Origin of the sequence: Flavobacterium sp. NPDC079362 (assembly GCF_050267765.1) — a bacterium.
Classification (GTDB): Bacteria; Bacteroidota; Bacteroidia; order Flavobacteriales; family Flavobacteriaceae; genus Flavobacterium; species Flavobacterium azizsancarii.
Map to the genome: position 1 here is coordinate 1 of NZ_JBNNFM010000002.1, position 115,343 is coordinate 115,343.

Genomic DNA, 115,343 nt, shown 5'->3' on the forward strand with positions numbered 1-115,343 from the left:
TAACCGCAAAGTGCGCAAGGAAAGTTTGTAATTGTTAAGTTCGCAAAGCTGGATCCGATGATATTTTGTGACCAAATGCAATTGTGGAAAGTTGTTTTGTTTTAGATTTTTTCTGGAAATCAAGTGTGGTTTAACCGCAAAGTGCGCAAAGTAGTTTTAAATTCTTTGTAAATACAAAGTTCGCGAAGCTGGATGGGTAATGTTTTGGATTTTTCTGAAAATCAAGTTTGGTTTAACCGCAAAGCGCGCAAAGTAGTTTTAAATTCTTTGTAAATACAAAGTTCGCAAAGATGCATGGGTAATGTTTTGGATTTTTTCTGAAAATCAGGTATGGTTTAACCGCAAAGGACGCAAAGTAGTTTAAATTCTTTGTGAATGCAAAGCTCGCAAAGGCTAAACGTAAAAAAACTTTGAAATTTGGATTTTTAAAATTTGGAATTTCTTTTAAAAATAAATTTTGTAGTTAACCATAGATCGCGTTAGGGATGGCAGCGGTATCCTTTTGCGAAAAACCATACTTCTAAAAAAACAAAATATCTTAGGCAAAAGATTTAGCGAACAGCCCGACCCGGAGGGAAACGCCATAAAGATAATTATTACTTCAATAATTTATATCATTAAATATTATCCAACAGACTAAAAAACTAGGTTTAAATTACTTCTGTCAAATAGTAATGACATACATCTGTAAGCAAACATTCTTCGCATTTTGGTTTTGGTCGGCAAGTCTCTCTTCCTAAGAATGAAATTGCCATTCCAATCTCTGACCAAATTGATTTTGGCAATACCTGCATTAGATCTTTTTCGACCTTATTTCCGTCTTTGCTTTCTTTTATTATTCCAATTCGGGGAGCTACGCGAATTACGTGCAAATCTGCTATAATACCTTCGGCAGGTTTGTGAGTTTCTCTTAAGATAACATTTGCAGATTTTCGACCAATACCCTTTAACGCAGTCAATCCTTGCATTGTCAAGGGAATATCCTGATCATTTTTTATAGTTTTGGCAATTTCGAGAAGCCATTGTGCTTTTGTCGGATAATTTCGAATCTTGCTTATATATGGAATAAAAGTTTCTGAATCAGCTTCAGATAAACTTTTTAGTGTTGGAAATTTAGCAAATAAATCAGGCGCAATAGTATTAATATTTGCGTCAGAATCCTGAGCAGATAAAACTACCATAACTAATAGCTGGTAAGTATTTTTATATTCTAAGGGATGTTTTTTTCCTTTATATTTTTTTAAAATAGGTTTTAACTTAGTTTCCCAATCTGATGTTTCTCCAAATAAATTCATCGTAATGCAGTTTTTAGATTAAACAATAAAAGTATAACTATCACAAAATTAGGTACTTTTGATGAAATCAAGAATTTTTTTTATAACATTTTGATTGCCAAGGATTTTTCTGTGTCCTAAACCTTCAGTTAAGAATAAACTTCCATTTTTCAGATGTTTGTGAATGTGAATTCCTGCTTCTACAGGAACTTCCGGATCATCTTTATCGTGAATTACCAGAACAGGAATCTGAATTTTTTGTCCCGCCCGATAAGCTGAAAAATCATCCATTTTTACTTGGTATTTATCTTCAAAGAGAAAACGAAGACGCTCGCTAAATTTTTGTTTTAATCCAAGCTTCAAAATAAATTCATCTAAAATATCCTGCACAATATCTCCGCTTCCAATAACGATAGCTTTTTTTACTTTTAAACCATCTTTAATTGCGTTTAGAACAGACATTCCGCCAAGTGAATGCCCAATTGCAATTTCAAAGGGACCATATTGCTTTTCTATTTCCAGAATAGAATCAATAAATTCAGACATTATTGTTGTTGTTCCCTCAGATTTTCCATGAGCGGGCGCATCAAAACTTATAGTGGAGTAACCTTTTTGAACAAGTTCATCGGCTATTTTGAATAACTGTGTACCGCGACCGGACCAACCGTGAACTAACAAAATTTTCTGGTCACTTTTTCCATACTTATATGTAACGATACTTTTGTTAATTGCCGGAACGAAAATTCTATTCTTGATACTTTTGTCATCCATCTCAAACTCTCGTTTGGGAGTTTTATGTTTTATGGGAGTTGTAAAAAGCTTTGCCGCAAATTTTGTAGCCAGCTTTGGTGAGATAAAAGCGAGTAATTTACCGGAAAGTATAATAACCTGTGGAATTTTTAAGGATTGAGTAGGATTAGTAACCTTTTTTGCCATATTAATAATTTTTGTCTGAAGCCTTAATTATGCTTATTTTTTCCTAAATTTAGGAAACATAAAAGTAAGATATAAATGAATGCTTACTAAAAAAAATAATTTAGAAATTAGTTTTATTAATACGATTATAAATTCTACATGGAAATATTTCATATTAGCGCCGAGTGCTATCCTATGGCAAAAGTAGGTGGTTTGGCGGATGTTGTTGGGGCATTACCAAAATATCAAAAGAATGCAGGTCATCAGGTTCGGGTTGTTGTTCCGTGTTATAACACAAAGTTCAAAAATGAAAATGATTTTGATTGTGTTCATCAGGGAAGCATATCTCTGGGAGATTTTGATTTTCCGTTTAGAGTATTAAAGGAGACAACGGATAAGTTAGGTTATGAATTGTATCTGATAGAAATTAGTGAATTGTTTAATCGTGATAATATTTACGGCTATGACGACGATATAGAACGATTTTTATCATTTCAAATAGCTGCTTTAGATTGGATTTTGACGAGAAATACGGTACCTAATATTATTAATTGTCATGACCATCATACAGGATTAATTCCATTCCTGGTTAAATATGGTTATAAATATGAAAGTTTAAGGACTGTGAGAACAGTAATTACGATTCATAATGCTTTATACCAAGGTTGGTTCGGTTTTGATAAATTACGTTATTTACCAGAATTTGATTTAACTCATGTTGGATTCTTAGAGTGGAACAATTCCATTAACTCATTGGCAGTCGGAATTAAATGCGCACATGCTGTTACCACTGTTTCTCCCAGCTATCTGAATGAAATAAATATTTCTGCAAATGGATTAGAAACATTGTTTAGGTCGGTTAGGGAAAAATCAAAAGGAATTTTAAACGGAATCGATTTTGAAGTATGGAATCCGTCTAAAGATCAAATGATTGCTGAAAACTATGCGATTGAAACTTCTGAAACAGGAAAACAAAAAAACAAGGAAAAACTATGCGAGCAATTTGAATTAGATGCAACAAAACCACTGTTTAGTTTTATTGGCCGTTTATTTGAAGAAAAGGGAGGCGATTTATTGCCTCAGGCATCAGCATTGGCCTTATCTGAAAATTTCGAAAATATTAATATTCTGATTTTAGGATCGGGAAATTCAGCAATAGAAGAACAATTACTGCAGTTGCGAAATGATTATAATGGCAATTATAATGTTTTTATAGGTTATAATGAAGAATTAGCGCATTTGATTTATGCAGGTTCAGATTATATTTTAATGCCTTCAAGAGTAGAACCTTGTGGTTTAAACCAAATGTATGCTTTGCGTTATGGAACGATTCCAATTGTGAGAAGAACAGGAGGTTTGCGAGATACAGTAATTGATTTTGGCGATAACGGAAACGGAATATGTCATGATCAGGCTTCGGTTGGAGATATTTGTTATTCGGTCAATCGTGCTGTGAAATTATACAATGATAAAATAAGTTTTTATAAAATAAGAAAAATGGGAATGGAAATTGACCATTCCTGGGAGCGAGTTTGCCAAGAATATATCGAGATATACACCTTAATAATTGAGAAAAATGAAGTTTAAAAAGAAAAATGTAGTTGCCATTATTTTAGGAGGAGGACAAGGATCACGTTTGTATCCATTAACAGAAACCAGATCAAAACCGGCAGTTCCAATTGGAGGGAAATACCGATTGGTCGATATTCCTATTTCAAATTGTATCAATTCTGATATTTTCAAAATATTTGTTTTGACACAATTTAACTCGGCATCTTTAAATGCACATATTAAAAACACATTCAATTTTAGTATTTTCAGTCAGTCATTTGTTGACATTTTAGCAGCAGAACAAACCCCGGATAATCCAACGTGGTTTCAAGGAACTGCAGATGCTGTTCGACAATGTATGTCACATTTTTTAAAACACGATTTCGATCACGCTTTGATTCTTTCAGGTGACCAATTATATCAAATGGATTTTAACGAAATGCTGGAAGCGCATATTGCGGCAAATGCAGAAATTTCTATTGCAACTTTACCGGTAAATGCTAAAGACGCTCCGGAGTTTGGAATTCTAAAAACAAATCATGAGAATTGTGTCGAAGCTTTTATCGAAAAACCAGATGCGTCATTATTACCGCAATGGGAATCTGAGGTAAGCGAGCATATGGAAGAAAAAGGCAAAAAATACCTGGCTTCGATGGGAATCTATATTTTTAACAAGCCATTGCTTGAAGAATTAATGGCGAATCCGGATACAAAAGATTTTGGTAAGGAAATCATTCCGCAAGCTGTAGGTAAACATAAAATTTTGAGCTATCAATATGAAGGATATTGGACAGATATTGGGAATATTGAATCATTTTTTGAGGCTAATATTGGTTTAACTGCGGATATTCCTGAATTTAATTTGTTTGACAACGAGAATAAGATTTTTACCAGACCAAGATTATTACCTCCATCTAAATTTAGAAATTCTATCATAAATCAGTCATTAATCTCTGAAGGCTGTATAATTAACGCTAAGGAGATAAAAAGTTCTGTGATTGGTATTCGATCCAGAATTGGGGTAGGTACTGTATTGGAAAATTGTTACGTAATGGGGAACGATTTTTATCAGGACCTAGATGAGATGAATAATGAAAGTACTATTAATAAGATTCATGTAGGTATAGGTGAAAATTGTTTTATAAAGAACGCCCTGATCGACAAAAATGTGCGAATAGGAAACAATGTTCATATTAACGGCGGAAAACATTTAGACAATTTTACTAATGAATTGTACAGTATAAAAGATGGTATCGTAGTAATTAAAAAAGGGGTTGTACTCTCGGATAATTTTAGAATCGAATAAAACTATTAAAATTAATTATTGCCATAAAAACCAAATATGAGTAAAGTTGTCACGCATTCTTTGTTTACTGATTTTGATATTGATTTATTCAAAGCGGGAAAACACTTCAAATTATACGAAAAATTAGGAGCGCATTTAGTTGAAGTTAACGGAATAAAAGGCGTTTATTTTGCGGTTTGGGCTCCAACAGCTCAATCTGTTTCTGTTGTGGGGGATTTTAATTATTGGACCCAAGGCGAGCATTTGCTGCAGGTACGTTGGGATTCTTCCGGAATTTGGGAAGGTTTTATTCCTGATGTTGTAAAAGGTGCGGTGTATAAGTATAAAATTGAATCTAGCATTAATCGAATTGTCACTGAGAAAGCTGATCCTTTTTCTTTGTATTGTGAAAAACCACCTCATACGGCTTCTGTTGTATGGGATCTGGATTATAAATGGAAAGATGAAAAATGGATGCAATCGCGTCCGGAAATAAATGGTTTAGATAAACCTTATTCTGTTTATGAAGTACATTTGGGATCGTGGAAACGTGGTGACAATAACCGTTTTTTGACTTATCTTGAACTTGCTGATGATTTGGTAAACTACGTAAAAGAAACAGGTTTTACACACGTCGAATTTATGCCAATAATGGAGTATCCTTATGATCCGTCGTGGGGATATCAATTGACTGGATATTTTGCCCCCACGTCTCGTTTTGGGAAGCCACAGGATTTTATGGTTCTGGTTGATAAACTGCATCAGGCAGGAATTGGAGTGATTTTAGACTGGGTTCCGTCACATTTTCCAGATGACGCACACGGCTTAGGGTTCTTTGACGGATCGCATCTATACGAACATCCTGATCGCAAAAAAGGATATCATCCTGATTGGAAAAGTTTGGTTTTTAATTATGGACGTAATGAAGTTCGCGCATTTTTAATAAGTAATGCTGTTTTCTGGCTCCAACATTATCATGTTGATGGTTTACGCGTCGATGCCGTAGCTTCGATGTTATATCTTGATTATTCAAGAAATGAAGGAGAATGGGAACCCAATATTTACGGTGGTAGAGAAAATCTGGATACCATTAGTTTTCTTAAAGAATTTAATGAAGTTATCTACGCTAACTTCTATGGAGTTCAAACTATTGCTGAAGAAAGCACTTCGTTTCCTATGGTTTCAAGACCAACTTTTACAGGTGGTTTGGGCTTTGGAATGAAATGGATGATGGGATGGATGCACGATACATTAAAGTATTTTCAGAAAGAAACTGTTTATAGAAAATACCATCAGAATGATTTGACATTTTCGATGACGTACGCCTTTACTGAAAATTTTATGCTTCCGTTTTCTCATGACGAAGTTGTTTATGGAAAAAAATCACTAGCGAATAAAATGCCCGGCGACGAATGGCAAAAATTTGCTAATTTGAGATTATTATACGGTTATATGTTTACTCATCCAGGAACTAAATTATTATTTATGGGTTCTGAATTTGGGCAAAGCGATGAATGGAACTTTGAAAAAAGTTTAGACTGGCATTTACTGCAATACGATTACCATTCCGGAATAAAAAAGCTGATTACAGATCTCAATCAATTGTATAAATCTCGTCCTGCGCTGTATGAAAAACAATTTTCGGGAGAAGGTTTTGAATGGATTAATTATTCGGATCATCAAAATGCTGTTTTGTCTTATATCCGAAAAGGAAATAATCCGGAAGAAAACATAATTGTGGTTTGCAATTTTACCCAGGTAATTAGGGAAAATTACAGAATAGGAATACCTAAAAAAGGCAAGTTAAAAGAGATTTTTAACAGTGATGCTGTCATTTACGGCGGCAGCGGTGTTGGAAATGCCAAAACCTTAAAAACTGAAGCTATAGCTTATGATGGCAGGGATTATTCTGTCGAATTAATTTTACCTCCATTAAGTGTTACCGTTTATTCTTATTCGTAAAAAGATAAGGAGTTTTTTTACAGTACCAATTTGTTAGTTTTACGATTTAAAATTATCGAATTGTTTATTTTTTAAGTAATAATTAGAGACTCATTCAGAAAAAACGTTTTCGTGAATAAACCTTTTATTGATAGCCGTTTAAGAGGTTTTTTTGTATGTTTGAAAGAGAGACAGAGTCAGAATAATTAATTCATTTAGCGATATGATTACAAATACATCATTAGAATATAAAGGCGATTTATATCCCTCAAAAATTGTTTCGTTTGAACATGAAGGAGATTCTATATTTTTTAATACAGACAATAAAGTAATATTAAAAGTTACAATTCTAAGGGACAGTTTGATCCGTTTTCGTTTTACTACAAAAGGCTATTTCAGTAACGATTTTTCATATGCAATTGATAAATCGCAGTTACATGGTTATAATTTTTTAGAACTTACAGAAGAAGAAACTTATTTCCAGATCAGAACAAGTAAAGTAAAATGTAAAATTCAGAAAATCGATCTTCGTTTGTCTATTTATGATTTAAATGATCTTTTAATCCTGGAGGACGAACTTGGCTTTCATTGGGAAGAGAGCTATGAATACGGTGGAAATATCGTAAAAATGAGTAAATCTTCTAAAGACGGAGAATGTTTTTACGGATTAGGAGATAAAGCCACGCAAATGAATTTAAAAGGCAAAAGACTTGAAAATTTTGCCACAGATCAATATGCTTATCAAAAAGAACAAGATCCTTTATATAAAGTAGTTCCTTTTTATATAGGACTGCAAAACAAACAATCTTACGGTATTTTCTTCGACAATACCTTTAGAACTTTTTTTGATTTTTGTCAGGAAAGAAGAAATGTTACCAGCTTTTGGGCAGAAGGTGGCGAAATGAATTATTATTTTGTTTACGGTCCTCAAATGCAAGATGTTGTTACGACATACACAGACTTAACGGGTAAGCCTGAATTACCGCCACTTTGGGTTTTGGGATATCATCAATGCAAATGGAGTTATTATCCTGAAAGTAAAGTAAAAGAAATTACGTCAAAATTTAGAGAATTAAAAATTCCTTGCGATGCCATTTATCTGGATATTGATTATATGGAAGGGTTTCGATGTTTTACATGGAATAAAGATTATTTTCCTGATCCAAAACGAATGGTGGCTGAATTAGCGGAAGATGGTTTTAAAACTGTCGTAATTATCGATCCGGGAATCAAAATAGATAAGGATTACTGGGTTTATCAGGAAGCTTTAGAAAAAGATTATTTCTGTAAAAGAGCCGATGGACCTTATATGAAAGGAAAAGTATGGCCGGGAGAATGTAATTTTCCAGATTATACAAATCCCGTAGTTAGAGAATGGTGGGCGGGATTATTTAAAGAATTAATTTCAGATATTGGTGTAAAAGGAGTTTGGAACGATATGAATGAGCCTGCAGTTATGGAGGTGCCAAATAAAACATTTCCAATGGATGTTCGCCACGATTACGACGGAAATCCTTGTAGCCATAGAAAAGCACATAATATTTATGGTACACAAATGGCAAGAGCGACCTATCATGGCGTGAAGCGCTTTGCATATCCTAAACGTCCTTTTGTAATAACGAGATCTGCATATTCAGGAGCACAACGTTATACTTCGTCGTGGACAGGAGATAATGTCGCAACCTGGGAACATTTGTGGCTTGCTAATATTCAGGTACAAAGAATGTGTATTTCCGGAATGGGATTTACAGGTTCAGATATTGGAGGTTTTGCTGAGCAGCCAACCGGAGAATTATACGCACGATGGATTCAGTTAGGAGTATTTCATCCTTTTTGCAGAACACATTCATCCGGGGACCATGGCAATCAGGAACCTTGGGCTTTTGATGAAGAAGTGATTAATATTACCAGAAAGTTCGTTAGTCTTCGCTATCAATTATTGCCTTATTTGTATACCATGTTCTGGCAATATATTGAAGAAGGAATTCCAATGTTGAAACCATTGGTATATTATGATCAGGACGATACGCAAACGCATTATCGTAACGATGAATTCATTTTTGGAAATCAAATATTAGTATGCCCAATTCTTGAACCTAATGCTGTAGGTAGACGTATGTATATCCCAAGAGGTGAATGGTATAACTATTGGACAAATGAGTTTTCTACAGGAGGAAGAGAAGTATGGGTAGATACAAAATTTGACGAAATTCCACTATTTGTAAAAGCAGGTGCAATAATACCAAAATATCCTGTTCAGCAATATGTTGGCGAATTTGAATTTGATGAATTAACACTTGATTTATACTTTAAAAACGGTAAAGAAAAATCAGTAGTTTATGAAGATGCCCAAGATGGTTACGACTATAAAAAAGGTAGATACAGCTTCTTGTCTTTTCGAACTATTGGTAAAGAAAAAGAACTTATAATTCAACTTCATAAAGAAGGAAAATACGATACACCTTACTCAAAATATAAAATCAATTTAATTGGATTGCCATTTAAAGTAACAGAAATTGAAATCGACAATGAAAAGGTTGCATTTGACGCCATCGCTTTTGAAGAGAATCATTTCTTACTGGTTGATAAAGAGTTCAATGAACTTCATATTATTGGAGAGTAAGTAAATTTTGGTATTTTCCTGATTAATTATGTAAATCATAAAGTAATAATAATTGTATTTTTGTGTGTTTTAAAAATATATCGATCATGAAAAAACAATTAATATTGGGGATTTTTACAGCTGTTTTGATAGTTGGTTGCGCTACAAATCCTGTTACAGGAAAGAAAAACCTAAATTTCGTTTCAAACAGTGAATTGTTTCCGTCCTCTTTTCAACAGTATAATACTTTTATAACAGAAAATAAAGTTATAACAGGTACTGCAGATGCAAAAAGAGTAGAAGCAGTTGGAATGAGAATTAAAGCTGCTGCAGAAAAATACCTGACATTTTTAGGACAGTCGCAATACTTAAAAGATTATCGATGGGAGTATAAATTAGTTGACAGTAAAGAAGTGAATGCCTGGTGTATGCCTGGTGGAAAAATTGTTGTGTATTCAGGAATTTTACCTATTACTCAAAATGATGCAGGTTTAGCCACAGTTATGGGTCACGAAGTTTCGCACGCATTAGCCAACCACGGAGCACAAAGAATGAGTGCCGCACAATTGCAACAAATTGGCAGCGCCGCATTAGATGCTGCAACAAGCACAAAATCTGAGGTAACCAGACAAATATTTGCTCAAGCTTACGGTGTTGGTTCTGAAGTAGGAGTGATGCTTCCGTTTAGCAGAAGTAATGAAACTGAAGCTGATAAAATAGGATTAACCTTAATGGCAATTGCAGGATATAATCCGGATGATGCAATTGCATTCTGGACTAGAATGTCTGCTAAATCTGGGGCTGGAGGTACACCTGAATTCATGAGTACACACCCCTCTGACGCAACAAGAATTGCAAATATAAGATCGCTAATTCCGGAAGCAAAAGCAACAGCACTAAAAGTAGGAGTTATAAAATAAAAAATATTACATTATTCAATACAAGTTATTAAAGCTATTCTTTTAAGAGTAGCTTTTTTTTTGTAAAAATTGTTTATAATTTATTAATGTACGATTTATCAAAATTCTACCTGATTATAATAAAAATTGGATAAATTCGTAGCCTGTTAACAAAACCATGTCTATGAAAAACTTACAAAAAGGAGATAAAAAACTGCTAAACGCCTGGGCCTTTTATGATTGGGCAAATTCAGTTTATACCCTTACAATTGCATCTGCAGTATTTCCTATTTTTTACGAAGCCTTATTTGCGAAGCGCGATCATTATATTGATGTTTTTGGCATGCATTTGAAAAACTCGGCTTTGATCAGTTTTATTACAGCGATGGCATTTTTGTTTGTTTCTTTTATGTCCCCATTATTATCAGGAGTTGCTGATTATGTAGGAAATAAAAAATCTTTCATGAAGTTTTTCTGCTATCTGGGAGCTACATCTTGTATCGGATTATATTGGTTTGACCTTGATAATATTTATATCGGATTGGCTTTTTATTTTTTAGGATTAATTGGTTTTTGGGGAAGTTTGGTTTTTTACAATTCTTACTTACCGGACATCGCTTTTGAAGAGCAACAAGATAGTATTAGCGCTAAAGGATATTCGTTAGGATATATTGGAAGTGTAATTTTATTGATCATCAACCTGGCAATGATTATGAAACCAAAGCTTTTTGGAATTACGGGATCAGACGGGGAAGCAGCAATGAAAGCAATGCGTTATTCGTTTGTAATGGTTGGTGTCTGGTGGATCGTATTCAGTCAGTATACTTATTATTACTTGCCGAATGGAAGAAAAAATAATAATGAAAAATTAACAAGATCAACTATCTTTAATGGCTTTAATGAATTAAAGAAGGTTTGGGCATTATTAAAACAAAACATTCCGCTAAAACGTTATTTGGGAGGTTTTTTTGTTTCAAGTATGGCAGTACAGACTGTATTATTGGTAGCCACCTATTTTGGAGCCCAGGAAATTCAATGGGAGTCTAAAGAAGAATCTACAATTGGTTTGATTGTTAGTATTTTACTGATACAAATAATAGCTGTTGCCGGAGCAATATTAACCTCAAAAGGCTCGGCTAAATTTGGAAATATTCCAACCCTGATCGTGATTAACGCTATTTGGGTAGTATTTTGTGTGATTGTTTATTTTATTTATTTGCCAATCCACTTTTATATTGCCGCAACTATTGCAGGATTTGTAATGGGGGGAATTCAGGCACTGTCGCGTTCTACATATTCAAAGTTATTACCTGAAACAGAAGATACAGCTTCCTTTTTTAGTTTTTATGATGTTGCTGAAAAAATAGGAATCGTAATAGGAATGTGTGTTTACGGAATTATAGATCAAATTACAGGAAGTTCCCGTTCTGCGATTGTTATTTTGGGAATATTCTTTGTCACAGCCATTTTTCTATTGAGAAGAATACCAAAAAAGGCACTTTAAATTAATTAAAGTGCCTTTCGGGGATTTAAGTTGTCATGAAACACGACAAAGCTGTATAGTTTGATTGATGATGTTTTTTTTTAGATAATTATACTTTTGAGATATTTCCTGAGCCCGAAACTTTTACATCACGTTTTTCAGGATTCCCTGTGTATTTAATATTTCCTGAACCAGAAACTCGTGCAGTTAAACTTTCCTTGCAGTTAATTTTGCTGTTTCCAGACCCTGAAACGTTTACATCAACAATTTTTGATTGCAAATCGGTAGTGTCAATATCGCCAGATCCTGAAAGTTTTGTAGTAAAACTGTCTGCATTTCCTTTTAATTGTACATTTCCTGAACCGCTTAGATTTAATTCTAAAGTATTGGAATCAACAGCAAGATAAAAATTTCCTGAACCGGATAATTTAGCAAGAAGCTTATCATTTTTAATAACATCTTTTGACTGAACGTTTCCTGAACCAGATAAAGTCACTTCAGATATTTTTTCAAATGGTATAGTTACCTGGATCTTTTTACCCATGCTAGGCCTGATATTTATGCCTTTTTCGGTGTAAATTTTCAATACATCTCCTTCAACTTCAACTTTTATGGCTGATATTAAGTTCTCTTCCCCTTTAATGATGATCTTTCCTTCTTTTCCTGCTACTAGATCTACATCAAAAGAGCCCGATATTTTTATAGCATCATAATCAGCTGTTGTTCTTGTCTCAGTAACGATGTTACCATTTCCTTTCTTTTTATCGTTAGATAACCATTGTGCATTTGCAATAAAAGTTATTAAAAACGCTCCACACACTAATAATTGAATTGATTTTTTCATTTTTTTGATTTTTATTTTTTGACTGATTTTCGAAACTATTGCCTTTTGGTTAATATTACATTACCATAATTAGAATTTACAATGACTTTATTTTGCCCTTTTTTCTTATTGTACCCACTTAATCTTTTTGCATTATTTTTAATTTCACTAACGAAAACTTCTAAAGAACTATCACTTTTTATGCTGCCGTACTTTGTATTTATATCAAAATCAAAAGCAAAGTTTGCATTGTATCCCAGCGATACGTTTGTATATCCTGTATTGATATTTACATTTTTTGATTTCTCATTAAGCGATTCTACATTTATCTTAGAATAAGTTGCATCGATATTCAGGTTGCTCGAAATCTCTGCAATAGATATTGTTACATAATTACTGCTGCCAACGAGTGAATTTATTTTTTGAAATTTAAAACTGCCGTAATTCCCTTTGAATTTAATGTTTTGCCCCTCCATTATTGAGACGTCAGTATAATTTGCATCGACATTTAAATTTCCGGATTCATTTATTTTTATTCCTGAATAACGTGCTTCAATGTTTCCGTTTTTAATGTAATCAATACTCGAGTTTTGGCTGTATCCAATTTCGATTCTATTGCTGTCGCCATTAAGTTTGCCAAGTATGATCTTACCATATTTACAAGAAATATCCGCAGTAGATTCTAAATTGAGAGTTGTAATGTTCCCGTATTTATTATTAAGTTTTACAGTTCCGTTTTTAGGAATTTTAATTACATAATTAATTTCAAAACTGTTGCTGCTTCCTCGGCTTTTTAAGGAGGAATTACCAAGATTTGTTACCGCAGAAACTAAATGTTTAAGAGCAGTAATATCAACATCAATACTATTTAACCGTTCATTGACCCAATTTTCATTTCCTCCCGAAACTTTTATTGTAATGTCAACATCGATTTTGTCTTCATCCCATGTACTTACTGTGATGTTCCCATATTTATTATCGATGTCTATTCCTGCATTGGAATTGACGATATAGGTTTTTTTGATGTTTTTTTGTTTAGAAATAAAGCTGTCATCATTTGAAAATCCTAATAAAGGAATCAAAAGAAATAAGATTAGTATGCTATAATGTTTTTTCATGTGTTGTAGTATTTTTAAATTTTTCATTTTCTTCAATTCTCTGTAATACCGTTTGTAAAAAAGATATTCGGGTTTGAAGGTTGCTAATCATAGCGTAAATAATCTGTTTGTTTTCGCCATTTTTCTGAACTTCTTTTATAATTTTTGTATAATCAGCATCAAAAACTTTCATTTGCTTTAACGCGTCATTTATAATTTGTTCATTTTCCGGCGAACTTTTTTCTTTTAATTTAACCAACTCATTATCAATTAAAATACTGAAGATCGAATCTGTTCTTTGCGTTTCTTTCGATGCGAATTTAAATTCCTTTGGTTTTTCATTATTGTTATAGAACAAAGAGATCCCAAGCAATACTACAATCGACGCAGCTATTGCCCAAACGGCATTATTTTTTTTCTTAGGTTGTTTCTTTTTGTTTAATTTGTGTAAGAAATCAACCTGATGGTCAGCATTCATTCTTTTAACATCCCATTGATTCTCGAATTTTTCAAATAATTGATCTAAATCGTCATTTTCCTTTTTCATATATCTAAAATTTATTTTTTAATGGTGAATCTGCTATCGCTTTTTTAATCATTTGTGCGCACAAACTTTTTGTTTTCAGCAATCTCATATCTCCTCTAATTTTTTTCGCAAACTTTCTTTCGCCCTGCTCAATGTAGTCCGGCAATTGGCATAGGAAATATTTAAAATTTCGCAAATCTCCTCCTGATCATAACCTTCAATGTAAAAGAGCGTTAACACCATCCTGTAATTGTCTTTTAAACTTAAAATTGAATCCAAGACCTGTTTCACTTTAAGTGAATTCAAATCTATATTTTCAGAAAAGAAGCTGTCGTTTTCTTCTATTTTATATAATGTTTTACTTAGGTCTTCGACCTGAAACGCATTATTTTTTTTATAAAAGTCAATACTATAATTGACAATTATTTTTTTTAACCATGCTCCAAAAGCTACTTCTTGTCTGTAATCATTAATTTTTGTAAAAGCCTTAAGAAAACCTTCTTGCATGACGTCTTGTGCAAAATGTTCATCTTTTACAATACGGTAGGCCACATTATACATGGCTTTACTGTAACGATTGTAAACTTCGAATTGTGCCTTTTGATTGTTTTCTTTACAAAGCGCGATTAATTCTTCGATATTTTGGTTAGTTATATTCAAGTAATGATTGCTAGTTTTTAATAATGACTTTGCTTTTTTTGATTTGTTACACTTTGGATAAAAATAAATGTATTTTTTTTGATAATAGCTTTAATAATTTAGATATGATAAAATTTACAGTTGCAAATCATACTTATTGTAAGATTTTTTACTTAGTTTTGAGCGGTATAATATTTTAACCTTACAATAAATTATTTATGAAAAAAAAATAAATTTTATTCCTTTTACTTTTTGTTTTAGGAATCTCTTTTAATTCTTGTACCAAAGACTTTGAGGATGGGTTAAATTATAATAACGGGAACGGAAATGGTAACGGAAACCCTTCAATTAATACAGGAATCTTTACTGCAACAGTGGGAGGACATGCTTTTGTGGGAGATCAGGTACAAGCTATTGTAACTGATGATTATGTGGCAATTGAGGGTATTAGATCTTCTAAAGGCGATTTAATTCAAATAATTCTGCCAAGTAATAAAGTAGGAACATATACATGGAAAAACAGTAACGAAGATGCTGAAAATTTTATATTGGCTTATGCTTTAGAAATTGGAGGAGATGCATTTGCAAGTATATCAGAGGAGGACGCGGCACTTTTTGAAATTCAGGGATATACAGATACAGCAATAGTTAAAATTACAGATGTAGACAAAGACAAAAAAACTATTTCAGGCACCTTTCAGTTTACAGGATTTAGAGAGTTGAGCAATAAATAGGGCAGAAACAAAAGTAATTACTAATGGTTCATTTACGAATATATTTTACACACAAATTTACCAATTGAAGAACCTGATCATTTTCTTACCGCAAAAATAGACGGAGTTGAGTTTATTGAAGACAAAATTGATGTGGCCAGCATAAGTTCCCTGGGAGCTTATCCTTATTACAGTATTGTAGGGAAAAAGAAAGGCGACAATGCAGACAGTATAGGTGTTAGTATAGATCAATCATACTCAGTTGGAACTTATCCAGCTTCTAGTGTTTTACTAAATGGCGGAGAGAATACTGTACATGTTGCGAGTGCTTATTGCAGGATAAACGGTACTCTGTATAATTTAGAATCAGGTTCGGTTACTATTACTTCGAAATCTGCAACACGCATGAAAGGCAGTTATAGTTTTGTTGTTAGTGATTTTGATAAAATTAATAAAAAGTCAATCACAGGATCCTTTGACATTAGTCTAGTAGACCTGAATTAGTAACTATGCAAAAAAGAATCCACCTTTGGGTGGATTTTTTTTTGGTAAAACAATTTGATTTTACTAGATTGGCTCGCTAAATAGATAATATATTGTCCATTTTGGCACAGTGATTGTCTCTTTTAAAGATCTATCTTGTAAATGAGACGCTTAGTATGTTTTTATTACATATTAATGAATCTAAGACTACATTTGAAGTTAGGATTAAAAATTTAATGACAAAACGACTTATATACTATTATGTCAGACCATAAAATACTTACTATTGACAATCTGTCACTTCAGGAATTTGATTCAGAAGCAGAATTGATTCCATTATTAACTCCAGAAGACGAAGAGGAAATGAACAATGAAGAGCTTCCGCTTTCGTTACCTATTTTACCATTACGTAATACTGTTTTATTTCCGGGAGTTGTAATTCCAATTTCTGCGGGAAGAGATAAATCGATTAAATTAATAAACGATGCAAACGCAGGCGGTAAAATAATTGGAGTTGTTTCTCAAATTAATGAAGAAGATGAAGATCCGTCAAAAGATGATATTCATAAAATAGGTACTGTAGCAAGAATTCTGCGTGTTTTAAAAATGCCTGACGGAAATGTTACCGTTATTCTACAAGGAAAAAAACGTTTTGAAATAGATGAGATCGTTTCAGAGGATCCTTATATTACTGCAACTATCAAAGAAGTTTCAGAAGAACGTCCGGAAGAGAATGATACTGAATTTACAGCTATTTTAGATTCAGTAAAAGAATTGGCGATTCAAATTATAAAAGAAAGCCCAAACATTCCATCAGAAGCAACTTTTGCTATTAAAAACATTGAAAGCCAATCGTTTTTGATCAATTTTGTTTCTTCAAACATGAATTTATCCGTAAAAGAGAAGCAAGGTTTGTTATCGATAAACGGATTAAAAGAAAGGGCGCTTGAGACTTTACGTTATATGAACGTGGAGTTGCAAAAATTAGAATTGAAAAATGACATCCAGTCAAAAGTTCGTTTTGATTTAGATCAGCAGCAACGTGAATATTTCCTTCATCAGCAAATGAAAACCATTCAGGAAGAATTGGGAGGCGTTTCGCAAGAGGAAGAAATGGACGAAATGGGTCTGAAGGCAAAAACTAAAAAATGGGATGAAAAAACGCAAAAGCATTTCGAAAAAGAATTGTCTAAAATGCGTAGAATGAATCCGCAATCGCCTGATTTCGGAATTCAGCGTAATTATTTAGAATTGTTTTTAGAGTTGCCATGGGGCGAATATTCTAAAGATAAATTCGATTTAAAATACGCTCAGAAAATATTAGATAAAGATCATTTTGGACTTGAAGAAGTTAAGAAAAGAATGATCGAACATTTGGCCGTATTGAAACTTCGTAACGATATGAAATCGCCAATTATATGTTTGACAGGACCTCCGGGAGTTGGTAAAACTTCGATTGGCCGTTCAGTGGCCGAAGCTTTAGGTCGTGAATATGTGCGTATTTCGTTGGGTGGTTTACGTGACGAAGCTGAAATTCGCGGACACAGAAAGACTTATATTGGTGCAATGCCGGGTAGAATTATCCAGAGTTTGAAAAAAGCGGGAACATCAAATCCTGTATTTATTTTAGATGAAATAGATAAACTTTCCAGCGGTAATAGCGGAGATCCTTCTTCTGCTTTGTTAGAAGTGTTGGATCCGGAACAAAACAATGCTTTCTATGATAATTTCCTTGAAATGGGATACGACTTGTCTAAAGTTATGTTTATCGCTACCTCAAATAATATGAGCTCAATTCAGCCCGCTTTGCGTGACAGAATGGAAGTGATTAAAATGTCAGGTTATACAATTGAAGAAAAAGTAGAAATTGCTAAAAGGCATCTCTTTCCGAAACAATTAGAAGCTCACGGATTAACAACTAAGGAGTTGACAATTGGTAAAAAACAATTAGAGAAAATCGTAGAAGGATATACACGTGAATCTGGTGTACGTAACCTGGAAACTAAAATTGCTCAGGTTATTCGTAATGCAGCAAAATCAGTTGCAATGGACGAGGAGTACAATAAAAAAGTGACTGACGAAGATATTCTTAAGGTTTTAGGCGTGCCAAGATTAGAACGTGATAAATACGAAAACAATGATGTTGCCGGAGTTGTTACAGGTTTGGCCTGGACAAGTGTTGGTGGTGATATTTTGTTTATTGAATCATTGATCTCTGAAGGAAAAGGTTCTTTGACGATTACCGGAAATCTGGGTAATGTAATGAAAGAATCTGCCACGATTGCTTTAGAATACATTAAAGCCAATGCTAAAAAATTAGGATTAAGTGTAGAGCTGTTCCAAAAATATAATATCCATTTACACGTTCCGGAAGGTGCAACACCAAAAGACGGACCAAGCGCGGGTATTGCCATGCTGACTTCTTTGGTTTCGTTGCTAACACAAAAGAAAGTAAAGAAAAGCTTAGCTATGACCGGCGAAATAACTCTTCGAGGAAAAGTTTTACCAGTAGGAGGGATCAAAGAAAAAATCTTAGCAGCAAAAAGAGCTAATATTAAAGAGATCATTTTATGTCACGAGAACAAAAGCGACATCGATGAAATTAAAGCAGAATATTTAGAAGGCTTAACTTTTCATTATGTAAAAGAAATGAGTGAAGTTTTAGCTTTAGCAATAACAGATCAGAATGTTAAAAACGCGAAGCAGTTAAAATAGTTTCAGTTAAAATCATAAACTTAAAAATCCAAATTCCAGGACTAATTGTTCAATGGGATTTGGATTTTTTTTTTTATTATTTTCTGAAGTTATATAATTTTATATTTATAATTGCGTTATTTCCATATGTAAAACATCCTAAAAAACGATTTGTTACGTTAAACTAGCGGTGTATAAGAGGGGAAATACAATAAATTATGATAAAGATTTCAATTAATTGCTATTTAAACATAGAATCTAAATTCTGAGGTGGTATTATAGAATAATTGCTTGTGTAACGGTTTCTCACGCTTGCAAGTCGCCTTATAAAGAGTGAGATTAGAGGTAGTGTATTCAGCATTAGAAAGTTATAATTGTATTGGCAAAGTAATTGATTTGTGGTTTTTATATAAAATTAAAAAAAAATTATGTAAATTTGGCGCTGGTAATTCCTGATCCTCAGGAGTTTCATCAGTTTTGGTTTAAAAGTGAAAAAGTTAAAGTTTAATTATTCGTATTCAAGATATATATTGGCAACTAACACAAGTCTTTTTAGTCTAATCTTAAATTTTCAATAGTTATATGAAAATAATCAGTTTGTTTTTATTTGTGACTGTAGGGTTTTTTACGGCCTCAAAACATTACTTTAAAGAAGATGATGTGATGACTACTGTGGAAGTAGAAAGAATGAATACCAGAGTGAGCGAAATACGAAACATGATTAGTATTGATCCTAAGTACAATACTAAGATTGCTTTTTTTGTTGACATGAGAATACCATCAGGCAAAAATCGCTTTTTTGTTTATGACCTTGTAAACAATAAGATAATAGATCAAGGCCTTGTTGCTCACGGTTCCGGATCTGAAACGGGAGTAAAAGGAAGTCTGAGATTTAGTAATACACCCAATTCAAATTGCACAGCATTAGGTAGATATGCTATAGGAAAATGTTATAAGGGAGGATTTGGCAAAGCTTATAAATTAAGCGGTTTGGATCAAACTAATGACAATGCTTTGTCGAGAGCTATTGTTTTGCATTATTATTCAGCAGTTCCATATGAGGAGCAGGATTATTATATCAGTAATAGCCATGGGTGCCCAATGGTTAACGAGCAATTCTTTAAGAGAATCGAAAAAATAATAGATACTTCTAAGTCAAATATCGTTTTGGATATTTACTATTAAATACTTCACACAACTTATATTCTTGTGCTTGGTTTGCTATTGAGATAGTTCTCAATAGTGAGTGCTTATTTCTGGCAATTGGTCTTTTTAAAATCTTTAATAAATTAACTGTAAGCATAATATGAAGAAGATTTTTTTTGTTTTTCTTTTAATGTTATCGCTTTTTATTGGATATGTAATTATTTTTAAAAAGAAAGATTTCTCTTTGCTTAATACGAAAAGTATTGACATAGCTCAGATCGATGCTGTTAAAAAGATCGTAAACAGTAGCGCAAAGTATAATAAAAATTTTGTTTTTTTTATTGATATGAAAGTGCACTCAGGTAAGTTTCGTTTTTTTGTTTATGATTTAAAAAATAATAAAATAATCGACAGAGGAATCGTTGCGCATGGTTCCGGTTCTGAAACGGGAATCAAAGGAAAGCTTAAATTTAGTAATATCCCAAATTCACTAAGTACTTCATTAGGCACATATTCTATAGGAAATCGGTATTACGGGAAGTTTGGGAAATCTTACAGACTACACGGATTAGACGCGACAAATAGTAATGCATTTAGTCGTGATATTGTATTTCATTATTATTTTGATGTTCCATATAAAGAACAGGATAACTATATTTGCAACAGTTACGGTTGTCCTATGGTAAATAAAAAATATTTTGACCGAATCGCTCAAATAATCGATAACTCAAAATCACATATTGTTATGAGTATTTATTATTAAGAGCCATAACTATTTAAACTTTAAAAAATAAAACATTGAAAAAAATTACGGTTGCTATTGATGGATTTTCATCAACAGGAAAAAGCACTTTAGCAAAACAATTAGCAAAAGAGTTGGAGTATGTTTATGTCGATACCGGAGCAATGTATCGCGCCGTTGCTTACTTTGCAATGCAAAATCACTTTATAGGTACTGACTCTTTTGACAAAAAAGCCCTGGTTGATGCTTTGCCAAAAATTCAATTAGAGTTTAAATTCAATGCTGATTTAGGGTTTGGCGAAATGTACCTGAATGGCGAAAACGTTGAAAAGCAAATTAGAACTATAGAGGTTTCCAGTTTTGTCAGTAAAGTAGCAGAAGTTTCTGAAGTGCGTTCTAAATTGGTAGAACAACAAAAAGAAATGGGGAAAAACAAAGGAATAGTTATGGATGGCAGGGATATAGGAACGGTTGTTTTTCCGAATGCCGAACTTAAAATTTTCATGACTGCAAGTGCTGAAACCCGTGCACAAAGACGTTTTGATGAGTTACAGGAAAAAGGAGATGATGTATCTTATGAGGATGTTTTAAAAAATGTAGTCGAGAGAGATTATATAGATACACACCGTGAAGATTCGCCTTTAATAATTGCTGATGATGCAATAGAAATAGATAATTCCTACTTAAATAGAGAAGAGCAATTTTCAGCTGTTTTAGAATTGATAAATGATGTTGTTAAAACGAATTAAATTTTTGTAGATATTTATTTTAATGGTAGTTTTACCGCTTCATTTATTAAAAAAGACAATTTCATCATATGGGAATTAAAAACAGGTTGATTATAATGAGCTTTCTTCAATTTTTTGTTTGGGGAGCCTGGCTTATAACAATTGGAAATTATTGGTTTGGAACTAAAAATTGGGAAGGAACCCAATTTGGTCTTGTTTTTGGAACCATGGGAATCGCTTCCTTATTTATGCCCACTCTTACCGGAATTATTGCAGATAGATGGATAAACGCAGAAAAGTTATATGGTTTTTTACATATAATCTATGCATTGGTTTTATTTGGCATTGCTCAAGTTACTACACCGGATAATTTTATATACGTAATGTTTGCTGCAATGTGCTGTTATATGCCAACAATTGCTTTGAGTAATTCAATTTCGTATACTTCACTAAAATTAAATAATAAAAACATAGTAAAAGATTTTCCGCCTATTCGTGTTTGGGGAACTATTGGTTTTATTGCTGCAATGTGGATTACTAATTTAAGTGGAAGTAAAGCAACTGAATATCAGTTTTATATTGCCGGAGTTGGTGCGTTAATTCTTGGTGTTTATGCTTTTACATTGCCAAAATGTGCACCACAGCGATTGACTAAAGAAGATGCTACGTTAGTAGAAACTTTAGGTCTGGAAGCTTTTAAGCTATTTGGAAATTATAAAATGGCTTTATTTTTTGTGTTTTCTATGTTTTTGGGAGGCGCATTACAATTGACAAATGCTTATGGAGATGTATTTCTGGATGAATTCAAACATTTTCCTAAATATGCAGATTCTTTTGTAATTCAATATTCGACTATTATTATGTCGATCTCTCAGGTTTCTGAAACTTTGTTTATTTTGGCAATTCCGTTTTTCTTAAGACGTTTTGGTATCAAACAAGTAATGCTAATTAGTATGCTGGCGTGGGTCTTGCGTTTCGGATTATTCGCTTTTGGAGATCCTGTAGGTGGTTTGTGGATGATTATTATGTCTTGTATTGTCTACGGTATGGCATTTGATTTCTTTAATATCTCCGGTTCATTATTCGTAGAAAGTAATACCGATTCTAAAATACGTTCATCAGCACAAGGGTTATTTATGATGATGACCAATGGAGTAGGAGCGGTTTTAGGAAGTTTAACTTCAGGTTGGGCTATTGATCGTTTCTTTACAAAATCATTTACTAATACAACTGAATTAGCAGGTTTTTTACAAACAGACAGCACGAATTCTAAAATGCTGGAATTTGTAAAAGGACAAGGAAACTCAATTTCGACAGACGGAATTTTCACAAATCCAATCTTAATGAAAGACTGGCATACAATCTGGTTGTCGTTTGCGGCTTATGCTTTGGTGATCGCAATTGCTTTTGCTGTTTTATTCAAGCATAAACATGACCCAAAGGAAATAGAAAATTTAAGTCATTAATGACTTTATAATATATAAAAATCCCGTTTTCGATTTATTGAAAACGGGATTTTTGTTTTTTGGAAATTTTACTTAGTGAAATCATTTAAAATAACGCTGACTTTTTCGACAATAGTACTGGCGTCTTTAATGTTTTTTGATTCTTGCTCTTTTGCCCAATTGCGTTGGACTTCTTTATAACGAGTCATGTCTTGCCATTCTTTAACTTCTTTAGATTTTAAAATTCGGATATTTACACCATCATTTTTCATGCTTTTTATCATAGCAGTAAAGATTTTATCCATTACAGCACCTAAAGTTTTATATGCACTTTCAGCAGCGCGTTGAATGGCTTGTTGGTCTTCTTTTGCAAGACTGTTCCATGTATCTTTATTCATGACCAGAAGATAAACGTGTCCTAGCCATAATTCTTTTGAAGCGACAACATTAGGAGCGACTTCATGAGCATTTATATCATGTCCGCTATCAATGTTTACCATAAGCCCGTCTAAAGTGCCTTCTTTCAAAGCACCATAAACTCCTTTGCCCATGGCATCGTAACAGGAATAGCTCCTGCATTTTGTAGAAAATCTTTGTGCCAAAAACTGGCAGATCGCCACTTTTCGCCCTTAATGTCCTGGAGATTATTTAATGGTTTTGTACTTAAGAAAGCTACTGGAAATCCAGTTGCAAAAAATACGTTGACTACGTTTTGTTTTTCTAATTCTTCCGGAAAAGCTGGAATTTTCTCATATACTTGACGAAAGAATTTTACTTGATTATCTCCGGTTGGACCTTTTGGAAAACTTTTAAAGATTTGATGTAAGGGCAGATTATTTGCTACATATTCAGGAACGACAATAGACATGTCTGTAGTATTATCTTTCCCCGTTGCTTGTAAAGCATCGTAGCCAGTTGCAATTTCGCTTCCCCAATGATCATCTATTTTTAAGCGTCCTTTTGATTCTTTTTCAATTGCAGGAAAGAAAACTTCTTTTATGAATCGGGTTCGCATTCCGCCGAGTGGTTCATGATCCGAATATTTTAGGATTTTCACTGTTGATTTTTGTGCATTAACTGATAAGATAATCATTGTGAATAGAGTGGAGAAAAATGTTTTTTTTCATTGTTTTTGCTTTTATATTTAAATAGGAGGCAAAATATAATTTTATTTATCACGCATTTGTCCCGAAACGGTTTAAATAATCTCAAAACTATCAAAATAAGACATAAAATTCTTATGTAATTAACTCTATTTGGTTTTAAACTTATTTATTAACAGATCTTTACATATAGTGAGTTCTATTGATTTTTAAAACCTGTTGAAGTTTGGCGTCTAAAAAAATTATGGCAATGACTCAATCAAATCTTCGACTTGTTTTTTCTGTATGGCGTATTTTTTTTGTAGTTCAGAACCTTCGCCCATTCGGTTGTAATATTCTAAGCCTTTTTGAGCGAAGAATTTCTTATGAAAGTTAGATATTTGAGGAACTTGCGGAAATAAATTGCGAAAGTTCATTTCATAATACGCTTGCCACTCCCGCTCGTTTTTATCCAATACGTATGGTTTTGCTGTTTTTTGATTGACATGAACCATTTCATGCACAATAAGAATCAGCATTAGTTCTAGTGGAAACTCAAAAGTGTTTTCTGGGATTCTGATAATTTGTGGTTCGCCAAATTCACCTTCAGTTGTCATTAGGATAAAGTCAGGTTTTGCTTTTTCTCTAAACTCAAATCTTTTTAAATTCTTGTTTTTGAGGTTGTACTTTTTTAAAAGCCAATAAACGGCGTTGATGACTTGTCCGTTTTGATGGAAAGTTTCAATTTTTAGTTTTATTTGGTCGAGTGTCATGGTCATAAAGTAAAAGTAAGTAATTAAAACTTATTGCATAAATTAGCCTACTTACTTTGATGAATAAAGAATTGTAAAAAATAAAAATATTTATGAGAAATTTAAAAGTGTTTTTTTTGATTTTTTCATTGTTGGCTTTTGCTTCTATATATGCTCATAAGGATAGAGGAGAGTATCCAAAAAGCGTTAAATTTATTTTTGATGACAAAGAGCCTTTAGTCTTGAATTACGATGATTCGAGATTAGGAAATATTTGTGATGAAATAATTTCCGGAAAAAGGAAATTAACTGAAGTGTATGTAACTTATAAAACAGGAGAAGTAGTAAATGTTAAATTTGATGGGGAAAATTGCACTTCAATTGATATAATGTGCAAAAATAAAAGAGTGTTTGTAGAAAAAAATATTTTGAAAAAAATTAAAGGAATTCATTTTTCAACACTCACTTTATCTTGGTCATCAGATTACGATAAAGCTTTTTCATCATCTTATTTTACAATAAGTTTTGATATGGGGACTGAGCGTTTTTATGATGAGTTTCCTAATGTACAATTGTTTTTTAAGAAGCAAGTATTTTCAAACGCAGAAGTTTGGAAGCAAATTAGTAAGAATGGGAGACAAGGGAGTAAATTATAATATTTTTATTTTTGCGTTATTAAATAGTTTAAATTCCTAATAATTTATAGTTTCTTAAAACCACAAAACCTCTAATCTAGCCCCGATAGAGCGGGTATCCTTTTTCTGGCTTCTTTAGACAGAAAAAGATAGGAGCGAGAGCGGGACTTCAGGCCTTGAAAACCCTTAAATTTGCTGCTCCTGAACAATAGAGTGATAATCATTTAGAATTGTTTTGCTATTACAGAAAAATGTATTAATTTTGCAAACCTTTTGGCAGAGAAGAGTTTCCATTAGGTATCAACTATTTATGTAAAACAACTTCTGTTTTTTCTATCGCTTTATGAAACTCAAGAAAAGCAGAATACAAATTTTTTATCAGCATGTCTGAACAATTAAAATCACAAGAAGAGTTTTTAGCAAATTTTAACTGGCATAACTTCGAAGAAGGTATCGATGCAGTAGATGAGAAAAACTTACAAGAATTCGAAGACTTAGTATCAAAAACTTTCATCGCTACAGATCAAGAAGAAGTAGTAGAAGGTGTAGTTGTTAGAATTACAGATAGAGACGTTATCGTTGATATCAATGCAAAATCGGAAGGTGTTATTTCTTTAAACGAATTCCGTTACAACCCAAACCTAAAAGTAGGTGACAAAGTAGAAGTATTAATCGACATCCGTGAGGATAAAACTGGTCAATTAGTATTATCTCACAGAAAAGCACGTACTATCAAATCTTGGGATAGAGTTATTTCTGCAAACGAAACAGGAGAAATCGTTAATGGTTTTGTAAAATGCAGAACTAAAGGTGGTATGATCGTTGACGTTTTTGGAATTGAAGCTTTCTTACCTGGTTCTCAAATTGACGTTAAGCCAATTAGAGACTACGATGTATACGTAAACAAAATGATGGAATTCAAAGTGGTAAAAATTAACCACGAATTCAAAAACGTTGTTGTATCTCATAAAGCGCTTATCGAAGCTGATATCGAAGTACAGAAAAAAGAAATCATCGGTCAATTACAAAAAGGACAAGTATTAGAAGGTGTTGTTAAAAACATTACTTCTTATGGTGTGTTTATTGACTTAGGTGGTGTTGATGGATTAATTCACATTACTGACCTTTCTTGGAGTAGAATCAACCACCCAAGTGAAGTTCTTGAATTAGACCAAAAATTAAACGTTGTAATCCTTGATTTCGATGATGAGAAAACAAGAATTCAATTAGGATTGAAACAATTAAACGCTCACCCATGGGACGCTTTAGATGCTAACTTAAACATTGGTGATAAAGTAAAAGGTAAAGTAGTTGTAATCGCTGATTACGGTGCATTTATCGAAGTTGCTGAAGGTGTTGAAGGTTTAATCCACGTTTCTGAAATGTCATGGTCAACTCATTTACGTTCTGCTCAGGATTTCGTAAAAGTTGGAGATGTTGTTGAAGCTGTTATCTTAACATTAGATAGAGATGACCGTAAAATGTCATTAGGTATCAAACAATTGACTCAGGATCCATGGACTGACATTACTTCTAAATACCCAGTAGGTTCTAAACATACAGGTATCGTTAGAAACTTTACAAACTTTGGTATTTTCGTAGAATTAGAAGAAGGAATTGATGGATTAATTTACATCTCTGACTTATCTTGGACTAAGAAAATCAAACACCCATCTGAATTTGTAAATGTTGGTGAGAAACTTGATGTAGTAGTATTAGAATTAGATGTTGAAGGACGTAAATTATCTTTAGGTCACAAACAAACTACTGCTAATCCTTGGGATCAATACGAAGATTCTTTCGCTGTAGGAACTATCCACAATGGTGAAATTTCTGAAATCGTTGACAAAGGAGCTACTGTAGAATTCGGAGATGATATCGTTGCTTTCATTCCTACTCGTCACCTTGAAAAAGAAGACGGAAAGAAATTGAAAAAAGGTGATACTGCTGATTTCAAAGTAATCGAATTTAACAAAGAATTCAAAAGAGTAGTTGCATCTCACACTGCTATCTTCCGTGAAGAAGAAGAGAAAAATGTAAAAACTCAAACTGAAAATACTTCATCTAACTCATCTACAAATGCACCAGCTGCAACTTTAGGAGATAACAATGATGTATTAGCTGCATTGAAAGCTAAAATGGAAAAAACTGAGAAAAAATAATTCTTAGTTTCCTCTAAATAGAAAGTCCCACAGCAATGTGGGACTTTTTTTATGTTATTTTGTTTCAGGTTTTGTTTGTTTTAAGTTTCAAGTTGTCACGCTCAGTGTCCCGAGGCTTCGGGAGAAGTGCATTTCTATTAGAAAGCAATATTTAAGCATTGAGATTAGAAATTTAGGAATTAATTTTTGTTTAATCAGGAGCTGTTTCCTGCTTTGCGCTTCAATCTTTTTATTTTTTAAAGGAAAAAATAAAAAGGATTTCCACTTCAATCAGGGCTAGGGCATTTGTTTTCAAAAGATATTTATTTTGAAGCCAATAATTTTGATTCTTCAGGAGTGTAATCATTTACAATCGCATAAGTTTCAATTTTAGCAATCGCCATTTCGTCAAGAATATCAACTAAATTTTTAAAGTTTGATTTTTTGCTTGGTTTTATAATTACAATCGGACCGTTTCTTGGTTTTCCAAGTGCTGCCGAATATTCATGAATAGTTTTACTTCTGCTAAAAAGTTCTTTACGGATTCCATTCTTTCCATAACTTAATTCTTTTGGACCTGTTATTGGAGTAAATAAAAGTCCGGAATAACTAATTACTTTATCATTATCATCTAGTAAAACTGTTATAATGCGGCTTGCATCTCCACCACAACTAATTACACGACTCCATTCTTCATCCAAATCTTTTGGAGGCAAACTTAAATCAGCGGTTTTAGGTTTCCTTAATTCAGTTGCAACCATAAAAAATATAATCAACAAAAAAGAAACGCTGACCATTGCGGTTAAATCAACCCTTGTACTTAACTTTTTACTTCTAACTTTATTTGGTATCATAATAAATCAAATTTTAAATAAATTAAGAACAGAACTGTTTTTACTAAAAATGTTAAATAAATATAATAATTTTAATATAGAAATGACATTTAATTTCAAATTGTTTTCCATTCCTGAAAATCAGGTTCAATATAGAGCCATTTTACATCAGGTCGTTTTGTTCGTAACTTTTCTTCGAAATCATTAATTAGTAAGCTAATACTTTGAGTATTGAGATCCGGAACAATTTTTATTTTAATGCATACCAAAACTTCTCCCGGGCCTTGCTGAACCGTTCTGCAATTTAATACTTCGGTGATATTATTTTCTGCCTTGGCTATTTCATGTATCATTTCTAAGATTTCAGGATCAGCACTTTCTCCAATCAATAATGACTTTACTTCACTTGCGAGAAAGATTGCAACGGCAATCAATACAAGGCCAATACAAAGAGAGCCAATAGCATCATAGCGGCTGTCACCTGTATAATGTGATACCAAAAGTGCAATTAAAGCGAGGAATAATCCTAAAACAGCTGCCGCATTTTCTCCAAATATAATAATCAAATCGCTGTCTTTTGTAACATGGAGATAACGAAAAAATGAAATTGCTTTTTTGCGTTTTTGGATTTCTTTAATGTTAGAAATTAAAGCATAACCTTCCATTAAAATTGAAAAAATAATAATTCCAATCGCCCAGCCAATATTGTGTACCGGTTCGGGATTGTTGTATTTATGCACACCTTCATAGACAGAAAACATTCCACCAATAGAAAATAACAGCATGGCTACCATAAAAGACCAAAAATAAACTGATTTTCCATATCCGAACGGATGTTCAGAGTCGGCATCTTTTTTAGCTTGTTTTACCCCAAGCAATAGTAAAAGCTGATTAGCACAATCTGCGGTAGAGTGAATAGTTTCAGCAAGCATTGCACCGGATCCGGTCATAAATGCAGCAAATCCTTTTGATACTGCAATGGCAACATTTACGAGTAAACTTTGTATAATATGTTTAGTTCCGTGATCGGATTGGTTTTGATTTTCCATTAAAATTAAATTTTATACTTAAAATTAGTAATAATAAAAAGACGAAAGCCCTTCTGAATTTAAAAATAATCAAAAATAATTTTAGGGATTAAAGGCTTGTTTTACAGCCTTCTTTGTGAATTTTTCAACTTTTTTTAATCTTTTTTAGATATTTAATAAAACCAAAACAATTATTACCCCGTAAATGAGCTTATAACTTAAAATATTTAATCATGAAAACTAGAAAATTTTTAGCCGTAGCAATTTTAGCATTAGGATTTGGATTTACTTCATTTGCACAGAAAACTGTAATGGTTGGCGGAGCTGCAATGTACCCAAACAAAAATATTATTGAAAATGCCGTAAACTCAAAAGACCACACGACATTAGTAGCTGCTGTAAAAGCTGCCGGATTAGTTGAAACACTAGAAGGCAAAGGACCATTCACCGTTTTTGCCCCAACAAATGCAGCGTTTGATAAATTACCAAAAGGTACTGTTGAAACATTATTGAAACCTGAAAACAAAAAAATGTTGCAAACAATCCTGACCTATCATGTTGTTGCAGGAAAAATGAATGCTTCTGATATTGCAAAAGCAATTAAAGCAGGAAAAGGAAAAGCTACTTTCAAAACTGTTAGCGGTGGAACTCTTACTGCCTGGATGAAAGGAAAAGATTTATACATCACTGACGAAAGCGGAAATAATGCTAAAGTTACGATTGCAGATGTAAATCAGTCTAACGGTGTAATTCATGTAGTTGATACTGTATTATTGCCAAAAAAATAATAGCTGTATTAATAAAAATTGCAATAATTAAAAATTCCAAATCCCAACTTTTAAATTGGAATTTGGAATTTTTGATTTTTAATCTTTTTAAGTTTTATCTTTTAGCTGTCAATGTTGATCCGGCAGAAGCTACAACCACACAAAACACAGCCAGAACTTCATAAAGGTCCAGTTTTTCCTGTAGAAATAAAAAGGCACAAATAGAAGCCGCTGCAGGCTCTAAGCTCATTAAAATACTAAAAGTTCGTGGAGGAAGTTGACCCAGGGCTTTCATTTCAAGCGTAAACGGAATAGCGCTTGACAGCAATGCCAATGCAACGCCCATACCAAAAAGTTTTGGAGTAAGATTGACCAATCCGTTTTCATAAAAACCAACAGGAAGAATTAAAATAGCAGCAAACAACATTCCGGTTGATACTGCTTGTCCTCCATTCATAATCTGAGAAACTTTACCTCCTAAAATAATATATGCTGCCCAAAAAGCACCGGCTAAGAGTGCAAAAGCAACCCCTAATATATCGACCCGATCATTTGACCAGGGGGCTATTAAGACAATTCCAGTTGCTGCAAGCAAAACCCAACAATAATCTATTAAACGCCTTGATCCAATAATGGCTACTAACAAAGGACCTATAAATTCTAATGTAACGGCTAAACCAATTGGAATTCTTTCTATTGCGAGATAAAAGATCAAATTCATGGCGCCTAAAGACAAACCGTACGGAACTACAATTTTCCATTGTTTTGGCGTAATGGCTTTTAGGTTTGGTCTATAGGCTATTAATAAAATTATTGCCGAAACCCCAATTCGAATTGATGCTGTTCCCGCAGCACCAATTGCAGGAAAAAGGCTTTTAGCAATTGCGGCTCCACATTGCACACTGACAATAGCTAAAAGTACGGCGTAAATAGGAGGGATATTGAATTCTTTATTTTTCATGAGAAAGATGTAATGAAATAAGAAATGTATTTAGAGTAAGCTATTTCTTATTTCTTAAAAAAGTGTTTTTTGAGCTTAAAATCAACTGTTTACCTATAAGGTTTGTATTATTCTAAAGCACGTTTTGTAACATAAGCACGATAACCAATAATAGCCATTTGCCATTTTTTGGCTTTAGAGATGTCCAGACCTTGTTTGGTAAAACTGGGCAGAAGGATTTTATTTATTTTGGCTAAAATTTTATACATGGAAGGTTAATTTTCCTCAAAGATATAAAAAAAGACTTTGCGGTTGGGCAAAGTCTTTCTTGGAGTTTTTCCTAGTATGTTACGCAGGAATTTATTCTGTTTTTTGAGTATTTAATTAAGATTTATGAGGGTTTAAAATTAAAATCTATTATTTTGTCTTTCTATTTTCTGAAGTTCCCTTTCATAAAGCAGGACATCTTTCTCGTGTTGTCTTTTGTTTATCTCCAGTCTCCTCATTTCCAGGTTCCGTTGTTTCATGCTGGTTTCGTATATTTTAGAATCCTTTCCATATTTTTGTTCCATCTCAATATTGAGCTTGTCCATATCACTACTAAACTTGTCCATGGCAAGATTGTATTTTGCCATTTCTTTTTCGTACGCAGCTTCTCTTTGCGACATGATTTCTTCTACTTGTTTTTCGTAAGCTGACATATCAGGCTGAAAAGTTTCCATCTTTTTCTCAAACTCAGCCATTTCTATTTCAAATTTAGCCATTGCTACTTTATCTTTACGATCTGCAGGCGCTATTGGGGGATTTGGCATTTTAGATATATCAGCATTTGGAGCTTGAGGTATTGGTTCGGTAGGGAAAGCAGGAAGAGCTGGAGGAGTTGGGGACACAGGAGAAGCTGGAAGAAGATTAGAACCATTCGTCTGGCTTATTTCTGCAATACGTTTTCTAATAGTCGCTGGTTCATCAATTAAACCATCAGTAAGCAAATTAATATTTTTTAAACCATCTTTAGTTGTAACTATAATTCCACAATTTTTAATCGCTTCATCTCCTTCTACCTCAATGCTCTGAGCATTTTCTGTCTCTTTATTGATATCAACTTTAATAGCTGTTAGCTCATTTTGAGTGTTTCGTTTTACATTTGATACCACCATATCAATATTATGATCTTTCTTTAATTTTTCGGCCATCTCCTTTAGTTCTTGATCGGTCGTGTTTTTTCGAATTTTTAAAACATAAACCGGAGTCTCATTTTGAGTATTCTCTTTAAGATCTTTTCTCTCTTTTTCTTGTGCTATTGTCCTGATTTGAAATAAAAGCACAAAAGCTATAAGTACTGGAATAATAGTATAGTATTTCCAGCAATTTCGTTTTTTTGATTGATTTTTGTTTAACATGACGATTCGTTTTTTGATTAATGATTGATAAAAATGATTGGTGATTGCAACACAACTTTCATGTGTTGTTATTTTTAAAAGCGTGTATTGGTACGCTTTTTTGTCTGATATTTTCTTCGCAGCTTCATTATCTGCAATGAACTCAAGATTTTGTAAAATCGCTTTTTTGTACATCCAAATTATCGGGTTGAACCAAAATAGTATACAGAATATTCTTGAAACTAAAACATCTACAGTATGATTTTGATCGCTATGTACTTTTTCGTGTTCGATAATATTTTCTAATTCTGAGGCCGTAAACATTGATGAGTTGTACACGATATAATCAAAATAAGAAAATGGAGCGATATTTTCTTTAATATCTACGAATTTAAAATCTGCCTGTTGTTGTACTTTTTTATCTTTTAAAACAGAATTTAAACTATAGAAATCAATAGCAAATTTTACTAATAAGGTTAAAAATCCTATGCTGTAAATGGCTAGTAAAATGTAACTCCAATTAATATCGAAAGATTCTATTTGGGCACTGCGATAGAAAGAAATCTGAGATTTGTTTAGAACTGAAATTGCATTTGTATTTAAAATCGAAACAGGCGCCGGATCGATCCAGACTATTTTAGTGAAAACTACAAAAGGTAAAATCAATGATGTGAATAAGCCGGCTAATAAAAACCACCTGTTGCTATTGAAGAAGGTTTCTTTGTCTAATAAAAAATAGTAAGCACAATAAAACAACACTAATAGCGCGCTCGATTTTATGATAAAAATAAAAAGTGCTTCCATAAAAATTGGATTATTTCTTCTTCTATAATTGGTTATTTACCGTGTGATCCGGATTTTTTTAAACTGAAACTATTTTCTGGTTTCAATTATAATAACGCCATTTTTTCCTTGTTCGCCATACTTTACAATTGCGTCAATTCCTTTATAAATTTCCATGCTTTTTATATTTAGCTCCTGAAGATCGTCAGTTGTTACTTTTTCATTAATAACGACACCATCTACAATTACTAATTGATCTAAATTTTTCTGAGACCCTGATTTTTTAGAAGATATCTTAACTGTAGTTCCTGATTTAGCATCATCATTCACATTTACAGTGACTGAACTATCGACATTTGTACTTGCATCAGTATTTACATTAGTTGTACTAGTGTTTGCACTAACATTTTTATTAGTATTAGAATTAGCTTTAACATTGTTATCAGAATTAGAATTGGTTTTTGTAGTGGTTGAATTAGTGTTATCGCTTGTGTTTACAACATTTTTCAGGTTTTTGCGAGCAACAATTTTTTGATCTTTATCTGTTTCATCAGCCGTACGAATACCTACTTTTTTGCTGCCATCGTTGTCTGTTGTAACAATTATTCCAAAATCCTGGATCGTTTTATTTCCTCCAGTCTGAATAGATTGTGTTTGCTGATTTCCGTTTTTGATATCAATTTTAAGTGATGTTAAATCGCTTAAAGAATTTCTCTTAATTTCAGAAGCTTCAAAGTCAACATTATGAATTGTTTTTAATTTCTCTTTGATTTCTTTTAATTCAGCATCGGTAGAATTCTTTTTGATTTTATAAACGTCCACAGATTTAATTTTTCCAGAAAGCTCTTTTATAATTTGCTGTCTCTCTTTTGCAATAACTTCAATTTGAAATAAAAGTACAAAAGCTGCAAGTGCTGGAATTACAACACAAAATTTCCATGAATTTCTCTTTTTTGATTGATTTTTGTTTAACATAATGATTCGTTTTTTGATTAATGATTGATAAAAATGATTGGTAATGGCAACACAGTTTTCATGTGTTGTTATTTTTAAAAGCGTGTATTGATATGCTTTTTTATCGGATATTTTTTGTGCAGCTTCATTATCTGCAATGAATTCAAGATTTTGCAGGATCGCTTTTTTGTAAAGCCAAACTATAGGATTAAACCAGAATAAGACACAAAAGATTCTTGATATTAACACGTCGATAGTATGATTTTGCTCACTATGCACTTTTTCATGTTCAATAATACTTTCTAATTCTATTGCAGTATACAGTGATGAGTTGTACACGATATAGTCGAAATAAGAAAAAGGCGCAATATTTTGATTTGTATCAATGAATTTAAAATCAGCTTGTTGTTTTACTTTTTTACCTTTTAAAACAGTATTTAAACTATAGAAATCGATAGCGAATTTTATTAATAACGCGAGGAATCCAATACTGTAAAGGGAAAGCAAAACTACATTGAGATTAATTTGCAAAACACTATTTTCAATATTTTGCACTTCATTAATTTCAGAAAAGTTTATATTGGAAATTGGAGCAGGAGCAACCCAGACAATTTTAGTATAAACTATGAATGGTAAGATTATCGAAGTAAATAAACCGGACAATAAAAACCATCTGTTATTATTGAAAAAAGTCTCTTTGCGCAATAAAAAATAATAAGCGCAATAAAACAAAGCCAGTAATGCACTTGATTTTCCGATAAATATGAAAAGTGTTTCCATAAGGGATTATTTTTCTTCGTTAGGATTTTCAATCATGGCCAGGATTTCACGTAATTCGGCTGCTGAAATTTTTTCTTCTTTAGCAAAAAATGAAACCATGTTTTTATATGAGCTATTAAAATAGTTATCAATGGCAGTATTCATATATTTTTTGCTGTAAGCCTCCAATGTTATTACAGGATAATACTGGTGCGTGTTTCCAAAAGCGTTATGAGCAACAAAACCTTTTTCTTCAAGATTACGCACAATAGTCGAAAGTGTATTATAATGTGGCTGGTCTTCAGTGATTTCTGCCTGAATTTCTTTTACGAATGCTTTTTTGAGCTTCCATAAAATCTGCATGATTTCCTCTTCTTTGTTTGTTAACTTTTGCATGTTTTCTAATTTTAATTCAAACGTACAACTATATTTATAGTTACGCAACTATAAATATAGTTATTTAACTAAAAAAGACGTTTGGTCTGATTTTAAAGTATAGAAAATAGTGCTTTAGCCTTGTAAATCCGGAGGTTGAAATAGGAGTGAAAAAAATAACCGCAAAACGCGCGAAGATTTTAAAATTAAGTAGTTTTATAAAAACGCAAAGTTCGCAAAGCTACATTTGATAAAAGCTTTGCAAACTTTGAGCTGTCAAGATTATTCCGGATAAAATCTTATAGACCTGTGTGGTAAAATTTAGTTTTAAGAGATTTTTTCTCTGAGCAATTCTTTTTTGATCCAAAAGCAACACAGCGTTGCAATAACTCCAATGCAGGCCATAAAAAGCCAATTGATTTGGTAACCTAATCGAGAGATAATCTCGAAACCAACTTTAGAACTAATAATATGTGCTAAACTAAAACTCATTGTATAAAGCGCCATATAACGTCCTTCCTGTCCACGTGGCGCACGGCTTAATGCAAAAGCATTAGAAAACGGAAAAGTCAGGATCTCTCCAATCGAGATACAAATCATACTAATAACAAGAATTCCGGCCCAAACATTTATTAATAATAAAAAGAAGCTCGAAGCCATAACAAAAGACCCCAGAATAATTATTCTTATTTTAGGAAAACCTTTTCTCTCCATATAACCAACTGTTGGCATTTCGAGAGCAAATATTAAAAGTCCGTTTAAAGTCATCAATAAACCCGTTTGAAATTCGGTTAAGCCAAATTTTTCATTGTGATATAAAGGTAACGTAGTAAAAAGCTGAAAGAAAATCATAGCCGTCACAAAACTCACGAATAAGAAAACCCAAAAGATTTTATCATGAAAAACTGATTTTATATCTGCTGCACTTTCCGCTTTATCTTCATGCACCGTTTTTTTCTTCTCCTTAACTAATAAGGCAAAAATCGAAATCGAAACAATACACGATGCACCATCAATCCAGAACAATCCTGAATATCCAATTCCCATAATAATTAAACCTCCTAAAGCAGGTCCTGCAGCAAAACCCAGATTTACCGCTAAACGTACCAAAGTCAAAGCACGGGTTCTGTTTTCGGGTTTTGCATACGCACCCAAAGAAACAAACATCGCCGGCCTGAACATATCTGCAATAGTCATTAAACAAAACATTGCGAAACATAAAGTCCAAAAAGTAGTGATATATTGAATAAAGAAAAGTGAAACTCCGCTCGTAAACAAACTAAAAATCATGATTTTATAAAAACCAATTTTATCAGATAATTTTCCACCCAGCCACGAACCTAACATTGACCCAAGACCAAACGCAACCATAATCCAACCAACTTGATTATAAGTAAAATGAAGGTCTTCTTTTAAATATTTTGACAGAAAAGGAAGTACCATCGTTCCGGCACGATTTATAAATGTAACAATTGCGAGTATCCAAATTTCTCTTGAAAATCCTTTAAAATTATTGATATAGTGACTAAAAGCGGTTTTGAGCATTACAAATATGTTATTTGCAACAAAGTTAAGAAACTTTGTAGAGATCATCCGTTGCTGCTTTGTTACTTTTAAACTATTTTTGCTCAAAATTTCGAAGATGAAAAATGTTATTGCTTTTCTTGTATTGTTACTTGTAAATTTCTGTTTTGGCCAGAATAAATTTGATCAGAAAGAAATTGAAAAATTTCAAAAGAAGATAAACTCAGAATATGCTGATCCTAAAGAAAGTCCGTTAATGGAAGAAGATTTAAAAACTTTTAAATCGCTGGATTTTTTTCCTGTAAATTCCAACTACTTCGTGAATGCAAAATTTGAAAAGGCAAAGGACGAAAAGGTTTTTGAAATGAAAACTACAGGAACGAGAACACCAAAATATATAAAATACGGAACTTTGTATTTTACGATAGATGGTGTTGCTCTTAAACTGAATGTCTATAGAAATATTGAGCTTTCGAAAAAGAAAGAATATAAAGATCATTTGTTCCTTCCTTTCTCAGATTTAACCAGTGGTAAGGAAAGTTATATTGGAGGAAGATATATCGATTTGAAAATACCGAAAGGGAATACGATCGCAGTCGATTTTAATCAGGCGTACAATCCGTATTGTGCTTATAATCATAAATATTCATGTCCTTTAGTTCCTTTAGAAAATGATTTGAGTGTAGCAATTAATGCAGGTGTAAAAACATTTCACTAATGGAATTTTTTAATTGTCATACACATCAATTCACGAATGAAGCTCATATTTTGGAATTAGTAAATCAATATCCAAATGAGTTTGATGTTTCGATTCCTTTTTATTCCATAGGAATTCATCCGTGGTATATTAAAGATGAGAGAATTGATGAGGATTTGAGAATTATAGAAGAAAAATTACAAACTGAAAATTGTCTGGCAATTGGTGAATGTGGTTTAGACAAACGAATTGAAATTCCGTTAGAGAAACAAATTATAGTTTTCGAAAAGCAATTAGCTTTGGCTGAAAAATATAGTAAACCTGTAGTAATACATTGTGTCGCTGCCTTTCAGGAAGTAATTGCGATTAAAAAGAAGCTGAATATCTCTGTTCCGATGATTATTCATGGTTTTTCTAAAAATAGTCAAATTGCGAATCAACTCATTAAAGATGGCTTTTATATTTCGTTTGGGAAATATTTACTTAAAAAACCAGATTTAAAAACTGTTTTTCAGGATATTCCAAACGATCGGTTTTTTCTTGAAACGGATACGATCGAAGAAGGAATTAGCGAAGTTTATAATGTAGCATCAGAATATAAAAATATAACAATTAATGAATTACAAGAGATTATCTCAAGTAATTATAGAAAAGTGTTTGAGAAGGAGAATATAGAGAAAAGATAATAAAGAATAGAAGAAAGAAGCAAGATTAGCTATTGGGTTTGTTGAAAGTTGGCGAATCTAAATATAGAAAAGTGTTTGAGAAGGAGAATATAGAGAAAAGAGAATAGATAATAGAGAATAGAAGAAAGAAGCAAGATTAGCTGTTGGGTTTGTTGAAAGCTGGCGAGTCTAAATATAGAAAAGTGTTTGACAAGGAGAATATAGAGAATAGAGAATAGAATATAAAGAAAAGAGAATAGAGAATAGAAGAAAGAAGCAAGATTAGCTGTTGGGTTTGTTGAAAGCTGGCGAATCTTAACTTGAAGCAAAATTTTAAAACAAGTAAAAAATAACAAAATAACATATGGCAGAGTGGACAGAAAGAGCCGAGCTTTTATTTACAAAAGAGGGATTACATAACTTGCAAAACTCGAATGTTTTGGTAGTCGGATTAGGAGGAGTTGGATCATTTGCTGCTGAATTTTTGGCAAGAGCAGGAGTAGGGAGCATGACTATTGTAGATGGAGATGTAGTGGATATCACGAATATTAACCGACAATTACCGGCACTAAATTCTACAGTTGGGCAACCTAAAATAACCATTGTTGGAGACCGTTTGATGGATATTAATCCTGAATTGAAACTAACACGCGTGCAGGAATTTTTATCTCCGGAAAGAGCTTTTGAAATCATTTCACCTGATTTTGATTATGTACTGGATTGTATTGACAGTGTAACTCCAAAATTGAATTTAATCATTGGAGCAAAACGTAAAAGGGTTAAAATCATTAGCAGTATGGGCGCTGGTGGAAAAATGTTAGCGTCTAAAGTAAAAGTGAGTGATATTTCTAAAACTATGAATTGCTTTCTTTCTAAAGCCATTAGAAAACGATTAAAAGGAGAAAATATTAATAAATTGAAAGTGGTTTTCTCTTCTGAAATCCAAGACGAAAAAAGCCTAAAACTGACTGACGGGAAAAACTTTAAAAAATCGTTTTATGGAACCAACAGTTATATGCCAGGATTATTTGGCCTGTATGCTGCCGAAACTGTGATCAGATATTTGTTGAAGAAAGAATAGATTTATTTTAGGTTTCAGGTTTTATTTGTTTCAAGTTCTGAACACGGCAATTTTTGTCAAAGTTTTAAACTTTAACAAGGATATCACAAGGGAGAAACCTGAAACAAAAAAACTTAGAGCCTTCGCAACTCAGAACCTTAGTAACTTAAAAAAAATGATAAAAACAGTAATTTTTGATATGGATGGTGTAATTGTTGACACTGAGCCTGTTCACCGTTATGCCTATTACAAACAATTTTCTGAATTAGAAATAGAAGTAACCGAAGAAATGTATACTTCGTTTACCGGATTTTCGACTCGTAATACGTTTCAGACCCTAAAAGGATTTTTTCCAACGATACAGCACGAGGTAGAAGATCTGATACAAAGAAAGAGAAGCATATTTAATGATGCTTTTGATACTAAAGAAGATTTGTATTTATTAGAAGGTGTCGAAAATCTTATTAAAGATTTATATGCGAGCGGAATACAATTGATTTTAGCTTCATCAGCTTCAAAAGTAACCATTGAACGTGTTTTTACGAGATTCAATTTACATCAGTATTTTACGGATATTGTGAGTGGGGAAGATTTTCCGCAGTCAAAACCAAATCCGGCCATTTTTTTGCACGCCGCTTCATTATCAATAGCTCCAAAAGAAGAGTGTATCATCATTGAGGACAGTACAAATGGGGTAAAAGCGGCAAAAGCGGCAGGTATCTTTTGTGTTGGTTATAACAGCCATCATTCTAAATTGCAGGATCTATCTGAGGCAGATATAATTATAAATAATTTTAACGAGTTAAATGCTCAAAAAATATCACAGTTACAGGGCTGAATTATAGAAAATTTAACATTTGTTCAGTATTTGAAGTTGTAAATTTGAACAAACAAAATATACTCAAACATGAAAAAACTACTTATTGCATTGGCCATTGTTTTGGCTCCATTTGCTACAGAAGCACAAATAAAAACACCACAAGCGAGTCCGAAAGGTTATATTAAGCAAACTGTAGGATTAACTGATGTCGAAGTTACATATTCCAGACCAGGCGCCAGAGGTAGAGCGGTATTTGGAAATTTAGTTCCGTTTGGTAAATTATGGAGAACCGGAGCTAACGAAAACACAATCATTAATTTTAGTGATGATGTTGTGATCGATGGCAAAACATTGAAGAAAGGAAAATATGCAATTTATACAATTCCGAAAATAGAAAGCTGGGAAGTGATTTTTTACCTTTCTACTGACAACTGGGGATTGCCTGAAAATTGGAGCGATTCGTATGTAGCTTTGAGAACTACGGTAAAAGAAGATGCTTTATCAACACCTCTTGAGACTTTTACGATTGGAATTAATGGTTTAGATCCAAACTTTGGATATCTGGACATGGCTTGGGAAAACTCTCATGTAGCCTTAAAATTTGAAGTTCCTACTGCAAAAATTGCAACGGCAAGTATCGAAAAAACATTAGCAGGACCAACATCTAACGACTATTTTGCTGCAGCGACATATTTGTTTCAATCTAATGGAAACATCGAAACAGCCAGAACTTACGTAGATAAATCATTAGATATGAGTACTGAGAAACCATACTTTATACTAAGATTAAAAGCACAGATCCAGGCAAAACAAGGTGATAAAAAAGGAGCTGTTGAAACTGCAAAAGCTTCTCTTGCTGCTGCTGAAGCTGCTAATAATCAGGATTACGTAAAATTGAATAAAGACAGTATTGCTGAATGGAGCAGATAATAATTCTTTGAATTATTAAAATCTAAATATTAAAAATCCAAATTCTAAACTTGTTGAAGTTTGGAATTTGGATTTTTTTTTGGTGATTTTCCAGTATAAACGATCTTGTAATTAAGGGAGAAGATACAAAACCGAAAAAAGTGAATTAGTTCATACTTGGCGGCTCCGGAATTTTGATACTTCTCTTAATTTTTTTTACGATTAACAGATAAAAAGTGATTCCGCCCAAAATTATAAGCAACGCAATTTGCAATTGACCCAGACTGTTATTTTTACTATACATAGCATTAGCGCTTGCCAATTTTGCCTTTCCTTCCTGGATCTGGATTTGCGATAAAGATTCTAAAGTCGTTAAAGCATAATGACTTAGGTTGGCAATCTTGCTCCAGTCTTTGTTAACCACTTGTTTGTCAATTTCTTTACACGTACTTAAGAGAATATCGAAATATTGTTTTTCTTTATTGGTCAGTACAGTCTTTGCGTATAAATCATCAATATTATGAATAATACTCAAAGTATGAATGATCTCGTCCTTTTTGATATTATCGCTTAAATCGAGTTTTTCCGCTTCGGCTTTTATGAAATGAAGCTCTTTTGAATATTGAAAAATATAGTGCGCTACAACCAATCGGTCGTTATAAATTTCATTAATATTTTTGTTTACGTTTTTTGAATTTTGCAGTGTATTAAAATTCCCCAGCAAAATGATCAGCATCACAATAAGTAAAATAAAAGCGGCCTTAGTTTTATTGCTATATCTCTTCAGGTCCTTCATAGTGATGTGTTTTTGCTAATTTGTAAATACTTAGTTTCTCAAAGATATAATTTTTGGGGTAGAATCAAAATGTTTTAGCTTTTACAATCTTTGGTAAAGTTTTAAAGTTTAGCGAAGATATGTTGAACGTCAATAAACAGAGTATGGTATTTTAGGATTATAATTTTCGGGAGCAATTTCCAGCTATTCACTTGTATCTTTTCCTTGCTAAAGGAGCAAGAAAAAGGATACCGCTTCTATCTGGGCTAGGGAATCTCTTTTTAAAAGAAAATTTATCTAAGAGAGTTTTTATTAATCAATTGCATTGTCTGCTTGTTTACAATGTCAGCACCTTCTCTTAAAAACGCCGGATTTGTACATTCTCCGTAACTGATGTAAACAATATTGTTATCGTCCTCCAGATTTTTATTTCTCTCCTTAGCAGTTCTGGAACTATCCAAACCCATAATCAATATAGCGGGAGTATTTTCATTATAAAGTTGTGTTGCAATTCCTATTAGTCTATTTTCAGCTGCAAATTGTATATCTTTCTCAGGATATGCTAAAAGATGCATGCAATACAAAAGAGAACAAAGTTTTGCATCTTTAAGAGCAGGATACTTCTCTAAAATCTCAGAACCCTGATTCAAATTATCAAAACATTTTGTAAAAAGTTGATATGAGATCGAATTGTCTTCAATTTCGCGACTCTGAGCAGTAGCATTTTGACTTTTTACCTGAGAGCATAAAATTAGTAATAGTAGGGAAAGAAATTTTTCGATCATAATTCAATAAAAAATTTCTTATTCCAAAACCACTTCCTCATTATCGGGTTCTTTTCTGAAAAACAGAAACTGAAGCACAAGAGATAATATTATCGTCAACATTGCTCCAATAAAATTCAGCCATAAATAGCCTAACTTTTCCTGACCACTTGGGTAAATTGCGATCATAAAATAGTAAATGATGAATATAGTAATTTGACTGATAATAGCACTAATAAACATTGCTTTTGCTTTTACTCTGTTTAAATAAAATCCAACTAAAAAGATTCCTAAAACAGTTCCGTAGAAAATAGAACCAATGATATTTACCAATTGAATTAAATTCTCAAACAAAGTACCAACGCAGGCAAAAAGTATCGCTACAATTCCCCAGAATAAAGTGAAGAACTTTGTTGCATATAAATAATGCTTATCCGATTTTTCGGTTTTCAGATTACGTTTATAAATATCAATTGCCGTTGTAGATGCCAAAGCATTTAATCCTGAGGCCGTTGACGACATTGCTGCTGAAAGAATTACAGCTAGTAATAAACCGATAAGACCTTTAGGTAAATAATGCAGGATAAAGTGAAAAAACACATAGTCTTTATCATTGGTTTCACTATTTGGGTCTGCTCTCAAGATGATTTCTTTGGCACGATCCCTGAGGTCTTTTTCTTTATTGGATATAGTCACTAATTCCTTTCGCAAAATTGGATTGTCAAAATCCTGATTCAACTGATCGATGTACAATAAATTAATTACTTTTTTATCTTCAGAAAGTGTGCTTAATTTTTTCTCTAAACCATGATATTCCTCTTTATATGCTGATTTTTCGATTACAATTTTATTATTCGGATTAAAATTTAAAGGAACGGGATTGAATTGAAAAAACACAAAAACCATAACTCCTGTCAGCAGAATAAAAAATTGCATTGGTACTTTTAAAAGACCATTCATAATCAATCCCATTTGACTTTCGCGAACCGATTTTCCAGACAAGTAACGTCCTACCTGTGACTGATCAGTTCCAAAATAGGCAAGAGCCAGAAAAAAACCACCTGTTATTCCGCTCCAGAAAGTATATTTTTCCTCAGGATTAAACGAGAAATCTACGATATTCATTTTATCATTTGCACCTGCAATATGCAATGCACTTGTAAAAGTCATGTCGTTTGGCAAATAATGCAAAATCAGGAAAAACGTAATAAACATCCCGGACATAATCACGAACATTTGTTGTTTCTGTGTTACGTTTACCGCTTTTGTCCCTCCTGAAAAAGTATAAATAATTACGAGAACACCAATCATGATGTTCATCAATGTTAAATTCCACCCCAAAAGAGCTGACAAAATAATGGCTGGTGCATAAATGGTAAGACCTGTTCCTAAACCTCTTTGAACTAAAAACAGAATAGCAGCAAGTGAACGGGTTTTTAAATCGAATCGTTTCTCTAAAAACTCATAAGCGGTAAATACTTTGTTCTTATGATATAACGGAATAAAGGTTACACAAATAACAATCATAGCAATTGGCAACCCAAAATAGAATTGTATAAAACCCATTCCGTCATGATACGCTTGTCCCGGAGTAGATAAAAACGTAATAGCGCTGGCTTGCGTCGCCATTACAGAAAGTCCTACTGTATACCAGGGTGTTTCGTTATTGCCCAGAATAAAATCCTCTACATTTTTACTTCCTTTGGTTTTCCAGGATCCATAACCAACAATAAATAAAAGTGTAACAATAAGTACGATCCAGTCAAATAGTTGCATAGGTTATGAGTATAATTGCATGATTAAGAAAAAAATAAGAATGTAAATTGCATTCGCTACCAAAACATAGGTGTAGCTTTTCTTCCATTTTTTTGTTTTTTTAGCTTCCATTTTTGAATGTTTTATTGCTTTAATTCTTGTTTTGGAGCTTCTACTGGCTGTTTTAACGAAATCATATTCGATAATAATCGATATGCACCGGCCACACCTTCAGGTAATTCTCTAAAAAAGCTTAATCCTGTGTAAATATAATATCCTTTTCCGTACGGTGCCACCAATAAGGCGCCATCTTTAGGCGATTCGCCTTTGTCGTGAGACGATAAAATAGGAGTAAAGGCGGGATCGTATTGATTAGGATAATATAAACCCTGCTCTTGTGTCCAGCCTTCAAAATCTTTAGAACTGATTTTATTTGGCGTATTTAATACAGGATGATTGGGCGCCAGAAAAGTTACTTTGGCATTTTCCTCAGTCACACGGTCATTTGATATTTTTAAAGGATATGGCGCAATCTGATCTGTTACAGTTTTTCCATAAGTATTGTACTGTACGATCATATTTTTACCGCTTTTTACAAAATTGAAAAGGATATTTTGTTTGTTAGCTAAAGCATTTACGGTATTATAAGCACGAACTCCGGTGATTACAACATTAAATGAATCCAGTTTTTCCGGTGTGATTTCTTCCGGTTTTATTATGCTCACTTTATATCCCATTTGAGCTAAACTTTCAGGTACTTCATCACCGGCTCCCATAATATAAGCTATCGCATCGCCGTTTGTTTTTAAGTCAATTCGAATGCATTTTGATTCAGCCGGTTTTAAAACCATTTGTTTGGTAATATGACTATAATCAATAATAGTCTGATCTTTATCAAAACGTTTATTATCAACAATTGCAACACTTTTAGCAATTGCTTCTTCCGGATTTACGGGCGGGGTAACTTCAAAATAAAAGATTTGCTCGTTTCCTTTTTTATCTAAAGTAAAAGGGATTTCTTTTGGAGAAATATTCCAGCTTTTAGGCAATTCTAATTGTAAGTTTCCCTTGATGCCATCTTTTCCTGCTCGTACTTTTACAGGGATCATTTTACTGGCGGTACTTCCAAAAATCAGCACTTTTTCCAGTATCGAAGTCGTAACTTCGGGAACAATATCCAGAAAGTTATACATTTCGCCTTTTACGCCATCATTATATTTATATACAACAGTGCGTTCAAACGGAATTTCAATACTATTTATTTTAATATTAAAAACGACTTTTACCTGTCTGATAATGTCCGGAATACCTATGTTTTCCTGATTAGAAACCGTGTACATTCCAACACTTGCCTTTTCTTTAAGCCAGTAAGGTTGTGTGTATTCAATATTGTCTGGAAGCTGAATTTGTAAGTTTATTTTCTGATCGTCGTTATTTTTTAATTGAATATTCTGAATCGTACTTTTATTATCCGGTAATGAAGTAACGCTCATCAATTGCATTTCTACAGAAGATCTGTTAATCGCTTCGAGGCTTAATCTTATCGCACTTCCCGGCGTTGCTTCCTGCTCACTGGCAACTGCTTCTAAATACAATCCTGAGCACGATGCAATTATATTTTTTATTGCCGCTGATTTTATAGTTTTCCAATGATCATCTTCTAGTGCTTCGATCATAGTGTAGGCTTTAACTAAATCCGGAACGCTTGCTGATGGATTGCTAAAATCATATTTTGCAATAATAGCAGTGATCAAATCGCCAACTGGTTTTCCGTTTTTAACACGATTCCATGAAGTATCAATTCCCTCGAATATATTATCACGTTCTTTAGAATTGTCACCGTTTATAAGTTCCAGATATTCAGTTTCTTCGCCACGAACACCTGTGCTTCCAAAACCTTGTGATTGGTGTCTGCTTCGGCTTAACGCCGCAATTTCCTGATTCGATTTTCCAATTCCTGTATAATATACACCGGTTTCCAGTTTAGTGAATTTTGATTTATTGGCGGCATCAAATTTTTCCTGACTTCCGTAAAACCACCACGAAGGATTAAAAAACAATCGTTTTACCTGCCACGGTTTTACATGTTTTAGTTGTTCAGGATATATTTTTGGGTCATTTGTAAGCTTGAAACTTTCAACACTTAACATCGCTGATGATGTATGATGTCCATGTGTTGTTCCGGGTGAGCGGTGATCGAATCGATTTATGATTACATCTGGCTGAAATTTTCTAATAGTCCATACCACGTCAGCAAGTACTTTATCTTTATCCCAGATTTCTAAAGTTTCGTCAGGGTTTTTTGAATAACCAAAATCATTGGCACGTGAAAAAAACTGTTCGCCACCATCGATTTTTCGGGCTTCGATTAGCTCCTGAGTTCTTATAACTCCTAATAATTCACGCAATTGCGGACCAATTAAATTCTGACCTCCATCGCCACGAGTTAAGGATAAGTATCCTGTTCGCGCATTCATCTCATTTGCAATATAAGAAATTAAACGGGTGTTTTCGTCGTCCGGATGTGCTGCCAAATACAAAACGGAACCTAAAAAGTTCAATTTTTTTATTTGATTATAAATTTCTACAGAGTTTAATTTTTGTGGTTGTTGTGCAAAAGAAAGGGAAATCCCTGTTAAAAAAACAAGAAGAATTCGTATCTGGATTTTTCGCATAATGTCTTTTAGTGTTTTGAAACTGCTTCAAAAATACTAATTATATCTTTGAACCGTATTTAAATGAAATGTTAATGTTTGGTTATTGATTTTCTTTTTTAAGAAAATTTGATTCAAAAAAAAAGAGCATCAATTTATTTGATACTCTTTTTGTGTCGAAAATTTATTTAGATATTGATTATCTTCTTCCTGAACCATGTCTGTGATCATCATCACGTCTGTCGTGTTTATCGTGTTTGTCGTGTTTGTCGTAGTGTTTGTTATCATAATGCTTATAATCTCTGTGATCATTACGACGATCGTTGTAACCATAAACTTCTCTTGGTCTGTAGGGTCTTTGAGGAGCTCCGTGATATCCTTTATAATATCTTACTTTGTGACGATCGAAGTATGTATATGGTGTTCTTCCGTGGTAATCGTTAAGAACTACTTTATAACCTCCGTACAAATCATAATTACTGTATTGTCTTGGCAGGCGACTCGCTCTTACCCATCTTCCTCCTCCAAAATAAATAAACTGAGAAGCTCTAACATCATAATAAGCTTCGATATCCGGCAAGTAATAATATTCCATTTGAGCATATCCTGCAGGTCCCCAGGCAGGCGGTGATCCTATGTTAACATTTATTGATACCTGAGCTTGTGTGGTACTTGCAACCAAAAGGAATAATCCCGCAATTGCTATTTTTATTGTTTTCATTTTGTTTAGTTTTAATATTAATGTTATTCTGTTTATGAATATTCATATACTGTGCCAAAAAATGAAAACTCAGTGTATTTCGTCGGAGAAAGTATGCATTTTAACGATTGAATATTGCTGGTTGTATTGTAAAGTTTTGATTTTTAAAAGATTCTGTCGTCTTAAGATTTGGTTAAGAATCGTATTTTTTTATTATTTATATTCGACAGTTCTTGGTTTTGCCAACTCAAAACTTTGTAAACCAAAATCAGTAGTTTCAAAAGTATTTGTTTTAAATACATTGTCTCCCTGATAAGGGATTGTGGGATAATATGAAATTGAAAGTTGAAATGAACTGAATACTAAATAGTCATTACTGATCAATAAGCCTAAAGTCACTTTTTGATATGCTTTGTTTCTTCCCATCGCATTCTTTGGAGCTCCTAATACTGCTACTGCATAATTAAAAAACGGATTCATACGAAATCCCCAAAGGGCATGAGGTGAGTATGTTTGTGTTTGTAGTGATAAAAGCATTTTATTGGTACCGTAAACAGCACTATTAAAACCTGCCAAACCATTCTGATTATTTATATTCAGTTGATCACCAATAATATCTTCACGATTTATACCAATAACAACTTGTGGGTTCACGAACTGTCTTAGTTTCCATGTTCCTATGCTGTAAAGTTTTGTAAAATAATTGGTTTCCATCGAAAATGCCGTCTGATAAGTTTTACCCTGATGGAAAAATGTTCCGGCTTCAAAATTCATACTCAAAAAACCTAATCGATAGTAATTTCCAAAAGAGAATTGTGCACCAACATAAGGCCGCCAAAACGTATTTTTATATTGATATCCTAATGTAATTCCGTAAATGCGTCCAATAGGTACATCTTCAGTTTGTCCGTTTCTAAAAATGTAGCTGTCTTTGATAAATTTACGCCTGTTAAGTCCAATTCCGGACAAGATAAATTTCTCGTCAGAGTAGAATCGCGTAGGGTCGTAGAGATCAGATGGAGATTCACTATAATTTATATTCAGAAAACGTGCGCTTGCTACTAAATTTGTTATACCGCTTTCATCTTCAAATACTTTTGAAGCATGTCCTGCCCATAAATCCTGAAAGTTGTTTTTGAAAGGCTGATACGCATAAGACATATCCGGCGCCTGCAAAGTATCTCTCCTAAAATTCTGACCTACATATACACCACCAGCCCATTTGGTTAAAGGAGAGTAAAAAAGGCGTTCGACGTTTATACTTTTAGTATAATTATTGTCGAGATCCATTTTATAAAATAAAGTAGTTGCAATATAAGTATTCTTGATATTAGGTATAGTATAGGTAACTTCATTAGCATTTCGTCCATCATCAAACCTATTCGTAAATTGATATTCTAGTTGCTGGCCTGAACCAAAGAAGTCTTTTTCTTTTACCCCCAGAGAAACCTGATTACTGGAAATTGAAAATTTAGGAATAGTACTCCATGAATCTAAAACCCGAATGGTCACGTCGACAGAATCTGAGGCTACACCAACAACTTTATTGGTTATTCTCACTGCTGTTACATATTTCTGAGAACGAATTAAACGTTCAGATTCCTGTACTTTATATGTGTCGTAAACAGCATTTCTTTTAAACAATAACAAATTAAGTATTGCAATCTTTTTTGTTTTTAAGTGTAACCTGTTTCCTGTTCTTTCTCCCCAGTTTCTCGGCATTTGAGTGGTGTCATTAACAGAATGTCCAAAGGGGTCCAGGGTTACAATATTGATATTACGAATAATTTTTCCGCTAAAATCTGTAGTGTCATTTTGTACCAGGATTTCTTTTTTTCTGGTTTTGCTTCCGCGAAAAAATAATTTATGCAGAGTTTGTGTGAATTTATTTTTTTTAGAATAATTCTTAATCTTGTTATATACTTGAATACTATCTTTTTTATCATGAGCATCTCTTACCTTATCTGTCTGGGCATAGGCATTTTGTAAGCAGAAGCATAATAAAATGAAAACTACTATTTTTTTGTTTACAGACATTAGATAATTGATGATGGCTTAAAAGTTGATTTTGATATGAATATATGAAATTTGTGGGATTATTTTTAATATTTAACCACTATTTAGTTTTCAGCTTTTAGTTTTCGGATTCTCCATGTAAATCTTTTAGGCATATGGTTACCCATAAGATATCCCCAAGGCTCTAAAGATTCAATTCTGTCAAATATAATTTTTAGAATGGCTAAAAGCGGAATGGCTAAAAACATTCCTGAAATTCCGGCAGCCGCTCCTCCAACGATAATTCCCATAATAGAAACAAAAGCATTAATTTCTACTTTAGAATTTATAATTAATGGTACAAGGATATTATTATCTATAAACTGAACAATAATATTTACAATTAGAATACCCAGGATAATAGATGTTTCCGGAGTTCCTGTAAGAGAAGCCATGACTGTAATGATTCCTGCAATTAAAATACCAATGTACGGAATCATATTCAGGATTCCGGTAATCAACCCTAATAAAACAAAGTATTTTACGCCAATAATCCAAAGCCCTAAACCGGTTAAAATGGAAACTACGATCATTTCAAAAATTAAACTTAGAATATAATTGTTGATTGAAACTTTTATCTGAGACAAAATATCTTTTAAAGCAGAATGATCTTCTTTATTAATCAGTTTAGCCAGAAATAATATAAAATGATCTTTATATAAAAGGAATAAGAAAGTATAAATTGGGATAATAGTGCAATCTAAAAGCAGATCGCTGATAGATAATATTGCAGAGCCAATTGTGGCTTTTCCGTTCTGTACGGAATCTTTGGTTACGGTGTCAAGATATTTTTTCTGTTCTCCAATGCTGACATGAAATTTATCTTTTATAAAATTATGGATGTCTGTTATAAAAGAATTGGCATTTTTCTTTATTGTTTCAAAATCGTTTGCAATATCGCTTACCTGATAGGATATAAAAACTAATATGCCAATAATAAAAAGGGCAAAAATCAAGATACAGCAAGCAGCTGCAAGATGTCTTGGAAATTTTAATCTGGTATGCAAAAAAGTAAAAATCGGTACTAATAATACAGCAAATAAAAATGCCATTAGCACGGGGGTAATAATATCTTTTCCGATACAAAAAATAAAAGCGAAACTGATTAAGCTAACTAAAACTAAGGCAAGTTTAGCATAAAATGGTAATTTTATGGAATGAATCATTTTGTTGGGTGATTTAATAAACTAGTAATTGGTAAAACAAATATTATATTTTATTTAAAAAATATCGTTTTAGCTTTTTGGTATTAGTTTATAAAATTCCCATTATGATTTAATCATAAAACTCTTTGTCCTCGTAATGCGCTGGCATTATCGAAATACCTTTTTGAAGCAGCAGGTTGTTTGGAAAAATGATTTTTTCTCCTTCTTTTGTCTTTAGATTAACGTGAAAAGCACTGATATCCTCAATTTCTGCTTCGATAGGAAAGTCCTTATCATGAATTTTAATTGTATCACCAATTCTAAAAGGAAAAGAAAAAAACAAAATCATTCCTGAAGTAATATTGCTTAAAATCGACCATTGTGCAAACATTGCCACTCCAATTACGGTTGTAATAGAAGAAACTGTTATAAAGATATCTTTTGTTTCGACTCCCCAAATTACAATCAGGCTAATCGTTACCAATATGTTCATCAGGATATGAATATACTTGATAACGAGATTTGTTCGATGCTCTAATAATTGGCTTGTACTGGCGTAACGACGAATTAATTTTGCGATAATGACTCTTAATGCCGCTAAAGCAAAAAGTAGCACTATCGTAGTTAATATTTCGTGACTATATTCTTTTAAGGAAAACATAAATATTTTTTTTAAACTAAAGTACTCAAATATTCGTAAACTTTAGCTGTTGGCAAGCCCATAACATTTGTATAAGAGCCTTCGACTTTTGCAACTGCCATAAAACCAAACCATTCCTGAATACCATAAGCACCGGCTTTATCATAAGGTTTGTAGTTTTCTATGTAATATAGAATAGATTCGTCTGATAAATCATTAAAAGTAACTTTAGTAACGTCATTGATAACAGTCGAAGTAAAGCTTGTTCTAAAGCATACTGAGGTAAAAACTTCATGTGTGGCACCAGACATAGATTTGATCATTTCAAAAGCTTCTTCGGGACTTTTTGGTTTACCTAAAGCCTTGTTTTGATGCCAGACAATTGTATCGCTGGTTATTAAAATTTCATTTTCTTTTAATTCCCCATCAAAAGCACTGGCTTTTAGCGCTGCTAAATAATCCGTTATTTCAACCGCTTCCAGTTCCGGCGGATATATTTCTTCTATTTCTTTTAATCTAATTTCGAAATCAAGATCAAGGTCTTTAAAAAACTGCTGTCTGCGAGGTGATCCTGAAGCAAGAATTAAGGTATATTGTTTTAGTTTTTCTTTAAGCATTGTACTTGATGTTTAGGGGGACAATTAAAATAGTTAAGATTCCGAAAAACAAAATCAGTTTGAGGATGGTACTCAAATGATGAAAATCGTTTTTAGATTTTGCTGAAAATATTTTTACAATAAAATATAAAAGTGGTGCCAAAACAAAAGCAAAGGCATAAAATGTAGCAATATTAAGCTTGTTCTGAACGAAATATTTATTGATATAAAGCAAACATAAAAGAAACGGAATAACAGCAAGACCAATAGCAATTTTTGATGTTCTGCTAATTCCTATTGCAATTGGCAACGTATTCATTCCTTGATTATAATCGCCATTTACATCTTCTATATCTTTAATAATTTCGCGAAGAAAATTAATCAGAAAAGCAAATATCGCATAATCAGTTAAGATGGAAAATAAACTTGCCATTTGTGCCTGATTTTCATGATTAATTACCGGAAAAATATCAAAAACACCAATGATAAGAATACTCAATGCAAGCAATAATGCCACTACAAAATTACCTAAAATCATGATTTGCTTTAGGGTAGTAGCATAAAAATAAAGAAGAGAAGCAATTAGAATAAAAAGAGAAGCGAAGCTGGGCTTCATGATAATGTTCGATAAAATAAAACCAATGGCAACACCAGTAATATTAAGTCCTATGTAAATATTATAAGCTGCCGTTTCAGAAATACCTTTGTTAATTACTACATCTTCGGGTTTATTGATCGTATCAGCTGCAACACAATAAATACTATTAATAACATAACCCGCTGCCGCCAGTAAAACCGTACTCAAAATCAATAATCCGAATTGCCAGTCGTTTAAAGCAAGAGGTATATTTTGCTCTTTTAAAAATGCATAACGAAATAATGCCTGCATAAAAGCAAGCAGTATTAAGTTTCTATATCGAATGAGTTTTAGGAATTTCATTTTTTTTGAGGTTCTGGGTGGCTAAGTTGGTAATGGACTAAGTTTTTTTTTAAAAGATAAAAAAGGTTAAAAGAGGCAGAGTTACAAAGTTTTTTTTAGGTTTTCTTCGCTTAAGGTTTTACTGATCCACAAACAGTTTGTGTAATTTCAAACCTGAAACCCGAAACAATATTAACTTAATCGTGCTGCCCGTTAAAATATTCCATCCATTTTCCTTGTACTTTCATGACTTGTTCAATTACGTCACGCGCGGCACCTCTGCCACCTTTTACGTGAGATACATAACGGCAAATGTTCTTGATTTCAGGACTTGCATCTTGCGGACAAGTTGGCAATCCTACTAATTTCATTACATGAAAATCAGGAATATCGTCGCCCATATACAAAACCTGCTCAGGTTTAATGTTATATAAATCAGTGTATTCCTTAAAGGTTTTTACTTTGTCAGGAGTTCCTAAATGAATGTCTGTAATTCCTAAGTTTTTTAATCTAACACGCACACCTTCATTGCTTCCTCCGGAAATAATACATACGTTAAAACCACTTTCAACAGCTGCTTTCATCGCATAACCATCACGAATATTCATGGTACGAAGCATTTCTCCTTCGTTGGTTACAAAAACCGAACTGTCTGTAAGTACGCCATCAACATCAAAAACAAAAGTTGTGATGTCGTTCATTATCTCTTTAAAATGTTTTGCCATTATCTTGTATAGATTGTGTTAGTATTTTATAAATATTTTTTTGATTTTCTTTGGTTAAATACTCCAAATGCGCTTCTATTGTATTAGAATCATGACGTTTTGCAGGTCCTGTTTGAGCATCAACGGGATCGAGTGTATTTATTTTCTCTGCAGTTTCCTTAATTAAAGGTTTCAAAACTTCAAACGGAACCTGATGTTCTTCACAAATTTCCTGTCCTATTTGATATAAATGATTCGTGAAATTATTGACAAAAACCGCCGCAACGTGCAACGCTTTTCTCTGATCTGAATTAATTGCAAAAACAGCATTCGAAATACTTTTTGCAACAGTTTCTAAAACGCGAAAATCAAAAGTGTTTTCAGCCTCTAAACAAAGCGGAACTGTTGAGAAATCAATTTCTTTACTTTTAGAAAATGTCTGAAGTGGATAAAAAACACCTTTCCTGTTTTTTGAATCCAAAACATCAAGCGAAGCCGCACCCGAAGTATGGACGACAATTCGGTTTTGAAAAGGTAATTGTTTCGAAACGTCTGCAATAGCTTTATCAGAAACAGCAATAATGTATAAATCAGCCTCTTTTAGATCTTCAAAATCGTTTACAATTTTATCGAATTCTATCAGGGAAGCCAGTGTTTCCTTCTTTCTCGAAAATACCTGTACAATTTCAACAAGTTCACTTTTAGTGAAAGTTTTTATCAAATGTTGGGCAACATTCCCGGAACCAATTAACGTTATTCGAATCATAGCGCAAAATTAGCATTATTTTTTTTAAAGAGAATAGTCATAGTAAAGTTTAGCCACAGTTTGCGCAGATTAAATGTATTTTGACCCGATATTATTTTGTTAACGATATGCAAACACTGTTACAGAGCCAGATAGTAATTAAGCTTTGATTTCATAACGTGATGAAACAGCGTTCTATTATAAAGAACTTATAAATCTTCATCTAATAACAAAGTCTCTAATAAATATCACTCAATATTGGTTTGTAAAATTAAGCGTACATTTTTGCGAATTTAACTGTAATGCCGATTTGTTTTTTAGTTTTTATTAACAAAGTTCAAATATTGGAACTCAACATTTTTAAGTACTTTTGTGCCACTTTTATACAATGTAATTCCTCAAAAATGGATAAAAAAATATTCTCTTTTTTGTTTTCTACACGATTAATGTCTGTTCTTTTTTTAACATTTGCAATCGCAATGGGTGTTGGTACTTTTATCGAAAGTAAGTACAATACAGATACAGCCCGAATTTTAATTTATAATACCTGGTGGTTTGAAGCGATAATGGTGTTTTTTATGATCAATTTCTTCGGAAACATCAAACGCTACCAATTGCATAAAAAAGAAAAATGGGCAACGCTTATACTGCATCTTGCCTTTATTTTTATTCTTTTAGGAGCATTTATTACGCGTTACATCAGCTACGAAGGCATGATGCCAATTCGTGAAGGTGCTGCCGAAAACCAAGTGTACTCAGACAAAACATTCTTAACTGTTTTTGCAGACGGAGAATATAAAGGCGAAATGAAACGCAGATCTTTTGATAAAGCGTTATTGTTTTCACCTGTAACAAATAACAATTTTACACTTTCAGGTAAATTTGATGAAACTCCTTTTGAAGTGAGTTATGTTAATTATATTATGGGAGCAAAAGAAACGATAAAACCGGACCCAAAAGGGACTTTATACCTTAAACTTGTTGAAGCGGGTGCTGGCGGACGTGAAGAGCATTTCCTGAAAGAAGGAGAAGTTCAGAATATTCATAATGTATTATTTGCTTTGAATAAACCAACTGATGGCGCAATCAACATTAATACCACTGGTGATAAATATACTATTCAGACTCCTTTTGAAGGAGAGTTTATGAGAATGGCTGATAAATTAAAAGGTGCTGTTACCAAAGACAATGTACAGCCACTTATGATGCGTTCTTTATATAGTATTGGAGATATTAGAATTGTTTTCCCGGATCCTGCAGTAAGAGGAGTTGTAGATTATGAATCGAACAATGACTTTAAAGCAAAAACGCATCACGATGCCTTAATTGTAAAAATTAAAGCGGACGGTCAGGAAAAAGAAGTAAGACTTTTAGGTTCTAAAGGTAGTGTAGGGGAGCCACAAACTGTAAAAATTGGTAAAGTAGAGTATAGCTTGTTCTACGGAAGTAAAACATATATCCTGCCTTTTAAAATAAAATTAAATGATTTTATTGCAACAAAATATCCAGGAACAGAGAAAAGCTATTCCGCTTTTGAAAGTAAAGTAACTGTTCAGGATTCAACCGAAACTTTTGATGCTGACATTTATATGAACCACGTTTTAGATTATAAAGGATACAGATTTTTTCAATCTTCATTTGATCCGGACGAAAAAGGAACAGTATTGTCTGTAAATCACGATTTCTGGGGAACTTCTATTACTTATTTAGGATATTTTATGTTATACTTTGGTTTGATGGCGATTATGTTTACCAAACATTCACGTTTTGCTGATCTAAAACGCAAATTAGAGAATGTAAAAAAGAAGAAACTAATTACGATCCTGATTTTAATGCTAAGTTTTAGTGGTTTTGCTCAGGCGCCACACGTTCACACACCAGGTGATGATCATGATCACAATCATAATCATGCGCCTGCAGATCCTAACGATCATGCCAATCATGTAACTGCAGCGCCAAGCCAGAAACAAATAGATTCACTGTTGACGATTTACAAAGCTCCGGTAGAACATGCCGCTAAATTTGGCCGCCTGATTATTCAGGATGCCGGTGGTAGAATGAAACCTATTAACACTTTCTCATCTGAATTGTTGAGAAAAGTAAGCCAGAGCGATACGTATAACGGAATGAATTCTGATCAGGTTTTCTTGTCGATGACGCAATACGCTCAGGTTTGGATCCAGGTTCCGCTTATTTATTTAAATACAAAAGATGATAGTATTCGTAAAATCATTGGCGTAGACAGAAAAGCAAAACTGGTACCATTTGTAAAATTCTTTGATGAAAACGGAAATTACAAATTATCTCCTTATTTAGACGCGGCTTACAAAGCAGGGAATCCAAACAGTTTTGAAAAAGATTTTATCGAAACTGATAAAAAAGTAAATTTAATGGAATCTGCATTAAGCGGAAGTATTCTTAAAATTTTCCCGATTCCAAACGATCCAAACAATAAATGGATTTCTTATTTAGAACTGCAAAATGCAGGATTAAAAGGAATGGATTCTACTTATGTCAAGCAGATTTTACCAATGTATTTTAGTGCTTTGAACAACGGATCTATTTCAAGAGATTTTAAAACTGCTGATCATTTGGTAGAAAGTATTAATGGTTTTCAGAAGAAATTTGGAAGTAAAGTACGTCCAAGCGATAAAAAAATCGATCTTGAGATTGCTTATAATACGTATAACATTTTACCAAAGATGTTCTATTGGTATTCTCTTGCCGGAATTTTTATGTTGATTTTTACCTTGTTTAATGTTTTCTTCGATAAAAAGTTTTTACGCATAACAGTAAACGGTTTTCATGTATTAATCGGGATAATATTTGCATTTCATACAGTCGCATTAATAGCCCGCTGGTACATTTCAGGTCACGCACCTTGGAGTAATGCTTACGAAGCAATTGTGTATGTAGCATGGGCAACGATGTTCTTTGGGTTAGCTTTCGACAGAAAATCAAAACTTACCGTTGCATCAGCAGCATTTGTTACTTCTATGATCTTCATGGCAGCAAACGCAAACTGGATCGATCCTGAAATCGCAAACCTGCAGCCGGTTTTGAACTCTTATTGGTTAATGATTCACGTAGCAGTAATTGTAGCAAGTTACGGACCATTTGCATTGGGAATGATTTTAGGTTTTGTATCGTTGATACTGATCTTCTTTACCAACGAGAAAAACAAAGCCAAAATGGATTTGAATATCAAAGAAATTACGTACATCAACGAGATGGCCTTGACGATTGGTCTGATCATGTTGTCTATTGGTAACTTTCTTGGAGGACAATGGGCCAACGAAAGTTGGGGACGTTACTGGGGATGGGATCCAAAAGAAACATGGGCTTTAATTTCGATTATGGTGTATGCCTTTGTAATTCACGCTCGTTTTGTTCCTTCGTTAAGAGGACAATGGTTCTTTAATTTAATGAGTATGTACGCTTTTGTTTCAATTTTGTTTACCTATTACGGAGTAAACTTTCACTTGGTAGGATTACACTCATATGCAAGTGGAGACGCACATTCATTGAGCTGGACCTGGTATTCATTAGGAACTATTTCGCTTATTGGAATCCTGACCTATCCAAAATACCGCAAGTATTATAAAAAGAAAAAATAAGTAAATAAGGAGTTTTATTAATTCGTAAAAAAGGTTCAACTTAACGGTTGAACCTTTTTTTTAGATTAAAATTTGCCTCTTATAAAATAAGAAAACATTTAGGATTTGTTATTTTTGATCCTATGATTTAAAAGTCATTAAAGTTATGATAAAAGATATCGCAGAAAAATTATTAGGACGCTCACTAACCAATAAAGATGGTTTTGATAGCGACACAATCCATAAAACAGAAATTAAATTAGGGCAAAAAATTCCAGTTGCCTTAAAAGAGTTTTATCTGGCTGTGGGAAAACTGGATATTTTCATGTCTTCATTTCAACGTTTTATTCAACCTGAAGATTTATTTTTTGAAGATGAAAAATTAGTCTTTTTAGAAGAAAATCAAGGGGTATGTTATTGGGGGATTAGTTTAGAAAGCCCGGACGGGAATCCTTTAGTTTTTCAAATTCAAAATGCAGAAGATGCTAAATGGCACTCTGAGGAAATTTTACTTTCTCATTTCATAGAAATGATCTTATACGGCCAATGTGCAGAAGGAGGATATGAATTTTCAGGAGCGATCTATGATATGGATCAGGATGAATTATTAGAATTTTTGGAAGAAATAAAAACAAAAGACTGGCAAAAAGTCGTGGACCATAATAATTGGATTATCTATGAGAATAACAGAAAATTAATATGGTACTATACTGACAATCAGGGAAATTTATCTGAAGATTATCCTTTGTTTGTTTCTATTCCAACAAAATCAGATTTATTGGAAATGGAAGAAGAATTTGGTTTTTCTGACCTGGATTAAATAATAATAATAATAACCCGTTGGGTGCAATTAAGTTAAAAATACAAACCGTATAAATTAGAACGCGGATAAAACAGATTTGCTTTGCAAAACGCAGATTTTTATATAGAATTTAAAAAAGATCCGTTTAAATCCGTGTCTTCGTGATAACGAATCCGTCAAATCCGCGTCGAAATATATGTTTTTTTAATTACACCCAACGGGTTAATAATAATAAAAGGTTCAGCTGTCAAGTTGAACCTTTGTCGTTTTTATCAATAGAAATTTGAAACTTTCACATTAGGAGCTATTTCCTGCTATTCGTTCCAATCTTTTGCTTTTTAAAGAAAAAAGCAAAAGGATTTCCACTACTATCAGGGCTAGGATATTCGTTTTTATAATACCATATTAAAAGTAAAGAAATAAAACAAAACCTGTAAAATAAAGCCAGTAGCTAATACTGATTAAAAATAAAAATGCCATCTTTTGAACATAGCAAACGGTTTTAACCGTTTGAAGGTATTATATGAATAACACATAATAATAAATTACATTATCATAATCCGCATCCTTTTGAAACCTCGGACTATAGTTCAATGTCATTAAGTTAAGGAATTAGTAAAAAGACAGAGAAGTAATAGCAAAGTTTGTCATCTCGACCAAGGAGAGATCGCACTAGTATTTGCTTTCAGATATTCGCCAATCTTTATAGAGTTACGAGTGTGATTTACTGCGTCTGTTCACTATCGCTCGGCTCTATCGGCCGAATGAAAGATTGTGTTTAAACTTTGCGCCTTTGTGCGATTAATTTTATTTACTAAAAAGCCTAACCTAATGACATTGGGCAATAGTTGAATACGAAAGAACCAAAATCTAAAAAAAAACTTAGCAACTTAAACTCTCAGAGCCTTAGAATCTCTTACAAAAAATATCTCTTCCTAAACCAATAAGCAACATTTACCAAAGCTATCAAAGCAGGAACTTCGACTAAAGGACCAATAACACCTGCGAATGCCTGACCACTATTAATACCAAAAACACCAATAGCAACGGCAATTGCCAATTCAAAATTATTTCCGGTAGCCGTAAAAGCAATTGCAGTACTTTTAGAATAATCAGCACCAAAATACTTTCCGGTAAAAAAGCTAATCACAAACATTAATCCAAAATAGAGCATTAATGGAATTGCAATCCGAATCACGTCCATCGGAATCTCAACAATTAATTCTCCTTTTAAACTAAACATGAGAACAATAGTAAATAATAATGCAATTAAAGTAACAGGAGAAATAAATGGAATGTATTTATTTTGAAACCAATTTTCACCTTTAAGTTTTATTAATCCGTAACGGCTTATAATTCCAAGTGCAAACGGAATCCCTAAATAAATTCCAACACTTTCTGCGATCTGAAAAATGCTAATAGTAACATTGAAACCTGTATATCCAAAATAGGGTGGCAGGACAGTGATAAATATATAAGCGTAAACACTATAAAGTAAAACCTGAAAAATACTGTTTAAAGCAATTAAGCCGGCAGCATATTCCCGGTTTCCATCTGCTAAATCATTCCAGACTACAACCATTGCAATACAACGCGCTAAGCCAATCAAGATTAACCCGATCATATATTCAGGATAATCTTTTAAAAATAAGAGCGCTAAAGCAAACATTAAAATTGGTCCAATAATCCAGTTTAAAAATAAAGAAGCACCCAATACTTTCGTATTTTTAAAAACTTCTCCCATTTTTTCGTACTTCACTTTTGCTATTGGAGGATACATCATCAAAATTAGTCCAATAGCCAACGGAATATTAGTTGTACCGTTGGAAAACGAATTAATGAAATTTCCGCTTGATGGAAAAAAGTAACCAATCGAAACACCAATAGCCATGGCGATAAAAATCCAAAGCGTTAGAAAACGATCAAGAAAACTTAATTTTTTTCTTTCCGCTACAGGATAGCAATGATTAACAGTCATATTATTTTTTTATTTGAGAGAAAACATAAAACATTTCAGTGGCAATTTGCAAACTGCGTTCCTGATATTTTTCGGTTTGTTCAATAGTATTATCAAAATCTTTTGGATCTTCATAAGTAATCGCAATTCTTTTTTCTGCCCCAGTTATAAAAGGACAGCCGCCATCAGCCTGAGAACAGGTCATGATAGCGGCAAATCTATTTTGAGGATTAAAATCATCATCATAAGTTTTGGAAAAAACTATAACCGGAATTTCATTTTCAGAGAACTTTATCATGTAAACAGGATTATTTCCTTCAGAAAGCACCTTAATTTTAAAACCTGATTTTTCTAATGTTTCAGTAACTTTAGGAAATAACGCAGTAGCTTCGGTTCCGCCAGAATAGCAAAAAATATTTCCAATTCCGTAATAATGAGCCGCGGTTTGCGCCCAAACTTGTGCTAAGTGGCTTCTTCTCGAATTATGTGTACAAATTAAATTCAACCTGATTTCTTGTTGATAGTCAAATTTCGACTGAACAAACTCAACAAGTGGCTGCAATGTATCTTTACGATCTTTAGAAATTACTGTAAAATCAAAAGACAAAACTAAAGATTGAATTTTTGGAAATAAAGGGTTCTGATCCTGCATTTTATAATCTTTTAAAATTTAACAACAACTTCCTCCAGGTGTGCAGGAATTAGCATCATCCGTATTTAATTGAGTCAGTTTAAGTTTTGGTTTTTCAGACGGAATTCCGCATTGATCCATAGCCAGACAAGCTGTAGTTTTATTTAATAACAGAAAATCCTTTCCGTTAAAACCCAGATCATATTTGCCAATGGTATTATTCTGATATTCGACTTCTATTTCAAAATCTTCAATTCCCAAAACTTTTTCAGACAGTTCTATAATATGTACTAATTTTTTAGGTTTTAAACGATGTTCGTAATCGTTTGCATCCCAAAGCTGAAAGTTCACTACAGTTTCTTTACGTACAACTCCGCCACAATCGATAAAGTTTTTGGTCACCAAACCTACTTCGGTTACGTGAAAATATTCCGGAACAAAGTTTCCATCCGGTAATTGAAAATTTACTGCTTCAACAGTAGTAAGTATGTTTTTAATTTCTGAAAGTTTCATAATAATTTATTTTAATGGTTAACAACATTCGTTTTTTCTTTTTTCTAAATGAAGGTCTATTTGCGTAAAGAAAACTTTGATTTTTTCAAAGCCAACTTCGTTAATGCAGTAACATATCGCATTTCCTTCAATATTTCCTTTTATGAGTCCTGCATTCTTTAATTCTTTTAAATGCTGAGAAACTGTTGGCTGCGAAAGCGGTAATTCGTTTACGATATCGCCGCAAATACAGGTATTTACCTTAAGCAAATATTCTATAATGGCAATTCTTGCCGGATGCCCCAATGCTTTCGTCAAAATAGCCAACTCGTTTTGTTTCTCTGTAAAGTGATCTGATTTTGTAGCCCCCATCGTTTTATTTTTATATTGCAATATTACGATATAGATTGAAGTAAAAAAAGAAAAAAAATGTTATAATTTTGTTATTTAAGAATATTTTAAAAAAGTCTACCGGTCACTATCAGTATAATAGCCATGATTATTAAAAAACAAATTAAAAAAATGATGTGACTTAATACCGATAAAAAGAATGCTTTGATTTTTGATATTTTATTAAAAAATTGAATATTAGTCCACATTGTCAGGACAATATCAATTGCATAAATAAAACTTGTAGCCTTTTGAATTTCAGGTGTTCCATTATAATAGATCAGCAACGGAAATAATAAGAGATGTGAAAAAAGCTTTTGAGAAGCCTTAAAAGTATTCAGAACAAAAAGTTCGACAAAATTATAGCCTTGCTTTCTAAAACAAATATAAGTTCCTATGGTAAACAAAGGAATTATAGCAATTGTTATCCATGAAAAATGCGTAGACATCCATTCGTTGAATTTATTATAATTAAAATCATTATTTGCTGTATTTGATAATGAATTAATATTAAAGTAGTGATACAGAACACCGTAAAGTGTAGCTAAAATTACTACCAGAGACAAAGGTTTAAAGTGATTCACTCTCTTTCCTTCGATAAATTCCCTGACAGAATCTCCGGGCCTTGTAAATAATTGCTTTAAAGAATAAAGAATCCCTTTGTCAAAATACAATAAGCCATGCTGTATATCATGCCATAAAAAATGCCCATTTATTTTATGCGTTTCTGCAGGCTGGCCACAATTATTACAATAATGCCCTTTGTAAGTTTGATGGCAATTTTTACAGATGATCTCCATTCTCAGTTATATTTTATTTGATTGTGCTTTTTGCAAATCCTTGAGGATACATAATCGCAAGTAAAACAATAATGAGTAAAAAATTATATTCCATACCGTTTCTTCCGCCGCCAACAACAAACCAGCCTTCTTGAAAATGAACGAGTATAATTCCCATTATCAGTACAAAAATAGTTACAAATCCGGCAAGCTTAATATATTTATTCAAAACTAAAAGTATTGCCACTATAATATGCGACAATTTAATTAGCCAGGCGATAACAACACCAAAAGGAGCAAAACCAATCTGGTTGAGATATAAATTCCCAAAATCATTAATTCCGTTATTAAATATCCCCAAAACAGAGTGGGAGAGAAGAATAATAGCAACTGCAAGTCGTAAAATCAAAGTTCCGTTCATGATTTAACTGGTTTTGGTTTAGTGGTAGTTATCTGTATTAAAAATAATAAAAAAGCGCATATTAAAATAAATTAATATGCGCTCAGATATTTATGCTAAATTTAGTTTTAAACTTTTCCTAATGTATACAATTGCGTCATTGTAGGAGTTAAACTTCCTCCTGCAGGTTCAAGAGTAATACCAAAAGCTTCTGCTGAATCTGTTTGGCTTACTGCAAATATTTTTTGATTATTTCCTTCAAAATTATCCAGTAAACCAATACTTGTTGGCGTAAGAACAGGACTTAATTTTAAAGACCAAACCTGATATACCATTCCTTTTGGAGGTGTTGGTAAACCCGCCGCATCAATATAAGTGGTTTTCGTCTCCTTGTTCCAATATACTTTTGCAAATGAATTAGGAGAAACTGCCTGACCACCAAGTGTTACGCCAGTATTTTTAATGTCTCTAACAATTGTTAAGTTTTTTTCCGTTTCCTTATTTTGCTGGTCTAAGAAAGCATATTCTCTCTCGATTTTATTTTTCTCCGTACCAACAGCACTGATCACTTCTTTTGTTTTTGTAAGCTCTAATGTCTGATATCCAAGGCCTAAAAGCAACAATACAGCCGCAGCCCAACCCACATATTGAGACCAGTTTGATGCTGGTTTCATATCGACAACCTTGCCATGTTTGAGTTCTAAACGAGCTTTTATCTTTTCGAAATTAGCTACCGAATGAAAAGGCGAAAAACTTGACGATAAAGCGACAATCGCTTTTTCTATCGAAATAATTTCCTGATCAACTTCAACATTCTTTTTAGCTACTTCGGCTATTTCCAGATTTTCAGTTTCGGTCAATAAACCGTAAACATATAATTCCAGAATTCCTGATTCTATATATTCTTGTGCTTCCATTATATTTTTAAATAATTACGTAAATCGTTAATACAGTTTCTGTTTTGCGTTTTGATAGTTCCCAATGGCATTGCCAATTCTTCTGAAGCTTCTTGTTGGGTATATCCTTTAAAAAATAATAAATCAATAATCTCAATACATTTTGGTTTCAATTTTTTTACAAATTCCTGAATTCCAATTGTATCAATTCTATTAGTAAGTTTATTACTGTCGTCTAACAGATTTACGAAATTATCTGAAGAAAGGTTTTTTTGACTGTTATTAAAATTTTTAGATCTTAATTTATCGATAGACGTATTTCGGGCAATATTAAGGATCCAGGTATAAAATCGACCTTTACTCTCGTTATAAGAATCAATGTTTTTCCAGATTTTGACAAAAACTTCCTGCAAAACATCTTCTGCCTCTTCACGGTTTTTTATAAGAACATTGATGACCGAAAACAAACTTTTTGAGTACATATCGTACAAATGGGTAAAAGCTCTTTCGTCTTTCTTGTAAATTAAAACTAATAATTCTTCCTGACTCATAGATGTGGATTTTTAAGCTTAAACAAAATTTTCAAGTATATAATGTGTAACCTGAGATAAAGATAATTTATTTTTTCTTGAAAAATAGAATTTTTTTAACAGGCTTAAACCTAGGAAAATAAAGCATTTAAAATAAATATTGCTTTTTTTTTCATTTTTTGAAAACCAAAAGTAGTCCAGTTACGTAAATGCTATTATAACATCACATAATAATTTTGAAAAATAGCAGAAGGAAAGAAAACAACCTCAAATTTTAAAATATGGAGGTGTTTATCATGATGAGAGAGCATAAAATTTATTATCAATCAGATAATAAAAAAGTAAAACAAATCTCAATAAATAAAATTTCAGCGTCATGACTAAGATAAATAATTTAAAAATATTGGTTGTTGGTTTAACGACCGTTCTTGCATTAACAAGCTTTACTGGTAATGATTTCAAAAATAATATTGTAAAAAATAAATATTCAAATTTTAATCAGGTAGGTTAAAATAAAAAAATAGTTGGTGTCTCCGGACTTCCAAACTGAAAATGAATAGAATATTAAATGCCCAATTTACACTCATAATAATAAACGCCAATAAAAAAGATTAGATAAGATATATATTAAGGTTATATGATTCTAAAAATAATTTTCAGTATAAACAGAGAGACATCAACTATAATTTTAACTAACAGAATAAAATAAAAAACAACAATTAATTCATGGTTTGATTTGTTTGTATGGGGGGAAGCCTAGCGTCTGATTAACGCTAGGCTTCAATTTTTTATTTAACTTTTGTTTAATAAAAATAAAGCAATCAAAGTATTTAAAGAAAACGGATTTTAACTAATTTTATAAAAAATTAAACGATGAAAAAAATAGCATTAATAGCTTTTGGGGCAGTCTTATTGTTAAGCTCGCAACTTCAGGCTCAAACGAGTAAAAATAAAGTATCTAAAACAGATAAGGTCATGGCAAAAGAAAACATCTACCAATTTAAGGTTCAGGATTTATCAGGAGATACATTCGATTTCGCTTCTTTAAAAGGTAAAAAAGTAATGATTGTAAACACAGCTTCAAAATGCGGTTTAACACCTCAATACAAAGATCTTGAAGCAATTTACAAAGAATACAAGGACAAAGGTTTTGTAATTGTAGGTTTTCCTGCTAATAATTTTGCCTCGCAAGAACCGGGAACAAACAAAGAAATCGAAACATTCTGCCAGCAAAATTACGGTGTAACATTCCCAATGATGGATAAAGTTTCTGTAAAAGGAGATGATATGTGCGAAGTATATAAATTCCTGACGCAAAAATCTAAAAATGGTTTACAGGATTCTGAAGTTGAATGGAACTTTCAGAAATACCTAATCAACGAAAAGGGCGAATTGGTTAAAGTAATTAAACCAAGAACTTTAGTTACAGAACCTGAAGTAATCAATTGGATAAAAAGTTAATTAATAACTATCTCAACCAAAAAATCCACAAATTTGAATTTTCAAGTTTGTGGATTTTTTTTAGTTATGCTAATTTTTTAGCATATTTAAGATGAATCAATATGAAAACCTGTGGAGAGGAAAAAATTTACCGCAAAGAACGCTAAGTTTTTTTACTCTGGGCTTTTATAAAATTGTAAAGTTCACAAAGCTTTGTATTAACTTAGTTTTGCGAACTCCATTGCGCATTTACAATAATGTATTTATATAGATTTTATCATAATCTTGTCATTTCTACGAAGGAGACCTGCGTGATAGCGAACAGACGCAGTAAATCATACTAGCTGATCGATAAAGATTAGCGTTTTTGGAGATAGAGTTTCTTGTATTAAAAATGAGAATAAAACCCGCGTCCATCAGTATTTTCGTATAAGCGAATCCGTATCATCCGCGTGCCATCCTACTATCTCAATATCAATTGCATGAAGACTAAGTCAAGCCAGTGATCAAATTTATAACCAACCTCACGAATAGTTCCTGTTGCAACAAAACCAAATCTTTCGTGAAAAGCGATACTGCCTGCATTATCAGCGTCGATAGCGCCAATCATTACGTGATAACCTTGTTCTTTTGCCAGACGAATCAATTCCGTCAATAGTTTCGACCCAATACCTTTTCCTATGATATTATCAACTACATAAACGGAATGTTCGATTGTGTATTGATAACCAATTTTTTCACGAAATTGACCATAACTCCCAAAACCAACCACTTCTTTATCTAACTCAGCAACGACAACGGGAAGATTTTTAGCTGTTTTATCTTCAAACCATTTTGTTTGTATATCAAGAGTTTGAATGTCATAATTATAATTTGCAGTTGTATGTATAATTGAATGATTTACAATTTCTAAGATTTTTTCTAAGTCGTTAGTTGTTGCCGGTCTAAGTATTACGTTCATGGTTTTTTTGATAGTTTTTTGCTGCCAATACACAAATTAGTTAGCAAAATTAATTCGTGTATTCATAGCTATTTTAATTGTTGTTTTTTTTAAATTTTACTTGGCACAGTACGCTTTGGGATAATTATTGAAATTCAATCCTATTTCTTATTGAGTTCTGCTAATAAATCATCTGCATCTTTAGTGCCCCAGCCCATTTCGGTACCAATAACCTTAGCATCTTTGGCATACTTTAAAGCTGATTTTTTATCTTTTATCTTATTGTAAAGTCTTGCCAAAAGTAAATTCCCATCATAAGAATCGTTTAACTCTATAGAGTGTTTTACCCACGAAATAGCCTTTTTCAATGCTTCAGCATCTGAAATATGTTTCAAATACGTTTGTCCGATATCCTTAAGAAAACTGGCATCATTCCAAACTAACTTTTCTGTATTTTCCAGCGTCACTTTTTTATAAAAGTCCCATTTTTCAGTTCTTTCTGCTAAAGTCAAATCAAACTTAAAAACGAGAGAATCTGTTTTTTGCAAGCGAATAGATTTTACTATTTCTCTTTGTTTATAATAGTTTATCGTATCTAAATTATCAACATAAGGACGGAGAGACTCATTAACGATACTTTCGATTTTGCGATCAATACGATTTTGAGAAGCTACCGCCGCAAAATCCTTTTGGTGATTCAAAACATATTGAAATTCTCTTGATTTAATATCCGTGACTCCGTTTGCAATCACGCGCCAGTTCAATTCGCTAACCAACTGAGCATCTGATTGTGTATTTAGGTAAATATGAGTCGGAATAGACAAATCAGTACGATCTTTTCCTTTTTTCAATGTATTTAAATAGGCGAAAAATTTGTTTGAATTACCTGGATCTGCAAGAAACTCTTTTTCTAAATAAGGCAATTGCATTCTTGAATTCAAAGCATAATTAGCTTCGGTCAGAAAATCTGCTTTTTTTGATTCTCCTTTTAAAGCATATAAAAGCGTTTCAGTTTTTGGATCTATAAATAAAAATGTAGGCAATGATTTAGTATTGTACTTATCTTTTAGCGCAATTCCTTCTTCTTTTTCTACATTTTTCCAAACGCAAACGTAATTTTTATTTAAAAAATCCATTACTGAAGGATCACTAAATACTTCTTTTTTCATTTGGTTACAATGTGGGCACCAATCAGCATAAAGCATTACAAAAAGAGGTTTTCCCTGAATTTTTGCATTTTCTATCGCTGTTTTATACGGTACATCAACTGGAACAAACTGATTTTGAGAGTTTGCGATTTGCAAGGAAAGACAAAGAAAAAATAGGTAGAAGAAACGCATATCGAGTTTATTTTATTAAAAAATCTGTTTTACAAATATATCCCCTTTTTCTAAAAACAGCCTTAATATCTTCCTATTTATAAGTTAAATCCACCGCGAAGTTTGTAACTTTGTAGTATCAAAAAGAAATCTTTGACTTTTAGATTTCTTTACAATAGTAATACGACATAATAATGATTTACCCCAAAATAGCGCTTGCTCAAAGCATTATCGAAATTTGTTCAGCAAAAGGAATCACCAATATTATAATTTCTCCGGGATCAAGAAACGCACCTTTAACGATAGGATTTGCTCAAAATCCTGATTTTAAATGTTACAGCATCGCTGACGAACGCTGTGCAGCTTTTTTTGCACTGGGAATTGCACAACAAACCAAATTGCCAACTGCAATTGTTTGTACCTCAGGATCTGCATTGTTGAACTATTATCCTGCTGTAGCAGAAGCATTTTACAGCCAGATACCATTAATCGTGATTTCTGCAGATCGTCCTCAAAGCAAGATTGATATTGGCGACGGGCAAACGATTCGTCAGGAGAATGTTTTTCAGAACCATTCTGTTTTCAATGCTAATTTGACCGAAGATGCTTCTGTTGAAAATGATTTAAAAATCAATAAAGCAATCGAAACCGCTATTCTTCAAAAAGGTCCGGTTCATATTAATGCTCCATTCGAAGAACCATTATACGAAATGGTTGATAGACTTTCTGTACAATCAAAAATCACACATTCGGAGGAAATTATAGGTACAAAAATTATCGAAAATTTAGAAGATTTTACTTCACTTTGGAATTCAGCCAAAAGAAAGCTTGTTCTTGTTGGCGTTGATGAAGCAAATAGTATTGATCAGGAAACAATAGATAACTTAGCCCATGATCCGTCAATTGTTGTATTGACAGAAACAACATCAAATTTGCATCATCCAAGTTTTATTAATAGTATAGATACTTTAATTACGCCATTTGATGATGCTGATTTTAAAGCTTTTCAGCCGGAAATTTTAATTACTTTTGGCGGAATGATCGTTTCTAAACGAATCAAGGCATTTTTACGAAAATACAAACCAAAAGAACATTGGCATATTGATACTTTGCGCGCATATGACACTTTTAGTGCTTTAACGCAGCATTTTGTGATGCAGCCCAATGATTTTTTCAAAGAATTGCTTGCTAAAACCGCTTTTACAGAAAGTACTTATTTTGCCGAAACAGATAAAATTTATGAGTTAAGAAAAATTCGAAGAAACGAATATCTTAGTAAAATTCAGTTTTCAGATTTCAAAGTTTTCGAAAAAGTAATTGAGAGTTTACCTATACAAAGTCAATTGCAAATTAGTAATAGTTCTGCAATTCGTTATGCTCAATTAATAGATATCGATCCGTCTATAGAAGTTTTTTGCAACAGAGGAACAAGTGGTATTGACGGAAGTACATCAACGGCTATCGGTTCTGCTGTTGGAAGTGGAAAACAAACTGTATTTATTACCGGAGATATTGGTTTTCTCTACGACAGCAATGCCTTGTGGAATTCTTATATTCCTGAAAATTTCAAAATTATTTTAATTAATAATGGAGGAGGAGGCATTTTTAGAATTCTTCCGGGACATGAAGAGAAGCCCGTTTTTAATACTTTTTTCGAAACTTCTCATAACTTAACAGCTGAACATTTGGCTAAGATGTATCAGATGAATTATTTTTCGGCAACTAATGAAGATTCTCTAACCAGGAATATCGAAGCGTTATACGAAGCGAATGATAAACCGTGTATCTTAGAAATTTTTACACCAACTTTTGAAAATGATGTTGTTCTAAAACAATATTTTAAAGAGCTAACGTAAGATTTTATATTACAATACAGAAAATATCAGAGTATATTTCTATAATAAAAAAAGCGCCTATTGGCGCTTTTATATTTTATACTTAACGAATTGGAATAGGGAATACAGGTAAACTTGCGTGTCCTAAAGCATCAACCGCTTGAACAGCAAAAAAGTAATTATCTTTAGAATAGGGTATTTCTGCCTTTGTATCTTTTACAAAAAAAGTTTTTTCCCAATGAGACGATGCCGTTTCTCTCATCAAAATTTGATAGCCAAATTGTGCTTTTTCATCAGGAGCATTCCAGGACAGAGTCGAAGAATTAGAAAGGTTTTTAACTTCTATACCTACATTAATCGGTGCTTTTGGTGACGATGCTAAGTTGGCTAAAGTGGCTAAATTAGAACAGGTGTTTTTTCTTAGATAATCAAAATCCATAAATTCAACGAGATCACCATATTTAATGCCGTTTTCTGTTCTTAGATCCTGATGCTGATGATCGAAATTTTCATTCATTTCACAAAAACGAACCGCTGTGAAACCATTCTGGCTGAATGGTGTATGATCGCCACCACGCAAAAAACGGTCATTTCTATATACTAATTTCACAGTCAATTGATCTACATATTGTTCTGTAGCAGTTTTGATATAACGCGCCAATAATCTCGACGGACTATCATTATCACGATTTGTTGCTTTACGCATTTTAGCCTCCTCTTCAGTCTCTATGAACGGAATTGTCTCACTAAAAACTCTTATTTGCGTGTTATCTCTCAAATTTGTTCCGCTTGACAGACTATTTCCAATCATATCATTGTTTAGCATTGCAATGACATTCCAATTTGCTGCTTTGGCTGTTTCTGCAAGATGACGAGCACCAATAAGACCTTGTTCTTCACCGACTACAGCAACAAAGATAATCGTAGCAGAAAATGCTCTTTTACTCATTACTTTAGCCAGTTCCATTACAGCAGCAACTCCTGACGCATCATCATTTGCACCCGGAGCATCTGATTTTATATTCATAACGTCTGAAACCCTGGAATCAAGATGTCCGCTTATAATAAGGACACGATTGTCATTTGGATCAGTTCCTTTTAAGGTTGCCATTACATTACCAAGCTCACTGTCTTTATTGATACGTTTTCCATCTGCTTTTACAGTAAAATAATCAATTGTAGCAGTTAATCTTCCGTTAGACTCTAAAGCATATTTGTCAAACTCAGATTTCACCCATTGCTGTGCGGCGCCAATTCCTTTAGTTTTACTTTTAGTATCACTTAGTGTATGCCTTGTTCCAAAAGAGACTAGCTTACGAACAGTCGCTTCCAGATTTTCGGCTTTAATTTCGGTTATCATTTTTTTTATCTCCGGATCTTCGGCAACTTGAGAAAGGGCAATCTGAGTAAAAAACAGAAAAGCAAAAACAGAATAAAAAAGAGGTTTTTTCATTGATTTGGAATTAATTTTAGATGCTCAAATTTAATTAAAAAAAGAGAAATCCGAAAAAAGATCTTTCTTCATTATTTATGCAAAACATTTTTCGTCGTACCATTTTCAAACTTCGTACATTTGCACTTTAAAAACTCAGCTACTTTTTAGCTTAGAATCTCAAGAATATGATTGAAATAGGAAAATACAATACCCTTACTATATTACGTGATACCAAAGTTGGTTTATTTTTAGGAAATCCTGAAGAAGATCCGGAAGGGATTCACGATATTTTATTACCCAATAAATACGTTCCCAATGAATTTGAAATAGGCGAGGAATTAATCGTCTTTGTTTATTTGGACCACGAACAACGCCCGGTCGCAACAACACTTGAACCTTATATTTTATTGAATGAATTTGCTCTTTTAAGAGTGAATTACACCAATCAGGTTGGTGCTTTTATGGACTGGGGAATGGAAAAAGATATTCTCGTTCCGTTCAAGGAACAAGCCCGCCCTATGGAAAAAGGAAAACGTTACCTCGTTTACCTTTACATGGACGAAAAAACCAATCGTTTGGTAGCTTCAAGTAAATTGAATCAATTTTTAAGCAATGAAAACCTGACGGTTGAAAAAGGAGAAGAAGTTGATTTGATCGTTTCGCATATTACCGAATTAGGTATCAATGTGATTATCAATGAGCAGCACAAAGGATTGTTGTACAAAGACGAAGTTTACGATGACGCGATCAGAACCGGAGACAGAATGATAGGATTTATAAAAAATATTCGTCCTGACAATAAAATAGATGTGGCTTTGCAAGTACAAGGTTATCAGAGTATTGAACCAAACGCAGAGAAGATACTAGACGAATTAAGAGCCAATCGCGGTTTTTTACGTCTAAATGACGCTTCGCACCCGGAAGATATTAAAACAGTTCTGAAAATGAGTAAAAAGACTTTCAAAAAAGCGATTGGAGCTTTATATAAAGACAAACTCATTGAAATTAAAGACGATGGGATTTATCTTGTAAAAGAAAACAATTAAAAAGATTAAAATTCCAAAATAAAAAAATTCCAAATTCCAATACGAGACGTACATATGGAATTTGGAATTTTTTTATTTTGGAATTTATTTGCATCACATTTAAAACATAGCCCGAGGTTTCAACCTTGGGAACGGGTTATGATAAAATATTGTCCAAACGGTTTAAACCGTTCGCTATGCTTGTATTTACTGAGAAAAAGATTAAGCGAGGTTTGCTTGATCAGAGTAACTAGTATTTAAGATCAAATTCCAATAATAACGATTATATTGGAATTTGGAAATTTTTTATTTTGGAATTTATTTGCATCACATTTAAAACATAGCCCGAGGTTTCAACCTTGGGAACGGGTTATGCTAAAATATTGTGTCCAAACGGTTGAAACCGTTCGCTATGTTTGTATTTGTTGAGAAAAATATTAAACAAGATTTACTTGACCAGTTTAACTAGTATTTGAACACAAATCCCAATATTAACGCTTACATTGGAATTTGGAATTTAAAAAATTTGGAATTTATTTAAAACATAGCCCGAGGTTTCAACCTTGGGGACGGGTTATGCTAAGATATTATGTTCAAACGGTTGAAACCGTTCGCTATGTTGTATTTGCTGATAAAAACATTAAATGATATTTACTTGATCAGTTTAACTAGTACTTTATCTCAAATTCCAATATTAACGCTTACATTGGAATTTGGAATTTAAAAAATTTGGAATTTATTTAAATCATAGCCCGAGGTTTCAACCTTGGGGACGGGTTGTGCTAAAATATTGTGTCCAAATGGTTGAAACCGTTCGCTATGTTGTATTTGCTGAGAAAAAGATTAAGCGAGGTTTGCTTAATCAGAGTAACTAGTATTTGAAATCAAATTCCAATATAAACGTTCATATTGGAATTTGGAGTTTTAACTAATAACAGGAAAGGCTACTCATTACAAGTAGCCTTTCCCTTTTTATTCTAGTTTTAAAAAAAAATTGTAATTAAAAAAAAACAGAAATAAAATAAATTCGAATCCATTCAAAAAATAACAGCTTTAAAAATTTTAGAAATTACTTCCTGAATCGGTATGTCTTTAAACAATCTATACATTCATATTAAAAGCGAAACATCAAGTTCACGGTTGTCCATTTGGTTTGATAAAATAACTTATAGAAAGTTTTAGTTAGCATTTTTTCCTCTTTTCGTAATCAATTATATACTAATTACTAAACAATTCCAGCATTTAACCTTAGGTGTTACTTTCTCCTTTTCGAAGTTTCAACAAATGAATAAATCATTTGCTCATTATTTAAGGGTTTACTAATAAAAACCGTAAAAAAATGAGCGACAAATTTTTTAAATTTTCTCAAAAAAATCATTTTTTAGGTTAATAAATCAGTGAAAGAAAATCAATCTAAAATCGACGAAATAAAATGTATCTCATTGATTTCTAGGGTGTAAAATTACTTATTATTTTTCGAAACTAATGTTAAAAAATGTTATTTTTTGTCGGCAGGCACCAATTGTTAACATTAGAAGTCATTTTCTCACAGACTTAAATTAAATTGAGTAGGTAAAAATATAAAAATGCTTTATTTTTACACTATAATTATTTAAAATAAAACAAATAGAAATGGATTGGATAACTGCCAGAGAATTTGAAGATATAACTTATAAAAAATGTAACGGGGTTGCAAGAATTGCTTTCAACAGACCAAATGTTAGAAATGCTTTTCGTCCTAAAACAACTTCAGAATTATACCAGGCTTTTTACGATGCACAAGAAGATACTTCGATAGGAGTAGTGTTGCTTTCGGCAGAAGGGCCATCGACTAAAGATGGTGTTTATTCTTTTTGCAGCGGAGGCGATCAAAATGCTCGCGGACATCAGGGTTACGTTGGCGAAGACGGACAACATCGTTTGAATATACTTGAAGTGCAGCGTTTAATTCGCTTTATGCCAAAAGTAGTCATTGCAGTTGTGCCGGGTTGGGCAGTTGGCGGCGGACATAGTTTACACGTAGTTTGCGACATGACATTGGCCAGTAAAGAACACGCCATTTTTAAACAAACAGATGCTGATGTAACTAGTTTCGACGGTGGTTACGGATCTGCTTATCTGGCAAAAATGGTAGGTCAGAAAAAAGCACGTGAGATTTTCTTTTTAGGGAGAAACTATTCAGCGCAGGAAGCTATGGATATGGGAATGGTAAATGCTGTTATTCCACACGATGAGTTAGAAGATACTGCATACGAATGGGCGCAGGAAATTCTTCAAAAATCACCAACTTCGATCAAAATGCTAAAATTTGCAATGAATTTAACCGACGACGGAATGGTTGGTCAACAGGTTTTTGCCGGAGAAGCAACCCGTCTTGCTTATATGACAGAAGAAGCAAAAGAAGGAAGAAATGCTTTCTTAGAAAAAAGAAAACCAAACTTTGGCGAAAACAAATGGTTGCCATAAAAAAATAAAATAGTTCCAAGTTCCAGGTTTCGTAATTTGAAACCTGAAAATAAATTTAACAAAAAATACGCATGAAACATTGGATTGAAGCCGCACGATTGCGCACATTGCCTTTATCAGTTTCCGGAATTATAGTTGGAAGTATTTACGCGCTTTCAAATCCAACCGCAACCATTGATACACCGACAGAAGTATTCAGCTGGAAAATTTTTGGTTTTGCATTATTAACAACATTAGGTTTACAGGTTTTATCCAATTTTGCCAATGATTACGGAGATGGTGTAAAAGGTACAGATAACGAAGACAGAGTAGGGCCAAAGCGTGCTATTCAGAGTGGAGTTATTACACCTCAGGCCATGAAAAAAGCGATAACAATTACAGCTGTATTGACTTTATTGTCTGCCATTACCTTAATTTATTTTGCCTTTGGCGAAACCAATTTCGGTTATTCAATTTTCTTTTTATTGCTGGGAATAGCTGCCATCGTTTCAGCAATTCGCTATACAGTAGGTAATTCTGCTTACGGATATAAAGGATTAGGCGATGTGTTTGTTTTCGTATTCTTCGGATTAGTAAGTACTTTAGGAGTGAACTTTTTATATTCTAAAGAAATTGATCCGCTTTTAATTCTTCCTGCAGTTGCCATTGGTTTATTAAGCGTAGGGGTTTTAAATCTTAATAATATGCGTGATGAAGAATCAGATCGAAAATCAGGAAAAAACACAATCGTTGTTAAAATGGGCGGGGCAAAAGCCAAAATATATCATTTTACGCTTATCATTACCGCTATGGTAGCAGTGGTGCTTTTTGCCATTTTAAGCGATTATAATTTCGATCAGTATTTATTTTTATTAGCTTATATACCTTTAACCAAACATTTAATTACCGTTTATAAAAATCAAGATCCTAAGCTTTTAGATCCGGAATTAAAAATACTCGCATTGAGTACATTTTTACTTTCGATTTTACTCACAGTATGTATGATTTCGTTGATTTCAGACATTATTGTTAACCTTTTCTTAGGCGGAAGATAAAACAAAAGTTCAACTTTAAAATTTAAACAAAATGAAAATTACATTTTACGGACACGCATCATTAGGCATTGAAGTGGGAGGGAAACACATTCTTGTTGATCCTTTTATTACAGGAAACCCAAAGGCTTCGGCAATTGATATAAATACACTAAAAGCAGATTATATTTTGCTTACACATGCACATGGCGATCACGTTCTGGACGTTGAAGCTATTGCAAAACGTACCAATGCAACGATTGTTTCTAATGCCGAAATTACAAGTTACTACGCTCAAAGAGAATTAAAAGCGCACCCAATGAATCACGGTGGAAGCTGGAATTTCGATTTTGGAAAAGTAAGATACGTAAACGCAATTCACTCAAGCTCCTTCTCAGATGGAACTTATGGAGGAAATCCCGGTGGTTTTGTGATCGAAAGCGAACATAAAAATATCTACATCGCAGGAGATACAGCGCTAACCTTCGATATGAAACTGATTCCGTTGCGAACAAAATTAGATTTGGCAATTCTGCCAATAGGAAATAACTTTACAATGGATGTCGAAGACGCTATTATTGCTTCAGACTTTATTGAATGCGACAAAATCCTTGGATATCATTTTGATACTTTTGGTTACATCGAAATCAATCATGAAGATGCTATTCGTCAATTTTTTGATAAAGGAAAAGACTTGATGCTTCTTGAAATAGGAGAATCAATTGAATTGTAATAATTAAGATCGTGGCAGGCTTTTTAGAATTTTTTAAGGAGCTGTTTCCCGCTTTCGGCTATATCTTTTTTGAGAAGATAAAAAATCTTCTCAAAAAAGGATACCACCTCTATCGGGGCTATAATTTTAGTTTTCATAAGAAATTTACATGAACGATACGATTAAATTCATTTGCGATTGTTGCGGCAAAGAACATGAAAGCTGGCCCGCAATAACTTATAATTCCCCTTATAGTTATAGTAATCTTTCCCCTCAGGAAAAAGAAGAGATTGCAGTAATTGATCAGGATTTTTGTGTCGTTAAATATGCTGATAATGACATTGACCGATTTATAAGAGTCGTTCTAGTTCAAAAAGTAAAAGATCATTGCGAAAACCTGGAATATGGTTTTTGGGTTTCATTAAGCGAAAAAAGTTTTGACGATTATCTTGAAAACTTTGATAATGAAAACCATGAAACACAATATTTTGGCTGGCTTTCGAGTTATATTCCAGAATATGAATTTCCTGAAAGCATTACAACAACAGTTATTACAAAAACCGGTAATGACAGACCTGAAATTTTCCCTCATAAAGATTCCGAGCATCCCTTTGTAAAAGATTATTATGATGGTATTACAAAAGAAGAAGCCCAAAAAAGGATTAAAAGCATGATGCAATCAACCAATCAAATTACATAGGTATGAATTTAAGGACAGTTTTCTTGTTTGTTTTTATTATTGTTTCAAATGCCGCTTTTGCACAAAAATGCTCATGTGAAGATAATTTTAACTGGCTCAAAAAAAACTTCGAAGAAAACGATGCCGGTTTTCAATATGTAATTGACAAAAAGGGATTGACTGAGTATCAAAATCATAATAATCTTTTTAGCAAAAAAGTAAAAAAGATAAAAGATTTGAACGATTGCAGAAATGTATTATTTGATTGGATGTTATTTTTCCGACCAGGACATTTATCTTTAACGATAAACCAGGATCTTGTAAACAAATCACTTCCTAAAACCAATACTGAATCTGAAAAAAAATGGGAGAAAGTAGAAATAACTGAAGATGAATTAAAAAAGAATCTATCAAATATGTCACAACCCGGATTTGAAGGTATCTGGATTTCTGCACCTTATACTATCGGAATTGTAAAAAGAAGTAACGAATATATTGGCTATATTCTAGATGCAAAAGGCACAAAATGGGAGCAATATCAGGTAAAATTTAAAATAAAAGAAAGTCCTGACAAGAAATATAGTGCGGTATACTATTTAGGAGATTATTCCGCTCAACAATTTAATGAAGCTAAGCTTATTGGAAATAATTTTTTAAAAATGGGCTTTGTCTCGTTAAATAGAAGTTTTCCTGATTATCAGGAGAACAACATGGAAATAACCAATTATATTGAGTCACTAATGACCCAAAAACCATTTCTTAAAGAAATATCAAGTTCGACAGTTTTATTACGTATACCGTCATTTAATTATTCCAATAAAAAAGCCATTGACAGTATACTTGCAGCAAACCAAAAAGTAATTTTGTCAAAAGAAAATTTAATAATTGATGTAAGGAATAATGGAGGAGGGTCTGACGCTACTTTCAGAGAAATAATCCCATATCTATACACAAATCCAATCAGAACGGTTGGTACAGAATATTTATCTACAGTCCAGAATAATAAAAGGATGGACGAATTTATAGCAAATCCTGAATGGTCTCCCGAAGATAAAGAGTGGGCAAGAAAAGGATTAGAGAAATTAAATGCTAATATGGGTAAATTTGTAAATCTGGACGATAGCGCAGTTGAGGAAAGCAAGTTAGATATCGTTTATAAAAATCCAAAAAACATTGGTATTATTATCAATGAAAATAATGGAAGCACAGCAGAAGAGTTCTTGTTGATAGCCAGGCAAAGTAAAAAAGTAAAACTTTTTGGAACTACAACAGAAGGTGTTTTGGATATTTCTAACATGCATTTTGTTGATTTTCCGTGCAAAGATTTAAAACTGGGATATTCGCTTTCAAAAAGTTTAAGAATTCCAGATATGGAAGTTGATCAAAAAGGTATTCAGCCAGATTTTTACATTGATAAAACTATTAAGGATTATGATTGGGTTAGATTTACAGAAAACATATTGAAAGCAAATTAGGTTTTAAAATTTATAGAAAATGAATTTCAAGAAAATATTTTTATTTCTTTTCGTTGTATCATCATACAATTCTTTCGCTCAAAAAGATGGTTATTGGGACAAAGAGCGCGCTACAACAAAGGAAATTATAGTTTCGGCACGAGACAGAATTCTTCTAAAAACAGAAGATCTACCAGTTGGCACTACAGAAATCGTATATAGAATTACACTTTTAGACGAAAATCAACAAATGTCAAATAGTTTGGTTTCAATATTAAAGTCAATTCCCGATCCCACCGGAATTAGCCAGGGATCTGCGGGAGCAGTTTTTTTAATGTCTAAAATTTCTGGCGACGATACCTGTACATATGCACTTTTTACTTCAAATGAAAATGCAAAGAAATACGTTGCAGATGGTAAAACTGATAAGGCATGTTATGCTCAGGAAGTTGCACTGAGTAAAGATGCTAAACGATTATCTCTCGATAAATCATCTTGTTTAGGACAAGACATCAATACAATCTGGTTTGGTTTTCATAGCAAAAACTGGCTTTTAAATCAAAAAATTGTCTTAGAAGTTGTGCCATGGGTAGACACAAAATTAAATCGAGGATGGAATCAGGACAATAAAAATGAGATTATAAGTCTTTGTAAAACTTCTACGATGGCTCAGAAAATGGCCAATTCTGATGATTTTTGTGTTTGTATACTTGATAAAATCAGCAAACAATACCGTTATTCCGAGTTTCAGAAATTATTGCCAATAGAAAAAAATAAAGCTTATAAAGACTTTGGAAACAACTGTTATAAAGATGCTGATATTTCTAAAAACGTTTACAACGACTTAAGAACTCAGGTTTCGATTTTAATAAAACTGCAAAAATACAACGAAGCGATTCAAAAGCTGAATGTCATTATTAATGACGGAAAAGCAACTGCGATCGATTATAGCTCTATTGGATATTGCTATATTTTGACCAGGCAATACGCAAAAGCAATAAAATTTCTAAAAGAAGGCGAAAAGTTAGATGACACAGAGTTATTGGTAAAATTAAATCTGGCACATGTTTATTTAGTGAGTGATGATTACAGTGAAGCAAAAGCAATCTATAAAAAATACCAGACACAAAATGTTACAGACAGTTTAAGCTGGAAAGAAAAAACAAAACAAGACTTCACAGTTTTTGAGAAAGCAGGTCTGCCATCAAAAGATTTTGAAAGAGTTTTAAAATTATACAATTAATAAAAATTTCGCCACTGATTACACAGATTAAAAAGAGTAACGAAATATTAAATATAATTATTTTAAACGAGCCATTAAGCCATTAAGAAAATTAAGCATTTCTTCTTAATTTTCTTAATCTCTTAATGGTAAAAAAAATAAAACATCTAATGTTTAAAAAAAAAATTAATCTGTGCAATCTGTGGCCAAAAAATAAGATATTTTGAAAGCAACTTACCACAAATACATGTTAGAGTTTAAACGCCCTTCCGGAACTTCCAGGGGTGTTATGACCGAAAAAGAAACATGGTTTATTGTCCTTGAGGAAAACGGAAAAAAAGGAATAGGCGAGTGCGGAATTCTCCGTGGTTTAAGTGCCGATGATCGCGACGATTACGAAGCAAAACTCAATTGGACTTGCCAGAATATACATTTGGGAGAAACAGCTCTTTGGGAAGCATTATTAGAATTTCCGTCGATACAATTCGGAATCGAAATGGCTTTTTTATCCCTTAACAGTAAAAATCCATTCCTATTGTTTCCATCTGATTTTACTAATAATTCTAAATCAATTACCATAAATGGTTTAGTCTGGATGGGCGAGGAGGCGTATATGAAACAGCAAATCGAAGAAAAATTAGCAGATGGTTTTAATTGTATTAAACTTAAAATTGGTGCTATAGATTTCGATAAAGAGTTAGAATTATTACGTTTTATAAGATCCCATTTTTCCGCAGATCAAATAGAAATAAGAGTGGACGCCAATGGCGCTTTTGCTTTAAGTGAAGCTTTAGAAAAACTGAATCAATTAAATCAATTTCAATTACATAGTATAGAGCAACCTATAAAAAAAGGAAATATTGATGCAATGGCAAGTTTGTGTAAAAATACTCCATTTCCTATCGCTTTGGATGAAGAATTAATTGGTGTTTTCTCCCTGGAGGAAAAGGAAAAATTGCTACAGGAAATTAAGCCTCAATACATCATTCTTAAACCAAGTTTTGTTGGTGGTTTCAAAGGGACAAAAGAATGGATTGATTTAGCAGAAAAATTTAAAATAGGATGGTGGATTACTTCAGCATTAGAAAGTAATATTGGACTAAATGCGATTGCACAATGGACATTCACTCAAAATTCAAAAATGCCGCAAGGCCTGGGAACCGGAGCACTTTATACCAATAATTTTGATTGCCCGCTTGAAGTTTCACAAGGAAAATTATGGTACAATACAAGTAAAAAATGGAACGCTTCTTTTTTGGAAAATTCATAAAAAAAAAGCTGAAAATTCCACATTAAAAAAGGTACAGAGTACAAAGCCTTTTAACCTTTGTAAATCTGTACCTTTGAACCTTTAAAATTATTTTTTTACTCTTTTCCTCCAAGTAAATTTTGTTGCCAGTCTTTTAATTCCTGCCATTTTCCCTGATACGCCAACAAGGCTTGTTTTGCCCAGGTACTTGGATTGTGAATTGCGAAGTTTTCGCCGCCGGCATCTAAAATAGATTGTAGTTTTTCAGTTGGAGTTTCTGATAATTCACGCCAGGTGGTAATTCCTGCAGCATTAAATAACGCTTCGATTTTAGGACCAATTCCTTCGACAACCTTCAGATCATTTTCTTTTATTTTTTTGCCATAAACAGTTGCTGCCAAAGCACCATCGAATAATATTCCAGTGGCAACATTAGAGGCAAAAGATTGTGTAGGTGTACTAATAGAAGCTTTTGATGCCAAATCAGCTTCGAGGGAGGAAATTTTAGCATTTAAACTTCTTGTGTTTGCTTTGCACGCATCTAAGTCAGTTTGTAATGACAATGCAAGAGAATCATCTCCTTTCGAATTCATTTTTCCCAGTAAGTAACCTAAAATTCCACAGATTAACCCCACTAGTGCAGGTATTAAGATACAAGGTATATTCATAATAGTACATTTTTGATTAATTATTTGATAGTAATTACAGTTCTTCTGTTGTTTGCTTTACCTTCTTTAGTTGTATTTTCGCCAATTGGTTCATCCGGACCTTTTGATTCTATCGTGATACGAGCGCCGTCAATACCTTTTTTAGATAAGTAATTTTTAGAAAATTCGGCACGTTTTTGACCAAGAGCAACATTAGAATCGCGATTACCAACATCATCAGTATGTCCAACAGCTAAAATAAGCGCATCTTTTACTTGTTCCATATATTTTACTAAATCTGCCACTTTTTGTTTCTCAACATCAGTTAATTTATCACTTGATTTATTAGTGTTGAAATGCAGAATTAGCGGATCACCATTAATTTTATCCTTCAAAATCACCCATTCATCAGTTGATACGGCGGGAGCAGCTTCTAAAGCTTCAAATTTGTATTCCGCAGGTCCTAATAGTGTATCAGAACTTGTTTTCCATTTGTCCGTTATTGTTCCTTTTGTATCAAACTGAGAAGCTAATAAACCTTTAGAGACAAAATATTTTTTAATATCATTTGCCCTCGCAAGACCGAGATTCTCAAAACTTGTCGTGTTTTTTTCGTCAGATGTAGCATAACCCGTTATGGTTATTTTTTGCTTTGGATTTGCAATTAAAAATGTTTTAAGATTTTCAATTCCAATTGATACAGAATCACTAACAGGCAGAACTACTGCAAAACTGTTTTTAAGGAACTTGATATTATCATTGGTATGATAATCAATTCCTGAACCATTTAGAATAAAAGGGACAAAAATAGCGTCCTGAGCCACAACAACCGGTACTTTTTCGGTATCAACTGTTGGTGTTTTCATAGTACAATTGCAACAAAATTTCACATACAAAAAAGTACCCAAAATGATTGTTATTGCAATGCCTAATAGATAAAGTGCTTTTTTAGACATAAGGAATGAAGTTAAGATTCTATCAAATTTAACAAAAAAATAAATACAGAATACATTAATAATCAGATATTTTCAACTTATCTATTTAATTTTGAGTTGTTTACAAGTGTGACTTAAAAACATGATATATTAATAAATCTCCATTTTAGGACTGAACTAAATTGAGTAACTTGCATAAAAAATTAATATAAGGAAGCGAAATGGTCGAAATAGAAAGAAAATTTCTCGTAAAATCAGCTGATTTTAAAGAGCAGTCTTTTACTCAAAATAAAATAGCGCAGGGATATTTAAGTTCCGTTCCTGAAAGAACTGTCAGAGTTAGAATTAAAGGCAATAAAGGCTTTATTACGATAAAAGGAATTAGTCAGCAAGGTGGAATGTCACGTTTTGAATGGGAGAATGAAATACCTCTTGACGAAGCACAAGAGCTGCTTAAATTATGCGAAAAAGGCAAAATAGAAAAAACCCGTTTTGAAATAAAATCAGGAAATCATATTATTGAAGTCGATGAATTTTACGGAGAAAACGAAGGTTTAATTATGGCAGAAATTGAATTAGCATCTGAAGACGAAATATTCGAAAAACCGGAATGGCTGGGAGAAGAAGTAACAAATGACGAAAGATATTACAATGCTTATTTGAGTAAAAATCCTTTTAAACAATGGGGAAAATAAAGAGTTATGACAGAACAATATGATTTGATCATTGTTGGAGGCGGTCCTATTGGATTAGCTTGTGCAATCGAGGCTCAAAAGAAAAACTTACGTTACTTAATTATCGAAAAAGGAGCAATTGTAAATAGTATTTTCAACTATCCTTTGTATATGACCTTTTTTTCAACAGCTGAAAGACTGGAGATCGGGGATATTCCGTTTAATTGTCTCGCACCAAAACCTGGTAGACAAGAAGCTTTAGAATATTACAGAAACATTCATCGTTATTTTAAATTTTCAATTCATTTGTTTGAAAAAGTAACTCAGGTTGAAAAATTAGAGAATTTACTTTTTAAAATTACAACAGATAAATCTTCCTATGAAGCAAAGAATGTTGTAATAGCAACAGGTTTCTATGATCTTCCGATCCTAATGAATATAAAAGGCGAAGAATTACCAAAAGTGCGACACTATTATAAGGAAGCTCATGAATATGCTTTTAGAAATATTTTAGTTGTTGGCGCAAATAATTCATCAGTTGATGCCGCTTTGGAGTGCTGGAGAAAAGGAGCAAATGTGACGATGGTTATTCGCAAAAACGAAATCAATAATCGGGTGAAATACTGGGTAAAACCTGATATCGAAAACCGAATTGCAGAAGGTAGTATTACAGCTTATTTCGAATCTAATATTTCTGAAATCAGGGAAAAGGAAGTAGAGATAGAAACTCCAAATGGAAAAATTACGATAGAAAATGATTTTGTTTTAGCACTTACAGGATATAAACCAGACTTGACTTTTCTTGAGAAAATGGGGATTCAATTATCAGATGATGAATTAAAAACGCCAATGTACAATCCTGAAACAATGGAAACAAATATAAAAGGTTTGTTTTTGGCAGGAGTTGTTTGCGGCGGAATGCAGACGCATAAATGGTTCATAGAAAATTCCCGTATTCATGCCAATATGATCGTGGATTACATTACTTATGAGTAAAAAAAGTTTGCCATGAGTTTCGCGATAACGAACAAGTGAATTATTTTTTAGTAATTCAAATAAAAAATTAGTACGAATTCGTGAAATTCGTGGCAAAAAAAATGATATTACTGTCATTTCAAGCGAAGCAGAGAACACTTTACGCATTTCGACTTCGCTCAATGAGACAATCTTACTGAATCAATTAGTGCTAATTCGTTGAATTCGTGGCAAAAAGAAATCTTACTGGCTTCAAGCAAATTCGAAATACTCGTCAGCTTATGAACTACAAGAAAGCATAGAACAGCCCACTTTAGATCGTGCCCAATCCGGTCGTTTTGCAAACCATTTTTCATATTCCGGCTGTTCATCGTATGGTTTTTGCAATAATAAATACAATTCGTCTATCAAAGAATAATCGCCTTGATCAGCGGCATCAATTGCCAATTGAGACATATAATTTCTCAGTACATATTTTGGATTTATTGCATCCATTTTTTCTGAACGATTTTCATCTGACAACTCTTCGGTTTTTAATCTTTCGAGATAAACAGCAAACCATTTTTTCCAGGAATCGAGAATATCTCCTGAAATTTCTTCAGGAATATAAAAGGAATTCTTAATTTTTTCTATTGCAGTTTCGACTGAATCTATCTTTTGAATTGTGCTTAAATTTCTAAAAAAGATTGTCATATCAGTTTCAAATAATTGTAAAACTGTTTCTAAAGCAGTAATTAATTTATCGTCATTTTTACTTAAAGTAAAAACACCTAATTTGCTTAAAAACATTGTTTTATAATCAGATTCAAAATCAGTAAAAAATGATTCCAATATTTTTTCTAAAGGCTCAGCTTCGTTAATTAACGGATAAAGAGCATTTGCTAATTGATATAAATTCCATTGAGCAATTTGAGGCTGATTTCCAAAACGGTATCTTCTATTTTGACTGTCCGTAGTATTTGGCGTCCAATTTGGGTCATAGTTTTCCAGCCAGCCATAAGGACCATAATCAATTGTAACACCGTGAATCGACATGTTATCTGTATTCATAACACCATGTACAAAACCAACACGCTGCCAATGTAGAATCATTTCGCGGGTCTTGTCAGCTACTGTTTTAAAAAACTGCAAATACTGTTCTTTAGGTTCACCTTTAATTTCCGGAAAATAATGTTTGATATTGTATTCTGTAAAATCTTTTAAATTTTTGAGTTCATTTCTGGCTGTCAGCATTTCGAAACTTCCAAAACGAATAAAAGAAGGAGCAACACGACAAACAATTGCACCTTTTTCGTATGCTGGATTTCCGTTGTATAAAATATCACGTAAAACTAGATCACCTGATAACATCAGCGAAAGCGATCGGGTAGTAGGAACTCCTAAATGATACATTGCTTCAGCACAAAGGTATTCTCTGACAGAAGAGCGCAAAACCGCTAAACCATCAGCAGTTCTGGAATACGGTGTTTTTCCTGCTCCTTTTAATTGAAGTGTAAAAAAATCGTTATTATGTTCGACTTCGGTTAAATTAATAGCCCGGCCATCGCCCAATTGTCCAGCCCAGTTCCCAAATTGATGCCCAGCATAACACATAGCATACGGACGTGTTTCAGGAAGAATTTCTTTTCCGGAAAAAGTATTCAAAAAAGCTTCAGACTTAATTTCATCTTTAGAAATACCTACCAGTTCAGCTACTTCTTTAGAAGCATGAATAAGTTTAGGATTAGACGGTTTTGTTGGATTTACATAAGAAAAAACCGCATTAGAAACCTGACGAGTTTCATTGGTTTCGTTGGGATCTGCAGGTAATTCGGCAGTAAATCTGTTATTTATTTTTAAATTTTTCATCTGGATAATTTTTTAAGCCACAGATTATACAGATTAAAATGATTCTTTTTAAATCTTTGATAGATTTAAAAGTAAGTAAGGAAAATCATTGCAATCTTTCTAATCTGCAGCAAAAACTTTTATTAGTCAACCAATTTATCTGCGTACATTTTTTTTAATTTCTGTACTTTCGGATCAATTACGATCTGGCAATAACGGGCGTCCTGATTGTTATTGTAATAGTTTTGATGATCTTCTTCGGCTTCATAAAATACCTCAAGAGGGATCAATTCAGTTACGATTGGATCTTCGTATAAAGGTGTAACTTCTTCAAAAACTTTTTCAGCTATTTCCTTTTGTTCAGCATCATGATATAATACGACAGAACGATATTGCGTTCCTGCATCAGCTCCCTGACGATTAAGGGTAGTAGGATCGTGACTTGTCATGAATATGAAAATGAGATCATGATATGAAATTATGTCAGGGTTAAAAGTAACTTGTATCACTTCGGCATGACCGGTTCTGCCAGTACAAACTTCGCGATAAGGCGGATTCTTAATAAAACCTCCGGAGTATCCTGACTTCAAGGATTCTATTCCTTTTAAACGCTGAATGACAGCCTCAATACACCAAAAACATCCACCACCAAAAGTAGCTATTGATAAATTTTCCATAAAATAGTATTGTTAAGTTTCTATTGCCCTATTAATCCGATAGAATATTATGATAAATTGCTAATAAATAAGCTGTTTAATTAAATATATCAATTGGTTATTTAATATTTGAAGTTTACAATTGATAAATTCGCAATTCTATTAAAAAGCAATATATTTGCAATCAAACACAGGCACACTAATGAATAGCAAAAATAGTACCATCACTTTAGAAACTTATTTTCAGGATTTTAGACAACATATTGTTGGAATTGAGCAGGAATTTACTTCACCTTATGGCAAAAAAAAGATCATTTATACTGATTGGACTGCCAGCGGAAGGTTATATCGCCCTATTGAAGATAAACTTCTGAATGATTTTGGGCCTTTTGTAGCCAATACACATACAGAAACAACTGTGTCAGGTACTGCCATGACAAAAGCATACCATCATGCCAGAAATATCATCAAACGTCATACAAATGCCAATAATGATGATGTTTTAATTACAGACGGAACCGGAATGACGGGTGTTGTTAATAAATTTCAACGTATTTTAGGTCTTAAAATCCCTGAGAATTTAAAAGACTTTATTAATGTTCCGGCAGAAAAAAAGCCAATTGTTTTTATTTCGCATATGGAACATCATTCTAACCAAACCTCATGGTTAGAGACGATTGCTGATGTTGAGATTATTCCGTCTTGTGAAAAAGGGCTTTTTTGTTTGGATAATTTAGCTTTATTATTAGAAAAATATGCTGACAGAACAATCAAAATTGCTTCGATTACGTCATGCTCAAATGTTACGGGATTAAAAACTCCTTTTCATGAAGCTGCAAAATTAATGCACAAACATCACGGAGTTTGTTTTGTAGATTTTGCTTGTTCAGGACCTTATGTCGAAATTGATATGCATCCTGAAGATCCTGAATCTTATCTTGATGCTATTTTCTTTTCTCCTCATAAATTTTTGGGAGGCCCGGGAACTTCAGGCGTTTTGATCTTTAATAAAAAACTATACAATAATATGATTCCTGATTGTCCGGGCGGAGGAACGGTAAGCTGGACAAATCCTTGGGGAGAACATAAATATATCGATAATATCGAGGATCGTGAAGACGGTGGAACTCCAGGTTTCCTGCAGGTTATTAAAACTGCACTGGCCATCGAGCTGAAAGAAGAAATGGGGATCGAAAATATTCTGCAGCGTGAGCATGAAATTGTTGATTACGTTTTTAACGAATTGAATCCTGTTTCTAATATTAAAATTTTGGCAGGACAGCACCAGAATCGTTTAGGTGTAATTTCGTTTTTTGTAGAAAATCTACATTTTAATCTGGGAGTAAAATTACTGAACGACAAATTTGGAATTCAAACCAGGGGAGGATGCAGCTGCGCGGGAACGTATGGACATTTTTTACTGCATGTAGATCAGGAAACTTCAAATAAATTGGTTGATGAAATTACTATTGGCGATTTAATCAAAAAACCGGGATGGATCAGAATGTCAATTCACCCAACTACGACTGATAAAGAAATTGCTTTTGTTTGCGAAAGCATTAAAGATTTAGCTCAAAACCATGAATTATGGGCTTTGGATTATTCGTATAATAAAAACACGAACGAGTTTATTCATAAAAACGCAAATTCATTTGAGGATGAATTGGTTGCTGGTTGGTTTAATTCGTAATGTTTTTTAATCTTAAAGTTTTTATTTTAGGAACTTAAATTTAACCGCAAAGGGTGCTAAGATTTTTCGCAAAGTTCGCAAAGCTAATTTAATACAAAGCTTTGCGAACTTTGTGTTTTTATAAAAGTGCTTAATTTAAAAGCTTTGAGATCTTTGTGGTAAAAAGGATCTTTTTCATAAAATTGCAGGTTAAAAATCAATCTAGTTTGCAAACTCCTTTTTTTTGGTTCTTATGAATAATAAATTTTTGGATTAGCCCAGATAGAGCCCTACTGTCTGGATACAAATATATTATTAATCAATTTTGAACACGAATTTGCTTCGCCTGTTCGACTTTCAGTCTCGGGTCACGAATTTGCACAAATTTTAATAGGTTAATTTAGTTTGTGAAATTAATTCCACAAACTAAATTAGTGTCAATTAGTGAAATTCGTGTTTGTTTTGTGCTTGTGTCCAGACGGTAGGATATTGGCGGTATCCTTTGAGAGGAACGAACAAAGATAAAGGCGAAAGCGGGACTAAAAGTCTTGAAAACCTGATTTATCTGCTACGGAACATATACAATTACATAATCAAACGAACTCCGCCTAAATCAGAAACTCTGTAAGAGAATTTATTTCCGGGCGAACCTATAAACATAAAGTTCTTTGGGATTTTCCATTTTTTGGATAATTCGTCTATTATTTCAGGACCAAAAACACCTTGTATTTCGAGATATTCCAAATCTATTTCGTCGTAAGCGCGATCAAGAACTTCGAGATCTTTTATTAAAGCTTCGTTTCTTGAAGTATTGTTTGTTACATATACGATCTTTAATTTATTTGTCGTTTCGTTTCCCTGAACATATTGAAGCACTTTATTTAAAATAGCAATATCATCGCCTTTGGTAAAAAAAACAAATTCCTGCGAATTTATTTCGACACTAAGTTTTTGTAAATAACGATTACTTAGAATTACCATTTTTCGTAAAGGCTGATAGAAATATTCTAAAGCTTGAATTAATAGCCGAATTAAAATGACACGATTGAGCATGATTCCGATAAAAATCAAAGAGGGAACCATGTATTTTAGAAATGTATAAAATGAATTGATATTCAATTTCATGTTCCCGATAAAAGCGGCGATAATAAATGAAACTGCTACAACTACTGCAATCCCGCGCGCGCGCTCAGGTCTTGGTAATTTTTTACGCTTAAATTTAAGTAATAAATTTCCAATTCCGAATAATGCCATTACAGCCAAAAATGAAAATGTATAAACACCGGCTAATGATTCTAAGTGTCCGCTGGTAGCAAAAAGCACAGAAATACAAAGGACTAAAAAACTGATAACGATTCGATAATGCGAACCTCTTTTATTTTGTTTCAGGAAATAATTGGGAAGAATTCTATCCAATGTCATTCGGTTTAATAATCCGGAAACCCCAACAAAGGAAGTAAGTACAGCTCCGCATAATACTAAAACGGCATCGATAGAAATTAACCATGCCAACCAGGATCCGCCGGTTGTTTGTCCTAAATAGGCAAGGAGTGCTTGTTTGTTTTCGCCAACTTCTGCAAGCGGAATGATACTTATTAATAGAATAGCTATTACAGGATTGAAGAAACTTACGATCGCCCACATATTTCGCAGTGTTTTTGGAAAAACCCCATGCTCTTGTTCTTCAACAAAATTGGCTGAACTTTCAAAACCTGAGATTCCAAGCATTGCTGCCGAAAATCCCAGAAAAAGCGCAGTTTTTATATTTCCGTATGCAATGGGGGCTTGCCAATTGATATAAAAAGTTTCTAAACCATTATTCAGGACAAACCACAACGATGCCAGAACAAGTAAACTTAAAGTTGCCAGATGGGTTATAAAAATAATAACCGCAACAAATGCAGATTCGCCAATTCCTAAAATTGCAAGTCCGGTAAACAGAATTAAAACAACAACTGTTGCAATGGTTACATCTAAACTTTGAAAAATTCCGTGCAGATAATGCATTCCTTCTGATGCCGAAATTACTGCTGTTGCCATATAAGACAAAACGGTTAATGTTGCAGCCAATGATGCCAATCGTTTTGTCGATGTATTTAATAAAACATTGTAAGCACCACCGTTTAAAGGAATTGCACCAACAACTTCTCCATAAATTTTTCTGAATAAGAATAAAACAATTGCAACAATTAATAAAGAAATCCAGGCATACTGACCTGCATATAAAATAGTTAATGCTGAAACATACAAACAAGAAGAGCTAATATCATTTCCGCAAATTGCTGTTGCCTGCAGCTGGTTTAATTTTTTGTGTACAAGTTCTTTCATAGTAATTCAAGATTAAAACACGATTAACTCAACAAAACTAGTAACAAGCAAGCAAATTCTTAAGAGTGGCAGATATATTGATAAAGACTAAAAATATATTTTAGCTAATGTGCGTATTTTTGAATTTCTAAGTTATAGAAATTATTTGGATTCCTGAAATTTTTTGAGTGACAATAAGGCTTGTTGCTGAATTTTCTTCTGAAAAAAGCCTGTCCAGCCTAACAAATAACCCATAGGACCAAAAGCCTGTTTAGACCATTTCCAAACATCAAAACTATCAATATGCGTGATGATTAATCCGTCTTGAAAAGTAAACTTTGCCGTGATTTTATTGACTACGTTTCTATTGGTTTTACTAAAATTATAGGAAGCAACCCATTTCGCTGAGCCTGAAAAATCATCTGCTTTTATATCTGAAAACTCTATTTTAATATTTCCTTTGCTTTTTAAAATTAGCATTTCCCACATTTTAGAAACCTGATTTTCTTTTAGCAAACCAAAAGCAGGATCTGTAAAATGAATTTTAGGATGGTAACATTCACTCATAGTTTTAGCATCGCTATTTGCAAAAGCAGTATAAAATTTTGTGATCAAAGCTTCGTTAGCATCCATAAGGAATAAATTAAAAGTATAAATATAGGATTTATTAGATCAAAATAATTTATTTACAAAGCGCTAATCGCTGCTGCAGTATCAAATGATTTTTTAGATTTATCGAAAGCCGTAGAAAAATATGTCATTTTATTTAAGGCGGTAAAATATCCGGTTTGATCTCCAAATGCATTAGAGCTTCCTTTTAGGATAAATCTAATGCCTCTAATATCATTCTTTTTTAATTTTGCCATTTCGGCCGGTGTAAAATAATAATATGTTGATGTTGTGCCATCGGCATTTTCATTGGTATTTTTGTCAACACAAGGTATTACATCGGCATTGGCCAAATCAACGTATAAACCTCCGGAAATTCTGGTTTTATCATCCGTAGTCTTAATGGTTAATTTTAAAACGCCTCCTTTTTCTGTTTTTGCAATCTGAACATTAGCTTCGCCTGTATAAACATATTTTTCGACTATGAAAGTATAATTCTCAGTCGCAGGATAAGGTTTTGATCCTTTTATACTCATTGTTTGCTGAGCATTTGCAAATGTTGAAATTAACAGTAATATTAAAAAAGGCAATTTTAAATTCATAGTGTTACTTTATTGTTCAGTTAGTTTTGAATCAAATTTTTCGTCCCAATCCATTGATTTAATGGAAGAAACCAAATTATCTTCATTTACAAAAACGCGCAATTCTTTATTGGCTATTTTTTTTGTGTATAAGGCGCGATAACGGTAAACAATCTCTTGTTTAGTTTTGTAAACGCCATCTAATTTTAAGTCTATAAAACTTCCGTAATATTGTCTAAAACGCTGACATGTTTTGGTCAGACGTTCCTCAGTTGTGTTTTCCCTAACCGATGCCGTAACTTCAGTTTCATTAAAAGGTTTAAACTTAGAGGTATTGCAAGTTTCTAAAACTCTTTTTCCTAATTCGTACGCTTTTTGCTGTTGGTTGGAATTAATTTCTGAACTGGAAATTTTCTTAATCTTCAAATCTTCAGTATCTCTACTAATTGTTTTCGATTTACATCCAATTAACAACAACAAACATATAATCAATCCTGCTTTCTTCATAACTATTTAAGTAATTTTTAATAATAAGTTGGGGTCGGGGCAGTTTTCTATATAGAAATTCAAATCATTTGTATTACAAACTCCGGGATAATCACCATAATATGCTTCAATATTTTTTATAATCTGAAAATGCAAATGTGGTGCGTAATCGCCATTAACTGTAGAGTTTCCTAAGGTTCCAATGATTTCACCTCTATTAAAAACTTTTCCAACACTAAGGTTTTCTATACTTTCTAACGATAAATGCCCGTATAAAGTATAAAATTTTTCATTTTCGATAATGTGCTCTAAAATTATTGTTGGACCATAATCTCCTAAACCAATATTATTCTTAAAGCTGTGCACTATTCCGTTTATTGGTGCCAAAACTGACGTATTTTCTTTTGCCCATAAATCCAGACCTATATGAATATTGCGTTCAGGGATGGCATCATTTTTAAAGATTGTACTTCGTTTATACAATGTCCGGCCTTCGATATAGCCGCCAAATGCTACTTCGGCATTATTCTTTTCTAAATAATTTGAAATGAAATTTTCAAATTCGGCAGCACTTTCAGGTTTAACCTGAACCAGCTCCTGATTGGTCACTGATAAATCAAGCGGAATATATTTTGAAATATCAATATCAGCATCAATAATCTTAGTAGGTGGTAAGGCTTTTAATATGGAGACGAGAGGTTTCATACAATTTTAAAATTTAGGCAACTTTTTCAATAATTATTAATTCATTATGCACTTCTATCCTGGGCAGCATTTTTGAAGAAAATAATTCAGAATTTATTTCAGAAATATATTTTCGGTTTCGAACATTGTGCGCTTCATCAAGAATCATAGTGTTAAAAAGAACGAAACCCTGATTTTGCAAAAGAGAACAAATGCGTCCGCTAAAAAAACTTTCAAATAAAAAATTTGGCATTTTGATATCTTCAAAAATATCAATAATAATAAGATCGTATTTATTTTTTGTCTTTAAAACAAATTCAAAAGCATCATCAATAATAATTTCCAATTGTTTAATTTGATCAAGGTTAAAATACTGATTTGCTATCTGAATCATATCCGGATCAATTTCGACACCAGTAATTTTTCCTTTATAATCAATTTCGTCTACTAATGTTTTGATAACACTTCCGCCCGCAACTCCTAATAATAAAATGTGATCCATTTTAAGAATGGCCTCATAACCAATATTCCTAAGTCCGTACCTTAATATACGCTGCAAACTTCCGTATGAATAATTGGTGTTCTCAGAATCCAGAACCAATTCTCCATTTGACCACGTAATTTCTATAATCTTACTTCTTTCTGATTTTTTTTTAAATATTTTTATTGGAATGATATAACTGAATAATTTTTGGATCATTTTAAATGCTTTTACTCAAATTTACCACTTTAAATCTTTTATTTTGCAACAAAAAATAAATTTTAATGAAGAAACAATTCTATAAATTCATCTTTTTTAAGCTAATGGGCTGGAAAATAGTAGGTATTGAAAATGCGGAAGTAAAAAAATGTGTAATGATGGTGATGCCCCATACAAGTAATCATGATTTTTATTTAGGAATATTTACCCGAGGAATCTCCGGATTAGAGATGAACTGGGTTGGAAAGAAAGAATTGTTTAAATTTCCTTTTGGCTATTATTTTAGAAGTGTAGGAGGTGAGCCATTAGATCGCTCCGGCGGATTGAATAAAGTAGATTCGATTGCAGCTATTTTTAAAAGGAAAGAAGTTTTTCGATTAGCTGTTGCTCCTGAAGGTACGCGCAAAAAAGTTACTGAGATTAAAAGTGGCTTTTATTATATTGCACTTAAAGCAAATGTACCGATAGTGCCGGTTGCTTTTGATTGGAGCAAAAAAGAAGTCAATTTAGGAAAACCCTTTTTTCCTACTGGAAATTATGAAGCCGACTTATTAGTCTTGAAAAAACATTATGATGGAGTTATAGGAAAAATTCCAAAAAATGGATTTCAGCTTTAATTTTTCTATGTTTTTTAGATTACGCGAGAATCCCTTAAATCAAAATTATTTTAAAAATTTTTGAAATATGCGAGTTTTCCACGTTAAGGGTTATATGCCTTAAATTTTCCGTTTTTATAAAAAATTACTATTTTCTCAATTTCACCTTCTTCGGTATTTAAATTTTGACTTTTAATTTCCGGAGAAGATTTACTTTCTGATTTTTCAGCTTGCTTATAATAAATCTCAGAAAATAAATCGCCGCCTGCTAAATTTTCTTTCACAGAGGAGAGAGGCGGGGTTTTTATATTTTCTGATTTTTCTTCATTATTTTTCGGAAAACTTCCTGTACCATTTAGAATCCAATACAAGTCTACATCCGGAAAAACTTCCAAAATTTTCATCACAAAATCTAAACTGGGTTTGTTTCTTCCTGAAAGCAGGTGAGACATACTTGAACGTTGCACACCAATTTTATCTGCGAAAGAAGAGGCGTTTAGAGTATAATACTCAAGTATGATTTCAAGACGTTTTACAAAATCATCGATGTTTACCATTGTAAATTATTGTTATTTGAATCGTTGTTTACAAATGTAACTAAAAGAAGTTGATAAAGCAATTTTACAGTTGTAAATTATAAAAAGCAGACTTTAATATATAAACTATAACATTAATTAATATAGCATAACTATCTAATATACAATAACTATTTTTGTTTTATTTAAAGTAATAACATTTGTTAACTCTAATTCAGACACAGCGCTAAATATTGAACAAAATCATGTTTACAATTATAAATTACTCGGTTTTTTACTTGTTTACAATTGTAAAAATAAAGATGTTTACTTTTGTAAACTAATCAAAAGACAATGAATTTAGAAGAATTATTCAGCCAGTACAAAGAAAAATCAATAGAAGGTCGCTACTTGACTTTAGATCATATTCAACCTTTATTAGATAAACTAAATACTAATAACCAAGTTCAAATAATTGGAAGATCAGTTTTAGACGAACCTATTTATAGTTATAAAATTGGTACGGGAAACATTCGTATTTATCTGTGGTCGCAGATGCACGGAAATGAAAGCACAACAACAAAAGCATTATTTGACTATATTAATGTACTAAACAGTGGATCAGAATTTGCCAAAAAAATGCTTAGAACCTTTACGTTTTATGCAATTCCTATCCTAAATCCTGATGGAGCCAGACTTTATACACGTGAAAATGCCAATAAAGTAGATTTGAATCGTGACTCTCAAAATCTGACACAGCCGGAAAGTAAAATTTTAAGAGAGACATTTGAAGCGTTTAAACCTCATTTTTGTTTCAATCTTCATGATCAGCGTACTATTTTTGGAGCAGGAACAACGGGAAAACCAGCTACAGTATCATTTTTAGCTCCTTCTTATAATGAAGAAAGAGATGTAAATGAGACCAGATTGAAAGCAATTAACATCATTGCCGGGATAAATGATGTCTTGCAGGAATATATCCCCGGACAGGTTGGTCGTTTTGATGATTCTTTTAATATCAATTGTATAGGAGATACTTTTCAGTTTATGGGAGTACCAACTATTTTGTTTGAAGCAGGTCATTTTCCTAATGATTACGAACGTGAGATCACCCGAAAATTCATATTTTTCTCACTTTTATCAAGCTTTGAGCTAATTTGCGAAAACGATTTAGTTGACAATAGAATTAATGATTATTTGAATATTTCACAAAATAAAGTGGTTTTTTATGATTTTATGTATAAAAATATCAAAATAAATTATGATGGTATCGAAATTATTACGAATTTTGTCGCACAATACAAAGAAGAATTGATTGAAAATAAGATTCACTTTAATGCTTATATAGTTGAAGTAGGTGAGTTAGAAAATTATTTCGGACATTATGAATATGATGCAAAAGGAGCAGTTTATTCCGATGACTTTACTAATTTTCCCAAATTGAATCAAAAAGCAAATTTTTATTTAAATAAAAATGTTAAATTTGTTAACGGATTGATAAAAAGTTAATTTTTATGTGAATTTGTTGTTTTTTATATATATTTTTATACTTTGTAATAGCAATTAGTAATATTAATTAAAGAATTATGAGTAAATTTCGTTTAGATGAAGTAGATCACCAGATTTTAGATATGTTAATAGACAATACGAGAGTTCCGTTTACTGACATTGCAAAAAAACTATTGATATCTGCTGGTACAGTGCATGTTAGGGTAAAGAAAATGGAAGACGCAGGGATAATAATGGGGTCTTCATTGGCTTTAGATTACGATAAATTAGGATATTCATTTATTGCTTATGTAGGTGTGTTTCTTAACAATACGTCGCAAACTAAATTTGTATTAGAGCGAATCAATCAAATTCCGTTCGTAACAGTAGCTTCTGTAACGACTGGGAAATTCAATATTTTTTGCAAAATTAGAGCAAAAGATACTAAGCACGCAAAAGAGGTTATCTTTATGATAGACGATATTGATGGTGTTTACAGAACAGAAACTATGATTTCATTAGAAGAAAGTATAAACGATAAGAAGCGTTTGATGCATACTATTTTTAAAAATATGTAATTTTTTCTTGAATGCTATATTAAAATATAACCTCAAGTTTATTCTTGGGGTTTTTTTATGACTAATTAACCAACCAACTACAACAGAATTATGTATACGTTGCCTAAAATAGAACGTTTTAATCAAGACGTTCTCTCCAAATACCACATTTATAATAGTGTATTTATAACATTGCCTTTTGATTCAATAGATAATACCGGAGTTTTACTTCCTTTATTTACTGAGACATGCGAAACGGGATTTAAAAAGAATGAAACACCTAAAGAGATTTTTAATTTCTTTTCTAACAGGTATATAAACGAAGCTTCTGAAACAGAAAAAATCGATCTTATGTTTCGATTTATTCAATACATAGAGCGTCAGATTGTATTGTTTGATGCCATTGAAGACGCTGCCTTTCCTGAGGTTAACAATATGGAAGGAAGAGGTTCTTTGCGTGATATCAAAGAAAAATCAGATGCTAAGGAGAAAGACGATGAATTGATCCAATTCCTGGAAGAATTTAATGTCAGAACCGTTTTAACAGCGCATCCAACGCAGTTTTACCCTGGACCGGTTTTAGGGATTATAAATGATTTGACTGAAGCAATTCGTTCAAATGATTTATTAAAAATAAAAGAACTATTGGCGCAGTTAGGAAAAACACCTTTTATCCAAAATGAAAAACCGAATCCTTATGATGAAGCGGTTAGTTTGATCTGGTATCTGGAAAATGTATTTTATGCTACTTCAGGAGAAATTGTTCATTATTTGCAAAAAAATATTCTTCAGGGAAGCGCCATTAAAAATCAATTAATCAAACTTGGATTTTGGCCGGGAGGAGATCGCGATGGAAATCCTTTCGTAACTACCGAAATCACTTTGAAAGTTGCAGACCGTCTTCGTACTTCAATTTTGAAATGTTATTATATCGAAATGAGAAGTTTAAAACGTAAGTTAACTTTCTCCGGCGTAGATACTTTGGTAGCTGATCTTGAACATAAACTTTATCGTTCTGTATTTTATTCTAAAGGTGAAATTTACATTACTTTAGAAGAGTTATTATCTCAATTAAATCTTATAAGAGATATAATTATCGAAAAACATCAGTCATTATACTTAGATGAGCTGGAAGCGTTTTTGGTAAAAATCAATCTTTTTGGTTTTCATTTTGCAACATTAGACATTCGTCAGAATAGTAAAATTCACGATGCCGTTTTTAATGATGTCGTTAATCATTATCTGAATTCCGGTTCAGAAATATTTCCTGCCAATTATTTTGAATTGTCAGAAGACGAAAAACTTATAGTTTTATCTAAGGTAAAAGGAGATTTAAATCCTGCCGATTTCGCTGATGAAATTACAAGATCTACCCTTGAATCAGTTCAGGCTATCAAAACTATTCAAAAAGCAAACGGAGAATTTGGTGCGAACCGCTATATCATTAGTAATAATGAAAGCGCCCTGAATGTAATGGAAACTTTTGCAATGATCAGATTAAACAATTGGGAAAACCCAACTGTAGATATCATTCCGCTTTTTGAATCTGTTGACGATTTGCAAAATGCACATCAAATAATGGAGCAATTGTATACTAATCCTGAATATTCAAAACACTTGCAGGCAAGAGGCAATAAGCAAACTATCATGTTAGGTTTCTCTGACGGAACTAAAGATGGCGGTTACTTAATGGCAAACTGGAGTATTTATCAGGCAAAAATTGCTCTTACTGAAATCTCGAGAAAATATGGTATAAAAGCTATTTTCTTCGACGGACGTGGCGGACCTCCGGCTCGTGGTGGTGGAAAAACTCATAAGTTTTATGCGTCTTTAGGGCCAAAAATCGAAAATAACGAAATTCAAATTACTGTTCAGGGACAAACTATTAGTTCAAATTTTGGAACTTTAGATTCTTGTCGTTACAATATCGAGAATTTACTAAGTGCCGGTGTTACAAATCAGGTTTTCAGTAAAGGAAAAAATGAATTAAGTTCTGAAGAAACTCAGATTTTAACTCAATTGGCAGATTTAGGATATGAAAAATATTTAAGTTTTAAAAATCACCCTAAGTTCATTCCGTATTTAGAAAAGATGAGTACGCTTAAGTATTATTCTAAAACAAATATTGGAAGCCGTCCATCTAAAAGAAGTAAATCTGAATCATTGGATTTTGCTGATTTAAGAGCAATTCCTTTCGTAGGATCATGGAGTCAGTTAAAACAAAATGTACCAGGATTTTTTGGTGTAGGATCTGCATTAAAACATTTTGAAGAAACCAATCAGTGGGATAAAGTACATGATTTGTATCACAATTCTTTATTCTTTAAAACGTTACTTGAAAACAGTATGATGTCATTGGCAAAATCATTTTTACCACTAACGGCATATATGAGAAACGATCCTGAGTTTGGCGAATTCTGGCAAATTATCTATGATGAATTTCAGGAAACAAAACGTTTGTTGCTTAAAATTGCAGGACATAAAACGCTTATGGAAAATTACCCTGATGGTATAGCATCTATTCAGGTAAGAGAACGTATTGTATTGCCACTGTTAACAATACAACAATATGCTTTGTTAAGAATTAATGAATTGAACAAAGAAGAAATAGTAAATGAAGAGCTTGTAAAAGTGTATGAAAAAATTGTAACAAGATCACTTTTCGGGAACACGAATGCGAGTAGAAACTCAGCATAAAGATTCGGATTGAAAGAGTTTAAGGATATTAAAAATTGTAAAAAATGAATTCAAGTCAATTATTAGAAACAGAATATTCCGGTCCTTTTGCCAATTATGTTCTTGAAGCCGGAGAAATAAATTTGATTGAAGAGCTTGAAATTTCTCTTCATGATTTTATCAGATTTGTGCAAAATATTCCAATGGATAAATTCGATTATCGCTATGCCGAAGGCAAATGGACGATTAAGGAAATTATTCAACATTTAATTGATTGCGAACGCATTTTTGCTTATCGAGCTCTGCGGTTTTCAAGAAATGATAAAACTGCATTACCGGGATTTGAAGAAAATGATTATGTAGATAATACAGATGCAAACAAAAGAAGTCTTCAGGATTTACTGACTGAATTTTCCGCTTTAAGGCATTCAACTTTGTTGTTTTACAAAAGCTTATCTCAGGAACAATTTAGGAGAATAGGAACCGCATCAACGTTTCATATTTCTGCCGGTGCTTTAGGGTTTGTGATTATCGGACATCAAAAGCACCATCAAAAAGTTTTTGAAGAGCGGTATTTATAAGTTTACTTTTTAAAAATAAAAAAATCCTGTGAAGTTTATTCTTTACAGGATTTTTTTGTTTAGCTCAATTTTATGTCATTTCTTACTGACGAAACTTCGGGAGAGAAGTCGCGTAAGCTGATCAAAAAAAATGACGATATTCTGTACGGAGTTTCTAGCGTGATTTACTTCGTCTGTTCGCTATCGCTCGGGTATCTCTTCGTTCGAAATGACAGAATCACACGGAAAAGTAAACCCGACAGGTTTTAAAAATCTGTCGGATTTGTCGCTTTTAATAAGCTTGAGTAAAGTTGGTGATTTGATACGAAAAAGAATAATTCATTAAAAATTATTTATTTCTCTCCACCACAGCAAGACCTAACCTAATTTTATCATAAGAAAGTTTTTCTTCAAAGTGATCAAAATATGGTTTTAATGCCGTTGGATATTCAAGTTCAATTTGGGCTTTATGCAACTGCATCACTTCTTTTTCTGAAACAAACGAACTTAAATCAATATCACTTCCGTCTACATATAATTTTGCTAAATGCGAAATAATAGTTGTGTATCCTAAATTTCGCTGCTCAGCAATTTCTTTTACAGAAACTCCATTTTGGAACAACTCTAAAGTTGTTTTATATGTGTTACCTTCTTTTTTAGATTTAATTTTTGTCTTTTTTGCATTCTCGTAATAAACAATGGCATCTATAAACTCCTGACCATATTTTTCAAGTTTTGCTTTACCAACACCATCGATTGCAAGGAACTCTTCATCGCTCATTGGGCGCAAAGTTTCCATTTGTCTTAAAGCGGCATCACTAAAAATTACATAAGCGGGAACTTCTTCATCCTTAGAAATTTCATAACGTAATTTTCGCAGAATTTCAAAAAGAGAATTTTTGGCTGCTCTAGTTTTTGTTTCCTTGATTTCGCTTTTGTCAATTACTTTTTTGACGACAGTATTCAACTTGACTTTTTCACCTTCAAATAACACTTTCTTCGCAAAAGGAGTCAGCAAAATTTTATTATGCTGATGAAATGCAATTTCGCAATACCCAAGATTTATTAACTGAATAAGATATTGATTCCAATCGTACCATGATATGTCATCGCCAATTCCGTACGTTTTTAAGTCTTGATAATTTTTTTCGTAGATATATGCATTTTTAGAACCACGCAGAAAATCAACAATCACAGCCAAAGGCTCAGATTCCTGTAAACGGCTTATAGCCGACAGTGCTTTTTGCGCGAGAATCGTACCATCGAAAAAAGTTGGAGGATTTTTGCAAATATCGCAGTTACCGCAATTCTCTTTTACTAATTCACCGAAATAAGAAAGCAGGATTTTTCGCCTGCAGCTCAAAGCATCGGCATATTGTTTCATTCTTTCCAGTTTTGCCAGCTGAACATCTGAGTTCAATCCTTCAGAAGCAAATTTCTGAAGCTGAATCACATCTGCATAACTTTCAAATAAAACTGTTTCTGCTGGTAATCCATCACGACCGGCACGACCAATTTCCTGATAATACCCTTCGATATTTTTGGGAAGATTATAATGAATTACCCAACGAACATTTGATTTATCGATTCCCATTCCAAAAGCAATCGTTGCACAAACGACCTGGCAGTCGTCGTTTATAAATTCGTCTTGTGTTTTTGCGCGAAGTTTATTTTCTAAACCAGCGTGATAGGCTTTTGCTTTAACTCCATTTTTTTGAAGTTTTAAAGCAAGTTCTTCTGTTGTTTTTCGACTCAGGCAGTAAATAATACCGGATTCGTTGGGTTTGTTTTCGACAAAATCAATAATTTGCTTAACACGATCCAGTGCCGGACGCACTTCTAAGCTTAAATTTATCCTGTCAAAAGAAGCCACAAAAGTTTTTGGATTTCTTAAATTTAGCTGTTTTGTAATATCTGTACGAGTTGCCTTATCTGCTGTTGCCGTCAAAGCAAGTACCGGAGTAGAAGGGAAGCGGCTTTTTAAATATCCCAAATTCGTATATGCCGGACGAAAGTCGTGTCCCCAGGACGAAATACAATGCGCTTCATCAATTGCAATTAGACTGACAACCAATTCGTTAAAAACAACATCTAAATAAGATAAACTTTCAGGCGCAATATAAACAAGCTTAAATTTATTTGATTTTAAGTTGTCTATATAAAATTGCTGTTCTTCACTCGATTGACTGCTATTTATATAACAGGCATTGATTCCGTTGGTCTTTAAACTATCAACCTGATCTTTCATCAAGGCGATTAAAGGAGAAATAACAATTGTGATTCCGGGTAAAACTAAAGCGGGCAACTGAAAACAAATTGATTTTCCGCCGCCTGTTGGCATAATAGCTAAAGTATCCTGGCCGGAAAGTATAGTATTTATTATCGTTTCCTGATTGGGCCTGAATTTTTCAAATCCAAAATTTTCTTTTAATTTGGCGTGTAAAACTTCTGAAGTCATTGAGCTGATATTTATCGATCGTTAAATATAGCAAAAAATACCAACTATAGTAATTTTCTTATATTTAATTATTTTTTTTGTTATTTAATAAAAAAAGGAACCCAATAGAGTTCCTTTAGTTTATTTTGAAAGATGTAGATTAATCTTCATCTTCTTCATCATCTTCGTCAGCAATATCATCCGGATCTCTATCCTCATCGTCATCATCATCTGCGCCATCAGTATCTGGTTTATCAATTGCATCATCGTCTTCGTCATCATCACTATCATCATCAAGATCAAGACCTTTTACCGGTTCGATTGTGTCAACATCAAGATCGATGTCGTCATCTTCGTCGTAATTCTCAATTCTATCAGCAAGTTTAGTACTAATTTTTACTAAATAAATAGTGTCTTCAGTACGAACTTCAACAGCTTCGATTAATTCGTTTTTAGCATTTCTAAAACGGATAACATCCGAATCATCATAACCATCAGGAAATTTTTCTACCAAAAGGTTCAAAATTTCGTTGGTAAGTTTAGCGTAGTCTACTATAACTCTTTTCATAAATATCCTATAAATCTAATAAGTAAGCAAAAATTAACGGGGCAACAATGGTTGCATCCGACTCAATAATGAATTTTGGGGTTTTAATATCTAATTTACCCCAAGTGATTTTCTCGTTTGGAACGGCTCCTGAATAAGATCCGTAACTAGTTGTCGAATCTGAAATCTGACAGAAATAACTCCAGAACGGAATATCATGCATTTCCATATCCTGATACAACATTGGCACCACACAAATAGGAAAATCTCCTGCAATACCACCACCAATTTGAAAAAATCCAATTCCGTTAGTACTGTTTTTTGGATACCAGTCTGAAAGGAAAACCATGTATTCGATTCCTGACTTCATTGTAGAAGCTTTCAAATCTCCTTTTATCACGTATGACGCAAAGATATTCCCCATCGTACTATCTTCCCAACCTGGTACAATAATAGGTAAGTTTTTCTCTGCAGCTGCATACATCCAGCTATCTTTTAAATCTATTTCGTAATATTCTTCTAATACACCGGATAACAACATTTTATACATAAATTCATGAGGAAAATAACGTTCTCCTTTGTCATCTGCATCTTTCCAGATTTTGTAAATGTGTTTTTGTAAACGACGAAATGCTTCATGCTCAGGAATACAAGTGTCAGTAACACGATTTAGTCCTCTTTCAAGCAAAGCCCATTCGTCTTCCGGAGTTAAATCACGATAGTTTGGTACCCTTTCGTAGTGAGAGTGTGCCACTAAATTCATGATGTCTTCTTCTAGATTGGCTCCTGTACATGAAATAATCTGAACTTTGTCCTGTCTGATTATTTCAGCAAAAATTTTACCAATTTCTGCTGTACTCATAGCGCCAGCCATACTTACCATCATCTTAGCACCATTTGCCAATTGTTGTTCGTATGCTTTTGCAGCATCAACCAAAGAAGCGGAATTAAAGTGTAAGTAATGTTTTTCAATAAACTGACTGATTGGTCCTTTCATTTTTTTTTTGTTTTTTTTTGTTTTTGAATTAAAAGTTTAACCTTTTTGGATGATACTGCAAATTAATAATTTTATAGATATCAACTTTTAATTTGCAGGTTTTTTTTTATACTTTTTTAGTATATCCTAAAATTTTCAATACATCATCAGAAGTTTGCTGTTCTGAGAAAACTTCAGTGGCTAAAATGCCGTTTTCGTCACGATCTATTAAAATATGTTTAGGCTGTGGAATCAAACAGTGGTGTAAACCTCCGTAACCTCCAATGGTTTCCTGATACGCACCAGTATTAAAGAAACCAATATATAATGGTTTTTCTTTGCTGTATTTAGGCAAATAAATGGCATTCATATTTTGCTCTGAATTGTAATAATCGTCACTATCGCAAGTCAAACCTCCTAATAAAACCCGTTCGTAAGTATCGTTCCAGCGGTTAACCGCCAGCATGATAAATCGTTTGTTTATCGCCCAAGTATCCGGCAAAGTGGTAATGAATGACGAATCAATCATATTCCATTTTTCTCTATCATTTTGTTGTTTTTGATACAAAATCTGATAGATTGCGCCACCGCTTTCACCTACAGTAAATGATCCAAATTCAGTAAAGATGTTTGGAACATCAACTTCGGCTTCATCGCAAGCTATTTTAATCTGATTGATAATTTCATCAATCATATATTGATAATCGTACTCAAATGCAAGAGAGTTTTTAATAGGGAAACCACCTCCAATGTTAAGACCATCAAGAGTAGGGCATTCCTTTTTAAGCGCAATATATACTTTAATACATTTTACTAACTCATTCCAGTAGTAAGAAGTATCGTTTATTCCGGTATTAATGAAAAAGTGAAGCATTTTAAGCTCTAATCGGTCATTTTCCTGGATTTGTTTTTTATAAAAAGAAACTATGTTCTTGTATCCAATACCTAATCTAGAGGTATAAAACTCAAATTTAGGCTCTTCTTCAGCTGCGATACGGATTCCAATTTTGAATTTTCCTTTAATTTCAGCCTGAAGTAAATCTAATTCTTCATAATTATCAATAATTGGAATAGTATTTTTATGTCCGCTATTGATTAATCGTGCAATATTGGTAATGTATTCGTCTCTTTTAAAACCATTACAAATAACATAAGTACTTTTGTTGATTTTGCCATTTTCAAGCAAGTTTTCTACAATATTAACATCAAATGCTGATGATGTTTCTATGTGAATGTTATTCTTGAAAGCTTCATTCATAATATATTCAAAATGAGAGCTTTTTGTACAATAACAATAGTAATATTTTGCATCGTATTTATTCTTTTCCATTGATTTTCTGAACCAGGCTTTTGCCTTATTGATGTTCTCGGAAATCTGTGGTAAATAAGTAAATTTTAATGGCGTACCGTATTGCTCCACTAACTTCATCAAATCGATATTGTGAAATTGCAGATTGTCTTTGTTTAATTTAAATTCCGTTTGTGGAAAATAGTACGTTTGATTTATTAGATCAGAATATTTTGTATTCATTGTATTTTTTGATATTTAGAAATGTATTTTTTAATTTAGAAAACTGTGCTAAATCTAAAATTCAAACCCTAATATTCGCAAATACAATTTGCAGTTTTTCATGTTCTGCTTTCGAGTATAAAAAAACATCGCAATAGAACGGACTTTTACTATTATAAAAACGGTTCAACATCCTTAGCAAGGAACTATTGAGACGGTTTCTATAAGAACTGAATTGTCTTTGTTTATTGTTTGTTTTCATCGTGGCAAATGTAAAAAATAATCTATACCTAATGCAAAGCTTTTTATTAAAAAAAGTTTAAGATTTATAATCCTGAAACGCGTCTAGAATCAATTTATTTTCAACGGATTGATTAATTTTTATTTTTCCGATTCCTTCAATTAATGCAAATTGAATTAAACCGTACTCATTTTTTTTGTCGTGAATCAGTAATTCCAGGATCGGATCGATATCATTTTCCTCTATAATAACATCATCATAAATGCTTTTAATGGCCGTTTTTATTTCAGCGTATTCTTCTGCTGTGATCAAGTTTTTATGCAATGAGATGTAACTTTCCAAAATCATTCCAATAGCAATGGCTTCACCGTGTAACAATGTTTTTTTAGTTTCGCTTTCCAGAAAATAACTTTCGATTGCATGACCTAATGTGTGTCCGAAATTTAATGCTTTACGAATATTTTTTTCAGTTGGATCTTGTATAACGATATCATTCTTAATTTCAACAGAACGATAAATTAATTCATCAAAATCAGCAAAGTCAATTGCTTTTAAATCTAAAAACTTTTTCCAGTAACCAGCATCATATATAAGTCCGTGTTTTAACATTTCTGCAAGACCGGATCGCATTTCGCTTTGTGGTAAGGTTTCAAGATACTGAGTGTCAATTAATACCATTTGAGGTACGTTAATTACACCTATTTGGTTTTTAAGATTCCCTAAATCAACTCCCGTTTTTCCTCCAACAGAAGCATCTACCATTGACAATAGGGTTGTTGGAATGTTTATAAAATCAACTCCACGTTTGAAAGTTGAAGCAACAAAACCACCTAAATCTGTTACAACACCTCCGCCAAGGTTTATCACAAGAGATTTTCTATCTGCACCTAGTTCTGTTAATACTTTCCAGATTTCGATACAAGTTTCAATATTTTTATTGATTTCTCCTGATTCAAATTCAATAATTTCGATTGTTAAATCAGTTTCAAGTAAGGGCAAAAACTTTGGCAAACAATACTCATTTGTATCATTATCAACTATAATAAACAAATTAGAGTATTTATTTTCTTTTAAGTGATTATTTAGTGCTTCGTATGCATTTTGATTAAAATGAACGAGATAATTATTGGCTTGAATAGATTGCATATTTCTGTAGTTAATTGAAAACGCAAAATAAGGCATTTTTAACTAAATAATATTCAAAGTTTTGTTCTAATTTGTTTTAAAACGAACGATTTTATTTGAGTTTTAGACGGTTTATTTTATTTTTCAGTAAACTAAAATCCTATTGCGGCAAGAAACCTATGCTTAATTATGTAATATTTTTAATAATGTTATTAACGATATTGAAAAATATGCGATGTTTTGGTAAATAATATTTAAAACTCTGTCTATATTTGCACAAAAAACTGACCTTAATGGAAAAAATATTCGATAACACTCAAGTTGCATTTTCGTTAAAAAGCGATACGGAACTTGACAGAGCTTATTTTCTTTTTAAAATGATCGACAGCCAGCCCTTAGTAAGAATAGGAACTGCTGTTACCAATTTTGCCATAAAAGCAAATCTTCCGGTAGAAGGATTAATTCGTGCAACTGTTTTCGACCATTTTTGTGGTGGTATAAACGAAAATGACTGCCTTAGTGTAGTAGACAAAATGTTTACCAAAGGGGTTTCGTCTGTATTGGATTATTCTGTAGAAGGAAAAGAAGAGGAAGAACAGTTTGATGCGGCATTAGAAATGACTTTAAGAACAGTTGATTTTGCCAAAGAACGCCTTGCAATTCCTTTTGCTGTATTTAAACCAACTGGTTTAGGGCGTTTTGAACTGTACGAGAAACTGGGCGAAAAACAAACTTTGAATCCGGCTGAACAGGAAGAGTGGAATAGGGTAGTTGCTCGTTTTGACAAAATATGCAGTGAAGCACATAAAAAAGATGTTGCTTTATTAATTGATGGTGAAGAAAGCTGGATGCAGGATGCTGCCGATGATCTCGTTACTGAAATGATGCGCAAATACAATAAAGAAAAAACGATTGTTTTTAATACTTTGCAGATGTATCGTTGGGACCGTTTGGATTATTTGAAAAACCTGCACGAAACCGCTAAGAAAGAAGGCTTTTTTATTGGAATGAAACTGGTTCGCGGTGCCTATATGGAAAAAGAAAACAAAAGAGCGGAAGAGAAAAATTATGTTTCGCCAATTTGTGTTTCTAAAGAAGCAACAGATATTAATTATGATGCTGCTGTACATTATATGTTAGAGCATTTAGAGATAATGTCAATTTTTGCAGGAACTCACAACGAGTCGAGTTCTTATAAATTGATGGAAATGATGTCAGAAAGCGGAATTGCTAAAAACGATAATAAAATCTGGTTCGGACAATTGTACGGAATGAGTGATAATATCAGTTATAATTTGGCTGAAAACGGTTATAATGTTGCAAAATACCTGCCGTTTGGTCCTGTCAAAGATGTTATGCCTTACCTGATTCGTCGTGCAGAAGAAAATACTTCTGTAGCAGGACAAACAAGTCGCGAATTATCAATGATAAAAGCAGAACGTAAACGTAGAAAGGGGAAATAGTTTTTAGTCTCAGTTTGCAGTTTATAGTTTATAGTTTATAGTTTATAGTTTACATAAAAAAAGCTCCAACTTTCGTTGGAGCTTTTTTTGCGCTTGTATTTTTTTATTTAGAAAGAAACCTGACATTGTAAAACGACCATGCCTAAACGGTCTGCCTGAGTGTATTTAGGATTTAATAAGGCCTTATCATAAACGGCTCTGTTTTGATAATTCAAACTGAATTTTGGCCCAAAAGTTCCTGTCGTATAATAATTAGCACCAATTTCATACATGCTCATTGGCGTATTCAAAGCGTCTAAATCAGCTATTTGTGCGGCTAAATAAGGTTGAAAACGACCTTTTTTTGCGTCATTATCTGAATTTTTAAATAAATAACCAACTTGTGCATAATAGATATTTCCTGTTCCTACACCTATAAAACCGCTTCCTGAACCATTTATTAATGAAGGATCAGCAATCGCAGGATTAGGGATTGAGATAGATTGTATATAATTCTTTCCGTAATTATTGTTATTAAAGGCTGCGTAAGCTGTAATTGCGGAACCATTATTTCCAATTGGACTATCATAAAAAACATCTAATCCTAATACTTTCATATCATCGTGATGAACCAAACCTGAACCATCAGTATCTAAACGCCACATTGCATTGGCTTGCGTCATATAGCCTAATCCAACATTAAAAACCTTTTTAGTTCCTAGATAAGTTCCTCTGTTATAAGCTTCAAGATTTTGTTCTTTTTCTAAAAAATGATAGGTTAAAATCCCTGCATATTGTGCTCTTGGTGTTTCCGGACTAACAGTAGAATTAAAACCGATATTGTTCGTAGTATTTCTGTAAGGGTTAGTAACCGCAATTCTATAGCTAAAATCTCCAAGATACCCCTTTGCATAAATACTCAAGTTACGATTGCCAAAAGTAGAGGATATATTTGCAATTTGTTGGTACATTGGTGTATCTAAAGTCAGTTGGGCTGACGAACTATTTGAGGAATAACGTGTTGTACCGGATCCCCAACTTGTCAAACCACCACCAATATGAAGTTTATCGCTAAAATGATATTCCCCCAAAGCATCCATAACAGAAAGTGGTGCATTTGAAGGTCCGTTATTCTGTGTAAAATTAATATTGTTCTGACCTAACTGAAGATGAAAAAATATATTGTCTGTCAGCATTCCCATTGCCTGCAAACGCAGACGCCTGATAACAACATCAAAAGTTTCGTCGACTTCATTTATTCCTATTTTACTGTTAGGATTCAATTCAGAATATCTTCCCCAAACCTGAAGGTTCATTCCAAATTTGATGTATTTTGATCCGTCAGGAGTGATATTTACAACGTTAAAAGGTTTTTCCTGAGCCAGGACATTAATTGTGTTTATAATAATAAATAGTAGGATTAAAACGATTCTAAGGTGTGGCATTTTTTTAATTTAAAATAGTTAATAGTGTTTTCGTCTCTTTAATAGTTACTAAACTGAAGATTGCTTAAATTTTTATAAGTACCATTTTCAAGATTGATCAATTCCTGGTGTGTACCTTCTTCTGTTATTTTTCCATTGTCTAAAACTAAAATTTTATCCGCATTTCTAATAGTCGAAAGTCGGTGAGCAATAATAATACTTGTTCTTCCTTCCATCAACAGTTCTAACGCTTCTTGTACTAATTTTTCACTTTCACTATCTAAAGATGATGTCGCTTCATCTAATATTAAAATACTTGGATTTTTCAGCAATGCTCTTGCAATCGCAATACGCTGACGTTGGCCGCCTGATAGTTTTACACCGCGTTCTCCAACAACTGTTTCAAATTTTTCAGGGAAACCTTCTACAAAATTCAAAGCATTGGCTTGTTTAGCAGCCAACATAATTTCTTCGTCTGTAGCATCAGGTTTTCCATAAGCAATATTTTCTTTGATAGTTCCTCCAAATAAAATTACGTCCTGAGGAACAATACTCATATTACCACGAAGATTCTCTAAATCATAATCGTAGATGTTTTTTCCGTCAACTGTAATCTCTCCGGACTCAATATCGTAAAAACGCAGAAGTAAGGAAGAAATGGTTGATTTTCCTGCTCCACTAGGACCAACAATGGCGATTTTTTGCCCGAATTCAGCCGTAAAGTTTACATCTTTTAAAACCTGAACTTCTTTTCTTGAAGGGTAACTAAAAGCTACGTTTTTGAAAGAAACATTTCCTTTGATTTTTTCTAAAGAAGCTCCGTTTTGTGTAGCGCTTATTTTCTCTGGAGTTTCTTCTAATAATTCAAAAACCCTCTCTGTAGCACCAATTGCTTTTTGAATTTGCGCATATAGTTCGGCAATTCCTCCAAATGAAGCACCTACAAATGTAGAATACAATACAAATGAGATCAATTGACCCACGCTCATTTCTCCGGCGATGCTCAAACGTACGCCGTACCAAACTACCGCAACGATGGCACCAAATAAACAGAATATGATAAATGATGCAAAATAACCACGGTATTTTCCGCCCTTTATAGCCAATTTTACAACTTCGCTAATTTTTCCTTTATAACGGGCAACTTCATACCATTCGTTTGCAAATGCTTTTACAATGCTGATTCCTTGCATTGTTTCTTCGACAATAACCTGGCTTTCGGCAACCTGATCTTGTACTTGTTTAGAATATTTTCTAATAAAACGACCAAAGATTACAGCAGCGACAGCTACTAACGGAACTACGGCTAACATTAATAAAGTCAATTTAAAACTTTCTGTAGCCAATAAAATAACCCCACCAATAATTAGTATAAACTGACGCAAAAATTCTGCGATTGTCGACGTTAATGTATCTTGTATCTGAGTAATATCAGCACTGATTCGACTGTTTAATTCTCCAACTCTTTTTTGAGAGAAGAAGGTCATTGGCAGTTTTACTAAATTCGTATATAAAGACAAACGCAGGTTTGCCAATGTGTTTTCGGTAAAATTGACAAACAATGACAATCTGAAAAACGAACAGAAGGACTGAAGAAATAAAATAACAATTAATCCCAATGCGATTTGATTGGCCTGATCGTTATTTTTGTTTTTTACGCAGTCAATCAACATTCCCATTAATTTAGGAAAGGCGAGGGCAGTGGCTCCTGTAAGCAAAAGAAAAACCAATCCAACATAAAATTTCCATTGGTGGTTTCCGGCGTATTTGAATATTATTGTTGCTTTGTTGAGTGAAGTAGCGGTAATTTTTGATTTTGGTAAATCATTTTCTTTAAATCTTGCCATTTGAGTATACAATTAAGGTATGCAAATATAGGACTATAGCAAGTGAACACAAAGTAATATTATAAATTAGGGCAAGGGATTTGTGTTTTTAACTAAATATAAAGATTTATCAATTTTTATTTATTTTTTAAAAACTTGAAAAATAGATTAGTAAATAAAAAAGCTAAAATTTATTTCATTTTTTTTCTAAAAAAGCTTGAAAATACAAAATCTAGCTGTATGTTTGCACTCGCAATCACATAACGATAGCAACCTGGTAAAACAGGGCGATTAGCTCAGCTGGTTCAGAGCACCTCGTTTACACCGAGGGGGTCGGGGGTTCGAACCCCTCATCGCCCACAAAATTATAAAAACTCCAAAGTCACTTGATTTTGGAGTTTTTTTTGTTTTATACTTTTATGAGTTTTATTGTTTATATGGATTGATCCGTAAAAATTGGATCAAACGCAAAAGTTGGGGATTACGCAAAAAGATTGGATAATCTGAATAAGAAAAAATCTACTTTTCGTACTCCTCTAAATTGACTTCTAAATGCTTTTACTTTGGCATTAAAAGATTCTGCTGAAGCATTTGTACTTCTATTGTCAAAATAGTTTAAGATTGACTGGTAATTAACCGTTATGGTATTTAAAAGAATATTAAAATTTTTAAACCCTGACTCCTCTACATTCCTGTACCAATGTGCCAGTTTGGTCATCGCAATGTGTTTATTGTTGTAAATACCTCGTAGTTGTTGGGTTAAACTGTATGCTTTTTTAATATCTGGATATAAGCCAAATAACAATTGGGCTCGTTCGTTTTGTCTTTCGGTCCATTTATCGCGGGATTTATAAAGAACATATCTACTTCTGGCGAGCAACTGTTTTACAGAGTCTCCATTAGATAAAAGATCTGGCAGATAAGTTTTGTTTTCTCTTTTCGCTTGTAATATCAATCGATTCTCAGTATCCATAGCTTCCCAACGATATTTTATTCTAATCTCCTGTAATGCTTCTAGAGCTAATTTTTGAACATGAAATCTATCGGTAACCTGTACCGCTTTTGGAAAACATTTTTTGGAAATCAATTTCATGGAATTAGCCATGTCAAGTGTTATTTCTTGAACCCAACTTCTTTTTTTGTAATTAATTTTACAAATATGTTCAATGACCTGATCTGCCTTTGTCCCTTCAATAATAGCAACTAGGCATCCTTTTTTACCTCTAGCTTCCTTATTGGTTACAATAGTAAAAAGCTCACCCTGAGACAAGGCTACTTCATCAATTGACAAGTGAGTACCTATATTTTCAGGATAAATAATCCACTCATGTGCATGTTCACGTGGAGCCCACGTACTAAAGGAGCTTAAAAATTTTTTGTATTGTCTTTGTAATTTTTTCCCATTGACTCCAAAGAAACCTCCAATGGTACGACAGTCAATAGCAGTTTTATCTATTAATTTCTTTTAAAAAAGCCGCAAACTCTTGAGTCATGCGGGTTCCTTTAGCTACTAAATTCCAATCTCTTTTAACGATCTCACCTGTATTTTTATTAGTCCAGCGACGTCTTTTGATATGTAAATACACGAACTTACCCCTCAGAGGAAAGTCCTGTATGGTAATCTCATCTTGAAAACCCTTTGAGACTAATTGAAGATCACTAAACTCTTCTGGAGGTTTAGCATGCTCTTCAAAATAGAGGTGTAATATTTCTTCGCTATTAGTAGATGAAACTACTTCAAAATGTTCTACTAAAAAATCAGGAAGCATAAACTTCAAAAGTTCTATAGGGGTCATATAAAATTCTTAGATTACAAAGTTCTTATTTTATTTTGACATTTCCTCCCCAAGCTTTGCGCTTCATCCTAAAAATTAAGCATAAGTAGATCAACACGAAAACCTGTGGAGCATTAAAAATTAAGCGTAAATATTAGTTAGTCCAAAAAGGTATTCTATATTACTGAAACATCTGAATTTTGATGTAAATGCTTTTTTTTAGCATTAAATGATTCTGCAGAGGCATTTTTGAAACTTTATAGTAAATTGCCTTATGAACATAATAGTAAGATATCGTTCTGAAACGGTATGTACAAATTGTGAGCCACGAATAAAACATTAAGATGAAACTAAAATTAGATAGTCAATATATATTTAACCTTTGCTGCATATTTCTGATTTTTGCAACAATCTCTTGTACTAATCAAACTAAAAAAAGTAATCAACCTGTTGAGAATAAGAACAACACCATAAGATTGAAATACACTACAGGAATTCGTTCAATTTTAGAAGATAGCAAAGGAAATATTTGGTTTGGCAGTTACAACGAAGGAGTGTGTTTACTTCAAAATGGAAACCTCCAATATTTCACGACAGAAAATGGATTAAGTCATAATCAGGTCAGAAATATTTATGAAGACAGGAATGGCATTGTCTAGTTTGAATGTGGCAAAGGATTAAGTACTTATGATGGGGGCCAAATGACTATTTTTAAAGAAAAAGATTATAATTCAAAAAACAAGTGGAAATTAAATGACAGTGACCTTTGGTTTAAAGGTAATGAAATAGAGTCTTACAACAAACAGGAAGGAAATCCAGGTGTTTATCAGTATGACGGAAAAAAGCTTTCGTATCGCGCATTGCCAGTTAAAACAAAGTCAGGGCAGGAGAATCATTATTCAATTTCAACAACTTTTGTCAAAAGTAAAAATGGAATGCTTTGGTTTGGGACTTTCGGTGCTGTGATTGGCTATAATGGTTCTAATTTTAAAATAATAAACGATGCTTCTTTGGGATTAAATGACGAAACAGGACATTTACATATTCGTAGTATCATGGAGGATAGCAAAGGGAATCTTTGGATTGGGAATAATGGAA

At 32.9% G+C, this 115,343-nt stretch carries 105 protein-coding genes and 1 tRNA gene (1 of these 106 running past the window's edge); 46 read left to right on the top strand and 60 right to left on the bottom strand.

Annotated features, from left to right (window positions below; translation table 11 throughout):
* Positions 1–650: 650 nt before the first annotated feature.
* Both ACQKCJ_RS02175 and ACQKCJ_RS02180 read right to left on the bottom strand, forming a co-directional pair.
* Positions 651–1,295: an endonuclease III domain-containing protein gene (locus tag ACQKCJ_RS02175; protein WP_271334688.1), complete on the bottom strand. Its 645-nt coding sequence runs from the start codon at positions 1,293–1,295 to the stop codon at positions 651–653.
* Between the two features lie 48 nt (positions 1,296–1,343).
* On the bottom strand, positions 1,344–2,210 hold the full coding sequence (locus tag ACQKCJ_RS02180; protein ID WP_271334689.1) for an alpha/beta fold hydrolase: 867 nt from the start codon (positions 2,208–2,210) through the stop codon (positions 1,344–1,346).
* 138 nt (positions 2,211–2,348) lie between these two features.
* On the opposite strand from ACQKCJ_RS02180, the gene ACQKCJ_RS02185 reads away from it, so the two are divergent.
* The 6 genes from ACQKCJ_RS02185 to ACQKCJ_RS02210 all read left to right on the top strand — a co-directional run bounded on the left by ACQKCJ_RS02185 (position 2,349) and on the right by ACQKCJ_RS02210 (position 11,971).
* Positions 2,349–3,776, top strand: coding sequence for a glycogen synthase (locus tag ACQKCJ_RS02185; RefSeq protein ID WP_271334690.1), 1,428 nt, complete (start codon positions 2,349–2,351; stop codon positions 3,774–3,776).
* The gene (locus tag ACQKCJ_RS02190; RefSeq protein WP_271334691.1) at positions 3,766–5,046 is read left to right on the top strand and encodes a glucose-1-phosphate adenylyltransferase; all 1,281 of its coding nucleotides are present in this window, start codon (positions 3,766–3,768) and stop codon (positions 5,044–5,046) included. The genes ACQKCJ_RS02185 and ACQKCJ_RS02190 overlap by 11 nt, the downstream gene beginning before the upstream one ends.
* Positions 5,047–5,082: 36 nt before the next feature.
* Complete coding sequence (glgB, locus tag ACQKCJ_RS02195; RefSeq protein ID WP_271334692.1) at positions 5,083–6,987, top strand: 1,4-alpha-glucan branching protein GlgB; 1,905 nt, start codon at positions 5,083–5,085, stop codon at positions 6,985–6,987.
* 202 nt (positions 6,988–7,189) lie between these two features.
* Positions 7,190–9,589 carry a glycoside hydrolase family 31 protein gene (locus ACQKCJ_RS02200; protein WP_427401259.1) on the top strand — a complete coding sequence of 800 codons (2,400 nt, stop codon included), beginning with the start codon at positions 7,190–7,192 and terminating at the stop codon, positions 9,587–9,589.
* Positions 9,590–9,675: 86 nt separating this feature from the next.
* A complete protein-coding gene (locus tag ACQKCJ_RS02205) occupies positions 9,676–10,488 on the top strand; it encodes a M48 family metallopeptidase (RefSeq protein WP_271334694.1) in 813 nt (270 codons plus the stop codon).
* Between the two features lie 163 nt (positions 10,489–10,651).
* Positions 10,652–11,971: an MFS transporter gene (locus tag ACQKCJ_RS02210; protein ID WP_427401260.1), complete on the top strand. Its 1,320-nt coding sequence runs from the start codon at positions 10,652–10,654 to the stop codon at positions 11,969–11,971.
* A gap of 88 nt (positions 11,972–12,059) precedes the next feature.
* Here ACQKCJ_RS02210 and ACQKCJ_RS02215 read toward each other — a convergent pair whose 3' ends face one another.
* From ACQKCJ_RS02215 to ACQKCJ_RS02230, 4 genes are all read right to left on the bottom strand, one after another.
* Positions 12,060–12,794, bottom strand: a complete 735-nt coding sequence (locus tag ACQKCJ_RS02215; protein WP_427401261.1) for a head GIN domain-containing protein — start codon at positions 12,792–12,794, stop codon at positions 12,060–12,062.
* Positions 12,795–12,829: 35 nt separating this feature from the next.
* On the bottom strand, positions 12,830–13,891 hold the full coding sequence (locus ACQKCJ_RS02220; protein WP_271334697.1) for a hypothetical protein: 1,062 nt from the start codon (positions 13,889–13,891) through the stop codon (positions 12,830–12,832).
* Positions 13,875–14,417: an anti-sigma factor gene (locus ACQKCJ_RS02225; RefSeq protein ID WP_271334698.1), complete on the bottom strand. Its 543-nt coding sequence runs from the start codon at positions 14,415–14,417 to the stop codon at positions 13,875–13,877. Before ACQKCJ_RS02225 ends, ACQKCJ_RS02220 begins: the two co-directional genes overlap by 17 nt.
* 84 nt (positions 14,418–14,501) lie before the next feature.
* Positions 14,502–15,056 (bottom strand): RNA polymerase sigma factor, encoded by a 555-nt coding sequence (locus ACQKCJ_RS02230; RefSeq protein ID WP_271334699.1) that lies wholly within the window; start codon positions 15,054–15,056, stop codon positions 14,502–14,504.
* 338 nt (positions 15,057–15,394) lie between these two features.
* Between ACQKCJ_RS02230 and ACQKCJ_RS02235 the strand changes: the two genes are divergently transcribed.
* The 7 genes from ACQKCJ_RS02235 to ACQKCJ_RS02265 all read left to right on the top strand — a co-directional run bounded on the left by ACQKCJ_RS02235 (position 15,395) and on the right by ACQKCJ_RS02265 (position 23,007).
* Positions 15,395–15,769 carry a DUF6252 family protein gene (locus ACQKCJ_RS02235; RefSeq protein WP_427401425.1) on the top strand — a complete coding sequence of 125 codons (375 nt, stop codon included), beginning with the start codon at positions 15,395–15,397 and terminating at the stop codon, positions 15,767–15,769.
* A 132-nt stretch (positions 15,770–15,901) separates the two neighbouring features.
* Positions 15,902–16,252: a hypothetical protein gene (locus ACQKCJ_RS02240; protein ID WP_427401262.1), complete on the top strand. Its 351-nt coding sequence runs from the start codon at positions 15,902–15,904 to the stop codon at positions 16,250–16,252.
* 240 nt (positions 16,253–16,492) lie between these two features.
* A complete protein-coding gene (lon, locus tag ACQKCJ_RS02245) occupies positions 16,493–18,946 on the top strand; it encodes an endopeptidase La (protein WP_427401263.1) in 2,454 nt (817 codons plus the stop codon).
* 561 nt (positions 18,947–19,507) lie between these two features.
* Positions 19,508–20,110, top strand: coding sequence for a murein L,D-transpeptidase catalytic domain-containing protein (locus ACQKCJ_RS02250; protein ID WP_271334702.1), 603 nt, complete (start codon positions 19,508–19,510; stop codon positions 20,108–20,110).
* A 121-nt stretch (positions 20,111–20,231) separates the two neighbouring features.
* A complete protein-coding gene (locus ACQKCJ_RS02255) occupies positions 20,232–20,834 on the top strand; it encodes a murein L,D-transpeptidase catalytic domain-containing protein (RefSeq protein ID WP_427401264.1) in 603 nt (200 codons plus the stop codon).
* 35 nt (positions 20,835–20,869) lie between these two features.
* Positions 20,870–21,562 carry a (d)CMP kinase gene (gene cmk, locus ACQKCJ_RS02260; protein ID WP_271334704.1) on the top strand — a complete coding sequence of 231 codons (693 nt, stop codon included), beginning with the start codon at positions 20,870–20,872 and terminating at the stop codon, positions 21,560–21,562.
* A 68-nt stretch (positions 21,563–21,630) separates the two neighbouring features.
* Positions 21,631–23,007, top strand: a complete 1,377-nt coding sequence (locus ACQKCJ_RS02265) for a nucleoside permease (RefSeq protein WP_427401265.1) — start codon at positions 21,631–21,633, stop codon at positions 23,005–23,007.
* A gap of 68 nt (positions 23,008–23,075) precedes the next feature.
* Here ACQKCJ_RS02265 and dctP read toward each other — a convergent pair whose 3' ends face one another.
* The 3 genes from dctP to ACQKCJ_RS02280 all read right to left on the bottom strand — a co-directional run bounded on the left by dctP (position 23,076) and on the right by ACQKCJ_RS02280 (position 24,847).
* The gene (gene dctP / locus ACQKCJ_RS02270; protein ID WP_271334706.1) at positions 23,076–23,537 is read right to left on the bottom strand and encodes a TRAP transporter substrate-binding protein DctP; all 462 of its coding nucleotides are present in this window, start codon (positions 23,535–23,537) and stop codon (positions 23,076–23,078) included.
* Positions 23,510–24,043, bottom strand: a complete 534-nt coding sequence (locus ACQKCJ_RS02275) for a hypothetical protein (RefSeq protein WP_427401266.1) — start codon at positions 24,041–24,043, stop codon at positions 23,510–23,512. The genes dctP and ACQKCJ_RS02275 overlap by 28 nt, the downstream gene beginning before the upstream one ends.
* A gap of 288 nt (positions 24,044–24,331) precedes the next feature.
* The gene (locus ACQKCJ_RS02280) at positions 24,332–24,847 is read right to left on the bottom strand and encodes a hypothetical protein (RefSeq protein ID WP_427401267.1); all 516 of its coding nucleotides are present in this window, start codon (positions 24,845–24,847) and stop codon (positions 24,332–24,334) included.
* An 86-nt stretch (positions 24,848–24,933) separates the two neighbouring features.
* Here ACQKCJ_RS02280 and ACQKCJ_RS02285 point away from each other — a divergent pair, with 86 nt between their 5' ends.
* The gene (locus tag ACQKCJ_RS02285; RefSeq protein WP_427401268.1) at positions 24,934–25,476 is read left to right on the top strand and encodes a hypothetical protein; all 543 of its coding nucleotides are present in this window, start codon (positions 24,934–24,936) and stop codon (positions 25,474–25,476) included.
* A 362-nt stretch (positions 25,477–25,838) separates the two neighbouring features.
* The gene (gene rpsA, locus ACQKCJ_RS02290; protein WP_271334710.1) at positions 25,839–27,617 is read left to right on the top strand and encodes a 30S ribosomal protein S1; all 1,779 of its coding nucleotides are present in this window, start codon (positions 25,839–25,841) and stop codon (positions 27,615–27,617) included.
* Between the two features lie 302 nt (positions 27,618–27,919).
* Here the strand turns inward: rpsA and ACQKCJ_RS02295 are convergent, their stop codons facing one another.
* Together ACQKCJ_RS02295 and ACQKCJ_RS02300 are read right to left on the bottom strand one after the other, a co-directional pair.
* Complete coding sequence (locus ACQKCJ_RS02295) at positions 27,920–28,450, bottom strand: ExbD/TolR family protein (protein WP_271334711.1); 531 nt, start codon at positions 28,448–28,450, stop codon at positions 27,920–27,922.
* A 95-nt stretch (positions 28,451–28,545) separates the two neighbouring features.
* Positions 28,546–29,478 carry a cation diffusion facilitator family transporter gene (locus ACQKCJ_RS02300; RefSeq protein WP_271334712.1) on the bottom strand — a complete coding sequence of 311 codons (933 nt, stop codon included), beginning with the start codon at positions 29,476–29,478 and terminating at the stop codon, positions 28,546–28,548.
* 212 nt (positions 29,479–29,690) lie between these two features.
* Between ACQKCJ_RS02300 and ACQKCJ_RS02305 the strand changes: the two genes are divergently transcribed.
* Complete coding sequence (locus ACQKCJ_RS02305) at positions 29,691–30,245, top strand: fasciclin domain-containing protein (protein WP_271334713.1); 555 nt, start codon at positions 29,691–29,693, stop codon at positions 30,243–30,245.
* A 94-nt stretch (positions 30,246–30,339) separates the two neighbouring features.
* On the opposite strand, the gene ACQKCJ_RS02310 is transcribed toward ACQKCJ_RS02305, so the two are convergent.
* The 6 genes from ACQKCJ_RS02310 to ACQKCJ_RS02335 all read right to left on the bottom strand — a co-directional run bounded on the left by ACQKCJ_RS02310 (position 30,340) and on the right by ACQKCJ_RS02335 (position 36,959).
* Positions 30,340–31,185 carry an EamA family transporter gene (locus ACQKCJ_RS02310; RefSeq protein ID WP_271334714.1) on the bottom strand — a complete coding sequence of 282 codons (846 nt, stop codon included), beginning with the start codon at positions 31,183–31,185 and terminating at the stop codon, positions 30,340–30,342.
* A 107-nt stretch (positions 31,186–31,292) separates the two neighbouring features.
* Positions 31,293–31,433 (bottom strand): SsrA-binding protein, encoded by a 141-nt coding sequence (locus ACQKCJ_RS02315; RefSeq protein ID WP_264537765.1) that lies wholly within the window; start codon positions 31,431–31,433, stop codon positions 31,293–31,295.
* Between the two features lie 138 nt (positions 31,434–31,571).
* Positions 31,572–33,347 carry a M56 family metallopeptidase gene (locus tag ACQKCJ_RS02320; protein ID WP_427401269.1) on the bottom strand — a complete coding sequence of 592 codons (1,776 nt, stop codon included), beginning with the start codon at positions 33,345–33,347 and terminating at the stop codon, positions 31,572–31,574.
* Positions 33,348–33,416: 69 nt separating this feature from the next.
* Positions 33,417–35,060 carry a M56 family metallopeptidase gene (locus ACQKCJ_RS02325; protein ID WP_427401270.1) on the bottom strand — a complete coding sequence of 548 codons (1,644 nt, stop codon included), beginning with the start codon at positions 35,058–35,060 and terminating at the stop codon, positions 33,417–33,419.
* A 6-nt stretch (positions 35,061–35,066) separates the two neighbouring features.
* Complete coding sequence (locus tag ACQKCJ_RS02330; protein ID WP_271334717.1) at positions 35,067–35,435, bottom strand: BlaI/MecI/CopY family transcriptional regulator; 369 nt, start codon at positions 35,433–35,435, stop codon at positions 35,067–35,069.
* 306 nt (positions 35,436–35,741) lie between these two features.
* A complete protein-coding gene (locus ACQKCJ_RS02335) occupies positions 35,742–36,959 on the bottom strand; it encodes an MDR family MFS transporter (protein WP_271334718.1) in 1,218 nt (405 codons plus the stop codon).
* A 97-nt stretch (positions 36,960–37,056) separates the two neighbouring features.
* Here ACQKCJ_RS02335 and ACQKCJ_RS02340 point away from each other — a divergent pair, with 97 nt between their 5' ends.
* The 5 genes from ACQKCJ_RS02340 (at position 37,057) to ACQKCJ_RS02360 (ending at position 41,110) form a co-directional block, all read left to right on the top strand.
* Entirely contained in the window at positions 37,057–37,656 is a 600-nt protein-coding gene (locus ACQKCJ_RS02340) for a DUF1684 domain-containing protein (RefSeq protein WP_427401271.1), read from the top strand.
* Positions 37,656–38,321, top strand: coding sequence for a TatD family hydrolase (locus ACQKCJ_RS02345; protein WP_427401272.1), 666 nt, complete (start codon positions 37,656–37,658; stop codon positions 38,319–38,321). Before ACQKCJ_RS02340 ends, ACQKCJ_RS02345 begins: the two co-directional genes overlap by 1 nt.
* 343 nt (positions 38,322–38,664) lie before the next feature.
* The gene (locus tag ACQKCJ_RS02350; protein ID WP_271334721.1) at positions 38,665–39,381 is read left to right on the top strand and encodes a tRNA threonylcarbamoyladenosine dehydratase; all 717 of its coding nucleotides are present in this window, start codon (positions 38,665–38,667) and stop codon (positions 39,379–39,381) included.
* A 154-nt stretch (positions 39,382–39,535) separates the two neighbouring features.
* Positions 39,536–40,198 carry an HAD family hydrolase gene (locus tag ACQKCJ_RS02355; protein ID WP_271334722.1) on the top strand — a complete coding sequence of 221 codons (663 nt, stop codon included), beginning with the start codon at positions 39,536–39,538 and terminating at the stop codon, positions 40,196–40,198.
* 69 nt (positions 40,199–40,267) lie between these two features.
* Positions 40,268–41,110: a DUF2911 domain-containing protein gene (locus ACQKCJ_RS02360; protein WP_271334723.1), complete on the top strand. Its 843-nt coding sequence runs from the start codon at positions 40,268–40,270 to the stop codon at positions 41,108–41,110.
* A 145-nt stretch (positions 41,111–41,255) separates the two neighbouring features.
* On the opposite strand, the gene ACQKCJ_RS02365 is transcribed toward ACQKCJ_RS02360, so the two are convergent.
* From ACQKCJ_RS02365 to ACQKCJ_RS02420, 12 genes are all read right to left on the bottom strand, one after another.
* Positions 41,256–41,885, bottom strand: coding sequence for an MCP four helix bundle domain-containing protein (locus ACQKCJ_RS02365; RefSeq protein WP_271334724.1), 630 nt, complete (start codon positions 41,883–41,885; stop codon positions 41,256–41,258).
* A 272-nt stretch (positions 41,886–42,157) separates the two neighbouring features.
* Positions 42,158–42,649 (bottom strand): hypothetical protein, encoded by a 492-nt coding sequence (locus ACQKCJ_RS02370; RefSeq protein ID WP_271334725.1) that lies wholly within the window; start codon positions 42,647–42,649, stop codon positions 42,158–42,160.
* A gap of 18 nt (positions 42,650–42,667) precedes the next feature.
* Positions 42,668–44,404 carry a sodium:solute symporter gene (locus ACQKCJ_RS02375; RefSeq protein WP_271334726.1) on the bottom strand — a complete coding sequence of 579 codons (1,737 nt, stop codon included), beginning with the start codon at positions 44,402–44,404 and terminating at the stop codon, positions 42,668–42,670.
* Between the two features lie 122 nt (positions 44,405–44,526).
* On the bottom strand, positions 44,527–47,058 hold the full coding sequence (locus ACQKCJ_RS02380; RefSeq protein ID WP_427401273.1) for a PIG-L family deacetylase: 2,532 nt from the start codon (positions 47,056–47,058) through the stop codon (positions 44,527–44,529).
* A 178-nt stretch (positions 47,059–47,236) separates the two neighbouring features.
* Complete coding sequence (locus ACQKCJ_RS02385) at positions 47,237–47,758, bottom strand: hypothetical protein (protein WP_271334728.1); 522 nt, start codon at positions 47,756–47,758, stop codon at positions 47,237–47,239.
* A gap of 192 nt (positions 47,759–47,950) precedes the next feature.
* A complete protein-coding gene (locus ACQKCJ_RS02390; RefSeq protein ID WP_427401274.1) occupies positions 47,951–49,774 on the bottom strand; it encodes a hypothetical protein in 1,824 nt (607 codons plus the stop codon).
* Positions 49,775–49,857: 83 nt separating this feature from the next.
* On the bottom strand, positions 49,858–50,958 hold the full coding sequence (locus tag ACQKCJ_RS02395) for an AI-2E family transporter (RefSeq protein WP_427401275.1): 1,101 nt from the start codon (positions 50,956–50,958) through the stop codon (positions 49,858–49,860).
* Positions 50,959–51,067: 109 nt separating this feature from the next.
* Positions 51,068–51,598 (bottom strand): mechanosensitive ion channel domain-containing protein, encoded by a 531-nt coding sequence (locus ACQKCJ_RS02400; RefSeq protein ID WP_427401276.1) that lies wholly within the window; start codon positions 51,596–51,598, stop codon positions 51,068–51,070.
* Between the two features lie 11 nt (positions 51,599–51,609).
* Positions 51,610–52,194: a Maf-like protein gene (locus ACQKCJ_RS02405; RefSeq protein ID WP_271334732.1), complete on the bottom strand. Its 585-nt coding sequence runs from the start codon at positions 52,192–52,194 to the stop codon at positions 51,610–51,612.
* Complete coding sequence (locus tag ACQKCJ_RS02410) at positions 52,187–53,113, bottom strand: geranylgeranylglycerol-phosphate geranylgeranyltransferase (protein ID WP_271334733.1); 927 nt, start codon at positions 53,111–53,113, stop codon at positions 52,187–52,189. The genes ACQKCJ_RS02405 and ACQKCJ_RS02410 overlap by 8 nt, the downstream gene beginning before the upstream one ends.
* A 176-nt stretch (positions 53,114–53,289) precedes the next feature.
* Complete coding sequence (locus tag ACQKCJ_RS02415) at positions 53,290–53,817, bottom strand: KdsC family phosphatase (RefSeq protein ID WP_271334734.1); 528 nt, start codon at positions 53,815–53,817, stop codon at positions 53,290–53,292.
* Positions 53,801–54,562, bottom strand: coding sequence for a Rossmann-like and DUF2520 domain-containing protein (locus ACQKCJ_RS02420; protein WP_271334735.1), 762 nt, complete (start codon positions 54,560–54,562; stop codon positions 53,801–53,803). Before ACQKCJ_RS02420 ends, ACQKCJ_RS02415 begins: the two co-directional genes overlap by 17 nt.
* A 383-nt stretch (positions 54,563–54,945) precedes the next feature.
* Here ACQKCJ_RS02420 and ccsA point away from each other — a divergent pair, with 383 nt between their 5' ends.
* Together ccsA and ACQKCJ_RS02430 are read left to right on the top strand one after the other, a co-directional pair.
* Positions 54,946–58,158, top strand: coding sequence for a cytochrome c biogenesis protein CcsA (ccsA, locus tag ACQKCJ_RS02425; RefSeq protein ID WP_271334736.1), 3,213 nt, complete (start codon positions 54,946–54,948; stop codon positions 58,156–58,158).
* Positions 58,159–58,303: 145 nt separating this feature from the next.
* Positions 58,304–58,957, top strand: a complete 654-nt coding sequence (locus ACQKCJ_RS02430) for a hypothetical protein (protein ID WP_271334737.1) — start codon at positions 58,304–58,306, stop codon at positions 58,955–58,957.
* Positions 58,958–59,855: 898 nt separating this feature from the next.
* Here ACQKCJ_RS02430 and arsB read toward each other — a convergent pair.
* The 8 genes from arsB to ACQKCJ_RS02470 all read right to left on the bottom strand — a co-directional run bounded on the left by arsB (position 59,856) and on the right by ACQKCJ_RS02470 (position 65,035).
* Positions 59,856–60,917, bottom strand: a complete 1,062-nt coding sequence (arsB, locus tag ACQKCJ_RS02435; RefSeq protein ID WP_427401277.1) for an ACR3 family arsenite efflux transporter — start codon at positions 60,915–60,917, stop codon at positions 59,856–59,858.
* A 1-nt stretch (position 60,918) separates the two neighbouring features.
* Positions 60,919–61,548, bottom strand: coding sequence for a protein-tyrosine-phosphatase (locus ACQKCJ_RS02440; protein ID WP_271334739.1), 630 nt, complete (start codon positions 61,546–61,548; stop codon positions 60,919–60,921).
* A gap of 18 nt (positions 61,549–61,566) precedes the next feature.
* Positions 61,567–62,040, bottom strand: coding sequence for a DUF6428 family protein (locus ACQKCJ_RS02445; RefSeq protein WP_271334740.1), 474 nt, complete (start codon positions 62,038–62,040; stop codon positions 61,567–61,569).
* A gap of 18 nt (positions 62,041–62,058) precedes the next feature.
* Positions 62,059–62,391, bottom strand: coding sequence for an ArsR/SmtB family transcription factor (locus ACQKCJ_RS02450; RefSeq protein WP_271334741.1), 333 nt, complete (start codon positions 62,389–62,391; stop codon positions 62,059–62,061).
* Between the two features lie 86 nt (positions 62,392–62,477).
* On the bottom strand, positions 62,478–63,209 hold the full coding sequence (locus tag ACQKCJ_RS02455) for a DUF3667 domain-containing protein (protein WP_271334742.1): 732 nt from the start codon (positions 63,207–63,209) through the stop codon (positions 62,478–62,480).
* A gap of 13 nt (positions 63,210–63,222) precedes the next feature.
* Positions 63,223–63,609 carry a DoxX family protein gene (locus ACQKCJ_RS02460; protein WP_427401278.1) on the bottom strand — a complete coding sequence of 129 codons (387 nt, stop codon included), beginning with the start codon at positions 63,607–63,609 and terminating at the stop codon, positions 63,223–63,225.
* 107 nt (positions 63,610–63,716) lie between these two features.
* Positions 63,717–64,505 carry an anti-sigma factor gene (locus ACQKCJ_RS02465; RefSeq protein ID WP_271334744.1) on the bottom strand — a complete coding sequence of 263 codons (789 nt, stop codon included), beginning with the start codon at positions 64,503–64,505 and terminating at the stop codon, positions 63,717–63,719.
* Positions 64,505–65,035, bottom strand: a complete 531-nt coding sequence (locus tag ACQKCJ_RS02470; RefSeq protein WP_068840691.1) for an RNA polymerase sigma factor — start codon at positions 65,033–65,035, stop codon at positions 64,505–64,507. The genes ACQKCJ_RS02465 and ACQKCJ_RS02470 overlap by 1 nt, the downstream gene beginning before the upstream one ends.
* Before the next feature lie 355 nt (positions 65,036–65,390).
* Between ACQKCJ_RS02470 and ACQKCJ_RS02475 the strand changes: the two genes are divergently transcribed.
* Together ACQKCJ_RS02475 and ACQKCJ_RS02480 are read left to right on the top strand one after the other, a co-directional pair.
* Entirely contained in the window at positions 65,391–65,525 is a 135-nt protein-coding gene (locus ACQKCJ_RS02475; protein ID WP_271334745.1) for a hypothetical protein, read from the top strand.
* A 362-nt stretch (positions 65,526–65,887) separates the two neighbouring features.
* Positions 65,888–66,475 carry a glutathione peroxidase gene (locus ACQKCJ_RS02480; protein WP_271334746.1) on the top strand — a complete coding sequence of 196 codons (588 nt, stop codon included), beginning with the start codon at positions 65,888–65,890 and terminating at the stop codon, positions 66,473–66,475.
* A 442-nt stretch (positions 66,476–66,917) separates the two neighbouring features.
* Here the strand turns inward: ACQKCJ_RS02480 and ACQKCJ_RS02485 are convergent, their stop codons facing one another.
* The gene (locus ACQKCJ_RS02485; RefSeq protein WP_427401279.1) at positions 66,918–67,415 is read right to left on the bottom strand and encodes an N-acetyltransferase family protein; all 498 of its coding nucleotides are present in this window, start codon (positions 67,413–67,415) and stop codon (positions 66,918–66,920) included.
* 140 nt (positions 67,416–67,555) lie between these two features.
* Positions 67,556–68,734, bottom strand: coding sequence for a thioredoxin family protein (locus tag ACQKCJ_RS02490; protein ID WP_427401280.1), 1,179 nt, complete (start codon positions 68,732–68,734; stop codon positions 67,556–67,558).
* 173 nt (positions 68,735–68,907) lie between these two features.
* On the opposite strand from ACQKCJ_RS02490, the gene menD reads away from it, so the two are divergent.
* Positions 68,908–70,569: a 2-succinyl-5-enolpyruvyl-6-hydroxy-3-cyclohexene-1-carboxylic-acid synthase gene (menD, locus tag ACQKCJ_RS02495; RefSeq protein WP_427401281.1), complete on the top strand. Its 1,662-nt coding sequence runs from the start codon at positions 68,908–68,910 to the stop codon at positions 70,567–70,569.
* A gap of 82 nt (positions 70,570–70,651) precedes the next feature.
* On the opposite strand, the gene ACQKCJ_RS02500 is transcribed toward menD, so the two are convergent.
* Positions 70,652–72,001 carry a M28 family metallopeptidase gene (locus ACQKCJ_RS02500; RefSeq protein WP_271334750.1) on the bottom strand — a complete coding sequence of 450 codons (1,350 nt, stop codon included), beginning with the start codon at positions 71,999–72,001 and terminating at the stop codon, positions 70,652–70,654.
* Positions 72,002–72,168: 167 nt separating this feature from the next.
* Here ACQKCJ_RS02500 and ACQKCJ_RS02505 point away from each other — a divergent pair, with 167 nt between their 5' ends.
* The 8 genes from ACQKCJ_RS02505 to ACQKCJ_RS02540 all read left to right on the top strand — a co-directional run bounded on the left by ACQKCJ_RS02505 (position 72,169) and on the right by ACQKCJ_RS02540 (position 81,821).
* Complete coding sequence (locus ACQKCJ_RS02505) at positions 72,169–73,029, top strand: CvfB family protein (protein WP_271334751.1); 861 nt, start codon at positions 72,169–72,171, stop codon at positions 73,027–73,029.
* Between the two features lie 1,611 nt (positions 73,030–74,640).
* Positions 74,641–75,474: a 1,4-dihydroxy-2-naphthoyl-CoA synthase gene (locus ACQKCJ_RS02510; protein ID WP_035681238.1), complete on the top strand. Its 834-nt coding sequence runs from the start codon at positions 74,641–74,643 to the stop codon at positions 75,472–75,474.
* A gap of 71 nt (positions 75,475–75,545) precedes the next feature.
* Entirely contained in the window at positions 75,546–76,508 is a 963-nt protein-coding gene (menA, locus tag ACQKCJ_RS02515; protein ID WP_427401282.1) for a 1,4-dihydroxy-2-naphthoate octaprenyltransferase, read from the top strand.
* Positions 76,509–76,539: 31 nt separating this feature from the next.
* On the top strand, positions 76,540–77,217 hold the full coding sequence (locus ACQKCJ_RS02520; RefSeq protein ID WP_271334753.1) for a metal-dependent hydrolase: 678 nt from the start codon (positions 76,540–76,542) through the stop codon (positions 77,215–77,217).
* 148 nt (positions 77,218–77,365) lie between these two features.
* The gene (locus tag ACQKCJ_RS02525; protein WP_271334754.1) at positions 77,366–77,896 is read left to right on the top strand and encodes a DUF2199 domain-containing protein; all 531 of its coding nucleotides are present in this window, start codon (positions 77,366–77,368) and stop codon (positions 77,894–77,896) included.
* Between the two features lie 2 nt (positions 77,897–77,898).
* On the top strand, positions 77,899–79,350 hold the full coding sequence (locus tag ACQKCJ_RS02530) for a S41 family peptidase (RefSeq protein ID WP_427401283.1): 1,452 nt from the start codon (positions 77,899–77,901) through the stop codon (positions 79,348–79,350).
* Positions 79,351–79,369: 19 nt separating this feature from the next.
* The gene (locus ACQKCJ_RS02535; protein ID WP_271334757.1) at positions 79,370–80,572 is read left to right on the top strand and encodes a tetratricopeptide repeat protein; all 1,203 of its coding nucleotides are present in this window, start codon (positions 79,370–79,372) and stop codon (positions 80,570–80,572) included.
* Positions 80,573–80,774: 202 nt separating this feature from the next.
* A complete protein-coding gene (locus ACQKCJ_RS02540) occupies positions 80,775–81,821 on the top strand; it encodes an o-succinylbenzoate synthase (protein ID WP_427401284.1) in 1,047 nt (348 codons plus the stop codon).
* Positions 81,822–81,916: 95 nt separating this feature from the next.
* Here the strand turns inward: ACQKCJ_RS02540 and ACQKCJ_RS02545 are convergent, their stop codons facing one another.
* Both ACQKCJ_RS02545 and ACQKCJ_RS02550 read right to left on the bottom strand, forming a co-directional pair.
* The gene (locus ACQKCJ_RS02545) at positions 81,917–82,468 is read right to left on the bottom strand and encodes a hypothetical protein (protein WP_427401285.1); all 552 of its coding nucleotides are present in this window, start codon (positions 82,466–82,468) and stop codon (positions 81,917–81,919) included.
* A gap of 20 nt (positions 82,469–82,488) precedes the next feature.
* Positions 82,489–83,313 carry an OmpA family protein gene (locus ACQKCJ_RS02550; protein WP_427401286.1) on the bottom strand — a complete coding sequence of 275 codons (825 nt, stop codon included), beginning with the start codon at positions 83,311–83,313 and terminating at the stop codon, positions 82,489–82,491.
* 290 nt (positions 83,314–83,603) lie between these two features.
* On the opposite strand from ACQKCJ_RS02550, the gene ACQKCJ_RS02555 reads away from it, so the two are divergent.
* Positions 83,604–84,077 (top strand): CYTH domain-containing protein, encoded by a 474-nt coding sequence (locus tag ACQKCJ_RS02555; RefSeq protein WP_271334761.1) that lies wholly within the window; start codon positions 83,604–83,606, stop codon positions 84,075–84,077.
* 6 nt (positions 84,078–84,083) lie between these two features.
* Positions 84,084–85,052, top strand: a complete 969-nt coding sequence (locus tag ACQKCJ_RS02560) for a YpdA family putative bacillithiol disulfide reductase (protein WP_427401287.1) — start codon at positions 84,084–84,086, stop codon at positions 85,050–85,052.
* Positions 85,053–85,310: 258 nt separating this feature from the next.
* Here ACQKCJ_RS02560 and ACQKCJ_RS02565 read toward each other — a convergent pair whose 3' ends face one another.
* Both ACQKCJ_RS02565 and msrA read right to left on the bottom strand, forming a co-directional pair.
* On the bottom strand, positions 85,311–86,879 hold the full coding sequence (locus tag ACQKCJ_RS02565; protein WP_427401288.1) for a protein adenylyltransferase SelO: 1,569 nt from the start codon (positions 86,877–86,879) through the stop codon (positions 85,311–85,313).
* A gap of 122 nt (positions 86,880–87,001) precedes the next feature.
* Positions 87,002–87,535, bottom strand: a complete 534-nt coding sequence (msrA, locus tag ACQKCJ_RS02570) for a peptide-methionine (S)-S-oxide reductase MsrA (protein ID WP_271334764.1) — start codon at positions 87,533–87,535, stop codon at positions 87,002–87,004.
* Between the two features lie 181 nt (positions 87,536–87,716).
* Between msrA and ACQKCJ_RS02575 the strand changes: the two genes are divergently transcribed.
* Positions 87,717–89,204, top strand: a complete 1,488-nt coding sequence (locus tag ACQKCJ_RS02575) for an aminotransferase class V-fold PLP-dependent enzyme (protein ID WP_427401289.1) — start codon at positions 87,717–87,719, stop codon at positions 89,202–89,204.
* A 564-nt stretch (positions 89,205–89,768) separates the two neighbouring features.
* Here ACQKCJ_RS02575 and ACQKCJ_RS02580 read toward each other — a convergent pair.
* The 6 genes from ACQKCJ_RS02580 to ACQKCJ_RS02605 all read right to left on the bottom strand — a co-directional run bounded on the left by ACQKCJ_RS02580 (position 89,769) and on the right by ACQKCJ_RS02605 (position 94,550).
* On the bottom strand, positions 89,769–91,511 hold the full coding sequence (locus ACQKCJ_RS02580; RefSeq protein WP_271334766.1) for an APC family permease: 1,743 nt from the start codon (positions 91,509–91,511) through the stop codon (positions 89,769–89,771).
* 141 nt (positions 91,512–91,652) lie between these two features.
* Positions 91,653–92,123: a nuclear transport factor 2 family protein gene (locus ACQKCJ_RS02585; RefSeq protein WP_271334767.1), complete on the bottom strand. Its 471-nt coding sequence runs from the start codon at positions 92,121–92,123 to the stop codon at positions 91,653–91,655.
* A gap of 53 nt (positions 92,124–92,176) precedes the next feature.
* Positions 92,177–92,635, bottom strand: coding sequence for a hypothetical protein (locus ACQKCJ_RS02590; protein ID WP_427401290.1), 459 nt, complete (start codon positions 92,633–92,635; stop codon positions 92,177–92,179).
* A gap of 75 nt (positions 92,636–92,710) precedes the next feature.
* Complete coding sequence (locus ACQKCJ_RS02595; RefSeq protein WP_271334769.1) at positions 92,711–93,187, bottom strand: hypothetical protein; 477 nt, start codon at positions 93,185–93,187, stop codon at positions 92,711–92,713.
* A gap of 6 nt (positions 93,188–93,193) precedes the next feature.
* A complete protein-coding gene (locus tag ACQKCJ_RS02600; protein WP_271334770.1) occupies positions 93,194–93,871 on the bottom strand; it encodes a peptidoglycan DD-metalloendopeptidase family protein in 678 nt (225 codons plus the stop codon).
* A 13-nt stretch (positions 93,872–93,884) separates the two neighbouring features.
* Complete coding sequence (locus ACQKCJ_RS02605; RefSeq protein WP_271334771.1) at positions 93,885–94,550, bottom strand: spermidine synthase; 666 nt, start codon at positions 94,548–94,550, stop codon at positions 93,885–93,887.
* A gap of 65 nt (positions 94,551–94,615) precedes the next feature.
* Here ACQKCJ_RS02605 and ACQKCJ_RS02610 point away from each other — a divergent pair, with 65 nt between their 5' ends.
* Positions 94,616–95,167: a 1-acyl-sn-glycerol-3-phosphate acyltransferase gene (locus ACQKCJ_RS02610; RefSeq protein WP_271334818.1), complete on the top strand. Its 552-nt coding sequence runs from the start codon at positions 94,616–94,618 to the stop codon at positions 95,165–95,167.
* 83 nt (positions 95,168–95,250) lie between these two features.
* Here the strand turns inward: ACQKCJ_RS02610 and ACQKCJ_RS02615 are convergent, their stop codons facing one another.
* Positions 95,251–95,703 (bottom strand): helix-turn-helix domain-containing protein, encoded by a 453-nt coding sequence (locus tag ACQKCJ_RS02615; protein WP_271334819.1) that lies wholly within the window; start codon positions 95,701–95,703, stop codon positions 95,251–95,253.
* A gap of 312 nt (positions 95,704–96,015) precedes the next feature.
* On the opposite strand from ACQKCJ_RS02615, the gene ACQKCJ_RS02620 reads away from it, so the two are divergent.
* The 4 genes from ACQKCJ_RS02620 to ACQKCJ_RS02635 all read left to right on the top strand — a co-directional run bounded on the left by ACQKCJ_RS02620 (position 96,016) and on the right by ACQKCJ_RS02635 (position 100,963).
* A complete protein-coding gene (locus ACQKCJ_RS02620; protein ID WP_427401291.1) occupies positions 96,016–97,170 on the top strand; it encodes a M14 family metallopeptidase in 1,155 nt (384 codons plus the stop codon).
* A 77-nt stretch (positions 97,171–97,247) separates the two neighbouring features.
* Positions 97,248–97,727, top strand: coding sequence for an Lrp/AsnC family transcriptional regulator (locus ACQKCJ_RS02625; protein ID WP_008468989.1), 480 nt, complete (start codon positions 97,248–97,250; stop codon positions 97,725–97,727).
* A gap of 90 nt (positions 97,728–97,817) precedes the next feature.
* On the top strand, positions 97,818–100,403 hold the full coding sequence (locus ACQKCJ_RS02630) for a phosphoenolpyruvate carboxylase (RefSeq protein WP_271334821.1): 2,586 nt from the start codon (positions 97,818–97,820) through the stop codon (positions 100,401–100,403).
* Positions 100,404–100,447: 44 nt separating this feature from the next.
* Entirely contained in the window at positions 100,448–100,963 is a 516-nt protein-coding gene (locus tag ACQKCJ_RS02635; RefSeq protein WP_271334822.1) for a DinB family protein, read from the top strand.
* 328 nt (positions 100,964–101,291) lie between these two features.
* Here ACQKCJ_RS02635 and recQ read toward each other — a convergent pair whose 3' ends face one another.
* The 5 genes from recQ to aroB form a co-directional block, all read right to left on the bottom strand.
* Complete coding sequence (recQ, locus tag ACQKCJ_RS02640) at positions 101,292–103,400, bottom strand: DNA helicase RecQ (RefSeq protein ID WP_271334823.1); 2,109 nt, start codon at positions 103,398–103,400, stop codon at positions 101,292–101,294.
* Positions 103,401–103,539: 139 nt separating this feature from the next.
* Positions 103,540–103,947, bottom strand: a complete 408-nt coding sequence (locus tag ACQKCJ_RS02645) for a DNA primase (protein WP_271334824.1) — start codon at positions 103,945–103,947, stop codon at positions 103,540–103,542.
* 7 nt (positions 103,948–103,954) lie between these two features.
* Positions 103,955–104,923: a deoxyhypusine synthase family protein gene (locus ACQKCJ_RS02650; protein ID WP_065450200.1), complete on the bottom strand. Its 969-nt coding sequence runs from the start codon at positions 104,921–104,923 to the stop codon at positions 103,955–103,957.
* A gap of 106 nt (positions 104,924–105,029) precedes the next feature.
* The gene (locus ACQKCJ_RS02655; protein ID WP_089481697.1) at positions 105,030–106,433 is read right to left on the bottom strand and encodes an arginine decarboxylase; all 1,404 of its coding nucleotides are present in this window, start codon (positions 106,431–106,433) and stop codon (positions 105,030–105,032) included.
* A gap of 298 nt (positions 106,434–106,731) precedes the next feature.
* Positions 106,732–107,799: a 3-dehydroquinate synthase gene (gene aroB, locus ACQKCJ_RS02660; protein ID WP_271334826.1), complete on the bottom strand. Its 1,068-nt coding sequence runs from the start codon at positions 107,797–107,799 to the stop codon at positions 106,732–106,734.
* Positions 107,800–108,071: 272 nt separating this feature from the next.
* Between aroB and ACQKCJ_RS02665 the strand changes: the two genes are divergently transcribed.
* Positions 108,072–109,241, top strand: a complete 1,170-nt coding sequence (locus ACQKCJ_RS02665) for a proline dehydrogenase family protein (RefSeq protein WP_271334827.1) — start codon at positions 108,072–108,074, stop codon at positions 109,239–109,241.
* 107 nt (positions 109,242–109,348) lie between these two features.
* Here ACQKCJ_RS02665 and ACQKCJ_RS02670 read toward each other — a convergent pair whose 3' ends face one another.
* Both ACQKCJ_RS02670 and ACQKCJ_RS02675 read right to left on the bottom strand, forming a co-directional pair.
* Positions 109,349–110,665, bottom strand: a complete 1,317-nt coding sequence (locus ACQKCJ_RS02670; protein WP_427401292.1) for a hypothetical protein — start codon at positions 110,663–110,665, stop codon at positions 109,349–109,351.
* A 38-nt stretch (positions 110,666–110,703) separates the two neighbouring features.
* Positions 110,704–112,491 (bottom strand): ABC transporter ATP-binding protein, encoded by a 1,788-nt coding sequence (locus ACQKCJ_RS02675; protein WP_271334829.1) that lies wholly within the window; start codon positions 112,489–112,491, stop codon positions 110,704–110,706.
* Between the two features lie 264 nt (positions 112,492–112,755).
* On the opposite strand from ACQKCJ_RS02675, the gene ACQKCJ_RS02680 reads away from it, so the two are divergent.
* A tRNA-Val gene (locus ACQKCJ_RS02680) sits at positions 112,756–112,830 on the top strand.
* Between the two features lie 121 nt (positions 112,831–112,951).
* Here ACQKCJ_RS02680 and ACQKCJ_RS02685 read toward each other — a convergent pair.
* A complete protein-coding gene (locus tag ACQKCJ_RS02685) occupies positions 112,952–113,926 on the bottom strand; it encodes an ISAon1 family transposase (protein ID WP_427401426.1) in 975 nt (324 codons plus the stop codon).
* On the bottom strand, positions 113,919–114,266 hold the full coding sequence (locus ACQKCJ_RS02690; protein WP_427401293.1) for an ISAon1 family transposase N-terminal region protein: 348 nt from the start codon (positions 114,264–114,266) through the stop codon (positions 113,919–113,921). Before ACQKCJ_RS02690 ends, ACQKCJ_RS02685 begins: the two co-directional genes overlap by 8 nt.
* Positions 114,267–114,589: 323 nt before the next feature.
* Between ACQKCJ_RS02690 and ACQKCJ_RS02695 the strand changes: the two genes are divergently transcribed.
* Both ACQKCJ_RS02695 and ACQKCJ_RS02700 read left to right on the top strand, forming a co-directional pair.
* Positions 114,590–114,904, top strand: a complete 315-nt coding sequence (locus tag ACQKCJ_RS02695) for a two-component regulator propeller domain-containing protein (RefSeq protein ID WP_427401294.1) — start codon at positions 114,590–114,592, stop codon at positions 114,902–114,904.
* 42 nt (positions 114,905–114,946) lie between these two features.
* Positions 114,947–115,343 carry the 5' portion of a two-component regulator propeller domain-containing protein gene (locus ACQKCJ_RS02700; RefSeq protein ID WP_271334831.1) on the top strand. 326 nt of this gene lie beyond the right edge of the window, so 397 of the gene's 723 nt are visible here — the first part of the coding sequence; the start codon lies at positions 114,947–114,949; the stop codon falls past the right edge of the window.

Coding starts and splice junctions, on each gene's coding strand:
- ACQKCJ_RS02175 (WP_271334688.1), bottom strand. CDS start 1,295: ATGAATTTATTTGGAGAAACATCAGATTGGGAAACTAAGTTAAAACCT.
- ACQKCJ_RS02180 (WP_271334689.1), bottom strand. CDS start 2,210: ATGGCAAAAAAGGTTACTAATCCTACTCAATCCTTAAAAATTCCACAG.
- ACQKCJ_RS02185 (WP_271334690.1), top strand. CDS start 2,349: ATGGAAATATTTCATATTAGCGCCGAGTGCTATCCTATGGCAAAAGTA.
- ACQKCJ_RS02190 (WP_271334691.1), top strand. CDS start 3,766: ATGAAGTTTAAAAAGAAAAATGTAGTTGCCATTATTTTAGGAGGAGGA.
- glgB (WP_271334692.1), top strand. CDS start 5,083: ATGAGTAAAGTTGTCACGCATTCTTTGTTTACTGATTTTGATATTGAT.
- ACQKCJ_RS02200 (WP_427401259.1), top strand. CDS start 7,190: ATGATTACAAATACATCATTAGAATATAAAGGCGATTTATATCCCTCA.
- ACQKCJ_RS02205 (WP_271334694.1), top strand. CDS start 9,676: ATGAAAAAACAATTAATATTGGGGATTTTTACAGCTGTTTTGATAGTT.
- ACQKCJ_RS02210 (WP_427401260.1), top strand. CDS start 10,652: ATGAAAAACTTACAAAAAGGAGATAAAAAACTGCTAAACGCCTGGGCC.
- ACQKCJ_RS02215 (WP_427401261.1), bottom strand. CDS start 12,794: ATGAAAAAATCAATTCAATTATTAGTGTGTGGAGCGTTTTTAATAACT.
- ACQKCJ_RS02220 (WP_271334697.1), bottom strand. CDS start 13,891: ATGAAAAAACATTATAGCATACTAATCTTATTTCTTTTGATTCCTTTA.
- ACQKCJ_RS02225 (WP_271334698.1), bottom strand. CDS start 14,417: ATGAAAAAGGAAAATGACGATTTAGATCAATTATTTGAAAAATTCGAG.
- lon (WP_427401263.1), top strand. CDS start 16,493: ATGTCAGACCATAAAATACTTACTATTGACAATCTGTCACTTCAGGAA.
- ACQKCJ_RS02250 (WP_271334702.1), top strand. CDS start 19,508: ATGAAAATAATCAGTTTGTTTTTATTTGTGACTGTAGGGTTTTTTACG.
- ACQKCJ_RS02255 (WP_427401264.1), top strand. CDS start 20,232: ATGAAGAAGATTTTTTTTGTTTTTCTTTTAATGTTATCGCTTTTTATT.
- ACQKCJ_RS02265 (WP_427401265.1), top strand. CDS start 21,631: ATGGGAATTAAAAACAGGTTGATTATAATGAGCTTTCTTCAATTTTTT.
- dctP (WP_271334706.1), bottom strand. CDS start 23,537: ATGGGCAAAGGAGTTTATGGTGCTTTGAAAGAAGGCACTTTAGACGGG.
- ACQKCJ_RS02280 (WP_427401267.1), bottom strand. CDS start 24,847: ATGACCATGACACTCGACCAAATAAAACTAAAAATTGAAACTTTCCAT.
- ACQKCJ_RS02285 (WP_427401268.1), top strand. CDS start 24,934: ATGAGAAATTTAAAAGTGTTTTTTTTGATTTTTTCATTGTTGGCTTTT.
- rpsA (WP_271334710.1), top strand. CDS start 25,839: ATGTCTGAACAATTAAAATCACAAGAAGAGTTTTTAGCAAATTTTAAC.
- ACQKCJ_RS02295 (WP_271334711.1), bottom strand. CDS start 28,450: ATGATACCAAATAAAGTTAGAAGTAAAAAGTTAAGTACAAGGGTTGAT.
- ACQKCJ_RS02300 (WP_271334712.1), bottom strand. CDS start 29,478: ATGGAAAATCAAAACCAATCCGATCACGGAACTAAACATATTATACAA.
- ACQKCJ_RS02305 (WP_271334713.1), top strand. CDS start 29,691: ATGAAAACTAGAAAATTTTTAGCCGTAGCAATTTTAGCATTAGGATTT.
- ACQKCJ_RS02310 (WP_271334714.1), bottom strand. CDS start 31,185: ATGAAAAATAAAGAATTCAATATCCCTCCTATTTACGCCGTACTTTTA.
- ACQKCJ_RS02315 (WP_264537765.1), bottom strand. CDS start 31,433: ATGTATAAAATTTTAGCCAAAATAAATAAAATCCTTCTGCCCAGTTTT.
- ACQKCJ_RS02320 (WP_427401269.1), bottom strand. CDS start 33,347: ATGGAAGCACTTTTTATTTTTATCATAAAATCGAGCGCGCTATTAGTG.
- ACQKCJ_RS02325 (WP_427401270.1), bottom strand. CDS start 35,060: ATGGAAACACTTTTCATATTTATCGGAAAATCAAGTGCATTACTGGCT.
- ACQKCJ_RS02330 (WP_271334717.1), bottom strand. CDS start 35,435: ATGCAAAAGTTAACAAACAAAGAAGAGGAAATCATGCAGATTTTATGG.
- ACQKCJ_RS02335 (WP_271334718.1), bottom strand. CDS start 36,959: ATGCTCAAAACCGCTTTTAGTCACTATATCAATAATTTTAAAGGATTT.
- ACQKCJ_RS02340 (WP_427401271.1), top strand. CDS start 37,057: ATGAAAAATGTTATTGCTTTTCTTGTATTGTTACTTGTAAATTTCTGT.
- ACQKCJ_RS02345 (WP_427401272.1), top strand. CDS start 37,656: ATGGAATTTTTTAATTGTCATACACATCAATTCACGAATGAAGCTCAT.
- ACQKCJ_RS02350 (WP_271334721.1), top strand. CDS start 38,665: ATGGCAGAGTGGACAGAAAGAGCCGAGCTTTTATTTACAAAAGAGGGA.
- ACQKCJ_RS02355 (WP_271334722.1), top strand. CDS start 39,536: ATGATAAAAACAGTAATTTTTGATATGGATGGTGTAATTGTTGACACT.
- ACQKCJ_RS02360 (WP_271334723.1), top strand. CDS start 40,268: ATGAAAAAACTACTTATTGCATTGGCCATTGTTTTGGCTCCATTTGCT.
- ACQKCJ_RS02365 (WP_271334724.1), bottom strand. CDS start 41,885: ATGAAGGACCTGAAGAGATATAGCAATAAAACTAAGGCCGCTTTTATT.
- ACQKCJ_RS02370 (WP_271334725.1), bottom strand. CDS start 42,649: ATGATCGAAAAATTTCTTTCCCTACTATTACTAATTTTATGCTCTCAG.
- ACQKCJ_RS02375 (WP_271334726.1), bottom strand. CDS start 44,404: ATGCAACTATTTGACTGGATCGTACTTATTGTTACACTTTTATTTATT.
- ACQKCJ_RS02380 (WP_427401273.1), bottom strand. CDS start 47,058: ATGCGAAAAATCCAGATACGAATTCTTCTTGTTTTTTTAACAGGGATT.
- ACQKCJ_RS02385 (WP_271334728.1), bottom strand. CDS start 47,758: ATGAAAACAATAAAAATAGCAATTGCGGGATTATTCCTTTTGGTTGCA.
- ACQKCJ_RS02390 (WP_427401274.1), bottom strand. CDS start 49,774: ATGTCTGTAAACAAAAAAATAGTAGTTTTCATTTTATTATGCTTCTGC.
- ACQKCJ_RS02395 (WP_427401275.1), bottom strand. CDS start 50,958: ATGATTCATTCCATAAAATTACCATTTTATGCTAAACTTGCCTTAGTT.
- ACQKCJ_RS02400 (WP_427401276.1), bottom strand. CDS start 51,598: ATGTTTTCCTTAAAAGAATATAGTCACGAAATATTAACTACGATAGTG.
- ACQKCJ_RS02405 (WP_271334732.1), bottom strand. CDS start 52,194: ATGCTTAAAGAAAAACTAAAACAATATACCTTAATTCTTGCTTCAGGA.
- ACQKCJ_RS02410 (WP_271334733.1), bottom strand. CDS start 53,113: ATGAAATTCCTAAAACTCATTCGATATAGAAACTTAATACTGCTTGCT.
- ACQKCJ_RS02415 (WP_271334734.1), bottom strand. CDS start 53,817: ATGGCAAAACATTTTAAAGAGATAATGAACGACATCACAACTTTTGTT.
- ACQKCJ_RS02420 (WP_271334735.1), bottom strand. CDS start 54,562: ATGATTCGAATAACGTTAATTGGTTCCGGGAATGTTGCCCAACATTTG.
- ccsA (WP_271334736.1), top strand. CDS start 54,946: ATGGATAAAAAAATATTCTCTTTTTTGTTTTCTACACGATTAATGTCT.
- ACQKCJ_RS02430 (WP_271334737.1), top strand. CDS start 58,304: ATGATAAAAGATATCGCAGAAAAATTATTAGGACGCTCACTAACCAAT.
- arsB (WP_427401277.1), bottom strand. CDS start 60,917: ATGACTGTTAATCATTGCTATCCTGTAGCGGAAAGAAAAAAATTAAGT.
- ACQKCJ_RS02440 (WP_271334739.1), bottom strand. CDS start 61,548: ATGCAGGATCAGAACCCTTTATTTCCAAAAATTCAATCTTTAGTTTTG.
- ACQKCJ_RS02445 (WP_271334740.1), bottom strand. CDS start 62,040: ATGAAACTTTCAGAAATTAAAAACATACTTACTACTGTTGAAGCAGTA.
- ACQKCJ_RS02450 (WP_271334741.1), bottom strand. CDS start 62,391: ATGGGGGCTACAAAATCAGATCACTTTACAGAGAAACAAAACGAGTTG.
- ACQKCJ_RS02455 (WP_271334742.1), bottom strand. CDS start 63,209: ATGGAGATCATCTGTAAAAATTGCCATCAAACTTACAAAGGGCATTAT.
- ACQKCJ_RS02460 (WP_427401278.1), bottom strand. CDS start 63,609: ATGAACGGAACTTTGATTTTACGACTTGCAGTTGCTATTATTCTTCTC.
- ACQKCJ_RS02465 (WP_271334744.1), bottom strand. CDS start 64,505: ATGGAAGCACAAGAATATATAGAATCAGGAATTCTGGAATTATATGTT.
- ACQKCJ_RS02470 (WP_068840691.1), bottom strand. CDS start 65,035: ATGAGTCAGGAAGAATTATTAGTTTTAATTTACAAGAAAGACGAAAGA.
- ACQKCJ_RS02475 (WP_271334745.1), top strand. CDS start 65,391: ATGACTAAGATAAATAATTTAAAAATATTGGTTGTTGGTTTAACGACC.
- ACQKCJ_RS02480 (WP_271334746.1), top strand. CDS start 65,888: ATGAAAAAAATAGCATTAATAGCTTTTGGGGCAGTCTTATTGTTAAGC.
- ACQKCJ_RS02485 (WP_427401279.1), bottom strand. CDS start 67,415: ATGAACGTAATACTTAGACCGGCAACAACTAACGACTTAGAAAAAATC.
- ACQKCJ_RS02490 (WP_427401280.1), bottom strand. CDS start 68,734: ATGCGTTTCTTCTACCTATTTTTTCTTTGTCTTTCCTTGCAAATCGCA.
- menD (WP_427401281.1), top strand. CDS start 68,908: ATGATTTACCCCAAAATAGCGCTTGCTCAAAGCATTATCGAAATTTGT.
- ACQKCJ_RS02500 (WP_271334750.1), bottom strand. CDS start 72,001: ATGAAAAAACCTCTTTTTTATTCTGTTTTTGCTTTTCTGTTTTTTACT.
- ACQKCJ_RS02505 (WP_271334751.1), top strand. CDS start 72,169: ATGATTGAAATAGGAAAATACAATACCCTTACTATATTACGTGATACC.
- ACQKCJ_RS02510 (WP_035681238.1), top strand. CDS start 74,641: ATGGATTGGATAACTGCCAGAGAATTTGAAGATATAACTTATAAAAAA.
- menA (WP_427401282.1), top strand. CDS start 75,546: ATGAAACATTGGATTGAAGCCGCACGATTGCGCACATTGCCTTTATCA.
- ACQKCJ_RS02520 (WP_271334753.1), top strand. CDS start 76,540: ATGAAAATTACATTTTACGGACACGCATCATTAGGCATTGAAGTGGGA.
- ACQKCJ_RS02525 (WP_271334754.1), top strand. CDS start 77,366: ATGAACGATACGATTAAATTCATTTGCGATTGTTGCGGCAAAGAACAT.
- ACQKCJ_RS02530 (WP_427401283.1), top strand. CDS start 77,899: ATGAATTTAAGGACAGTTTTCTTGTTTGTTTTTATTATTGTTTCAAAT.
- ACQKCJ_RS02535 (WP_271334757.1), top strand. CDS start 79,370: ATGAATTTCAAGAAAATATTTTTATTTCTTTTCGTTGTATCATCATAC.
- ACQKCJ_RS02545 (WP_427401285.1), bottom strand. CDS start 82,468: ATGAATATACCTTGTATCTTAATACCTGCACTAGTGGGGTTAATCTGT.
- ACQKCJ_RS02550 (WP_427401286.1), bottom strand. CDS start 83,313: ATGAAAACACCAACAGTTGATACCGAAAAAGTACCGGTTGTTGTGGCT.
- ACQKCJ_RS02555 (WP_271334761.1), top strand. CDS start 83,604: ATGGTCGAAATAGAAAGAAAATTTCTCGTAAAATCAGCTGATTTTAAA.
- ACQKCJ_RS02560 (WP_427401287.1), top strand. CDS start 84,084: ATGACAGAACAATATGATTTGATCATTGTTGGAGGCGGTCCTATTGGA.
- ACQKCJ_RS02565 (WP_427401288.1), bottom strand. CDS start 86,879: ATGAAAAATTTAAAAATAAATAACAGATTTACTGCCGAATTACCTGCA.
- msrA (WP_271334764.1), bottom strand. CDS start 87,535: ATGGAAAATTTATCAATAGCTACTTTTGGTGGTGGATGTTTTTGGTGT.
- ACQKCJ_RS02575 (WP_427401289.1), top strand. CDS start 87,717: ATGAATAGCAAAAATAGTACCATCACTTTAGAAACTTATTTTCAGGAT.
- ACQKCJ_RS02580 (WP_271334766.1), bottom strand. CDS start 91,511: ATGAAAGAACTTGTACACAAAAAATTAAACCAGCTGCAGGCAACAGCA.
- ACQKCJ_RS02585 (WP_271334767.1), bottom strand. CDS start 92,123: ATGGATGCTAACGAAGCTTTGATCACAAAATTTTATACTGCTTTTGCA.
- ACQKCJ_RS02590 (WP_427401290.1), bottom strand. CDS start 92,635: ATGAGTATAAAAGGATCAAAACCTTATCCTGCGACTGAGAATTATACT.
- ACQKCJ_RS02595 (WP_271334769.1), bottom strand. CDS start 93,187: ATGAAGAAAGCAGGATTGATTATATGTTTGTTGTTGTTAATTGGATGT.
- ACQKCJ_RS02600 (WP_271334770.1), bottom strand. CDS start 93,871: ATGAAACCTCTCGTCTCCATATTAAAAGCCTTACCACCTACTAAGATT.
- ACQKCJ_RS02605 (WP_271334771.1), bottom strand. CDS start 94,550: ATGATCCAAAAATTATTCAGTTATATCATTCCAATAAAAATATTTAAA.
- ACQKCJ_RS02610 (WP_271334818.1), top strand. CDS start 94,616: ATGAAGAAACAATTCTATAAATTCATCTTTTTTAAGCTAATGGGCTGG.
- ACQKCJ_RS02615 (WP_271334819.1), bottom strand. CDS start 95,703: ATGGTAAACATCGATGATTTTGTAAAACGTCTTGAAATCATACTTGAG.
- ACQKCJ_RS02620 (WP_427401291.1), top strand. CDS start 96,016: ATGAATTTAGAAGAATTATTCAGCCAGTACAAAGAAAAATCAATAGAA.
- ACQKCJ_RS02625 (WP_008468989.1), top strand. CDS start 97,248: ATGAGTAAATTTCGTTTAGATGAAGTAGATCACCAGATTTTAGATATG.
- ACQKCJ_RS02630 (WP_271334821.1), top strand. CDS start 97,818: ATGTATACGTTGCCTAAAATAGAACGTTTTAATCAAGACGTTCTCTCC.
- ACQKCJ_RS02635 (WP_271334822.1), top strand. CDS start 100,448: ATGAATTCAAGTCAATTATTAGAAACAGAATATTCCGGTCCTTTTGCC.
- recQ (WP_271334823.1), bottom strand. CDS start 103,400: ATGACTTCAGAAGTTTTACACGCCAAATTAAAAGAAAATTTTGGATTT.
- ACQKCJ_RS02645 (WP_271334824.1), bottom strand. CDS start 103,947: ATGAAAAGAGTTATAGTAGACTACGCTAAACTTACCAACGAAATTTTG.
- ACQKCJ_RS02650 (WP_065450200.1), bottom strand. CDS start 104,923: ATGAAAGGACCAATCAGTCAGTTTATTGAAAAACATTACTTACACTTT.
- ACQKCJ_RS02655 (WP_089481697.1), bottom strand. CDS start 106,433: ATGAATACAAAATATTCTGATCTAATAAATCAAACGTACTATTTTCCA.
- aroB (WP_271334826.1), bottom strand. CDS start 107,799: ATGCAATCTATTCAAGCCAATAATTATCTCGTTCATTTTAATCAAAAT.
- ACQKCJ_RS02665 (WP_271334827.1), top strand. CDS start 108,072: ATGGAAAAAATATTCGATAACACTCAAGTTGCATTTTCGTTAAAAAGC.
- ACQKCJ_RS02670 (WP_427401292.1), bottom strand. CDS start 110,665: ATGCCACACCTTAGAATCGTTTTAATCCTACTATTTATTATTATAAAC.
- ACQKCJ_RS02675 (WP_271334829.1), bottom strand. CDS start 112,491: ATGGCAAGATTTAAAGAAAATGATTTACCAAAATCAAAAATTACCGCT.
- ACQKCJ_RS02690 (WP_427401293.1), bottom strand. CDS start 114,266: ATGACCCCTATAGAACTTTTGAAGTTTATGCTTCCTGATTTTTTAGTA.
- ACQKCJ_RS02695 (WP_427401294.1), top strand. CDS start 114,590: ATGAAACTAAAATTAGATAGTCAATATATATTTAACCTTTGCTGCATA.